Consider the following 108,145-nt stretch of genomic DNA (forward strand, 5'->3'; position numbering starts at 1 on the left):
CCTTAATAGGAACTAGGATCTCAGTTCTACTACCTGCTTTAGCAGGTTTAGTAGAATGACATGCGTGGAGAGAATCTGACTCATTTTTTTAATTTAAAAAAAATGAAATCCTTAATACGAACTAGGATCTCAGTTCTACTTCCTGCTTTAGCAGGTTTAGTAGAATGACATACGTGGAGAGAATCTGACTCATTTTTTTGGTTTTAAAAAAATGAATTCCTTAATACGAACTAGGAGTGGAACTATGCAAACCTTAAAAGAACGGATCATCGCTGAAAGCAAGCAGCTAGGGATCGATAAAATTGGTTTTACAACCGCCGAGCCTTTCGATTATATGGAAGAATCATTGATTGAACAGCGCTCGCTGGGTCATACTTCTGGTTTTGAACACCAAAATATCAAAGAACGGCTGTATCCAGAAGAAACCTTTGAAGATCCCAAAAGTATCATCGCGATTGCTTTGGCGTATCCCACCAAAATCCACGAAAAAGTTCCTCGCGATGAAAAACGTGGGCAATTTGCGCGAGCTTCGTGGGGAATGGACTATCATTTCATTTTGGAAGAACGGCTGAAAAAGCTGATCGCCTTTATTAAAGAGCAGGCTGAATCGGAACAAGTTCAAGCTGAGTGGCGCTTTGCACCGCAGGTCGATACTGGTGAGCTGGTAGATACCGCAGTCGCGCAACGGGCAGGTTTGGGTTTTATTGGCCGTAATGGATTGCTGATTACGGAGGAATACGGCTCCTTCGTGTATCTTGGCGAAATCATCACAAATATCCAGTTTGAGCCAGATCAGCCCGTCCCAAACGGCTGCGGTGATTGCACACGTTGCATTACCGGCTGTCCAACCGGAGCCTTATTGGGAGACGGACGCATGAATGCGAAAAAATGTCTCTCTTATCAAACACAAACCAAGGGTATGATGCCGGAGCAATATCGGAAAAAAATGCGTAATGTGATCTATGGCTGCGATATTTGCCAGCTCGTCTGCCCGTATAATCGCGGCAAAGATTTCCATTTTCATGAAGAGATGGAGCCAAAAGTCGATGAAGTCCAGCCTAAACTGGCGCCGCTGCTATCCATCTCAAATCGCGAATTCAAAGAACAGTTCGGTCATTTGGCCGGCTCCTGGCGTGGAAAAAAACCGCTGCAACGCAATGCGTTGATCGCCTTAGCTAACCTCGGTGGCAAAGAAGCACTGCCAGAAATTCAAGCCTGTTTACAGGACCAGCGTCCAGTCATTCGCGGTACCGCTGTCTGGGCTTTGGGCCAGCTGACAAAGAAAGCACCGGATGAAACAATTAAGCTATTGCAAGAATTAGAAAGAACTGAAACCGACCAAGAGGTCCTGACCGAGATAGCAAATGTCCTGGATCGGCTTGGGTGAGTAAAAACGGATCGAACACGAGGATCAATGTGTTCGGTCTTTTTTTAGAGGTATTCCCGACAATAATGCAAAAAAACGAAGTCACAGAAATTAAAGATTAGTAATAAATACGCATTTTTAGCAGAAAAAACCAATCGTCTATGGGAAAATGAGTGAAAAGTGAAGATCGAACATGAAATGCACAGAATTGTAAGTAGGAGAAGGTGGAGCATAATGAATGATGTAAAGATTATTTTTTTTGATGTAGATGGTACGTTGATTGATATGGAGAAAAAACAAATTTCAGAGAAGATGCTGGCAACTTTGAGAGCGCTTAAAGAGCAGGGAATTATTCTTTGCATTGCGACAGGTAGAAGCCCGATCGCCTTGCCTCAGTTTGATAACCTGACATTCGACGCTTTTTTGACCTTTAATGGGTCTTATTGTTTTAACCAAGAGGAGAGTATCTATAAAAATCCAATCCCTCAGAAAGATGTGGAACGTATTGTCGAAAATGCAAAGGTGTTGAGCCGACCGGTAGCGATCGCTACAAGCAACAAGACCATTACGAACGGCACCGATGCAGATTTAGCTGAGTATTTTGCTTTCGCTCATCAACCGGTGATTGTGTCAGGGGACTTTGATGCGACCATACAGAATGAGGAAATCTTTCAATTAATGCTTAGCGCTCGCAAGGAAGAGTACGCAGAAGTAATGAAGCAGACAACTGATTCAAAGATTACCGCTTGGTGGGATCGCGCGGTAGACATTATTCCAACTAGCAGCGGTAAAGGAACTGGGATCAGACAAATGCTGGAGTATTATGGTTTTGATAAATCTCAAGCGATTGCATTCGGCGATGGCAATAATGACATTGAGATGCTAGAAGCAGTAGGCTGGGGTTTAGCGATGGACAATGCATCCGAAGAGTTAAAAGAAATCGCTGATGAAATCATCGGACACGTAGCAGACGAGGGTATCTATCACTATTGTCTAGCAAATGGCTTGATAGGAGAAGATCAACTGCCGGTTTTGTAGGACAAGTTTGTGATAAGTAGTAAAATCAAGTTAAAACTGAATGATTATTTATGAGATCGCTGATTGTATTGGCGTCTCTTTTTTTACTTTGAAGGCATGTACTAAAATGAGCTAGAACTAAACGCCGAATGAATGATAGTTTTTATCAGGGAGTCTAGTAATCAAAAAAATATTATTAGTGACTATCTACTGAAATTTCTGATTAAGCACAGCTCATAAATAAAAAAATGTACTATAATTGAACTAAGTGAAAAGTGTAGTAATAGGAAACAAATGAAGGACGACAAAGATTTCGAGTATTGCCTGATGCGCAGATTAAAATGAGGGATAAAATGTTTTTCAGAAAAACCAAGATTAGGTATTTTGAAGAAGACAGAAAACAGGTTCAAGGGATCGACGATATAGATTTAACTAGTACTTTTATGACCGTGTCATCTGGTTTAGGAAAGCTCAAAAAGGAGTACATAGCTGCTGCGAATAATGGAGATGAATACGACTCTAATCTAGCTTTTGTGTATAAAGAGGCGGTCTTATACACGGCTTCCCATGAGTTTTATGGCTGTCCTACCTGTGAAAAGATCATTCGCCGCTATCATCCAGAATTCAACCATTTAGAAGTAGTAGAAAAAATGGAAGAGTATCGAATGGTAATGGGGCAGGAAAAATCCGAGTTCAAAGAAATTCTTAGGGTCAATGAAATGATTTTCCAACTTCTGGAATCGGGCACATATCGTATTTCTTTGAAGAAAATATTTCCGACTTATGGACAAAACGGAATTTTTAGCGATTTCACTAATGGTCAAGAAGTCAAGGCTTCCGTCGATACTTATTATCAATATATGGACAATGCCCCCGTATGTGTTGATAGTCATACAGCGTATATTCTACCGACTCAATCCACTGACAATTTAACTGAGGAAACCATCCAACAGTATCGTCAAAAGAGTTATTTAGGCAGAGGATTACTCATAGCGTACACTGGCTTTTTAGGAGTATTACTAGATGGGCATCATAAAGCAACGGTGGCTTTTGAAAGAGGGGAAGCGCTTGAATGCTTGGTAATTGAACCACTTGAGAAGGGGACCCCAAAATCAAAATGGCGTCCACTAGAAGTAAGCGCTTCTGAATTGCTTCAGTCGAGAACAAAAAATATTCCGAATATTGATGATTATTGTTTGATCATTCATCTGATAGAGGCGAAGGAGCTTCAGTCCCATGCACAGTTACGTGATTTTATTGCTAAAGTATTAAATGAGAAGATTTTACTTCAGGAGGGTGAGATGGATTATTTGCTGTCTTACTGCCATGTTTTTGAAGAATCTCGGTTAATTGATTTTTATCCATTAATGAAACGCTATGACTATAAAGACATTCGCGTGAGTTATTTTGAAAAGCTGGCTAGTTTCGAGAACTCAACAGCAGTGGACGAGTTGATGCTGAATTATTTGATTAATGATGAATACGATAATGCTACAGTTACTAAGATTTGTGATAAGTATTTTGAAGATAAATTGAATGAATAAGTAAAATTTAATTGAAAGATGCTTAATATTGATAGGGATAATCAAAAGGAGAATAAATGATGGATAAAACAGAAAACTCAAAACAAAAAGTAGTGTTTATTTTGCCTTCCACAATCGTGAGCAGTTCGGGAAGCCGGATGTTTGTCATTTCTCAGTATAAGAAACCAATCAATAGAATGCAGGAATGTTTCGGTAATGGCTACTTAGTCAAATCGAATTTCTTGGACAACATCAAAAAATTTGATGATGATACGATCTATTTGATTCCTGAGCAGCATCGACATGTGATTGATCTTGAAAAGGTTAAGAAACATGTCATGGTTCCTTCAAGTATTTTTGGCGATGAAGTTTTAGAGGATATACGCAAGAAAGTATCTGTTCTTCAGATTAGTCGGCGAATTTAAAAATTGATAATAGTTACTTTGCACCTGTGAGCTCAACTCACAGGTGCTTTTCACATTATTGGACATGGAAAGTGAAAAATTGGCGGAGGTGTCATGCTATGATGGACAAATAGAAAAAGAGTGGGTGACAATAATAGATGGAATGGTTGAAGCGTTTTTCAAAGGCGATTGATTATATTGAGGATCATCTGACGGATGAGATTTCTTATGAAGCAGCGGCGGAGATTGCCTGCTGCTCGAAGAATTATTTTCAGCGGATGTTTACCTATGTGACGGGATTGACGTTGTCAGAATATATCCGACAACGAAGGATGACCTTGGCGGCTTTTGATTTACAGGATTGTTCGTTAAAAATCCAAGATATTGGAGCAAAGTATGGCTATATTTCACCTGCTTCTTTTCACCGAGCGTTCCAAAGTGTCCATGGGGTCTCGCCATCTGCCGCTAGATCCTCAGGGGTAGAGTTGAACTCTTATCCGGCGATCCATTTTTCCATTACTGTCAGCGGAACTGAAGGGCTTAAATATCGGATCGAAGAAAGAGCGGCGATGCGGTTTGTTAGTACATCGATATCCTTGCCGAATGACATTGCTCAATATGAGGCACATTATGGTGCGTTCTGGAAAGCTTGCGCTAAGAATGGATCGTTACAGGAAATTTTGGCGCTTAATACTAAACCAGGTGCTAGTATTTGCGGATTGGTATGTGAAAATACACCGAAGAAACCTATATATTATTTAGCCGTCGAAACCAATAAAGCGAAACCGGATCAGCTGCAAGAGCTCGTACTGCCGGCTTCGAAGTGGGCGGTCTTTACCTATTTTGGCAAACAGCTGCTTACTTATGAAGAGGCCAACAAACGCTTTTTCACCGAGTGGCTGCCTTTTACTGATTATGAAGTGGCGCAAATAGCAGAAATGAAAGTCTACCCAGCCGTAGAGGTGGCGAAACATGCCAATGAATTTTGCTCAAAATGTGAGTTTTGGATCGCAATCAAGTAAAGATGGAGGAGTTAGATGAACAATCTGAAGACAAAAAAATTAACCAGTATCGCACTATTGATCGCGTTAGAAGTAATTTTGGGAAGAATGGGGATCATGACGCCGATCGTTTCCATCAATTTTTCCTTTGTACCATTGGTTATCACTGCTATTTTATTTGGACCAATCTCGGCAGCGGTTAGTTCAGGATTGGCGGATATCATTGGTTCGTTGATGCTGCCGCAGGGCTTGGGAACTTATTTTCCTGGTTATACGTTTTCAGCGATGTTAACTGGCCTTGTCTATGGGCTGATTTTATATCGAAAGCCCAAGAATTTGGGGCGAATCGTCCTAGCATGCAGCATTACCAGTGTTGTGATCAGTCTGGGCTTGAGCACTTTTTGGGTATATGTGATGACTGGCAAAGGCTATCTTGCGATCTTGTTTACGCGAACACTTCAGATAGCGGTGATGATTCCTGTGAAAATTCTTGTGATCAATATGATTATCTATCGTTTGATTCCATTGGTTAAGCGAGAAGCAGGGAATATCACTTCGGAGAAGGTGTAGCAGCGATTTATACTTTTTCGGACTATAGGCTGTCCCTTGAATTTATCGTATACTTATTTTATAAGAACGGGCTTTTTTTTTAAAGACAAGGAGGCTGCTATGAGAAATTTCACGAAAATCACGGCGATCTACACGATTTTTTATGCGATCATCAGCTTCATACTGTTGATGACGATCGGTGTTTTTACAGTTGCATCGAGAGGCGCGTTCATGCTGACATTATTTGGCGGATTGCCATTTTTTATTGGATTTCTGCATATTGTCGGATTTGTTTGCGAAATTATTTGCCTGCGCTTGAATAAGGATTATCCGGTGAAACGAAGGTTGGTGCTTCTTTGCTTGGCTTTTTATATCATTGAAATTCTCGCCTTGGTCCTCCCGATTGTTGGCCTGCTTGGAAATGCGAGCTCTGTATTCGCACAAAACGTGATTCTCTACGCGATGGGAAGTATTCCTGTGACGAAGGTCTGCTTGTTGGTGCTTTCGATCATAATTTTAGTGAAATTCCGGAAGAAAAAGGTGAGTGATTTTGAGTTGGAAGGGGACGATTTTTTAGAGGAGGACAAGGAATGATTTCACGGGATGACATTGATGCAGGTGAAGCGTTTGATTGGGGACGAGCTTCGGAGAACTACGCGAAATACCGGGATATTTACCCGACGGAATTTTATGAAAAATTAATCGAGTTAGAGATAGGAACTCGTGGTCAAAATGTACTAGATTTAGGAACGGGGACGGGCGTTTTACCGCGGAATCTTTATCAACATGGGGCGAAATTTACTGGTGTCGATGTATCGCCGGAGCAAATTGAACAAGCCATAAGGTTATCGACACAGGAAAATATGGATATCACATATTTTTCGACGCCATCTGAGGGAATAGACTTTCCTGAAAACAGCATGGATGTAGTGACGGCCTGCCAATGCTTTATGTACTTTGATCCATTGATTTTGATTCCGAAATTAGAGCGGGTCATCATAACTGGAGGAAAGCTAGCGATTTTATTTTTGGCTTGGCTGCCTTTTGAAGATAAGCTGGCGGCTGAGACGGAGGCACTCGTGCTGAAATATAGCCCCAATTGGTCAGGCGGAGGAATGAAGCGCGAATTGGCTCCGATTCCAGAATGGGTGGAAAAAAGCAGCTTGGAAGTGGTGCAAAATATCGGCTTTGAGGTTAATCTGGCATTTACCCGCGAGTCGTGGAATGGTCGAATCAAGGCCTGCCGCGGTGTTGAAGCTTCTCTGAGTCCTGTTGAGGTACAGGCTTTTGAGAAGGAGCATCTTGCCATGCTGGCAAACTATCCAGAAGAATTTAAGGTTAAGCATTACGTGACGATGCAGATTTTCAGAAATTCAAAATAACAAGGTAAAGTGATTGAGGTGTTGGTTTCATTCGAATATTGGCTAATATTATGGAGAGAATTTGATAAACTATTGTGCCTAATAAAAATTCCTATAGTAGACAAACCTGCTTTAATCTATTAAACTACAGTTGTAGTTTCAAAGGGAGGTAAACCATGGAAAATGAAATCAAGATCACTGATGCCGAACTAAAAATCATGGAATATGTCTGGAAAAGAGAGAATGTTGATTCAAAGGAAATCATCCGAGCTTTCGAAAAGGAAGAAGATTGGAGCCCGAACACGATTCGGACATTACTCGTGCGTCTAGAACAAAAAGGCGTCGTGGCTCACTCCAAGTCAGGTCGGGTGTATGTTTATCACGCCCTTATTCCCAGAGAATACTTTGTAAAGCAGGAAAGTCAAAAATTTATCAGTAAATTTTTCGGTGGCAAGGTGAGTGATTTTGTATCCAATTTTGTTGAAGATGAATCGCTTGATGAAAAAGAAATCGATGAATTGCGAGAATTGCTAAATAAAAGGAGAAAATAGATGACTCATTTTCTTTTAAATATCGCGTCCTTTAATCTATTCTTACTTCTATTGTTTTTTATTCGAAAACTGCTGAAGCGGCATCTTTCACCTCTTTATCAAGGAAGATATTGGAATCTGGCAGGATTGGGCGTGCTCTTCTTTATTCCAAATCAACTGATTACTCAATTTCGAGAGTTGATTTATTACCGTCTGCAGGATGTTGTTTCCAATAAAGAAGTTCCTGATTCAATTCAGTTGGATCATGTTCGAGGAATGGTCGAAACGTCATCTTCTGGCTGGATGAACAACAACGCCCTGCCGGCGAATGCTTTTTTGGAGAAATTGTTGGTTAGTTTATTTGTTGTCTGGGCAGTTGGGACTGCGATCGTTCTGATTCGTTCATTGTACTCTTACAGTCAATTTCGGCGGATGATCCAAAAAGCTGAAATAGTGGTAAATGGTCAGTCGTATGTTCAGTTGGAGAGGGCACAAAGACGAGTGCACTATCATAGAAAAGGAATGAGCCTTTTACAAAGTGAAGAAATCAGTAGTCCCGCGACTTTCGGTGTTTTTCATCCGCGGATTATTCTGCCGAGCCGCTTTATTGAACATGCAGCAGAAGAGCAATTGTGTTTCATACTGCTGCACGAGCTAGTCCATCAGAAAAGAAAAGATGCGCTGCAAAATTATCTTTTGATGGGGATATCAATCGTAAACTGGTTCAATCCGATCAGTTATCTAATGATGAAGCAGGCGAAGAATGATCGCGAAATTTCTTGTGATCAAGCTGTAATGCGTTTACTTGATGATGAGGACATCTTCTTTTATGGCTCGACATTATTAGACTGCGCTGATCAGAATGGAAATTCGTATCTACTAGGATTTTCCGATAAACGCAGTGAACTGAAACAGCGGATTGAACTCATCAGCAGCTTTAAGCATTCACCAACCAAGAAGCTGGCAATAAGATTTGGCTTGATCAGCATACTTGTAGCTGGACTCTTTTTGTTGGTACCGCAAGCACGTACGGAAGAAAAAGATCAGCTTTCTAATCTAAATGCGACGATTGAGCAAAAGTCCGATCCGCTATTCGACAAGAATGATGACAATTCGCTGGTTATTTATGATGAAGCTGGCGCGCGGTATTTAACCTATAATCAGGCAGGTGGTCATACGCGCTATTCGCCAGATAGTACGTATAAGATTTGGAGCGCGCTGTTTGCACTAGATGAAAAGAAGATCGATCAAGGTGATAATGTGAAAGCTTGGAATGGAACAAAGTATCCGGTCAAAAGCTGGAACAAAGATCAAAATCTGCAAATGGCACTGACGAACTCGACCAACTGGTATTTTCAGCAGCTTGATTCTGAACTGGGAAAAGCAAAGCTGAAGGAGAAATTTCAGTCGATCCATTACGGGAATATGAACCTGTTAGGCGGACTCGATGATTATTGGCTGGAATCGTCGCTAAAGATTTCCCCCTTTGAACAGGTTGAGTTACTTAAAAAATTGTCCAAGGGCGAGTTACAGTTTTCAGCGGAAGATACGGCCTTCGTAAAGCAGTCGATACGTCTACAAGAACAGCCGGAATATTCCTTATACGGAAAGACTGGTACAGGTAACAGCGTATCAGCAAGCACGGGCTGGTTCATTGGCTCATTGGAAACAAACAAAGGCGATTATTATTTTGCTTGCCACCTGCAAGGCGAAGGTGCAACAGGATCGGCAGCAGCACAAAAAACATTAGCAATTTTAAGAGACCTGGAAATAGTTTGATTTCCGGTTTCTTATTTGATATAAAAACTACATTTGTAGTATTTGGGAGGCAGAAAATAAAATGAAACGAAGCGAAACACAGAAAAAGGGAAGAGGAAAATTTATTTTAATTGGGCTGGTGATTCTCGGCTGTTTGTCATTTTTTAGTTTTCGTCATTTAAACGAATTACGGCTGGAAAGAAAGGGCGAGGAAACGCTCAAGTCTTTTGTGAGTCAACTTTCAAAAGGGAAATATGACGACTCATTAGCTTATCTGTCTCAAGAATCATTGAAGTCTACGAATTTTTCGGAGAAGCAGGTAAAGGAAAAATATCAAAATATCTATGGCGGAATCGGAGTTCATGATATCAAGATGAATGATCTTTCCGTGAAGGGGAATCAATTTAACTATACCTTGATTCTTCATACCAGTTTGGGTGAACCTTTAAAGCAAAAATATCAAGGAACACTCACAAAAGGAAACAGCTTGATTGAGTGGGCACCTAATTTGATTTTTTCAGATATGAAGCAAAAGGACAAGGTCCGTTATCAATACCTTCCGGCAACAAGGGGCGAGATTTTGGACCATAAGGGGCGCGGGCTGGCGATTAACGGCAAAATAGTCAAATTTGGAATTGTTCCTAAAGACTTAGGAAATGGCGCAGATAAGGAGGAAAAAATAAAGAAGATTGCCGAAGCTCTCAAACTGTCCAAGAAAGAAATAACTGCTGCACTAGACCAAGCGTGGGTCAAGGAAGATTATTTTGTTCCATTAAAGACCGAAACGAAGGTTCCAGAAAATTTTGAAGCCCCTGAAGGATTGGATGTGAGAACAGATACAGGAAGAACCTATCCGATCGGGGAAGCTGCGGCCCATCTAATTGGCTATATTGGAGCAGTATCTGCTGAGGATATGAAGAAGAATAAAGAATTAGCAGAAGGCAGTGTCATCGGTCGGGCTGGTCTAGAAAGAGTCTATGACAAAGAATTACGGGGAAAAAACGGTGGATATATTGCCATAACGAATTCCGAAGGGAAGGAAAAAGAGATTCTCCAGCAAGTTGATGTTGTAAACGGGAAAGATATTCACTTAACGATTGATGTTCAGGCCCAATACCTAGCTTATAAATCGTTGAATAATGAGCAAGGCTCAAGTGTCGTGAGTGAACCGAAAACAGGAAATCTGCTGGCGATTGCGAGTTCTCCCAGCTTTGACCCTAATCAATTTACTTACGGCATTAGTCAAAAAGAATATGATAAACTTTCGAAAGACAAAGCGTTACCTTTTTTAGCCAGATATTCCAATGGCTATGCTCCTGGTTCAACCTTCAAATTGGTAACCGCCGCTATTGGCTTGGATTCCGGGACACTTGATCCGAACCAAGTGATTGATATCAATGGTTTGAAATGGCAAAAGGATGCTTCGTGGGGCGGGTATCGGGTGACAAGGGTATCCGATGTATCACCAGTCGATTTGAAAACCGCGATGATTTATTCGGATAATATTTATATGGCTAAAGAAACACTAAAAATGGGGGAGAAAACCTTTCGTCAAGGCCTGAATAAATTCATTTTTGGTGAGAAATTGGATTTGCCAATCGAGATGAATCCTGCGCAAGTATCAGCAGAAAAAAACTTTAATTCAGAGATCCTTTTAGCAGATACTGGCTATGGACAAGGACAGCTGCTGCTGAATCCGATTCAGCAAATAACGACTTATTCAGTTTTTCCCAATAATGGAACGCTGATCTATCCTAAACTCTTGATGTCACAAAAAGAAAAAAGTAAAAAGGATGTTGTTTCTCCTGAAACTATCGCACAAATAAATCAAGATATGCAAGCAGTCGTAGAGGATCCCAATGGCACGGCCCATAGTCTGCAAACGTTAGGCATTCCATTGATGGCAAAAACAGGAACAGCGGAGATCAAGGAGAAGCAAGACGAACGAGGTCAACAAAATAGCTTTCTTTACGCCTTTGATGCCCAAAATCAAAATTTCGCTGTCCTTCAATTTTTAGAAGATCGACCAGATGATAAATCTGCTGTAGGGATGGTACCAGAATTATTGCAGTATCTGAGTGAGAATGTTCATTAATAATTATAAAAAGTGCGTTTCCTTTTTTATTAGGAAGCGCACTTTGTTCTTAAATAAAGCTTTCAAGAAAAGCCTTATTTTCAGGCCTCTTTTGGAGCTCCAGTTTTGCAATCTGATGGATCAACGTATCTAAGGTGATTTCCTTCATTTCTTCTTCCACTTTTTTCTGTAAAGCATCATATTTTTCGTTCAGTACAGCTTGGATATTGGCTCCCACAATACAATTGGGATCGGTTTTTGGATCAATTTGGATCAGATTTGTATTTCCTTCAATGCTTTTATAGACATCTAGCAAAGTGATTGCTTCTGGTGACTTGGCAAGAGTAGGATTAGGTTTGCCAACTTGTGTAATGATTAGGCCAGCTTTTTTCAGTTGACTCATAATTTTTCGAATGTTTGCCGGATTTGTTTCCACACTTTTTGCGATCATCTCACTTGAGAGTAAATCAGTATTTTTATAGATTTCGATATAAGTAAGGATATGGATGGCATCACTAAATTGCAGCGAATATTTCATAGTAATTGATCCCTTCAAAATTTCTTTCTTGACATATCTTATCATACTACTTATGATAATAGGTGTAAATTATAAATGTACAGCTTAAATTAAGGAGTGACTTGTATGAAGTATTTAGTAACAGGGGCAACTGGTAGATTTGGTAATTATGCATTAGATTTCTTGAAGGAGAGTGTGCCAACCTCTGATATTTATGCCTTGGTTCGCAGTGAAGAAAAAAACGCCGCATTAAAGGAAGCTGGAATAAATCTGCGTATTGGTGATTATGCGGATAAGAAGTCGATGGAAAAGGCTCTACAAGGTATTGATCGATTATTATTTGTGTCAGGAACTCCTGGCAACCGACAAGAAGAACATGCCAATGTAGTTGAAGCAGCCAAAGAAGCAGGCGTCTCTTACATCGCCTACACTAGTTTTGCGAGAGCAGATAAAGCAACTAGTCCTTTGGCAGCAGATCACATCTTTACTGAGAAACTTATTGAGAAAACAGGAATTGCCCATACCTTTTTACGAAATAATTGGTATTTGGAAAATGAAATGCCGATTGTTGATGCAGCCTTGAATGGTGGTAAGTTTGTTTATGCAGCCGGTCAGGGGAAAACAGGTTGGGCGCTGAAACGCGAATATGCGGAAGTTGCCGCAAAAGCCCTGCAAGGAAAAGATTTTCCAGCTATTCTTGAGCTATCTGGAAAACCAGTGAGCTATGAGGCTTTAGCGGCGGCCTTGAAAACAGCAACTGGCATGGAAATCGAGGTTGTGAGTTCAGATAATCAGGGATTCATTGAAAATCTAACAGTTAATGGGTTGCCGCAACCAATTGCAGAAATGTTCCTATCCTTCCAATCTGATATTAAGGATGGTCAACTGGATGTTGTTTCCGATGATTTCGAAAAGGCCTTGGGACGAACACTACTCAGTTTGGAAGAGGGATTTAAAGAACTTTTAGCCTAAACTGATTAACATGAAAGAGGAGTGATTAAATGAACTATGCAGTGACGGGGGCTACAGGACATCTAGGGAGCCGAATCGTGAATGAGTTAACCAGCTTGGTAGATAAAAAAGAGATCATTGCATTGGTACACACGCCAGCGAAGGCTCAAAATTTAAATGAGCAAAAGATTGCCGTGCGAGCTGGAGATTATTCTGATGTTGCCAGTATGACTGAAGCATTGAAGAAGGTGGATTTATTAATCTATGTTCCCAGTAAAACCTATGATGTCCTTCAGCGGGTAGAAGAGTTGGAAAATACATTGACTGCCATGAAAAACGCTAAGGTAAAAAAGATTATTTTCGTTAGCTTTTTTGCAGATCAAGAAAACAATCCATTTGTGATGGCTCCTTATTATGGTTATGTGCCAAGACGGTTGGCAGGATCAGGATTGGAATATACGATAGTCAAAAATTCGTTGTATGCTGATCCCTTAGTCCCATATTTACCAGAATTGATCGAGCGAAAAAATATCATTTATCCGATTGGAGAAAAGAAACTGTCCTTTATCTCTTTAGCTGACAGTGCAGAAGCAATTGCACACTTGGTGGTTCGGCCTGACCTTAGAGACAATGGGCAAACTTACTTATTGAGCCAAGAGAAAAACTATTCCATGGTTGAACTGAGTAAGGTTATGAGTGAAGTTACTGGCAAAGAGATTGGTTATCAACCGGTCAGCTTGGAAGAATTTGCGAAGATTTATCAAGGGGACGGCGATGGAAATGAGCTGGCTTCTATGTATCAAGGTGGCGCGTTGGGACTGTTAGGTGATATTTCAACTGACTTTGAAAAAATTACCGGTCATGCCCCGACTGATATGGAGACGTTTTTGCGAAAGAGTTATTAAGGTTAATAAAATTTATTCTTGAAAAAAAGGAACGACTAATTCAAAAGCGGAATAGTCGTCTTTTTTTTCAAGAAAGTTATGAGTTTTAGATTGATTATTTCGAAATAATCTCAAACGTGGTCGCAAGGTCTTCAGAAGCCATCTGGACTTTAGATTTCTCAATCAGGATATTTTTACCAGTCATAATATAAGAAGGCATGATACGAATGCCGTCATAAAAGAGTTCACTTTTCCGCAATTTATAGGTAGAGACTGCTGGAACTGCATTTTTCTTAGTAGCCTTCTTTGTAATGCGGTTGAAGCATTTTTTTGCGACATCTCCCATCAGCATGATTACTTGTACATTTGGGAAAAGCGCCAATTCTTTTTCTAAATAGGGCAGGCTGCGTTCAATGCTCTCCTTTTCAACTGCAGATTCCGTTTTGGGTGTTTTGACTGCATTGGTGATATAAATACCATGAGCTAAGATTTCTTGAACATTCGTCACATCGATACCGGCTTTTTGAAAGAGCGGAATCGTGGTTTCCATGTAGGCAGCATCTTCAGCACCGTAGAAATCATTTTCGGGATAAGGCGGCACGACTTCATTGATCAAGATCGCCCTGATTGATTCTGGATCGATATCAATATCATTCAGACGGATATGTTCGTCTACTCCTACATACTCTTCGATTGTCTTTTTTATATTCATTTTCTGACCTCCTATGACTTTAGTGTACACTACATATCTTGACATGCTACGTCTAGTTTACATCAGTGATGACCACTTTTTTTTAAAATTTTAGGCTATAATGATGAATAGTACATTGAGGGGAGCGGGGGAATGGAAGAAAAATATTTGACCAATGATCTATTGTCAATTACGGGTATGACTCGAGACACGTTACGGCATTATGAACAAAAAGGGTTGATTCAACCAGAAAAGGATCGTTACAATAATTATCGGCAGTTTCGTTTTGCGGATATTTACCGTTTACTGACGATCGATTTTTATCGTAAGCACGGGTTTACGATAAATGAGCTCAAAGGTTTGCAGGATAATTTTGATGACACTGATTTTTCGAACTTGATGCAGCAAAAAAGATCAGAGCTGGAAGAAAAGATTCAGCATTACTCGGATACGCTTGATCGGATAAACCATTTAGATACTTTTCATCAGCGGTTGAACGGTCAGGGCGAGGAGATCGTTTTAACACGAATGCCACTTTATGAGGTCGTCGGAACGTTTAGTGAGTTTGCGTCGTTTGAGGAATATCATCGGATTTTAGATCATTGTTCTAAAGAGCAGGATATTCTTTCATCGATGATTCGTTGTTTTGATTTTGATGAAACTGGGCTTACCCATTCCCGAATGTTGATCGTCAAGGAAGTTACTGATAATCGACTGCAGGAAGGCAAAGACTATTTGAATTCAGCTCGATGTATCAGTGCCTTTGTGACTGATAATTTAGCTGATGAGGGAGACGATAAAACGCCTCAGCGAATGTTTGAAAAGACGATCAACTGGGCACAAGAAAAGAATTTGACGCCATTAGGACAAGCCTTTGTACAAACAAAAATGATTACTTATCATGGTAAAAAAGAGCAGGCCATTTTAGAAGTATTTATTCCAGTAAAATAGCCGCTTGACCCGGGGGTTACCCCCGCCTCTATACTGAAGCCAGAAAGATAAATAGAGGTGAAATTTATATGACAAAATCAGCAAAAATATTTATTGGATACACATACTTGATTTTCTGGGGCTTCATTCTTTTAATGGGGGGATTGATGTTCGTAACTGGAAGTAAACAACCCTCCAACATTTTACAGATCATTTCTTCGTGGACACCAACCATAGTAGTAGTAATCTTTTGGAAAAAGCTTCGGCCACAGGCAAATTTAAAAGGATTCATTAAGGGAAATTTTTCTGCGCCATTGCGAGCAAGGGTAGTAGCTGCGGTAGTAGGAATCCATTTACTTCTTTTGATTGGTTCTCTTGTGATTATTTCGAGCTTGGTAAACCAGCCAATTCAGGCGTTGCTTATTTTATCACCGAGCTTTCTGCTAACTGCGGCATTGAGCCATGTGATTCGAGGTCCGATAGGGGAGGAACTTGGCTGGCGCGGCTTTTTATTGGAAGAACTGCAAAAGAAACATACACCATTAGTAGCATCTATCATTTTAGGTCTCGTTTGGTCAGGTTGGCATTTTCCACTGTGGTTGATGTCGGGCTATAGCGGCATGAATCTAGTGCAATATATTTTATTTTTTACACTTTGGTGTATCGCGCAATCGATCATTATGACGCTGCTCTATAAATGGAATGCAAATTTACTTATCCCGATGATTTTCCATTTTTTCAGTAATTACTTTCTGGGTCTGCAAAAGGGTGAGTTGTTAATGTTGCTGAAGGTTAATGCCAGTTTGTGCCTGATAGCAGCAATTATTTGTGGTATTACTCTTTACCGTAAAACTTTACTAGAACAATCAAAAATGTTGTCTGTTTCAAGTAAAAATTCAAAATAGAAGATAAAAATAGACCAGTCGAACGTTCATTTACTATCAAAATCGATAGGAAAATGATCGTTCGGTTTCTTTTTGTTTGGATAAAATTGAACGAAGAATTATACCCTTTTACTTCGATTCTCTACAAGCAAATTATTTTCCTTCAAAAATTAATCGTGTTACGTTAATTTTATCAAGTGATAAGTGGAGGTCTTTTTTATTTTTTTAGCGATTAATGAAATCAAGCATTCCAAGCTGCGTTACACGCTAGTGATGGGTGTCATGTTTTTGATTGCCTATCTGGTGTTCTTTTTGACTGGACTGGCGTACGGGCTGGCGCAGGACAATCGAACGGCGGTAGACAAATGGGATGCGGATAATATTCTGCTGACAGAGGAAGCGAATAATAATCTAAATATGTCGATGATCCCGCTGAAAACCTTTGATGATGTAAAGGCGGATGAAAAAGCCTACCTTGCTCAGACAGCCGGTGTCATAAAAGGCGATAGCGGAGAAAAAATTGATGTCAGTTTTTTTGGGATTGATAGGGATCAATTTTTAGCGCCGAAACTTACTAGCGGAAAAATGTTTTCTTCCGACAATGAAGCGGTGGCGGACAGCTCACTGAAAGATGAGTATGATTTAAAGATCGATGAAACGGTCAAAATGGCGGGAAATGATAAAACACTGAAGATCGTCGGATTTACCGACAATGCGAAATTCAATGTGGCACCAGTCCTGTATACAACCATCGGCGCCTATCAGGAGATTCGCTTTGAAACGCAAGGAAAAACTGAAAATACTCGAATCAACGCGATTATCACAAGAGGCCAAGTGCAGTCTATTCCAGATGATTTAGATGAGACGAGTATCAAGGACTTTATCAATGATTTGCCTGGCTATAGTGCACAAGTCCTGACCTTCGGCTTTATGATCGGCTTCTTGATCGTGATTGCTGCGATCGTTATCGGTATATTCATTTATGTATTGACGATGCAAAAAGCAGAGATTTTTGGTGTCATGAAGGCGCAAGGGATTTCTAGTCGTTACATTTCTAATTCTGTAATCGCGCAGACATTCTTATTGGCAACTGTTGGAGTTGTGATTGGATTAGCAGCGACATTAGGAACCGCGTTGGTCTTGCCTGATGCCGTCCCATTCCAAGTCAACATGCTTTTCTTCGGCGGAATCAGCTTATTAATGATTCTAGTCGCGTTGATCGGAGCTTTCTTCTCAGTACGAACTATTGTGAAGATCGACCCATTGAAGGCAATCGGATAAAGGAGGAAGACACATGAGTGCGATAGAATTTAAACAAGTAGAAAAAACATTTAAAGATGGTGATTCAACCATCGAAGCCTTAAAGGAGACAAACTTTTCGGTGGAAAAAGGAGAATTCGTGGCGATCATCGGTCCTTCCGGCTCAGGGAAAAGCACCTTTCTGACGATTGCTGGCGGTCTGCAGTCTCCCTCAGAAGGGGAAGTGTTGATTAATGATGAAGACTTCAGCGAGAAGAAAGAAAAGGAACGAGCGAAATTACGCTTTAAAGAAATCGGCTTTATTTTGCAAGCGTCGAACCTAGTGCCGTTTTTAACAGTCAAGAAACAATTGAAATTGGTCGATAAAATCAGCAAAAATGACAACTCAGAAGTCGCGGAAAAATTATTTAAACAGTTGGATATCGCCAGCTTAGAAAATAAGTATCCCGAAGAGCTTTCTGGTGGGGAACGGCAGCGTGTCGCGATTGCCCGAGCGTTGTATCATGATCCAACGATTATTTTGGCGGATGAGCCGACAGCTAGTTTGGATTCGGAGAAGGCTTATGAGGTCGTGAAAATTTTGGCGAAAGAAACGAAAGAAAAAAATAAGGCAACAATCATGGTGACCCACGACACGCGTTTAGTGAAATATTGTGACCGAATATTGGAAATGAAAGATGGAAAGTTGACGGAGAAAAACATTTCAGAAGATTCTGAGTAGACTTATCGCGTATAATGGTTGTATCAAAGAAAAAAATGAGGCGATTCGATGTATGAAGAAATTTTGGATGTTGCCGAAGAATTATTCATGAAGCAAGGCTACAATGACACATCTACTCGGCAGATCGCAAAGATTCTTGAAATCACACAACCAAACATTTACTATCATTTCAAAAATAAAGAAGAAATCTATTATCAAGTGATGCAGCGGCTGGCAAATGAGGTCGGTAAAAATCTATCCGAACTGTCCGCAAAAGAGAACAGTTTTGAAGAAAAAATCATATCAATGGCGTTTTATTTACAGAAACGGCATCCATTTAGTTTATTCATGATGATGCATGACATTCAGCACACGCTAAATCCAGAGACAGCAAGAAAATTATTTACTCTTTGGCAAGACTCCTACAAACGACCGTTTCTCGATTTATTTGAGAGGGAATCTCAGATTCGTACTTCTGTTGATCCAGAGTTTGCTGTCCGACAATTGTTTATCCTGATTTCGGCTTATTTGGATTCGCCGGCAGAGGTAAGAGAGGAAAATTTAAAACAAGCCATAGAGTTATTTTTTCACGGTGTATTGCAATAAAAAAATCCCATCGTCAGATTTGACGGTGGGATTTCTGTTTATGCTAAGACTGCTGCAATCATGTCGGGCAGTTCTTTTTTCATGACACGTTTGGTATTTAGCGCATCTGTATAAGTAATCGTTTGATCCGCTGCGACTGTCGCTAACAATTGACGGTCTTTTTTAGGCGGGTTGTAGAAAACTTCGATGGCCTTGTCAACATCTGACCATTCAGCGGAGTAGTTCGCTTTTGATTTTAATGCTTGATTCAATGCCTCTGCTTGCTCCACTGTCACGCCGTCAGTTGCTGGTTCTTTGACAACATCCGCCATGATATCTTGGGCAAGAAGTTCAGCAGCTTTATCTGTTTCATCGCTTTCAACAGCAGGAGCTGCTGTCTTGAAGCTTTCAGACCACAAGTTGTAAATGCTGTTGGTCAACTGGTTCAACGTGTTTGTTTGAGGCTTTTTAATATGTGACTCGACCAATTCTTTAAATGAATGATCATGCTCCGCGCTTTGAATATGACGCGTTTTGCCGTCCGGTGTTTTTTCGTCAAGATGAATCTGATGCGTGTTCACTTTGTCAAAATAGATTTTTACATCACTGTGGATGTGGTCAGCTAAAGTTGCTTCTACTTGAGCAAACGTTTTGCTGATTTGTTTGTTGCGGTTTTTGATTGATTTTTTGATACTTTTTAAATTCACGAGTATAATTCAGTCGCTTTCTTTTAAGAATTGTTCCAATCCGATAGTATTATAGCATACTTCGTAAAAAAAGCAGTAAAAATAAGATAAAAGAGGTTATTTGATTAGAATAACAGTCTGTAATTTTTTGCTTGACGCTATTTTTTTATCAAGTAGTAAAGAAATAGGGATACAATCTGGCGATTTTATCGCGTATAATTTTCAGTGAACGATTCTTTAAAATGATTTTTTAGAAGAGGTGAATTCTTGTTGAATAGAATGACGGAAATTCAAAGAGGGCTTGTCATGGGTGGATTGACCTTTGTAGCAATCATTATCAGCCAGTATGTAATTATAGTTAAGAGCTTTTTCATCAATGCAATACTTATTTTGGGGGTACTAACAGTAATCGCTTTTCTTACGATAGAGGGTATCAGCAGACTCATTGAAAGGATCGAACCGAAAAATTAAAACAATAAAGACCGCTAAATCGTGAAATTTAGCGGTCTTTGACTTATCTTAGATCATCCAAGAACTCAGTTTTGCTTGGATCAATCTCATTTTTCATTTTGATGATCTTGGCTGGGGTTCCAGCAACAACCGCTCCGGCAGGAACATCCTTTGTTACAACAGCGCCAGCAGCGACAACAGCGTCTTTTCCAATTCGGACACCTTCTAAAACGACCGCGTTGGCACCGATTAAAACATTGTCCTCTACAATAACAGGCGAGGCACTAGGCGGCTCAAGGACGCCAGCTAACACAGCACCAGCACCGATGTGGGCATGTTTTCCAACCGTTGCCCGCGCTCCTAAAATGGCCCCCATGTCGATCATAGTACTTTCCCCAATCGATGCCCCGATATTGATGATTGCTCCCATCATGATGACCGCCTTATCGCCGATCTCCACGCGATCGCGAATCAATGCACCTGGTTCGATACGGGCATTGACACTTGAGATATCCAACATCGGAATCGCCGAGTTTCTGCGATCATTCTCAACATGAACATCCGTGATTTTTGCTTGCTGCTCATTTAGTACTTCCTGTACTGCTTGACTTTCACCAATCAAGATCCAAGTCTGTTCTTGTCCGAAAAATTGAACCTTTTCCTTGGTGATTCCCGCTAAGTCGCCTTGAACATAGGCTTTAACAGGTGTCATTTTTTCGGCATTTTTGATAAATTTTGCAATTTCATAAGGATCGGTTAAAGTCATTGAATCTACTCCTATCTCATACTAAAGTAATTATTTTTTCAAAACTCGAAAAAATAAATCTGATTTTCGTCACGCATATCATCCAACTAAACGTCTCGGACCGATATTCGATATAAGGTGAATGTCTTGTCGAAAATTCAAGAAAGCCTGCAAAAGTTGGACTGACATCCTATCTCATACTAAGGTAATTATTTTTTCAAAACCCGAAAAAAATAAATCTGATTTTCGTCACGCATATCATCCAACTAAACGTCTCGAAATGATATTCGATATAAGGTGAATGTCTTATCGCAAATTCAAGAAAACCTGCAAAAAGTTGGACTGACATCCTATCTGCTATTTAGGTTTAACTTTCATCAATCAATTTTTCCATATCATACAAACCAGTGGTTTTATCACTAATATATTTTGCAGCTTTAACGGCTCCGCTAGCAAAGATATTACGTGATAAAGCCAAATGATTCAACTCAATCACCTCGTCAGGTCCAGCATAAATCACGGTATGTTCACCAGGGATCGTTCCCCCGCGAACGGCGTGAATACCTAATTCTGATAAAGGATTCTCCAAATCGTTGCCATGACGGCCATAGATGTAGGTTTTCTTTTCTTCAACCGCATCATTAACGGCATCCGCTAACAGCAGAGCAGTTCCGCTGGGCGAATCTTTCTTTTGATTGTGATGCTTTTCAACGATCTCAATATTAAATTCTTCTTCTAAAACTGGTGTGATTTCACGTATCGCTTTTGCTAGTAGATTGATTCCCAAAGACATATTGGCTGAGAAGAAGACGGCTGTTTGTTCAGCGGTTTTCGCAATTTGTTCCTTCACTTCATCAGTCAAGCCTGTCGTAGCTACAACGACGGGAACTTTTTTTTCAGCACAATATTCTAAAACTGCTGGCACAGCTGAGTAGTGAGAAAAATCAATCACCACATCAGCGTCTACTTGACAATCCGTCATCGATTGATAAGTGGGGAAGTCTGCTTCAAAAGCTTCGCGATCGATTCCCGCTACAACTTGCATCTCAGGCTGCTGGGCGATCATTGCTTGTAGTACCTGACCCATACGACCATTGGCGCCATTCAAGATAACGTTAATCATTTAACAACCTCCAAACCGTAAGCCGCCATTTCTTTTTTCAAACCTTCGACTGTTTCGGCTTTTGCTGCAGAAAGAGGGAGACGGAAGTTTGGTTCGATCTTTCCAAGCAGACCTACACCGGTTTTGACTGGGATAGGGTTCACTTCACAGAAAATCGCATGAATCAATGGAATCTGAGCCAATTGAAGTTCCTTTGCTTTTGAAAAATCACCATCTAACAAGGCTTGGGTCAATTCGTGCGTTTGCCGAGGGGCGATGTTGGCAATCGTCGAGATAGAACCTTTTCCGCCAAGTGCCATGATCGGCAATACTTGATCATCATTCCCAGAATAGATTGTGAAGTCATCTGGCATTAGGCGAGCGATATCGGCAATTTGCGAAATATTTCCGCTAGCTTCCTTGATCGCCACCACATTAGGAATTTCGCCTAATCGTTTCACCATTTGGGGAGTAATATTCATATTGGTACGTGAAGCAACTGAGTATAAGATAATCGGTAAGTTCACGCTTTGGGCAATTTTTTGGTAATGTAAAAACAGGCCTTCGTCTGAGGCTTTATTATAATAAGGAGTCACGATCAATAGGGCGTCGGCGCCAACTCTCTCTGCACCTGTCGATAATTCGATGGCATGCTGTGTGTCGTTTACACCAGTGCCGGCAATGACCGGGATTCGGCCGTTAACCTTTTTAACGACTGTCTCGATCACAGCAATATGTTCGTCGTTAGCCAAGGTAGAAGCTTCACCGGTAGTTCCGCAAGCGATTATTGCATCGGTTCCTTCGCTGATTTGCCATTCCACAAGCTCCTCTAACTTCTTGTAATCAACTGCACCATCGGCTTTCATGGGTGTAACTAAAGCAACACCAGATCCTTCAAATATTCTCAAGGGAAACAACTCCTTTTTCATTTTTTTTCAAAGACTTTGTAAAAAGGTCTTTAATAGTAGAATTATATCTTAATTATGAGTGCATGCCAACGAAAATCTCATGAAATTTTTAATCGATAATAGTCAAAAAAACAAGGACGCTTAATGTCCTTGTAAGTTTAATTGATACATCAACCATAAGTCGAGACTAGCAATCATAAGATATGTCATTCCAATTTTAGCACCAAAGAGGTAGAAATAGCCGAGAGTACCCAGGGAATAAACCACAAGCTCTAAAATCAATTTTGCATTACCAGTCAGAACAGAAGGGGATTTTGGAGCCCCATATTTTGCCCAGACTAAAGCTAGAATCAATGCTAGAACAGAGAAAAGTATTTTTTGATAAAGCTCCTTTTTGATAAACAGACCGCTGACTAGTCCCCCAACAGTTGCAACTTCAAGTAAAAAGCGAATGCCCAAAACAATACCAGCCAAATCAGTTACCTCCAAAATGTTTTCTTCTATTCTATAGCAGAGTCGACAGCCTAACTACAATTACCCAAAAAGATTTCCCAATTGAAAAATAATGACTATTTATAGCAGGCTTAGTTTAAATAGAATGGCTCTTTATGACTCCTTATATTAAAAAAAAGACTCACCCCGATGGTAATCGAAGTGAGAACAATCACTTAAACGTGAAGTAAAGATTTTATTTTGAGCAACTGAAGCTGTTACATTCATCAAGCTTTATAGGATAAAGGCAATCACCACAAAGAAATAAGTCCAACGGATATCTTTTTTACAAAGAATAAACAAGCATCCAGCAACCAATGAGAAGAAAATCGTATACAGTCCTCCACTGAATCCCTGCAGCAGAAAATGAATCAGACCCCAAGTAATTGCCAGCAATAAACCGCCGCTAGGGAAATTTTCAGATAAGCCAAATTGAGCTTCAAAAAATTTCTGACCGAAAGCGATAACTAACACAATCAAACTGCATTCGGCAAAATAGTAAAGTGTACGAAAGAATAATGCAGCGACACTTTTATTTAGCTCTCCATAGAATTCGACTACAGGTTTGAACCCGCCAAAACCTATTGTAGAGACCACAATTACAGCAATTACTAGTCCAATGATTGGCAGCAGCTTATTTTTATCAAGCCGGCTAGAATTACTGAAAACATCGAAATTGAAACGGTTCTTGGCGTAATGGACTAAGATAAGCGAAACACTGGACCATAAAATCGCTGTTATTGCGGCATTCAACGCCAAACTCAGTCCACCCGTGACCATCCCAAGTATCAACTCCAAACTAAACCCTGCAAAAGCATATAGTGCCAACCACAGAAAATCGATCGGCATAATCTTTTTTTCATTTTCCAATATTTGTCCTCCATATTCCTTTTTTAATCAGTTTATCAAGTAGTAATGGAAAAAGCATCAAAATTATGAAACCTGCTATTTGTGGTTGATGTGAAATTCAGGTAGTCTTTTTGTTTAAGTCATTCGCTTCTTTCCGTAATCATTATTTATCATAAATCTTTATCATTTCCTTATATTTGTTTTCCATTTCTACTGATGAGTAAAAAAGCGAATGCCTCTATTACTTTCAATTTGAGAGTAATAAGGGCGTTCGCTTTTTGATTATAAATTTTAAATATTCTTCTATCTTAATTTCCTTTCATATCTAGGAAGGAATAATCCCGCACGTCGAAACGATTGCGACTGCGTGAATATTCGATCGGATCGCCATTCTGCTGATAGGCGATTTGTCGAATCTCCAACACAGGATCATCAATGGCACAATCGAGGTATTTTTGATCGTATTCTGAGCTTTTATCTGCGCGAATCGTCCGGTAAGCTCCTGTGATTTTGATGCCAAGCTCATTTTTTATATATTGGTAGATGGAGGATTCAATGATTTCTTTTTTTAGATTTGGTACTGCTTGAATCGGCATATAAGTATGTTCAAGGATAAATGGCTGATCATCTAGCACTCTAAGTCGGATGATTTTATAGACCGGCTCCTCTTCAGAAATGTGCAGCTTCTCTTGAATCGATTCATCAGGGAACTCGACATTGAATTCGATCACCTGACTCTCCAGTTTTCTATTCGCTTTTTCCATCTCGGTACTTAGTCCTTCATAGTAAGAAAGGAAGGAGGTATCTTTTGTCAAAAAAGGGTGGTGCAGCACGGTCGTTCCTACGCCTTTTTTTGAAGACAATAGCCCTTCTAATGTCAAAATTTCTAAGGCTTTTTGTACAGTCATGCGGCTGACTGAGAATTCTTTGACTAACTCAATTTGTTTTGGCAGTAGAGAACCGGGCGGATAAGTTTCACTTTTGATACGATTCCTTAGGGTATTTGCGATTTCTTCGTATTTTGGCAACGTCATCACCTCAATATGATTATATCTAAGTTTATATGTCTATACAATGACTAAAAAAGTTAAGACAAACTTTTTATGGTTTGTCTTAACTTCCTGGCTGATTTATTCAATGTCAAAACTTTGTTGACGATCAAGTATGCGTAAGAATGGGTACCAAATGAAACCGACAATAATGAAATCAAGTACTTGTAATGCGCCGCCCAACCAAGAGTTCGTCGCTAAGATACCGCTGGCAACGATGGGCACTGTCCAGGGAACGGATACACCAGTTGGTGCAGGAACAATACCCGCAGCCATGACTAAGTAATTAAAAGTAGTGACAACTAATGGTGCTAAAACCCAAGGGATCAAGATTGTCGCATTCAATACGATCGGCAGCCCGAAGATAGCTGGCTCGTTAACATTAAAAATTCCGGGAGCCAAGGCTAAACGACCGACATCGCGGTATTGCTTTTTCTTCAAGATAAAGGCCATGATGATCACGACAGCCAAGGTCATACCAGATCCGCCTAAACCAACCGTAAATGTTTCCATGAATGGCTTCGTAATAATGTGCGGCAAAGCATCTCCGGCTTTATAAGCTTCTAAATTATCCAGCATCAGCGTATTCCAAATCGGATCCATTACTGAATTGACAATGATTTGTCCATGAAGTCCGAAGAACCACAGAAACTGAACTAAGAAAAGTGCTAATAATGTGGCTGGCAAGCTGCTGCCAAGACCAGTCAAAGGTTTTTGAATAACTTCATAGATGACATCGTGCAGGTTTGCGTGGAACACACCAGTCATGACGGCGTTAACAATCAGGAATACAGTCAAAGTCACAACAGCGGGAATTAAAGCCGCAAAGGATTTTGTCACTGCTGGCGGAACACCGTCAGGCATTTTGATTTGCCAACCTCGTTTAGTCACGCGACAATAGATTTCTGCTGCCAGAAAGGCTGCCAGCATACCAATAAACATTCCTTTTGCACCAAGTCGGTCTAAAGACAGGATACCGCTGATCTGTTCACCATTTTCCAGTGTCATCGCGAAAGGTGTTAAAATCAAAAAACTCGCAAATGAAACTGCCCCGCCAAAAATTCCTTCTACTTCATAAGATTCAGATAAATAATAGCCAATCCCGAAGGTAACAAATACAGACATGATGCTCATCGTAGCATTTTGACCATTACCAAAAAGCTCAGTCAGCATACCCTTGGTACCATCATTGAAAAAAGGTAGATTATTAATAACAACAACAATTGAACCAAACATGGTCAGCGGAAATGACAGCATGAATGCATCTCTAAGTACAGTCAAGTAACGATTTTGTCCTAGCTTATTCGCTAAGGGCATGATTTTTTCCGCCAGTTTATCCATAAACCCATTCATTTTATTCACCTCTAAATTTTTTATGTAATCGATTACAGCTATAATTTATCATGATTTTTCTTGTATGTCTAGTCATATATTTAAAAATGATTGATTTTTATTTTGCGATTGTTTATGATGAGAGGGAACGAAGGTCATTAATGCCGAAAAAGTAAATTGGAGGAGAAAGAATATGAAGTACACATTTCCAAAAGATTTTTGGTGGGGGTCGTCAGCGAGTGGACCGCAAACAGAAGGAAGATTTGAAGGTGATGGTAAGGGAGAGAATATCTGGGATTATTGGTACGATTTAGAACCTAAAAAATTTTTTGATCAAGTCGGACCGGATAAAACCTCTCGAGTATATGAAAAGTATCAAGAGGATGTTCAATTAATGAAGCAGATCGGTCATAATTCATTTCGTACATCGATACAATGGAGTCGATTGATTCCCGATGGAACGGGTGCAGTCAATCAAGCAGCGGTGAATTTTTATAATCAATATATTGATGAATTGATCGCAAATGGAATTGAGCCATTCCTAAACCTGTATCATTTCGATATGCCAATGACTTTACAAGAAAAGGGTGGGTGGACCAATCGTGAGACGGTTGATGCGTATGTTTCTTATGCAAAGACCTGCTTTGAGCTGTTTGGTGATCGCGTAAAAAAATGGTTTACCCACAATGAACCGATCGTTCCAGTGGAGGGCGGTTATCTTTACCACTTTCACTATCCGAATCATGTCATTATGGAAGAAGCGGTAATGGTGGGGTATCATGAAAATTTGGCTAGTGCTAAAGCAATCAAGACCTATCATGACATGGATCTTGGTGGAGAGATCGGGATTATTTTGAATTTAACCCCTAGTTATCCAAGAGACGAAAATAATCCAGCTGATGTAAAAGCGGCTCAAATGGCAGATGCCTTTTTCAATCGCTCATTTTTAGATCCAGCAGTAAAGGGAGAGTTTCCCGAAGAATTAGTAGCAGTAGTGAAAGAGTTAGGAATCGGACCTGAGATTGAAGCTGGGGATTTGGAGCTGATCAAAAATAATACGGTCGACTTATTGGGAATCAACTATTATCAGCCGCGGCGAATCAAAGCAAAGGAAACGCCAATTGATCCAAGTCATGGACCGATGCCGGATGATTATTTTGACTACTACGATTTGCCAGGTAAGAAGATCAATCCTTATCGCGGCTGGGAAATTTATGAAAAAGGTATTTATGACCTCTTGACGAACGTACGGGAAAACTATGGCAACATTCGCTGCTTTATCTCGGAAAACGGGATGGGAGTGGAAGGTGAAGAGCGCTATATCAATGAAAATGGTCAAATCGATGATGATTATCGGATTAAATTTGTGACGGATCATTTGAAATACGTTCATCAGGCGATTCAAGAGGGAACGAACTGCCTAGGCTATCATATGTGGACCTGTATGGATAACTGGTCTTGGACAAACGCTTATAAGAATCGTTATGGCTTCATTTCAGTTGATATCAAGAACAACGGTAAGCGGACGATCAAAAAATCTGGGCACTGGTTTAAAACGGTGGCCGACAATAATGGTTTTACTGATTAAATTAAGAGGACGCAAACATTTGACCGTGTTTGCGTCCATTTTTATGTCAGATAAATATAAAGAAAGCATTTCCCAAGTTATAGAGGACATGCAGCAGTACTGCCCCCCAGATGCAATTAGATTTTCGATAGGCAAGTGAGCAAGTAAAATGAAGTGTTACCAATAAAATCAAATGCGGTATCGAGATGGCATTAAGCGGTGAACCGCCCATCCATTTAACTGGATAATGTGTGAGAACAAAAAGGATAGCCGTGACAATCGAATCAAGCAGTCTGTTACTGATCATTCCTTGTAGCCTCGTTTCAATGTATCCTCGATAAATAATTTCTTCTGCAAAGGCACTTATGAAAAAGAGACTGATCATGACCAAATTAATCGGTCCAAAAATCATTTTTTTGCCATCATTAAAAAGATAACTTACACCGAAATAGAAGACTAGCTGAAGGCAGAGAAAAACAAATCCCCAAAACATTCCCTGCTTAAAGGTTTTTAACTGCAGCCCAATGCTAGCAGCATTTTCTTTGAAGACTTTCAAAAAAAAGACTAAAGCAATGATATCGAAAAATGGAAAGACGAAGTTGACGCTTCCAATCAGAGCTGAGGGCAGGTCGCTCATTAATGCGAACCCGTGCAAAAAGGCCAATAGGAATACGATCAGAAAAAGGAATAGGGCACTGAAGCCTTGTTTCTTTGAATAAATCGTGGGCTGATCAATCATTGCAAGCCTCCTTTGTTTTTCTTTAAGTATAGCAAAACAGAGATGTGATGAGAGAATAATCTTATGATAATGTGAATATAGAAGAATTTATTGATTGAGGTGGAAAAAATGGATATGTATGCTAAGGCATTAGAAATTGCAATGAAGGCCCATAAAGGTCAAGTAGATAAAGCGGGTGTTGAGTACATTGAGCACCCAAAATATGTAGCAAGCTTAGTTTCGACAGAAGAGGAAAAAACAGTAGCATTACTTCACGATGTAATTGAAGATTCAGAATACAGACTCGCTGATCTAGATGCGGCAGGCTTTTCTGAAAATATTTTGATAGCCGTAGCATTATTGACTAAAATTCCGGGTAGTTCCTATCAAATTTATCTAGAGGGGATTAAATCGAATAAACTGGCATGTAGGGTTAAGTTAGCTGATTTAAAACATAATAGCGATCTAGCTAGGATCTCGAATCCAACAGAAAAGGATTATGAACGACTTGAAAAATACAAGCAAGCAATCGATTATTTGAAAAATTAATGAAAACAAATTAATGACCGATGGCGCAATCTATACTATAATATGAGAAACTATCAATAGATTTCTAATCTAAAAAGCATTATTCTAAGTATATTTATGGAAATGAGTGAGACGATGATCGATACGGAAGTCAAAGAGTTAGAAGAACTAGTCACTACGATGCGTCGCGAATTGCATCAGATTCCCGAGTTGGGTTTAGAGGAAAGGCAAACAGCAGCGTATATTCGCAAAAAGTTGGCAACCTTTGGTGTCACGGAGACATATGAAGTTATCGAGACAGGTACGATTGCAGTCTTACGAGGGAATAAACCAGGTAAAACGTTAGCCTTTCGTTCAGACATCGATGCTTTGCCGGTAGTGGAGCAGACGGATTATGATTTTGCTTCAAAAACACCAGGTAAAATGCATGCATGCGGACATGATGGACACATGTCCACGCTACTGGGGTTCATCGCTTATTTACATAAACATCCTGAGAAAATTCAAGGAACGCTGGTCTTTGTCTTCCAGCCGGCTGAAGAAGGGCCTGGCGGAGCAGAATTGATTATGAAGACAGGAATTTTGCAAAAACTAGGTGTGGAAGAGATTGTCGGATTGCATGTTTTTCCTGATTTACCTGCTGGGAAGATTTCTTGTCGTCCTGGCCCGATGATGGCGCGAAATGCGGAAGTAACCATCACTATCAAAGGAGTCAGTACGCATGGTGCGCAGCCCCAGCTTGGCGAAGATGCGATTGTTGCTGCGGGCGGTGTGATATCTGGCTTGAACAGTATCTTAGCGCGAAATATCAGTCCACTAGATAATGTCGTGTTAACATTTGGGACAATCCATGGCGGCGAAGCGATGAACATTGTGGCTAAGGAAGTCGTTTTACATGGAACGATGCGGGCTTTTGACGATAAGGTATACGATGAAGTCGTTCGAAGGACAGAGCTATTAGCTGGAGAAATTGCTAAGGGCTATGGCTGTGAGGCGGTCGTTGATTTCAATCATATGTATCGCGTCGTTGATAATGATCCGAAAATGGTGAAGACGTTGGAAAAAGTTGCGGCTGATTATTATGTCGAAACACCCCCGTATTTGATTGCGGAAGATTTTTCGATGTATCAGCAGGAGATTCCCGGGATGTTTTTCTTCTTAGGGATTCGTGACGAGGAAAAGGGCTACACCTATCCGTTACATAGCGGAAAGATGAAATTTGATGAGGTGAATCTGCTATTAGGGATTCAAACCTATGTGAACTTGATTGCAGGATTAAATGAACATTAATTTGAGGGGGCTTACGATGGAATTTGAAACAAAAAATGGACACTTGATGTGGGATGGCTGCGATACCGTTGCTTTGGCAGAAGAATTCGGAACACCGTTATATGTTTTTTCGCAGACATTAATAGAAGAAAAATGCCAAGAGTTGAAACGAGATTTTGTAGATAAATATGAGAATGTACGAGTGGCGTTTGCCAGTAAGGCTTTTTCAACTTTAGCAATGCTGAAAATTATTGAAAATCAAGGCTTTTCATTAGATGTTGTTTCTGATGGGGAATTGTATACAGCGATTAAAGGCGATTTTCCCGCTGAACACATTGAGATGAATGGCAATAATAAATCCATTGAAGAGCTGGAAATGGCGATTGATTACGGCGTGGGACGAATCATTGTCGATAGTTTACAGGAAGTCGATTTGATTGCAGCGATTGCGAAGGAAAAACAAAAAGTCGTGGATATTTTGTTCCGCATCACACCGGAAGTCAATGTTCAGACCCATTCGTTTATTTCGACAGGGCAAAAGGACTCCAAGTTTGGGATTCCCATCGATGAAGCGATTTTATTCCCGCAAATCAAAAATGCCATTGATACACCTGAAGTGAACTTTTTAGGCTTCCATTTCCATGTCGGCAGCCAACTATTTGATAATAGTGCCCATTTGGCCGCGGTTGGAATTGCTTTGGACTTAGTGAAAATGGTGAAAGAACGGCTTGATTATTCAATTAAAGAATTGAATTTCGGCGGCGGCTTTGGAGTTCGATACACGGATGCAGATCAGCCAAAACCATTTAGCTATTTTACAGATGCGATGATGGAAAAGGTTTTAGCTTTTTGTGAGCAAGAAAACTTCCCTCAGCCGGCAGTTGTCATTGAGCCGGGGCGTAGCATCGTAGCCGAGGCGGGTATCAGCCTGCACAAGATCGGTGCGATCAAAGAACTCCCAGGCCTGAGAAAATATGTCAGTATTGATGGCGGAATGACCGATAATATTCGTCCAGGTCTTTATGGAGCGGAGTACACTGGAATTTTAGCGAATAAAGCAGATGCTGCAGCCGTTGAAAAAGTGACTGTTTCCGGTAAAGCCTGTGAAAGTACCGATATTTTAGTGAAAGATATTGAACTGCCAACGGTTGAAGCTGGCGATATTTTCGCTACTTTTTCAACCGGAGCATATGGCTATTCAATGGCGAATAATTATAATAAACTAGCGATTCCAGCAGTTGTTTTGACGAAAGCGGGACAAGCAGGAGTCATCGTGAAAAGACAAACGTTGGATCAAATTATTCAAAATGAAGAAGTTCCAGAATTTTTGAACTAGAAACTCATGAAATGAGGCGGATGGATGGAAATCCCTTTTTATAAAATGCAAGGCGCTGGAAATGATTTTATTTTGATCGACAATCAAAAGTTAAACTTTTCTAGTGGCCAACTAACAAAATTTGCGGCACGTGTTTGTACTCGACGCGTCTCCGTTGGTGCCGATACACTGATCGCAGTTGAAGCTGCGCGAGGAACTGGTGATTTCTATGCCCGCTTTTTCAATGCGGACGGTTCCGAAGCCGAAATGTGTGGAAACGGTGCTCGCTGTGTCGCGCGTTGGGCTTTTGAGACTGGTATTGCGCAAGAAAAAATGATTATTGAAACGATTGCCGGTGATGTGCCGGCAGAACGATTAGATAGACGAACGTATCGGGTACAACTTAACTCGCCAACTGTTTTTGAAGCAGACAAAATCCTTCAGGTTGATGGGAAAGAAGTGATCGTGGATTATGTCGAGCTAGGTGATCCGGGAATTCCTCATTTAGTTGTTCATATCCCTGATCTGGCAATGACTGAATTAGAGACGATCTTTGACTTTGCCAGAAAGCTGAGAAATCATCCAGCATTTGATAAGGGTGCGAACGTGAATTTTTACGATATTTTAGCTGATCAAACCGTCGTGGAGCGTACTTACGAACGTGGTGTTGAGGACTTCACGTTAGCTTGCGGAACTGGTACTGGTTCAACAGCTTATGCGCTGACTAAAAAAGGCTTGGTCAAAACTGATCCGGTCGTGATCGAAGTTTTAGGTGGAGAGCTTCAAGTGAACGTGGTGGATGAGGAGCTTTACTTGATCGGTGATACGAATATTGTCGTTAGTGGTACGATTTTGGATGAAGATTTAGCATAATTAGAAGATGACCGAACTTTGGTCATCTTTTTTGCGAGACGAAAATAAACTCTTTTCGCGAGTTATGGACAATGTTTTATTTGTTTTATTGACTAACAAGAAAGCTGGAGGAAAATAAATAGGTGTTAGATGGTTAATTGCATTTCTTTATTTTATGCTAGATTGGTTTATCCCAGGAGTGGGACTTCCGGGGAAATTGTTTGCTTTAAAACAATTCGTCGTACCAATATTCTTGATTCTTGTGATCATTCTGTTTGGGAAAACACTGATTGAGGAGTTTAAAAAACTTAAATGGAAGGAAATTCTACTTGTTATTGCAGTGGCGATGGTCCTGATTGTTATAAATAATCTGTTGTTTAGTGTAGAAAGTGGAACGAATGCAGAAAAAAGTGTTTCATGGCTATATCTATTATCCGCGGTGACTTACGGTCCGTTTTTTGAAGAAATGATTTTCCGTTACTGTATCATCCCACTTTCTGGGAGCAACCTAAGCAAAGGGATAACGATAATTATTTCAGCGGCATTTTTCTCCGTTGTTCATGGGTTTAGTTTTAGTTTGAGTCATTTTGTTTTTGGTTTAATTCTTGGTATCACTTATTTATTAAAAAAGAACATCTGGTATCCAATCATTGTTCACTATATCAACAATCTGATTGCAGTAGGAATTCTTCTAATTTATCTGCCTTAGATCCTTCTTCATTGACGAGGAAAATTGTAAAGCTTATCATTAAGGGAATACGATTTTCTAGGAGGCTGACATGAAGAAATTTAAGAAAATGGTGGCGATCGAGCCGACCAAATTACTGCCTGAATGGGACGGAAAGCTTAAGAAGCTAGCGGAAGAAGCGATCTTCTATGAAGATATTCCGACCGATTCAGCTACGATCATTGAGCGAATCGGCGATGCTGATTGCGTGATGTTGAGTTTCACGAGTTTCATCGACAAAGAAGTGATTGATGCTTGTCCGAATATTCGATACATCGGGATCTGTGCTAGCTTGTATGCGCCAGAGAATGCCAACGTGGATATTCTGCACGCAGAGAAAAAAGGCATCGTTGTAACAGGTGTTCGCGATTATGGCGATGAAGGTGTTAAAGAATATGCTATCAGTGAGCTGGTTCGCCTGCTGCAGGGACGCGGTCCTGCGATGTGGAAGGATGAACCGATGGAACTTACCGACGTTAAAGTGGGAATCGTTGGTATGGGGACAGTTGGCAGTTTATTAGCACGAACGATGAATTTCTTTGGCATGGATGTTCATTATTACAGCCGGACACGCAAACCAGAAATTGAAAAAGAGTTAGGGATGAGCTATTTAGCTTTTGACGATTTATTGGAAAATGTCGATATTCTTATTACTTGTTTGAACAAGAATGTGGTTTTATTAGACGAGGCAGCATTTCAAAAATTCGGCAATGGGAAAATCTTGATGAACGTGTCGATCGCGCCGTCTCATGAAGTTCCAGCGTTAAAACAGTGGTTATCACAGCCAGGAAATTATGCCTTCAGTGATACGGAAGCAGGATTAGGGGAAGAGGTTATTGGCTTGCCAAATATCTTTACGGGAAAGACCAATGCTGGCCTAACTTCGATGGCAAAGGTTCGCTTAGCGCAAAAAGTGATTGAAAATATCGAAAAATTTCAAGAAATCAACTAAGCTTTACTGATCAATGACATTCTTCAGAGACTTAAACGTGATCGTTTGAGTCTTTTTTTGTGTTTATTTCAACTCTATGTAAAGAAACATCACGTGAATTGTATCTTTTTCAAAATTATTTTAATCTCATGTTAGGTAATATTACATTAGTTATTGAAATCTAATTCAAAACTCGCTATGATTATAAAAAGTATTTGTTTTGCTGCTTGTTTTGAAAAGAAATGGGGAAAAGATATGGAATATCAATACTTAGTTCAGGTAGAAACAATTGTTGGGGAAATGACCGAAGAAACGTTCAATACACATCGAGACGCACTTTGCTATGCAACAAACTATGGGAAAGTCAAGATGAGTAAAGTCTTCAGGTCAGGCGAGATGCTGCATGAGTTTAACTATTAGCATTGATTTCTGGGGATTAATCATGGAAGTTGTTTAAAAAGGTCTTCGTCATTTTTAAAGACGAAGACCTTTTTTACGTGATTGAATGAAATTGCCGGCGACAAAGATCAGAATTCCCAGCCAGATAAAAGCAAAGGCAATAAACTGGGGTAATGCGTAAGGCTCATGAAACAAGAATATCGCCATTGCCAACATGATCGTCGGATTAACATATTGGATGAAACCAACCGTGATGTAAGATAGTTTTTTTACAGCTATCGCAAACAGCAATAAGGGTATGGCCGTCACTATTCCAGCCCCCATCAGTAGCAAATTGGTGTTCAATGAGTAATTCATGAAACCGGTCGGCGAAAAGAAAAATAAATAGATCAAACCGAATGGTGCGATAATCAATGTTTCTAAGGTGATACTCGTTGCTGAACTCAACTGCAGTTGTTTTTTAGTTAGGCCGTATAAACAAAAGCTAGTCGCTAGAAAAATCGAATTAAAGGGAAAAACGCCCGTTTGGATCGTTAATAATACTACGCCGGTCAAGGCAGAAAAACTAGCGAGCTTGGCTTGTTTTGATAAGGGTTCTTTTAAATAGATCGCCCCAGCTAGCACATTCAGTAGTGGATTGATGTAATAGCCTAAACTTGCCTGTTGAACTTGTCCAATTGAAACTGTGTAAATAAAAATTCCCCAATTTAGAGAGATGAAAATCGCCGCGATAATAATGGCTATCGTATTTCGACGGCTTTTCAATAATTCTTTGACTTCTTGAACAAAAATAGGGACTTTGCGCAAAACGATCAAATAGAGCGACATAAAAAGCAAAGACCAAATAATGCGATAGAACAAAAGATCAACGGCACCAACGTTTCCTAATAATTTCCAGTAAAGCGGCAGGATGCCCCAAATAATATATGCACTAAACCCATAAACTAACCCAGAATCTTTTTTCATTGGAACCTCCTTAAATGAATCGTGTTTTATCATTTTAACACAAACAATTAGGAGAATTTTTGAAAAATAGAGAATTACCTAGAAAAGAATACGGCTTAAATAAAGGGCATTTTAAAGAGAATAAGAAAATTAGCGTTTTTGAGCTTCTTTGATTGCTTTAAAAGCATTGATCCCGAAAGATATCAGAAAGAAAAAGCTTGCCACTTTAAGGATCATGCCATCTTGAAAAGCAAAGAAAAGCGAGACGAAGAAATAGGAAATAGCGATATAGGTGTACATGTTATTGAACTTTTTCAGGTTCATTCTGACCACCTCTTTAGGGGAGTATAGTCTTTTGACTGTTTTACGTCAAAATAGAAGTTCAGAGCCCTGTCTCATTCGTGACGAACAAGACAGGGCTCTGATTAGTGTAGCATTTTTCAAATACGTTCAACTAAAGGATATTTCTGCAAGTAAGTTATCGAAAAACGAAAACAAATATTTTCTGACAAAGAAGAATACTCTGATTCCAATATATGAACTACTCAAAATCATGACTAGCAGAGAGCTTCTCTGATCCATCGTAAATGAATCCACGATTCCTTCAAAAGACCCGAAGGCAAGTGAATCCGACAAAAACTTTCCAAACGTAAGGTTAGCTGAGAAAAAACCAAACAAAAGTAAAGCGAAAGAGACGTAAACAGCTTGGAGGGCAAACTCTAGGCTGATCCATTCAGTGGTTTCACCGATAAAACTCATGATTTGAAAAGAGGAACGCTGATCATTAGCCAACTGAAAAAACAGTCGGCGAATTGTGTTAATCGTATTGATAATAAAAAGACAAGCAATAACGAAAGAAATAAACTTAAGTACCGTTAGCAACATCCCAGCAGGAGAGATGATTTCAGTTAACCCAATTGCGCCCATCTTCACCGCTTCATTGACGGCATATTCATGACTATGAGCCCAAAAAACTGCTGAGATTTAAAAAGAAGAATGATAGAAATGAAAGAATCAAAATAAGGACGCAGGATAACCCGATCCCGGAAGTTCGAATCAGATTCTTGCTAGAGTTTTGGATTAGATAGTATGCTTTAATCATTTTTCTCTCAGATCTGTTTAATTGAAGTCACGTTTAAAATATTTTGAGGTGTTACCAATCTGCTAGGTACAATGTTGGGTAGGCGAAAAATGATCTATCCATAAAACACCGTACAGAAGGTGAAGAGAGAAATGCTTTATGAGCGTTAAGAAATCTAAGGAGAAACTTTACGAATGGCAAGTGGATGCTCGAAATACTTTTCAAAACGAAAGCACTTGAGAGTCAGGTTAGTTTTCTGGTTTGTAATATTTAGCAGATTTCACGACTGATCGTAGAACGTATACAAGAAATAGAAAAGAGGGCACAGTGAAGAGCAGAATTACTGCTGATCGGCTAAGGTCATTATTTGATATCATATAGAGAAAACCTGCCATAAACAAAATATAAATTCCGCCAGCGAAGGTGCATCTGCTAGTCGACTGACTGATCGCTTTGAAATCAACGGTCAGTTTTTGTTTTTCAGTCAAATCGTTATAGCCAGCTATCAACGAGCCCCATTTTTGATGGGCGAACTGATAGCTGCAAATAAAGCACAGAGCAGCCAGAAAAACCAAAAAACTGTATATGAAAAAATCAAGCATGGTCCTTTGCTCCTTTTTGAAAGTTTCGTCTCTTAGGCAATCCATTTCATAAGTAATTCAATTTCATTTGTTTCTATATCATTTTCTTTTTTAAGAATCGTAAAGCCTTGTCTTAAATAGAACTGAACGGCACGCTGATTTTTTTGATACACATTTAGTGTCAGCGTGAAATTTTCCGATTTTACAAAATCTAGTAGCTGAGTGCCGATCCCCAGTGATCGATAGTTCTTCAAAACAAAGATTCCAGCAATATACTCGTTAATCAAGCCAAGAAAGCCGACGATTTTACCATTGTGGAAATAGGCATAAATCTTGGCAGTTGGAAGCATTTCTTTGACGTTTTGGTAGTTCATCAGCCAATAGTTCTTATCAATAAAATCGTGCGTCTCCAAGTTACTCTCTAACCAGATAGCAGCGATGGATTCTAAGTCCTCATCTGTCATTGTTTCAATCAATTGAATCATTTTAAAACCCCATTTTTTGTTTTATGTATAGCTATTGTCAGGTTAATTTTTTGTGTCTGATTTGAAGAGCGGTTCATCCGTGTTTGAATAATAGTCTTCATTTAACTTTTCCTCGGAGTTCACACCGAATAAGGAAACCAACATGGGACTGAATCCTAGAAGGCCGAGTAGAATTGCTAGTGGGATGTATAGGCGTTTTTTTGTGAGAGGTGATTGTTTGTTAGACATGAGACCACTCCTTTTCCTCAATTGTAGACTAGAGGTATTTCGAAGGCAAAGTTTTTTGCAAAATTGAAACAAAAAATGCCTCTACCCAAATGGATAGAGACATTCGTTGATTTTAAGGATTATCAGATCTTAGTAGTTCCGCTGCCGATATGAGCAACGTAAAAGTCTGGGGCATAGCCTACGACTTTCATGTATTCGTCATAAACATTGTTTTTGAAGGTTGGAATATTTTCTTCCTTCACTACAGCGATAGCACAGCCCCCGAAGCCGGCACCAGTCATGCGAGCGCCAAGTACACCATCTTGCGCTTGCGCAGCATCAACTAAGGTATCCAGTTCGATCCCGGTTACTTCATAATCATGACGAAGTGAATAGTGAGAGGCATTCAGAAGTTTTCCGAAGGCTTCCAATTTGCCTTTTTCCAACTCTGCTTTGGCTTCCAATGTTCGTTGATTTTCGGTCACGGCATGACGAGCACGACGAATCAAGGTATCGTCACCGATCAGATCGATGTTTGCTTCGAAGGTTGCTTCATCCAGGTCACCCAATGCGTTAATATCTAATTTCTTTTGTAGGCGGGCAAGAGCTTCTTCGCATTCGCTGCGGCGTTCGTTGTATTTGGAATCTGCTAATTCACGGCGTTTGTTGGTATTCATGATAACCACTGCATAGCCATCAAGCTTCACAGGCACCATTTCGTATTTCAAGGTATTGGTATCTAACAGGATCGCTTGATCGACATCGCCAAAACCAATCGCGAATTGATCCATGATACCGGAATTTACCCCGATAAATTCATTTTCGACCTTTTGTCCGGTTTGAACAAGCTCTAAACGCGTTGTGTTTAGGTCAAATAAATCTTCTAAAACCACGCCCACTAATAATTCCAATGACGCACTGCTGGAAAGTCCCGCGCCATTTGGAATCGTGCCTTCAACTAGTAATTCAAAACCGTGATCAATGGTATGGCCAGCTTCCTTTAATTTTAAGACCATGCCTTTTGCATAGTTGGCCCAGTTATCATTTTTATCGTATGCTAATTCATTGATATCAAAGGTGATTACACCAATATCTTCAAAGTTCGTTGAGTAAACCAGCACTTTGCTGTCTTCGCGAGGCGCAGCGACCCCGTTTGTTCCATAAGTGATAGAAGCAGGGAAGACATGTCCGCCATTGTAGTCGGTATGTTCACCGATTAAGTTGATCCGACCAGGAGAAAAATATTGCGTCGTTTCCTTTGGTCCAAAAATTTCAGCAAATTTTGTGTTTAGTTCACGTTTGATTTCCATTTAGTTCGCTTCTTTCAAATTTATTTTATATTCCGTGGTTGTCTCGAATGTTTCATTGGCAGGCAGTTTGATCGAGCCAAACGCTGGAAATTGCTCCGCGCCGGGGGCGATTTGTGTTTCAAAGGTAATCCCACCATGATGGGCTAATCTGTCACCGTGGATCACTGGACCATCTTCGCCAAAATTCGCGGTAAAGATCACGACACTGGATGAATCTGTTAAGACTGTCAGTTCGATATTTCCATCCGGACTAGTTAGTCTTGCTGCTGGAGTATTTAAATCTTTTTCCTTCAAAAAGAATGGATGATCAAGTCCGTTACATTGATTCTTTTGTTCAAAGTCAGTTTGAAATACTTCGGCTAAAGTTTTTTCAGTTTGAAAATCAAAAGGTGTTCCAGCACTATTCACGATTTCACCAGTAGGAATCGTGTCTGGTTTAAGGGCAGCAAAAGTATTGCTATTCAGCCACAGTTTGTGTTCATCAATTGCTTCAGTCACGTCTCCGCTCAAATTAAAATAGACATGATTGGTTGGATTAAACAAGGTTGTTTGGTCGCTGATTCCTTTGGTAGTGACACGCCAAGTATTGTCCTGCGTTAAGGTGTGACGGACTTCAATCTTCAGCTCTCCTGGGAAACCGTGCTCACCATCTGGGCTGGTCAATGTAAAAATGACCGACGCTTCTTCGTCGCCGTTTTCAATCGTGTAGTCCCATTTCTTCGTTTCAAAACCAGGTTTTCCACCATGAAGGGAGTGACCCGTTTCAGGATCAATCGTCACTTGGTACTCTTGACCATCAAGTGTGAAACGACCATTTTCAATTCGACCAGCAGTTCGACCGATCGAAGCACCGATGAAGGCATCTTTTTCCAAGTATTCCTCGGCAGAATCGAACCCTAGGACCAATTCTTTGTCACGACCTAGACTGACGATACGCGCACCTAAGTCTGAAACAGATAAATGGAAACCGGATTCATTTTTAATTGTGATCATTTTGTAGTCTGTGCCAAAATCGTTTTCTGTAATTTGCATATAAAAACCTCGCTTTTTGTAATGGGATATTTTTCTTTTCCTAATAAGTTTAGCGATTAATTGATGAAGTGACAAGGACTTCAAGCTTTTCCCATGGCCTGAGTTAAATTTAACAAGAAATCGCTTACTTTTAAACGTGCTTTTGTGAGGACTATTTAACTTTTTGTTGCATTTTGATCTAAAAATATAAAAAAAGACCAACTAATCAGTTGATCTTTACAAAGAGACACTCTTTTCTATATTAAGTAAGAGTAGTTTAATCGAAAAGCTGAGAAAAGAGTAATACTTATAGAAATTGGCAAAAATCAACGCCAAAATTTTGTGTAGTCTGCTTTGTCCTCTAAGTTAAATGCGATCATGTCTTTTATGAGTATATAATTGATTTCTTCTGTCCATTTAATGCGAAAGATATTGTTGGTATGACTATAACCAATCTCTTCAATGGTAGGCAAAAACTTATTAAGACAAGCGACTTCAGGTGAAACTGAAAGGTGTTTTTGAGCCGAACTGAAACCAATGATAAACGTCCCGTGATGAGTAAACATCGGTTCATTCCAAGCGATTCGGGTATCTAAATCAGGGAATTCTGTTAAAATCCATTGGAATAGATCCCGTAATTTATTTCTTCGCTCTTCATTTTCAATTTTCTTGAAATAATCTTCAAAAGTGTCCATCATTTTGCTCCTTTTCTTTTTAGTATAACAGTAAGAAAAGGAAAGTTAGAGAAAAAAAGATCGGTTAGCGCGGAGGTCTCGTGACTTAGCAATAGTTTCTAATGCTGCAACAACACCAAAAGGATCGAACTAAAATCAAATAATACATGGATGATCCAGCTGGTCCAGATTGAATTGCTTTTGATCGCTGCGTGGTTAAAAATTAGCCGTGCGACACCTTGAATTAAGAGAATATGAAGCAAGGTATGCAGAACGTTTCCATCATTATAAGTTGAGTAATGAATCAAACCGAAAATAATCGCGGAAAAAAGACTGGCGATCGGTAATGAAAATTTACTAGAGAAAATACTCAAGAAATATATCGAAAACAATTCTTCTCCTAAAAGCATGACGGGAAGAATCAATAGTAGCAGCCAACTCGGCTGGTCGTTTACTGGGTTGCTTTGCAGATGCCATTTCAATCCGTAAGTTAAAAACAATGAAACAGCCAAACTTACGACCCAATTCAGCAGAAAGTAACCAATAATTGTCTTAATTGGACGGATCGGTTTACCGAAAATGGCACGAACAGATGCCTTTTTGTAAACGATCGTTAATGCAATCAAGCCAGTGACAGCTAACGAAAAAATTCCTAGGTAAGCTGTTCCTGAAAGTAAAAGAAATAAACCAATTAGTAGAATGACTGTAGCAATGATTGTCTTTTTGAATGAAATAGGTTTGTTTAGTATTTTATCCATAATGCTGCTCCTCACGTTTGCTCTTTTAGCTAGCGTGAACTATACGCTTTTTTATTAAATAAACAAGTTTATTTAACGCTTTTAAGAAACATGAACAGAGAGAACGGTTTCTTGCTTAACTGAGAGTTTTTTCTCACTTTTTTCGAATAATTCGCCAGAGTTCTGTCAAGGACCATAAGATGATGATTGGTACGACTACAAGGAGCAGTACTCGAAAAATATGCTGATAAGAGAGTTCGTAGTCGATATAAGGGTTGTTTTTTTGAAGGAGCAGCGTGCTAGGGACAATTAGACAAATCAGCAGCGCGTGGATGAGTTGTTTCAGTCTCTTTTTCAAAAGATCATTCCTTTCCCTACTAAAGAAAGCTCTTTTGTTTTTAGAATAGCACTAATGAAATTCGGAATGGGCAATTTCTCAATAGCTTTGATTTGTCCTAAAAAAACGGGATACTTAATGATTTAGAAAATTTATGGGCCATTTTTCATGTATAATTTAAAGGGGAAATGAGGCTGGAGGAATCACATAATGGAACAGACAATTTTTTTAAAAAAGGAACAACATCATCTGGAGACCGATCTTCATTTTGATTTTTGCGGCATTTCAAAAACACTGCCGTTCCATGCATTCGGTCCAGCGATTCGGCAAAATTATATTTTACATATTGTGATGGAGGGCAAAGGAACGTATCAGGTTAAAAATCAGCAGTATCATTTAAAAAAAGGTGATCTGTTTTTGATTCGACCAGGGGATTCGACCTTCTATTTAGCTGACGGAGAAGATCCATGGATGTATTGCTGGCTTTCCTTTGGTGGATCGGCAGCGGATGAGATTATTCGTCATTCTCATTTTAGGGAGGACCAGTATACGATGGTTTCCTCAGATATTCAAAAGTATATCGATGTGATCTTGGCGTGTCTGCCCTTTGTTGAAGAAACGCTGGTGAATGAACTGCACCTGAATGAATTGGCCTATCGTTTTTTAGCCGCGCTTTTAGAAGATGGCGGAAAGCTCCACTTGGGAGAACAGAAGATTTATTCACCACTAGCTGTAGCTACAGTAGAATTTATCGAAGCCCATTACGCCGAACAACTGACTGTAGAAGGTATCGCACAGCATCTAGCTGTCAATCGCAGTCATCTGTCGCGGGTATTTCGCAATCATATGGACATCAGTATCAGAGATTACATTTTAGGTGTGCGAATCAATCGGGCTGCATTTCTTCTTTCTATGACGGATGAGTCTGTGGAGAGCATTGCGGAGCAGGTAGGTTTTAATAGTTTGGTCGTTTTTAGTCGCATGTTTAAAAAACTGACGAATGAAACGGCAACGGCTTATCGTAAACGCATGAAAAATGAAGACTTTAAAAATGTCTCTTTAAATGAACTAAAGGTACAGCTAGAAAAACAAGCGGTTGTAAACCGTGCTACCTAGCCGAGTGAACGTTTACAAATAGTAAGGGATATCCTATACTTAAATTAATAAGTATAGGATTTTTTTTACATAAATACCTTATATACCAAATCATTTTTGTGAATATTATCACTTGAAATAATCAAAATGGTATATATGGTAAAAATTGGAGGGATTTGTTTATGAAAAAGGCTAGTGAAATGACCGTCGAGGAATTAGGTGCCTATATTGATCAATCGGTGTTAAAACCAGATTTTACGGAAGCTGAGATTCGTCAGTATATTCAAGAAGGGATTGATTACCATTGCGCAACGGTCTGTGTTAATCCATCTTCACTGGATATTGCCGCAGAAATGACGAAGGGAACGGATACGAAGATCTGTGTCGTTTGCGACTTTCCATTTGGGACAAGTACGACTCCATCTAAAGTGTTGCAGGCAGAGACGTATTGCCAGCGAGAAGATATTTATGAATTAGATATTGTCGCTAATTTTGGCTGGATTCGTAGTGGTAAGTACGATGAAGTAACGAAAGAACTGCAAATCATCGTAGAAGCCTGTCATGCTCATGGCGTCGCAGTAAAAGTGATATTTGAGACGGATACATTAAATGAAGAACAAATCCGCCAAGCCTGTGAATGTGCAATCGCTGCAAACGCAGATTTCGTTAAGACAAGTACCGGATTTCTTACAGGGTATGATAGTAAAGGAGCAACGAACGAAGTGATCCAGATCATGATGGATCAATGCAAAGGCCGAATCAAAATTAAAGGCAGCGGCGGGATTCGTACGCGGGAACATTTTTTAGAATTGATTGATATGGGGATTGATCGCATGGGTATCGGGTTTAAATCAACACCAGTCGTTTTAGGATTGGATAAATAATATGGCTGATAACTTACTTTTTGAAAAACGTGAGGATTTCCGCAAATGGTTGGCGGAAAATGGAACAACTAGTGAGGGTGTGTGGTTAGTCTTTGGAAAAACGAAACAGGTCAAAACGTTAAAAGCTGGAGAAGCCTTAGAGGAGGCTTTGTGCTATGGCTGGATTGACGGAGTAATGAAGAAGCTCGACGAACATTCTTACATCAAGTATTTCGCTGCACGACGCAAGAATAGTAAATGGTCTGAGAAAAATAAAAAAATTGTGGAAAAGCTTGAGCAGGCTGGTCTGATGACGGATTTTGGGCGCGAGAAAATCGCTGAAGCAAAACAAAATGGCCAGTGGGAGGCAGCCACGAAACCGTCGGCGGTAACAGATGAACAAATCGCAGAAGTAGCGGCATTGTTAAAAGCCAATGCGGAAGCCTCCAAGAATTTTGAAAATATGTCGCCATCTGTCAAGAAAACGTATACGCGAGCTTATTTTGATGCCAAGACTGATGCTGGAAGAGCAAAGCGAGTTGCTTGGATGACTGAACGTTTAGAAAAGAATTTAAAACCAATGTAGAGAAAAGCTGGAATCCTCATCTGATTCCAGCTTTTTTTACCTTAATGAATATAGTTTGACATTTCTTTTTGATAGTCTTGCCAGTCAACTTTCCCAGTATTCAAGTACTGGGCCATTAAATAGCCAATATACGGTCCAGTCGTCAAGCCGGAAGATCCCAATCCACTGGCAACCAGCAGATGATCATTTAACTGGCCAAAGAAGGGCGCAAAGTCAGAAGTATAGGCGCGAGTCCCGACACGATAGTGGAAGGGGGCTGTCAATAGTTTATCTGGCTTAACTAGAAAATTTTTGGCACCATTTGCAAGCTGCTCAAATGCCGCTGAAGTTTCTGTCAGATCCCATCCGGCTTCATTTTCATGAGTTGCTCCCAGTAGAATTTTTCCATCTAAGAAGGGAATAAGATCTGCTTCGCCATCCAACATAGCAACCGGAAAATCCCCGCTGCTTTTGAAGGCTGTTTGAAAAACTAAGAGCTGTCCCTTTTGCGGACGTAGATCAACCTGATAGTTCAAGGGTGCTAGTAAATCCTTTAGGTGAGGACCGACAGTCAGAATAATTTGATCGAAGCTCACGCTTTTCTCATCGTAGCGAATTGTTTTAGAATTCGTTAGCTGAACGCGCTGAGGGATAAACTCAATGCCGCTTTTCGCCGCTAATTCCCGCATTCGGTTCAAATAGGCTTTCCCATCTAAACGACCGCCGCCGCTGATTTTAAGCGCTGGTAAAGCTTTTAATAAAGGTAGCTCTTGTTGTGTCTGTTCACCAGATAGAAGTTCGATCGTGCCGATTTCCGGAGCGCTTTTTTTACGTTCTTCAGCTAGAGCCAACAGCTCCTCTAATTGTTTTTCAGGTCGCAGCAGAAGTGTACCGGACCGCTGATAGATCGTATGGTCCAGCTGGAAATCCTGAAGCAGTTTTGGGAAAAATGCGGCGCCATCTTTTGCTAGCCGATACCATTGTTTGTTGCGACGTTTGGAGAGCCACGGAGAAATAATCCCTGCGCTGGCGCTAGTTGCTTGTCCTGTTGGTTCGTCAAAGAGGGTTACGTGATATCTTTTTTGATCTAAATAATTTGCCAGCGTCATTCCGATAATTCCGCCGCCAATAATTGCGATTTTTTGCATAGATTACATTTCCTTTTTATTTAAGATTCGTTCAACATTAAGAGTATACAATAGTCTTAAAAAAATTACTTGCATGGACTTCAATGTATAAGAAGAGCGTCAGTACATGCTTTTTCACGTTTGATCTAGCGATTAAAGAAAAGGTTTTTCACTAAATTTAACAGATTTTACTTTACCTGTCGTAGTAATTATCGTACAATGATTACAACGACAGATGAAGTAATTTCAGGAGGTGGCAAGATGATTTCGAGCGATGGAATTCGCGGGTACAATGATGTCATCATTTTGTCCGTACTGAAGGATGGCGACTCCTATGGCTATGCGGTTTCCCAAAAAATCCGGGATGTGAGCGGAGAAATTTATGTCATTAAGGAAACAACGCTTTACTCAGCCTTCAACCGTTTGGAGAAAAATGGTTATATCCATTCTTATCCAGGAGAAATTACCCATGGAAAAAAGCGAACGTATTATCAGATTACAGATAAAGGCCTGACTTTTTTAGCTGAAAAGCGGGATGAATGGAAGCAGACTAAAAAAGTTGTGAACCGATTTATGAAAGAAGGGTAAGTAGATGGATACAATCAAAAATTATGTAGAGACATTGTTTCTCGAATTTCCCAATACGAAAGAAGTTCAACGAGCAAAGCAAGAGATTTTGACGATAATGGAAGACCATTATTTGGCTTTGATTGATGAAGGTAAGAGTGAGCATGAAGCAATTGGGCAAGTTATCAGTGAATTCGGCTCTGTTGATGAGCTGCGAGAAGAGTTAGAGTTCGCAACTCGGGAAAAAGAGCCAGAAAACAAGATTAATGAAGATGAGATGTATCATTATCTCGCAAATAGAAAGAAAGATGCCAGAGGACTAAGCTTAGGCATCAGCGGCTGTTTGCTGGCGGTGGGTTCATTGATTGGCTTGAGTATCAGCGGTGCAGAAATGATGGGATTCCTACTATTCTTCATAATTGTGGCAATCAGTGTTGGAACCATAATCTATAATGGGATGCAGTTTTCTAAAAACAATGGCGTGATGAATGATCGTTACATTCCAGTGGATGTTAACAAAGAAGCACAAAGATTGAAGCAGGGCTATCAAAAGAGTTTCCAGGTTAGTCTCGTATTTGGAATTTGTCTATGTGTACTGAGTGTCGCGCCTATTTTCTTTTTCCAAATGTTCACTTATGCAGAAAATGGTGTTCCAGTCATGTTCTTCTTCTTAGCCATCGGGGTATTTTTGATTATATACGGCAGCATCAATTACAGCAGCTTTGATAAATTTATTAAAGAAAAATACTTTATCGCCGACGAGGATGAGTTAGGACCAAATGCGATGCAAGCGAAGTATGGTGATGCAGCACGTACCAAGCACTTACTTGAAAGAGTCTACTGGCCGATTGTTGTCATGATTTACTTTGGCTGGTCCTTTATGACGGGATCTTGGGGAATGAGTTGGATGATCTTCGTAATGGCTGGAATTTTCTACAGTGTTGTGGAGGCAATTTTTGTAAAAAAGTAGCATAGGTTTTATACGTAAAAAATACGTTCCTAGCATTCAATCAATGCTAAGAACGTTTTTTTTAGTTTGTCGATGTTTTCTTTTTAGTGAGCTGCTGCTGTAAAACCAGTCTATGTTTGATCATTTCTACGAAGTCGTTAGGTTCGGTTACTCGTATACGAGCTCCAAAAGAGAGCACATTGATCAACAGCTCCGTTTCGTCTTTTTTCTCATAAAAAATGGTCATTCGATAAAGCGAGCTGTCTAATCGATCTAGAATTTTTCGATAATTCGAAAAGTGAAAGGTTGCCCGTTCAAGCGCATCACGTTCATCTTTCAATTCGCAAACAATGCAGCAGAGCTGAGGATTCATTTGTTCAATGTCTGGGAAGGTTTCTTCCAGCTGATCGATCTGATAGATATCAGAGCAATTGAATATCACTTTTTTCCAGCCGGAAGTTGATTTGCGTTTACCTATAACTCGAAACTTATTGTTCTTTGTCGAGTACTCGAGTTTTAAAGGCAGAAAAAGATGATCTGTAGCAACTCTTTTTTTTGCTGATTGATATGTTAATGAAACCAGTTGATTTTTTTGAATACTATCTAACAAAAAATGCAGAATATTTCCATAGCTTTCATCAAAATGATCTTCACTGACAAACTGATCAAAGTATTGATAATCCTGCCAGTCAAAGAGAGGTTCTGTTTCTTCTAAGTCAAAGGGTTCTCCTAAGCAGTCAAACTTTGGATCCTGTTGGATTGCCGCCAGCCAAGCCTTTTCTAATTTTGTCAAAGGGAATGGTTGCGGCGTGTTTCTGAGAATTGATCGTTGATCTTTTAGCAGATGCCAGCCTTCCTCGTTATCCTTCAAATAGTTAACCATTTCAAAAGGCGTTTCTTTAAAACCACCTTGATCTAGCAATTGTTGCTGTTGTGCAGGATTTTCCGTTTGCAGGACTTTGGTCATCAGCTGGTAATATAAACTATTGATTTCTGAAAAGAGCTCCATATTAATCCTCCAGTCCGTAAAGCTGATTCAGTGCTTCGATATCTAGCCAAAATTGATTTTCCCATGTACGATTCGTCGAGTTAACCTGTACGATTCGGCCTATCCAAGTCCTTAGCCAAGGTTCCATTCCTTTTGGATCAACCAGATCAATTGAAAATTTGTAAAGTTTATCCCCGACCTGCTCCACTTTTCCTTGGCGTTTTTCTCGCAGCAAGCGTTGATGTAAATAATGCTCTGGTAAATGCAGTAGTATTTCATAAGTGACCGGTTTGCGAGAGGTAAAAGAACAATTCCAAGTGGTTGTTTTGGCTTTGGCCAACTTAGTCAGTCCTTGAGAGAAGTTTTCAGTCATGCCCAATAGCTGACCGCTCTCTAAATAATCTAGTCTTAATGAATACAATCTGCTTGTCTGTATTCCGACTAAATACTGACGCCCACTTTCGCAGCTGGAGTAAATTTTTAAAGGTGTTAGACTGATCTCTACACCGTTAGTCTTGATCAGCTTAACTCGTTGATTATGCTTGATAGCTTGTAAAAGAAACAACATTATCTCACTATCTAGTGTTTGACTATCGTATTTATGCTTGAAACAAAAAGGTGACGGAGAAACTTCATAACGTTGCAGCAGCAGCTCACCAATCACACCGGCTGGGGCGATTTCTTTATAGAATTGAATCGCCTGTATTTGTTTTGTAGTAAGTTCCGTTTTTTTATTTACGGTATACAGCCACTGTTTTCCTCGCTTTTCCTTTTGTAAAATATCCATTTCTGTGTATTCATTCAGCTTGTTGCGAACGGTCAGACTGTCAATCAGATAGTTATCGTCAAAAAGGGATAGATAGTCATCGATTTCTTGAACAATCTCATTGACTGTTAGCTCAGACCCTTGAGCTAAAATATCTAAAATGACAAAATGCAGAAAAATATCATTTCGAGTGAAGGATTTCGTTTGCCATAAAATATGCAGCGGGTTATCGGCTTGATTTGCAGGCAAGACTAAGCGGTAGATTTTTTTATTATTGATGGTTTGCGATTCGATATAGTCATGAAGCAAGCTTTCTAATCGACGCCGTTCATTGTCATAGGTGCGCGGACTAGAAAGCGTAATCTCTTCACGACTTTTAAAACCATAAATCAGAAATTCGCGCGTGTAGCTTCTTAACGTAGTGAACTGCTTCACCAATTCTTGAAATTTTTTAGCCATTTTCTTCTCCTTATTTTTCTCATTGTATCAAGTTCGCACCCTTTTTTAAAAGAACTATTTTTATCTGTTCGTTAAGATAAGAGCAAGAAAACACAAGGAGGAGTAATTATGGCAATTCTAACTCTTACTTCCGATCATCCGGAATTTACTCAACTAATCAAAAAACATCCTGAAGGTGGGCTGCAGCTGCGGGGAATTCGTAATGGAACTGGCTTTGGCTGGTATGAAGATCCGCAAACATACTGCATGTATTTTCAAGATTATGGAACGAATCTTTCATTTCGATCGACGAGGGAGCAGCAGCAACATTATCTGAATGTGAAGCAGTACTCGGCTCCACAGGTTTATTTGTCCTTAATGACCGAGTACCTGAAGTCTGCAATGAAAACAGTAGAATTTGGTAAATCCCATAATCAGCTGGTAATTTCGATGGTGGAAATTAAAAAAGTTGAGCTGTTTCAGTCGATCTGCAGGATACTGTCAGAATTTGAAATCACGGAGGAACCATTGATGGCAGGTTTTTATCAAGTGAAACTGACAACGAATTCACTTTATCAGCTTTTGCAGGGAGCATATCTAATATTACTAATTTTAGCAAAGGAAAGCAGCACTTTTTTAGATGAGGGCGATTCTTTGATCGAACGTGGTATCCAGGCGCTTCAAGGGATCAAAGCACCCTATTATCTGAGAAATTTGTTTGTTCGCAAATTCTTGTATAAGAAAGAATCCTTTTTTAAATACAAAGAAGCGATCGAAGAACAAGGTCGTGAAGAAATTGTTTTTTCTTATCGTGGTACGGGCTATTCACGAATCGAGAAGGTGCGGGAACTCTTAGATATGAAGCACGATATTTTGGATGTTGGTTGCGGAGGAGGCGCCTATTTTAGACTGGCTGAAAAAGTCGATTCTTATGTAGGCGTGGATATCGATCCTGAAGTTTTAGCCTATGCTAAAGATCGTGGGGAACGAATGGGACTGGAGAATATCCAGCTATACTCTTCCCTAGATGAAGTTACTTTTCAAGAGGGCATGGATATTTTATTGATGGAAGTTATTGAGCATATGTCTTTAAAAAAAGCAGCAGACTTATTGCAACGCTTGTTGAAATCCCCATTTCATCGTCTGATTTTATCCACACCTAACAAGGATTTTAACGTCTTTTATGGATTATCAGAAAATCAAATGCGTCATGAAGACCACAAATTTGAGCTGGGTGCGATCGAGTTTCAGAAGTGGTTAACAAAGACTGTTGGCAGTGAATTTACGATCCAATTTTTTACAACAGGGGATCAAGTCAATGGGATCGCTACTACTCAAGGGGCAATGATCAAGAGAAAGGACAATGTATCATGAAAATCACGACTAAAGTCCATACGATCTTTTTACTGATCGGACCGACAGAATCAGGGAAAACGACTTTCGCTAAGGAAATACTGATGCCACAGTTGGCTTTTCGTGATAAACAGAAAAATTTTGAAACCAATATCCATCATTTGTCTTCAGACGACATGCGGCGAGAGCTATTAGGACGAGATTATGATAAATATGCGGCTAGCATGTTGGAAGCATCAGGCGTAACGTTTCCTTATTTAAAGACCAAATTGGATTTCTTGACCAGCTATCCGATCAATGCGGAATTTGTCGTCGTGGATACCCTCGGTCTAGCCGAAGACTTTCGACAAGTAGTAAAGGAGATCGCGGATAAAAATCATTATCGTGTTGAAGCGATCGTCTTTGATTATCCTCGAGAAGAGTTTTATGCATCCGAACGTTCCAAAGTATTGATTACCAAACATGTCGATCGCTTAAAGCGCGAAGTATTGCCGAAGCTTGCAAAAGAGGATTATGCGGCGACTCATCGGATCAAGCAAAAGGATTTTCAGGAAATTAGTGTTGAGGTCGAAGGCAAGGCAGAGTATCTCGCTACTCTATTATCTAATCAAAGAGACTATGCTGTGATTGGTGATGTTCATGAATCGTTAGCAGATTTGAAAAGATTAGTATCGAAGCTAGGCTATCGTGTAGCCGAAAATGAAATGACGGTTGCTGGAGATGATCCTTTCTCTTTAATACTGTTAGGCGATTGGATCGATAAAGGTAATCAAACGACTGAAATTATCGATTTTCTCTATCATAATCAGCAGCATTTCCAGTTTGTGCAAGGAAATCACGAAAATTTTGTTTATCGTTATCTAAAAGGTGAGATCAAAGGAGCCGATCAGGAGACGATCGACCAACATTTTACTTCGATCAGCTATTTGAAGAAAGAGCCGATTATTCTAGAAAAATTTAATCAATTAGTCGAGCAAAGCCAGCCATTTTTACGACGGATCGGTGATGAAAAACAATCCTTTATCGTTACTCATGCGCCATGTCATCAGCAATATCTAGGAAAAATGGACAATGTTTCACTGCGAAATCAACGAAACTTTCGTTTGGATCGGGACAAGCCTGTACAAGAACAGCTTCAGTGGCTAGAAGCAGAGAGTATGTATAATCTGCCAGTTCACGTGTTTGGTCATATTGCTACTAAGGGGATTTATCGTATAAAAAATAAATATGGGATCGATACAGGTGCTGTTTATGGAAACAAGCTAAGCGCTATTAAACTTTTTGGCAGAGGGAATGCACTAATTTCGGTTTCCTCCGATCAACTAAAAACAGAAGAGCTACCGACGCTTTTTCCTCGTCCTAAAATGCAATCTTGGGAAAAATTAACTGACAAGGAACGCAAACGCCTATTTTACATGGCTAAAAATAAAGTTCAATATTTATCTGGGACAATGGCTCCAGCTTCGGCTGACAAGGAGCAAAATGATTTAGAATCTTTGGCTAAAGCACTAGATTATTACCGTCAGCAGGAGGTGGATCAGGTCGTATTGGAGCCAAAATATATGGGCTCTCGTGCGAACATTTACTTGTTTGATAAGCTGGAAGATTGCTATGCCATTTCTCGAAAGAGCTACAAGATCAATGTTCCGGGAATTGAGGGAGTCTTTGCTGAGCTGCTGGCACAGTTTTCTGAATATATGAAGGAAAATAAAATTCGGATGTTACTGCTGGATGGAGAATTATTGCCATGGCGGGCGTTAGGTGAAAATTTGATTCAATTGGAATATTTACCAGTCGCTAAAGGGATCGAAACGGAATTAATTTTTTTGAAGGATAGTCAGTTTTCAACGCTGTTTGAACAAATGGGGGACCAACTATCAGCGACTGATTTCAAAACAGATAGCTATCACTTATCCAAAAAACAATTAGCGAAAAAATATGGCGAGCATCCAACACGTCAATATAGAGAATGGCTGAAAGCTGCACCACAGCAAGTATCCTTGTCTGAACAGGAAAAAGCCTTGACCTTGTATCAGCAACAGATCGAATTATATGGGAAAGAAGCGCCATTGCATTTCAAGGCGTTTGATTTATTGAAAATCGTTTACCACAACAATAAGGAAGAAGTTGTAGAACGGCCAACATCTGAAATCTACCAGTTTTTAAATAAGGATGAGTTTTTATTATTGGATCTTACTGCAGAAAACGTACTCCAACAAGCTCAAAGCTATTTTGATCAAATGACGTTGAAACAACAGATGGAAGGGATTGTTATTAAACCGGAGCGGCAGAAAAACAATGCTGCGCCTTTCTTGAAGGTTCGAAATGAAGCGTATCTGACATTGATTTATGGGTTTACTTATCGCAGCAAACAGCAATATCAAACGCTGATCAAAGGGAAAAATGTTTATCATAAATTACGGACTTCGATCAAGGAGTATGAGCTTGCACAGGAATTATTAAAAATTCCAGCAGCGCAGTTAACGGCGGAAAACAATGAGTATTTAAATCTGTTAGCCAATTTATTGTTTGAAATGGATAAGGAAGGATCATTAGATCCGCGACTTTAATCAATTAGGTGGGATGGAAATGAAAACAAGAATCAAACAAGCATTACGAGAAATCGAAAAGCGAGAAAATATTGAAATTCTTTATGCAGTCGAAAGCGGCAGTCGTGCTTGGGGATTTCCATCTAAAGACAGTGACTATGATGTTCGCTTTATCTATCGACGGGAAAAAGACTGGTATTTAAAACTGGAGAAAACAGCGGATCATTTAGAATTTCCGATTGATGAACAATTGGATATTTGCGGCTGGGATTTAGATAAAACACTAAAACTGCTGCAAAAGAGTAATCCCGCGTTATTAGAATGGTTGCATTCGCCAATTGTTTATCAAGCGGACTCACAGTTTATTACGGAGCTGCGAGTGTTAAGTGAGAAAAACTTGAACGAACAACGGCTGATTTACCACTATCTTCACATGGCTGATGGAAATTATCGGGAGTATCTGAAAAAGGAGTATGTTCGAATCAAAAAATACTTCTACGTACTGCGTCCTGTATTGGCTTGCATGTGGATACAAGAATACCATAACAGACCGCCTGTTGAATTTGAAAAACTGTTGGAACTTCCAAATTTGTCGCCGGAGCTGTTAAGGGTAATCAATGAGCTTCTATTTCGGAAAAAAAGTGGCGATGAATTAGATATAGAAATGGCGATACCACAGCTGAATACTTTTTTAGATCAGCAGTTACAGTTTTTTACCGAATATGTAAAAAGACTTGATAAAAATCCTAAAATTGATTCAGCTGATTTGAACCATTTTTTCTTAAAATGGGTAAAGTAGACGTTAGTTTTTAATAGGAAATGTTGTAGGCGAGGGGACTCAAATGAGTCTTCCTCGTTTTTCTGCTTATAAGGAAGAAGCAGGGCAGCATGATTAAAAAATTGCTATGAATTCTTTATAAGTAAATCATTGACAAAAAACCAGAATACTCTTAAACTGAAAACGAACATATGTTTGCTTTTTTTAAGGAGGTGGTTTTGATGAACGTTTACGAAGGGGAACCTGTCAGAGATGTTTTCTGCATGGACTCCAAAAGTTTTTATGCCAGCGTGGAATGTATTGAGCATGGCTTGGACCCACTGAATGACCTATTAGTTGTCATGAGTGGCGATCGGGAAAATGCCGGTTTAGTTTTGGCAGCAAGTCCGATGGCAAAACAAGAGTTAGGCATTAGTAATGTTAGCCGAGGGTTTGAGATTCCGAATCATCCTAAGCTTCATATCGTGCCGCCGCGGATGACACTGTATATTCAATACCACATGCGCATCCAAGAGATTTTCCGTTCATACATGGCAGAAGAGGACATTCATACATATAGCATTGATGAACAATTCGGTGATTTGACCCATAGTTGGAAGTTGTTTGGCAAAAGTTCGGCCGAAGTCGGCATGAAGATTCAGAATGAAATTATTGAAAAACTTGGTATTTATACTTCATTAGGGATGGGTGATAATCCTTTATTAGCGAAAATAGCGATGGACAATGAAGCAAAGAAAAATAAAAATCGGTTTGCACAATGGCATTATCAGGATGTGCCGGAGAAAATTTGGCCTCTGCGTTTAAGTGATTTTTGCGGCATCGGATATCGAATGGAGCGGCGTTACCAGATGATGGGGCTCAAGACGATGGGGGATCTGGCACACACAGATCCATTTGTATTAAAAAATCATTATGGTGTGATGGGTATGCAGCATTATATGCATGCATGGGGAATTGATCGCTCAGTTCTTTCTCAAAAGGATTTGTATCCTACTAAGGAAAAATCAATCGGGAATTCTCAAGTTTTACCAAAAAACTATGCTCATAAGGGAGATATTTTAACGGTGATCGCTGAAATCTGCGAACAAGTGGCTCAACGCCTGCGTAAGAAGGATGTGCTGGGCGGGACTCTGCATTTAGGAATTGCGTATGCTTATTTTGGTAGCGGAAAACGCGGAGGTTTTCATCACCAGCTAAAGATTCCGCCAACATATCAGGCTAGAGAATTGACGCGTGTTGCTTTTGCGCTGTTTGAAAAATATTGGGATAATTCCGAAGTGCGAAATATTTCTATTACAGTTTCATCTTTACGCCCAGCAGGAAGTTTGCAGCTGAATTTGTTTGAAGACCCCAAACAATCGATCAAAGAGGAAAAAATTGATGAAGTAATCGCTCAAATTCGCAGTCGCTATAAATTTAGTTCGATTGTTCGTGCACATTCGTTAAATGAAGGAGCGACAGCAATTAAGCGAGCTGGCTTGGTTGGCGGTCATGCTGGCGGAATGGAAGGGATGGATTAGTAATGATTTATGATGATGAGAGTGCGGAACGACTTTTTATGGAAGCAAAGCAGGTCTATCAGGATCGAGGAATGATGAAATGGATCGGTTTTTATCTATCCGATCATACAGCTGTGTTGGATCAAGAGTCCAAAGAACGAAATCATATCAATATCGAAAAAGAACAAATGACTTTAGAAGAAATCGGGGAAGTGCTGCAGCAGGCTTATCTGAAAAACAAACGCATCGCCATCCAGTTGGAAACCTTAAATGATGAGGGAAACTATTTGGATGATTTGGTAGGTAAAATCTTCGGACAAAAAGAAGAACAGATATACTTAAATGAAGAGGAACGAGGGATGCTGCATCTAACGATCGAGCAGATTCATCATGTCGAAATATTGGGTCCAAAGAAAATCCTCGACCAAACAATCATTAAATAATTCTATCGACAGTCACCAAAAAAGCCACAACGACTCTCGTTGTGGCTTTTGAGCTAATGCTTAAAATAGGTTGATTTTATCAAGAGGCCAGAAGCGGAAAACGACTTTTCCTTGGATCAATGATTTGTCCACAAAACCGAAAATCCGGCTGTCTTTAGAGATCAATCGGTTATCGCCTAAAACGAAGTATTGATCTTTGGGAACTGTCACTTCAAAATCATTGGTGAAGCTGTTGGCATTAGCCGCCTGTTCTTGGAAAGCAGTATTGTAGGAATACTCTTCAAACAGTTTGTCTTTCTTGAATTTCTCCTTGAAATCGTCAAGATAAGGCTCAGTGAATTCTTTCCCGTTGATTGTCAGGACATTATTTTTCATTTCTACTCGATCGCCTGGTAAGCCGATGATTCGTTTCACTACGTAAACATTTTGATTGTCTGGTTCTTTTGTCGTAATGATGTCCTGACGGTCCAGATTCGATATCTTGGATGTGATCAAGCGTTGATTATCGTGCAACGTCGGATCCATCGAGTGTCCTTCGACTTTTACTGGAGAAAAAACAAACATTCTAGCTAGGAATATCAATGCTATGATAATGACTACTGGAAGCCATTCTTTGATTTTATTGTTCATAGGGTCACCTCATTGCTAAATTTTATCATTCTTCAAACTAAAAAGCTCTTATCAACCTCCAACAAAGGAAAAAGTTGTTTAAGGGTAGAGAAAACTGATTAATTATGGGAAACTTAGATCATGAAAATGATTTAAAGAATAAGGAGTAAAACGATGAAAAAAAATTATCCAGCCGCACCGATATTGCCGAAGAGTTTTTCTGAGGACTTTTACTTGGAAGATGAAGCGACGATTGAAGATGTACATGGTATTGAGTTTGATTATAGTTATTTGACCTGTGAAAATTTGGTCTTGCGTCGTTCGATTATTGAGAAGGTTACGATGCAGCGGACGAAGCTGATTCGATTTGAGGCGGGCAATGTGATTTTTAAGAATTGTGATTTTTCAAATCTGGAATGGATCGGCGGCAGTTTTCATCAAGTCATTTTTGAAAGCTGCAAGCTCACTGGCTGTAATTTTGCGGAGAGTTATTTGCGTGATTGCCAATTTAAAGATTGTAGAATCAATTTTGGTTCATTCAGTGCCACAAATCTGAAAAATATCGCTTTTGAAAACTGTCAAATGATGGATAGTGAATTTTTTGAAGTCACGTGGAAGCATTTATTTTTGACTAATAATGAGTTGGACAACAGCAATTGGATGCGGACAAAATTGGCTGGGTTGGATTTTACCACCAATCAGTTCAGCAAGATTGCTTTTTCGATGGAACAGTTGAAGGGTTTAAAAGTCGATTCGTATCAAGCGCTGACTATCGCAGCTGGTTTGGGCTTACAAATTGAGGAGGCTTAAATGAAGTTAAAACAGATGAAAGTTCAAGGAATTCCTGTTGTATGTTGGGGTGAACCGAGTAAGAAAGTAATTTTGGCTTTTCATGGTGATCAATCACATAAGGAAGACACCGTTATTCAATTTTTAGCAAAAGTTGCTACTGATAAAGGCTATCAGGTTTGGAGTTTTGATTTGCCGGAACACGGTGAGCGTAAAGGTGATTCTTATGCGCTGAACCCGCAAAATGTCGTAGCAGATGTGAATAATATTTTATTTGAGGTGGAAAAGCAGGCTGAGACGATCTCATTATTTGGTTGCAGCATTGGCTCTTATTTCGGCATGCTGACATGTCAAAATCGACAAATCCATCAAAGTCTATTTTTATCGCCAATTGTTGATATGCAAGAATTGATCGAAAACATGCTGCTGTGGTCACAGCTGACACCGGAAGATTTACAGCGTAAAAAAATAATCGAGACTCCAATCAAAACACTGGAATGGGATTACTATCAATATGTTGTTAAACATCCGATTAAGTGGACCATCCCAACAAGTATCCTTTATGGCGGAAAAGACAACCTGACCTCAAGAGAAACCATTGAAAAGTTTGCTAAGGAATCAAACTTTTCGTTGACGATTTTTGAAGAGGGGGAGCACTTTTTCCATACGCCTGATCAGTTGAATTACTATCGGAAGTGGTTGGAAGATAATCTATAACCTAACACTCTGGCAGAGGTTGCTAGGGTGTTTTTTCTAGCTTCAAAAATGGAAGAATTATGCTATATAATAGTGGTTAATTATTTTAAATTATAGAAAAAGATGGGGTAATTAATTGTGAAATCTAGGAATACAAGGTAAATACTTCACGCTAAAATTAAAGTAGTAGTTAATAACTACAAAAAACGATCAGCATGCAAAATCTTGTATGCTGTTTTTTTATTCTATAGTTAGTAGCTAAACTGTTTATTATTTGTACACTGCTGAAACAAAAGATGAATTCAATAAAGATTGAAGGTTGAAAACGCACCCAGTATATTTTGGTTAGGAGCTGAGGAAAATGATTGATAGTCAAGATTTAGCGGTTCTTCATGAGATTGCCTTTAGAAATCAACGAGATACCGCAGAATTGGAAAGTAAATTTTTACTTACGAGGCGGCAGATTACGTATTCAATTAAGAAAATCAATGAGGTGCTTTCTGACAGTAATAAAGAGTTGATAAAGGTTAGCAGTAACGAATTGAAGATTAATCATCAAGCCGAAAAAGAACTGCAAACCTACTTGCTGAAAATGGAATTCTTTTCGGATGTGTATCACTCAAAAAAGAACCGTCAGCTGATGATTCTATTGACGCTATCTTGTTCACTGGAGTATCTCTCTTTGGATCATTTGATTTTAATGTTGGATAGCAGTCGTTCCACTGTTGTTAGTGATTTAAAGGAGGTGAAGAGGAAACTTAAAAGAAATGATATCAACGTCGAATATACGCGAATGAAGGGATATTTTTTAACTGGCGAGGAGGCGGATATTCGTTATCTGGTAATGAAAACAGTGATTACTTTTTTGCATCAAGATAACGGGGAGCTCTTTCTGGAAAGCTATTTGAAAAGACAGTTAAATGTTGATTATTCGATGATTGAAGACAAGATTTTAAAAGCAAGTCAGCGATATCGAATTTCTTTTTTTGAGAATAAGTTAAAGGAATTTACGTACTGTTTCATTTTATTGAGTCAACGCTTCAAACATGAAAAATATCATCAATTGAACAGTGATTTCATTGATGAACAATCCAATGAATATCAATTTAGCTTCGATATCTGCAAGTATTTTGAAATCCAGCTGACAGATAACATTTATTATATAGCTGCTTGGATTTTGGGATTGTCCACTGGAAATATTGATACCGCCACTTCGGATCGTTCGATGATCAAAAAGATCGTCCAACGGTTGATTGCACGTTTTGAAAGTTTATCTGGAATTCGATTCTTGGATAAAGAAGCAGTTACTCGCAGACTATACGAACATTTTAGACCCGGCTATTATCGGCTGTTTTATCATTTGCCGATCATCAATCCATTAACACCGAAAATAAAAAAAGAATATCCAGAAATGTATGCGCTAGTTAATGAAGCGATTCGCCCTTTACAGCCGTTGTTCAACAGGGAATTACCAGCAGATGAAATTGCCTTTTTGACCGTTCACTTTGCGGCTTCTGCTTTTGAAGAGCAGGAGAAGCAGGTGAAAAGAAAGCGCGGATTGATTTTATGTCCCAATGGAATCGGAACCTCAATCATTTTGCAAAAGGAACTCGAATCACTATTTCCTAGTATTGAATTTATTGTTCAGGATTATCACAAAGAAATGCAGTTGAATTACTTTGACATTGTTTTTACAACAACGATCACTTCGGATATTTTAAGTATCGAAATTCCTTTCATTGTGGTTAATCCTATTATGACTACGAAGGAAAAATTTGAGCTGATCGGACGTGTATACGGATTATTGAATGATGAATCTTTATTGGATCCAAAGCTTGCGGATGCTCTAAAAATTGTGAAGAAATATGTCACTAATGAGCAATATGAAAAAATTGAAAATGAGCTGCTTATCCTAGCAGATACCAATCATTCTAAAATTATTATTGAAGAAGGAGGTGAATATCCGTTGTTAAGCGAAATTACGAATAAAGATTTAGTGAAATTACGAGTAGAAGCTGATGATTGGGAAGAGGCTATTCGTAATGCTACAGATGTCTTAGTCAGTACCGGGATTGCTACGCCTGGCTATATAGATGGAATGATTCAAACCACCAAAGAAACGGGCCCATATATTGTCATAACGAAACATGTTGCATTGCCGCATGCTCGCCCTGAATCGGGTGCAAAAAAAATCGGAATCAGTATTGCTACATTAAAAACGCCAGTCGTTTTCGGCAACAAGGAGAATGATCCTGTTAAATACATCTTTGGTTTAAGTGCTCTGGATAATCAAACTCATTTGACCGCTATGTCTGAATTGGCAGAATTATTGGATGAAGAAGCTTTTTATCAAGTGTTGGACAGTGCCGAAAATCCGGAAGAAATTATTGAATTCATTACAAATTTTGAGGAAGAGAGGATGCAAAAATGAACAAGAAAGCGTTGATTGCCTGTCGAACAGGAATGGGCTCAAGTATGATGTTGAAAATTAAAGTGGATCAAGTAGTGCGAGCACATCAGTTTCCGTTGGAGGTCCAGCATAGCACTTTAGACGATGTGAAAAGTTTTAAGGGAGATTTGCTAATTACTATGGCAGATGTTGCGGATGAACTACAAGGTCAAGTGCCGTACATTATTGGAATTAATAATCTGATGGATAAAAAAGAGATTGAAACAAAATTAAAGGCATTTTTTGACAGTCAAAATCAATAACAAGGAGGAGAAATAATGGAGATATTAAAGGTAGTGGTGTTTGATTTACTGTCTTCAGCACCGATTTTAGTTGGTATTATCGCTTTAACAGGGTTATTGCTACAAAAACAGCCCGCGGATAAAGTGGTTTCAGGGACTTTGAAGACGATTGTAGGCTTCTTAGTATTTGGGGTTGGTTCGGCAGCAGCAGTAACTTCTTTGGATAGTTTTCAGGCACTTTTTGCAGAAGGTTTTGGTCTAAAAGGGGTTTTGCCATTAGCTGAAGCGGTAACAGCGTTGGCTCAGGACAAATTTGGTACTACTGTTTCGCTGGTTATGCTGATCGGCTTTTTATGTAATTTGCTGGTAGCAAAATTTACGCCATTGAAATATATTTTCTTAACAGGTCAGCACAATCTCTACTTGGCGGCTTTATTAACAATAATGTTTAAAGCTTTAGGGATGAGCAATTCGTTGACTATTGGTTTTGGAGGAATCATTTTAGGAGTTTGTGCGGGATTATTTCCAGCGATCGCTCAACCGTATATGCGGAAAGTTACAGGTGATGACGAGCTGGCGATGGGGCATTATGTGACGGTTGGCTATGCGATTTCTGGGTGGATAGGTTCGAAAGTTGGTAAACCGGAGGATAGTACAGAGAATCTGAAATTACCAGGTTGGTTGACAATGTTCAAGGATTATGTCGTGGGCGTTTCTATCACGATGATTATTTTCTTTTATATTGCAGCGATCGCCGCTGGAAAAGGAGCAGTTGAAGAATTGTCCGGTGGAGTGAATTGGTTGGTTTATCCATTGTTTCAAGGCTTAGGCTTCTCTGCGGCACTTTACGTAATTATTACCGGAGTACGACTGTTTCTGGGAGAGATCGTCAGCGCGTTTGTTGGGATTTCTGAAAAGCTTATTCCTAACGCACGTCCAGCTTTAGATTGTCCAGTAGTCTTTCCATTTGCTCCAACTGCTACAGTTATTGGTTTTCTAGCAGCTTATGCAGGTGGGCTAGTTACCATGATCATTATGGGACTGATTGGAACAATCGTAATTATTCCGGTAGCAGTACCATACTTCTTCATTGGTGCAACCGCAGGTGTATTCGGAAATGCTACCGGCGGTTGGAAAGGCTGCATGGTTGGCTCCTTCGTCGTGGGTATCTTGATTGCTGTTGGCCCAGCATTAATCTACCCAATTATGGAAAACATCGGTTTAACTGGTACGTCATTCCCAGAAACAGACTTTAATATTGTAGGGCTACTCATTTATTATATCGGACAATTATTACAAAGTATATTTTAAAAAAAAGTCTATTGGAGGAAATATTCATGAATAACATTGATGAAAAATCAATTGCGACAATTCGAAACTTGGTAGTAGATAGTGTTGAGAATGCGAAACATGGACATATGGGAGCGCCATTAGGAGCGGCGCCGATGGGGTATGAATTGTTCCGCTATCATTTGAAACACAACCCTAAAAATCCAAATTGGTTTAATCGAGATCGGTTTGTGCTGACTTCTGGACATGGTTCGATGCTGTTATATTCGTTACTGCATTTGTCCGGTTATGAATTATCTATGGAAGATATTAAACAATTTCGTAAACTAAACAGCAAAACACCGGGGCATCCTGAAGTGTTCCATACCCCGGGAGTCGAAGCAACAACCGGACCATTAGGGCAAGGATTTTCTATGACAGTGGGTCTGGCAATCGCTGAGGCTCATTTAAGAGAACGATTTAACCGAGATGAATATAAAATTATTGATCATTATACCTATACAATCTGCGGGGATGGGGATTTAGAAGAAGGCGTGGCGTTGGAAGCGGCTGCGATTGCTGGAAAGTTAGGCTTGGGCAAGCTAATCGTGCTTTATGATTCAAACGACATTACATCAGATGGTCCTTTGAGCTGTTCTTCCCATGAAGATATTCATCAAAAGTTTGCAGCGATGAAATGGCAAACCTTACTAGTAAAAGATGGAAATAATACCGATGAAGTAACTGAAGCTATCAAACAAGCACAAGCAGTGACAAGTAAACCGACATTGATTGAAGTCAAAAATATCATCGGATTTGGGTCTAGTTTACAAGGTACAGAGAAAATTCATAGTAATCCAGTCGGATCTGAAGAAGCTAGAAAAATCAAAGCAGCGCTTGGTTGGGAGCATGATGAGTTCTTTATTCCAGAAGAAGTGAAAGCAAACTTTGATCGGATTGCTTCAGATGGTGAAGAGCAGGAAGATGTCTGGAATCAGCTTTTTGTAGAGTACAAGAAAAATTATCCAGTTGAAGCTGATGAACTTGAAAAAGCGATCGAGGGAAAAACAGATCTTAGTTCAGAGACATTGCTACCTTTTACTGAGGAGAAACTAGCGACTCGCACTGCTAGTGGAAAAATGCTAAATCGAATCTATCAAGATTTACCCTATTTTGTGGGAGGATCTGCGGATTTAGCTTCTTCGAACAAAACGACAATAGAAGGGCACCCGTTTATGGACGAGGAACATCATAAGGGACCGAATATTCATTTCGGTGTTCGAGAATTCGCGATGGCCTCAATTTGTAACGGGATTACATTACACGGAGGATTGCGAGGATACTGCGGAACATTCCTAGTCTTTTCAGATTACATGCGTTCGGCCATTCGTCACTCTGCCTTAATGGAGGTGCCAGTGACATACATCATGACTCACGACAGTCTTCAGGTGGGGCAAGATGGACCAACACATCAGCCGGTTGAACATCTAGTTTCGTTAAGAGCAATGCCGAACTTGGTTGTATATCGTCCGGCAGAAGCAAATGAAACGATCGTCGCCTGGAAGTTAGCGGTTGAATCTCAAGATCGCCCGTTTATTATTGCTTTAGGCCGTCATGATGTCCCTGTTATTGCCGAAGTAGATTTTGAACAGGCTGAAAAGGGTGGCTATGTTCTTTCACGTGATTCAGCGACACCAGATATTATCTTGATTGCTACAGGGTCTGAAGTAGCTATGGCGTTGAAGGCAAAAGAACAGTTGAGTCAGTATAAGGTCAATGTAGTTTCGCTTCCTAGCTGGGAACTGTTCGATGCTCAAAGCGAAGAGTACAAAGATTCAGTCTTGCCGTCATCAGTCGACAATAAGTTGTCTATTGAACTGGGTTCTACTCTAGGTTGGTCAAAATATGTAGGAGCTAAAGGAAAATCGATTGGTGTCGAACAATTTGGTAAATCGGGTCCTGCAAATGAGTTGTTAGCAGAATATGATTTTACTGTAGAGCGAATTGTCAGAGAAGCGTTGGATCTGATGAGTCAGAATAAGTAACGTATCGAAGCTTTAGAATTCTTTTTAAAAACAGATATCTCAACCTATCACGAAAAATGAAGATATCTTAGAAAAAATAAAAAAGTATGTCATAAACCATGTATGTAACCTGCTAAAGGTGCATGGTTGCTTCACGGCTTTTTATTAAAAAAATTAAGAATTTAACAATCTTCTGAATACACAAAAAATACCGGACAAAGAGATCTAAACGATCAATTTGTCTGGTATTTTTTATATTCAGCTTTTTCGCATTAATATCTGACTGGTCAAGCGTTCGAGTTTTTCTTTTGTATTGAAATAATTATCCGGTAGTTTACGAATGTCTTTTATTGCTTGTTCCGTATATTCTGTCGCTAACTGCTGCGCGTAGGCAACGCCGCCTAATTGGTGGACCAACTGCTGAACCTTCAGTGTGTCTTCCTCAGTCATTTGTTTTTGCTTTTCCAGGTAGGAGCGTAATTGACTGTTGTCTTGATTCAGCGCATAGATCAATGGCAGGGAGTAGACTCCTTGACGAACATCCTCCAAGACCGGTTTGCCTAATGTGTCTACGTCGGCCTGGTAATCCAACAGATCATCCATGATTTGGAAGGCAATCCCAATATTATGCCCAATTGTGCCAGCTTTTTTGGCGAAGCGTTCACTATTGCCGCTTTCAAAGGCGCCGACTGAGCAGCTCAAAGCGAAGAGTTCCGCTGTTTTACCAGAAATATTCTCTAAGTATTCATCAACAGTTTGCTCTAGTTTGTAGCGGTCATCCATTTGACCAAGTTCGCCATCGAGAATTTTTTCCATACTGCGTGAATTCAGCTGGAGGCTTCTTAACGATGTCGAGTAATCTGATAATAACTTGAAACAGCAGATGAATAAGTAATCACCCGCATAAACGGCGGTGTCATTACCAAAGGTGGAGCGAATGGTGGGTAAGCCGCGGCGTAATTCTGATTCGTCGACAATATCATCATGAATCAGAGTTGCGGTATGAAGCATCTCGATGGAAGCGGCTAACGAGGTTGCTTTTTTTTCATCCTGTTCTGGTCCAAACTGAGCAAACAACAGCTGATAAGCAGGGCGTAAGAGCTTTCCGCCTGCGTGAATCATATCTAATACGGCAGCTTCAACTTTTTTATTTTTTAATTTGACAACATCCTCCATCAATTGGAGGGTCGTAGTTAACTGTTTTGCAAGATCAGGATAATCTTGCCACATAGGGTGAAGTTTCATTTTGGATATCCTTCTGATCTTTTTTTAGATTTTCTTTGCGATTCATAATCTAATTGGAATTTCTGCAGCGTCCTTACATGTCCCAGTAGATAATTACCGGCAATACCAATGACAATCCCGGCAAGAATACCTAAAATGGACATGACTGGTAAATAGAGCATCACGGTCCAAGACTGAGCGATCCAGCTTGCGACCAGTAGTTGACCGACATTATGGAGAAAACCGCCTGTTGCGCTAATTCCGATGATGCTGACACGCTTAGGACCAAGGCTTTTGACTAAAAGCATGCCGAAATAGCTCAGCATCGAGCCGCTCATACTATAGAGAAAAGTCGAAACGGTCCCGCCTAGAAGAGTGGTCAAAAGCAGACGCATCCAAATCAGTGTGAAGCTTTCCTTTTTCGGCATTGTGAAGATCGCAACGATTGTTATTAAATTGGCAAGTCCAAGCTTCGCTCCAGGCGCAAAGGCGAAGGGCGAAGGGATTGTGTTTTCAATCAGCCCTAAGATGACTCCTTGGGCCACCAATAGTGCTATGTATATGAGTTTTTGTGTTTTCTTCATAATAGAAGCAGCTAATAAATGACGCTGCCGGGTTCCCCTCCGTCTGAGGATTTGATTTCGATGACTAGTTTATGGGGTAGACAAACGATTGTCTCGCCAGATTGATCAATCCATCCACGGCGGACACAAATTTGATCTCCGCAATCTGCTTCTTTAATCCGAATCCGATCCCCTTTAACTTCAATCAAGTTATAGTCGCCATCTTTATCTTCATAGCGATAAGTATAGCTCTGAGATTGGTCCGAAAGATCAAATGATTTGATTTCCTGCCCATCTACTGAAAGAACCGCTTCTTGGGTAGGGCTATTTGAGCGAGTAAGGCTGAAAACCACCACAGGAGCAAACGATAGTAAGAGGAGAATCACAACGATAATTCCATCCCAGGGCCGCAGTAAACTGTTTTTGGCAAAATCCTTCAGTTTCAAAAGCATCTACCTCCTGCAATTTTTGTTGATAGTCGTCCGAATGTATCAATCTTTTTCCTATCATAACATAAAGAAAGCTCTAAAGAGGGAAACAAGCCCTTTAGAACTTTCCATCAATATTGGTCAAATTAATTCGAACTATTTTTTCCGTAGATCGATCTTGGTGTACCGTACCACCATTTGCCGACCGTGCGTTGAATCCATGGGATTACCCAACGATCAAGTCCCAATGCTCGACCAGAACCGTTCATTAAAGCAAAGCCAACAAAGATGAACCAGATATTGACCCAATAGAACATACCTGATAGACAGAAGACAACGGTTAGGCCGATTGTCGCTGCGCTGGCTAACCAAGTGAACAGCCCGAAGATCAATGCTAAAGCAATACCAATTTCAACGAAGGTCATGAATTTTTGCATGAACAACGCGACATCTTTATTTGGCATCATGAATTCCATGATTTTCGCGAACCAATGAGGCATTTTTTCAAAGACCGGCATTGGATTTTCACCAAAGGCATAGCTAAAACCAAAATGTGTCGCTTGTGTTGCGGTTGATGCAACAGCGTCAGCCGCTCCGCCAGCAGCGCCAGTAGCTGCTGTTGTTGCTTCAGCCGCATGTGATCCAGCTGCGGAAGCCCCCGTAGTTACTTGTTCTTGTAACCAAGGGAAAGGGAAGACGACTTTATCTGTAAACCACGAACCACTGCCAAACCAAGAGCTTGGGTTCAAATAGCTGCCGTCTCCGACCACTTTTTTCGATGCTTCGATCAGCCACATAGAGCCGTAGAAGACGCGTAATGGCACACTCCATAGTACGTTTCCGTAACGGGAAGAATGTCCGCGCGTTACATTGCGGTCGTTCTTGATGTGGAAGAATTCGTGCATCATGTATTGGAACATGTAATAGCCAGAACGAATCGTAAAGAAGTACAACAGGTTGACCAAATGTTTAACTACGATCGCTAGGAAGCCGGATAGGTGGATCTTGTCCATCAGGTTGGCAACGCCCCATTTAGAGCCGATTGAAACCATGAATCCTTGATAATTACTCTTGAACTCATGTTTTTGTGTGTTTTTAATCTTAGCAACGATATTAGCTGCTGCGGTATGACCAGTTTGTTCAGCGGCTTGAACGATCTGCGGCGTTGGTTTGCCGTCGCCGTTTTCTTCGTAATGAACCAAGTCGCCAATAATGTAGATATCTTTGTCTTCGTAACCCTTTGCTTGCATGTATTCATTTGCATACAAACGTTGACCGCGGGCAGTTTCTAAACCGAAATCAGCCGCATCTGAGGTCCCTTTGACACCAGCAGTCCAGATGAGAGTGTTGGTTGGGATTTGTGATCCATCTTTTAAGACGATATGATCCGCTGTTACTTCAGTGATTGGGGCACCTTTTTTCAGTTGAATGCCTTTTTTCATCATGAAGCGTTCTGCTTTTTCCGCATCTTTGCGATCAAGCATGTTCAAGATAGTAGGAAGGGCTTCCACGACCATCAAAGTAAATTCTTCGGGACGTAGTTTGTGTTCTTTAGCCAGAACATTTTTCCATTCCATCAATTCACCGATCATTTCGATCCCAGTAAACCCTGACCCGCAGACCACAAAGGTCAGCATTGCACGACGAGTAGCTTCATCTGGTTCAAGTGCGGCTTTTGCGACGGTGTCCTCGATATGTTTTCTAATCTTGATTGCATCTTCCATCGACCATAGAGTAAAGCCGTGCTCTTTGACACCTGGCGTACCAAAATCATTTGGTTCACCACCCATACCGATGATCAACTGATCAAATGGGTACTTGCCTAGTTTTGTTTTGACGATTTTTTTCTCTTTATCGATGCCGATAACCGTATCCGTAACTAGTGAAACATTTTTTTGACGAGCAAATAAACGCTGCAAATCATATTGAACCGCTTCTGGTTCAACCCGTCCGCCTGCTACTTCGTGTAATTCGGTCATCATTGTATGGTAAGAATGACGATCAATCAACGTGATTTCTACGTCATCTTTTTTTAACTTTTTGGCCATGAACTTCGTTGCTGAAACTCCGGCATACCCTGCACCCACAACAACAATTTTCTGTTTTGCCATTGATAATCCGCTCCTTCTAAATGATAATGACTGCACAATAGTAATGAATTGATAATGACTGAACAATCGAATACATTATACATATACTTTATTTCTTTGTCTATGATAATTACAATCAGCTAATAAATTAGCTAAAATAATAATTTAATTAAAAAACATAAGTTATATATAGAAAACGATGTACAAATATCAATTAGTGTTTTAGAATGATTCTTGTTTAAAGAATCACAAAAAAATATTAAAAGGTGGAGTTTAATCATGAAAATGAAAAAAATAGTATCAGGATTCGCTGTGGTAGCGTTCTCTACAGTAGCTTTAGCAGCTTGTGGCGGGAACAACGATAAGGATACAGCAGCAAGCTCTTCAACAAGCTCTTCTGAAGCAGCTAAACCAGCGGAAAAAGAAGCTGGCGGTGATCTGAAAGATGGCACATATAAACTTGAAGAAAAGAATTACGAAAATGGGTATCGTGTTGTTTTCGATATGACAGTAAAAGACGGAAAAATCACGAAATCAAACTATGACTATTTAAATGAAGACGGCAAATCTAAACAAAAAGATGCCGACTACGAAAAGAGCATGAAAGAAAAAACAAAAACTGGTCCTAAAGAATACATTCCAGCATTGAACAAATCTTTAGAACAAACACAAAATCCAGATGCCGTTGAAGTAGTAACAGGTGCTACACATTCTAGTGAAAACTTCAAAAACTACTCTCAACAATTGGTTCAAGCAGCTCAAGCTGGTGATACGAAAACAATTGAAATCGACAATGGTGCTGACTTGAAAGACGGTACTTACAAGTTAGAAGAAAAGAACTACTCAAATGGTTACCGTACAGTCTTCAGCATGACTGTCGCTGGCGGAAAAATTACAGAATCTAACTTTGATATGGTAGACAAAGATGGCAAATCTAAAAAAGATGATGCCGACTACGAAAAGAACATGAAAGCGAAAAGCGGTGTTGGACCAAAAGAATACATCGAACAATTAAACAAAGGTTTAGTTGAAAAAGGTGCTCCTGCAGACGTTGAAGTGGTAACAGGTGCGACTCACTCTTCACACGCTTTCCAAACATACGCTGCTCAATTAGTGAACGCTGCTCAAAAAGGCAATACAACAGCGATCCAAGTAGACAACATTGTAACTAAAAAATAATCCCTGAATCTTGAGGGAACTTTTCAAGGGTTTGTGACAGATCAGTCGCAAACCCTTTTTACTTTTTTCATTCCCGAACTAACTGCAATCGATATAGTAGAACTATGAAAAGTTTCCCAAAATGCTTTGAAAATAAGCGCAAAAACGCTATTATAAGGTGATAAAATTTTGAATAGATAAAGGATGTTTGAAGTGAAGAAAAGAACACTAATCGTGGCTCTAGGTTTATTTTTGGTCCTGCTGACTGCTTGTGGTAATAATAAGCCAAAGATAAATGAAAAGCCTTATGAAGATAAGCAATTTTTGATGGGTACATATGTCCAGATGCGTATTTACGATGATGGTAAAAAAGCTGCGCTGAAGCCAGCCTTCAAGCGGGTAAAAGAGTTAGCTGATAAGATTACTGTTAACGAAGAAGGCTCAGAAATCGATGCAGTGAATAAAGAGGCTGGCGTAAAGCCAGTCAAAGTGACCGACGATATGTACTATTTATTGAAGGAGGCCTACAAATACAGTCAAGATTCCAAAGGTGGTTTCGATATGGCGATTGGCCCGATCACGTCGCTGTGGCGAATCGGATTCCCTGATGCCCGCAAGCCGGAGCAAAGTGAAATTGACCAGGCTTTGAAGTTAGTGAACTATCATGATGTTGAGTTTAACGATACAGATAAGACAGTGTACCTAAAAGAAAAAGGGATGAAGCTGGACTTGGGTGCAATAGCCAAAGGCTACATCACCGATGAAGTTGTAAAGGTTCTGAAGGAAAATGACGTAACGACAGCGATCATCGACCTTGGCGGAAATGTCTACGTCATGGGGCACAGTCCTCGCGGAAATCAAAAAGAGGACTGGACTGTCGGAATTCAAGACCCTAATCAAGCGCGCAACGTTGTCTTGGGAAGTGTTCCTGAAAGTAATATGTCGCTGGTAACCTCAGGAATCTATGAACGTTACTTAGAAGCCGATGGAAAAACCTATCATCATTTGTTTAATCCAAAAACAGGTTATCCTTTTGATAATGACATCGCTGGTGTAACGATCGTATCGAAGAAATCGATTGATGGCGATGGCTTGTCGACTGCAGTCTTTTCAATGGGAGTCAAAGAGGGCATGAAATACGTTGACGGCTTGAAGGATACGGAAGCGATCTTTGTAACACGAGATGATAAAGTCTATGTCACTTCTGGTTTGAAGGACGTTTTTGAGTTAAATAAAGAAGCTGGCTACAAGATGGGCAACGATAAGGATTTGAAATAAATGACAAGAGAAAGTTTTTTTGACTTAGTTGAAATCCGTACGAAGTTAGCGAGTTTGTTCCCCTTTTTGATCGCTGTATTGTTTACTAATACGTATTTTCATTCCTTTCATTGGGGCAAGACACTCTTTTTCTTCTTTGGCATGCTTGCCTTTGATATGGCAACGACTGCGATAAATAATTATATGGATTTCCGTAAGGCTCATTCGGAAGAGTATAAGTACCAAGAAAACGTGATCGGCAAGGAGCGGCTGCCTGAACGTACCGTGGTGATGATTATTTTTGGCTTGATTGGTTTTGCGGCGATCGTGGGAATCACTTTAGCGATCCAAACAGGCTGGCTGTTGTTGGTGATGGGCTGTGCCTGCTGTTTTATTGGTGTTTTCTACACATTTGGTCCGATTCCATTATCCCGGATGCCATTAGGCGAAGTGTTCAGTGGAGTGACGATGGGGCTAGGGATTTTTGCTATCACAATCTATCTGAACACCTATGATAAAAAGCTCTTTTTTATGGAGTTAGACTTGAAGCATTTTGCAATCACAGGCAGCACCACAGCTGCACTAGCTATGGTATGGGCGTCACTGCCGTTAATGGCGACGATCGCCAATATTATGCTGGCCAACAATCTTTCTGATTTAGAACAGGACATTGAAAATCATCGCTACACATTGCCGTTTTATTTAGGCAAAAAGAACGCGGTAATTCTGTTCAATATCTTAATGTACAGCTCTTATGGGGCAATCATGATCGGATTGATTGCCGGGATTTATCAATGGCCGATCCTATTGACATTCTTGAGCTTAATAAAAGTCTATCCGCAAACCAAAGCTTTCACCAAAGAACAAATCAAAAGCAAGACCTTTGCGATGTCAATCAAAAATCTAGTTGCCTTCAACAGCAGCTATGCACTCGGGCTTTTGCTCACATTGCTTTGGCAGTATATTCGATAGCGCAGATAGGATTATCGCCATGTATTTAAATATATGGCGGTAATCAATCTTTAAACAAACAGCATAAAACGATGAACTAGGGGTTACTATGGACAATACAAAGAGACTAAAAGCGACGCAGAATAAAATGACCAAAGAGCATTTCTATGAGCTTGTGCAAATTCGAACAAAATTTGCGGGAATCTTTCCTTTTGTGATCGCCGTTCTATTTACCAATACGTACTTTCACGCATTCCATCCAGGCAAGACGCTCTTTTTCTTTTTCGGGATGTTTTCCTTCGATTTAGCGATCACTGCAATCAATAATTATATGGATTTTAAGAAAGCTCATTCTGAAAAATATAAATATGAAGAGAATTTGATAGGGCGAGAAAAACTATCAGAAAAACAAATTCAACGATTGATTGTCGGATTAGTAGGCTTTGCGGCGATTGTTGGATTGATTTTAGTAGTGCAGACTGGGTGGATGTTGCTGCCGATGGGCGCAGCCTGCTTTTTCGTGGGAGTTTTCTATACGTATGGACCGATTCCGCTGTCTAGAATGCCCTTGGGGGAAATCTTTAGCGGAGTGACAGAGGGGCTGGGTATTTTCGCCATCACAATTTACTTAAACACCTATGATCAACGGCTTTTTTATATGGAACTAGGTTTTGATCACTTTGCTATTACAGGTAATACGATGGCTGTTTTAGCAGTAATCTGGGCAGCACTACCTTTGATGCTGACAATCGCTAATATCATGCTAGCGAATAATATTAGCGATTTGGAGCAGGATGTGGAAAATCATCGTTATACATTGCCTTTTTATATTGGACGCGAATGGAGTGTTAGGTTATTTAATGTATTGATGTACAGTTGCTATGGAGTGATTCTCATTGGATTGCTAGCGGGTATTTATCAATGGCCGATCCTGCTGGTCTTTATTAGTCTTGTTAAGGTTGTTCCGCAAACGAAGACGTTTACTAAAGAGCAGATCAAACATAAAACATTCCCGATGGCCGTTGAAAATCTGATTGTTTTTAACAGCTGTTATGCGGTGGGGCTTTTAGTTACGATGATTTTACAATTTATATAGATAGAAAAACCGGTGATTCGAAAATCACCGGTTTATTTTTATCTTAATTGAATGAGGAAAACAATCAGGCTGATCAAACCAAGGGTTGTAACAATCGAAAATAGAAGTTTGTCGCGCTTGGTGGCAAAAATTGGTCGCTGGTAGGTGTGACTGTTCCACAACCAAAAAACAAAGCCCAACGCATAGATTCCAATGCAGTAAAGCAGATTCAGAGCCCCTGATGAATACAGCATGTAAATCCCATAGACAATTCCACCGAAGGCTAAAAACTGTTGTCCTTTGTGATTTTTCCCTTTGGCGACCTGCCATAGGAAAGCGGCAGATAGAACGTAGGGGACAAGGACCATCGTTGTTGCCGTATCAGTGACCGCTTGGAAGGCATCCATCGCCCAACGAGAAATCAAGAAAACAATCTGCATGATGACACCATTCAATACTAAAGCATTCACTGGCGCGTTTTGTTTATTGGCTTTTCCTAAGAATGCTGGGAACATTTTGTCTTGTGCCGCATCAAAGGAAATTTCAGCAGCGAGAATCGTCCAAGAAATCCATGCGCCTAAAACGGAAATTATTACGCCAATATCTATCATGCTTGCCGCCCACGCACCGGAAGAAGCACGAAGGACACCGCTTAAAGAGGGACTAGGTAAGTTGGCAAGCTGATCCTGTGGCAGCGATCCGAAGCTAAGCATTACGATCAATACATAGATCGCCAGTGTGGTCGCGTAACCGATCAATGTTGCTCGCCCAACATCACGAGCACGTTTTGCACGTCCTGATAAGACAACTGCGCCTTCGATCCCAACGAAAACCCACATCGTTTGCAGCATGGCATGGCGGATCTGTGTTGGAACGGAGCCTAACTGCTTTCCATTCAGCATCATATTTTTGGCGAAGACATCTAATGAAAAGGTGTGGTATTTAAAGTGAATGAATAAAAGAAAAATTGCCATTAAGATTGGGACAACCTTCGCGCTGGTGGCGATTGTATTTAAAATACTGGCTGTTCGAATCCCGCGAGCAACTAAGAAAATGACACCCCAGATCATGAAGGTTCCTAAAAATAATCCGATTTGACCACCGGATCCTCCGATAGATGGGACAAACTTGCTCAACGCATCCAAGAATAAAATGACAAAAGAGACATTTCCAATAATATTGCTTAGCCAATAGCCCCAAGCGGAGTTAAAGCCGACATAATCCCCAAAGCCATCCTTCGCATAATAATAAATGCCGCCGATGACCTCAGGCTCTTCCTTTGAAAGAGTTTGAAAAACCTTCGCGATAAAGAAGACACCGACGCCGGTGATCAGCCATGCCAGCAAAGATGCGACCACACCAGCTGATTGTGAGATACTGCTAGGCAAATTGAAGACGCCACCGCCCAGCATCGAGCCGATCACGATCATACTTAAACCTAATAAGCTCATCTCTTTCGTATGATTATCAGGTATTTGATTCTGTTCCATAACTATTCATATCCTCCTAAGAAACACTCTTTCTATATAAGCATACTTAACAAAAAATAACCATAAGGAGGTGGTGAAACTACTTGGATTAAACTTAGAGAATTGCCATATTATTTTCATCGAGTTCAAAAAATAACTTTTACTTCATATCGTTTCTGGCTGTTTGCACAAAATTATGGCTAGAACAGTGAGGGATGAAAATTTGATTATTTCCTTAAAGTGTTATTTTGATTGATGTTGGTTTAACGGTTACATTTAGTCAATCAGCAGATTATCAATTAAAAATATGGATGAATCATTTTCTGAAAGGGTGTTTTTTTATTTGGCATAGTGATAAAATTGAAAAAAGCAAGGAGGTCAAAGATGATTGAGATTCGAGTAGCAACCCCTGCAGATGCAATGGCATTAGCAGCAATATATAAACCTTACGTAGAGGAAACGACGATCACGTTTGATTATGATGTGCCCAGTGCTGCAGATTTTGTCTGGCGAATAGATGAGATATTGCAGACTTATCCCTATTATGTGGCTGAAGAAAAAGGGGTGATCTTAGGCTATGCTTACGCCCACGCTTATAAAGAGCGGGCAGCCTATGATTGGGCAGTCGAAGTCAGTGTCTACGTTGATCGTGAGAAACGCGGAAACGGGGCGGGAAAACGTTTATATCAAGCACTGGAAGAAACACTGGACAAACAAAACGTCGCCATTCTAACCGCATGTATTACAGGCGGGAATCAAGGCAGCATCGATTTCCATGAAAGGCTTGGCTATCAAGAAGTTGCCAAGTTTCCGAAAATCGGCTATAAATTCGACCAATGGCTGGATGTCATCTGGCTGCAAAAATTTTTAACAGAGGTAGAGGGGAAGAGACCGCCATTTATCCCTTTTTCTAGTCTATGAAGATAGCAAGACGATTCAGCTTCGAAAAAATTACAAAAGCAAACGTGTTGACTGCTCTTTTTCTCTTTGCGATCCTCTTTCGACTGTTGATTGCAGTGAAAATGCCCATCAGAATATCGATGCAGGCAGGATATGATGACGCGCTTTCCATTAACCAGGCGTTACATATTTTAGATGGAAAGTGGCTTGGGGGATATAACGCTGGAGTTCTGACGAAGGGACTGTCTTTTACTTTCTTTTTACTTGTGAACCATTTTTCAAAATTATCCTATCCATTATTTTTATGCCTATTTAATATCGGAGCGGCTTTTACGATCCTTAAGGCTTTGGCTCCTTTAATCAAGAATAAAAAGTTGAGTGCGGCTGGTTTTTTATTTCTCGTCTATTCGCCGGCAACACTGACTTCTGATTTTTCACTACGTGTTTATCGAAATAGTGTGATTTTCGCGGCAGTACTTTTAGTTTTGGCGGGGATCCTTGGTCTTTATTTAAGAAGAAAAGCTTCCTTTAGAAAACGACTGCCATGGTCGATTTTGCTGATGATCGCTTTTCCCTTCTTTTGGTTTTTGCGGGAAGATTCGATCTGGTTGATGCCGCTTTTCATAGTAGCAACTCTATTTACTTTTTACGGAATAATTGTGGAGAATCAGCAATTAGGACCAAACTTGAAAGAAGGCGCTTGGCGTTTTTGGAATCTGCTCAAAACGATGAACAGAAAAAAACTGATCGCCAATACATTATTGCTAGTGGCACCACTGCTCGTGACTTTTGGCGAAGCATTCCTGATCGCTAAAACGAATCATGAGCATTACGGCATCTTCACGACAAATGATCGGACAAAAACCTCATTTGCTAAATTGACGGAAAATCTGATCCAAATCGATAATAGTGAGTATGATTCTAAAGCGGTCGCAGAAAACAATGGCATCTGGGTATCCAAAAAGACCTTTGCCAAAGCGCAAAAAGTTTCGCCAACGTTGAGAAAATATCGCGATGGAATTGATTGGATTTACAATGAATCAATCTGGCCCAATGCGTGGAAAATCAAAAAAGGCGAGATGGCCGGTGATATGTTCGTTTGGGGAATTAGAGAGATGTTCCAACGGGAAGGTTTGTACACAGACGGTGAAGAAAACGAAAAAGTCTTTAAAAAGATCAACGAAGAACTGGAAAAGGGCTTTAAATCAGGTCAACTGAAAAGGAAAAAGATGCTCTTTATCTCGAAGCAAAGCAACGGAAAAAAATTCAAAGATCTAGTCAAGGTGTTTAACTATTTAGGTGCCGGCATGTTGGAAACAACCGTGTACAAAAGTTATGAGACCAAATATGGCAGCTCATACTTTATGGAGGATCAGCCAGCGAAAGATATTCTGGATTTATTGAATATCAAATCAGTTGCGACAGAAGGTAAGAGCGGGAAAGCAGAGGCTAAGCGAACGAAGCCGATAACGTGGATATTCAACAGTCTGATTTGGCTGTACCGAATTGTTTCACCCATTCTATTGCTGTTTAGTTTCGCAGCCATCGTGTTGTTTACGACTGCCTTCATCAAGAAGAAAAAGCGGCGGGCAGCGTTAGCGGATTATATGCTAATCTTTCTAGGCTTATTATTGACCTATTTTCTTTATCTTTTTGGGGTTTCGTGGTTTGCAACCTGGGCACCAGACGGTAAAGAGATATTTATGTCCTTTTACACCGGAGCAGGCGTCCCTTTGATTCAAGTCGTTGAAATATTGGGATTGGCACTAATTGTTAGAAACGCAAAAGGAGAATTATTCGAAACGAAACTTGGGAATAATTAAATTTAGCTAATGATATTCTAATGAAATTCATTAAGAATTGTTACGTGCCTATACCAATGGTTTGCTATTCTTGCATTGTAAAAACAAGGAGGGCCCTAATAGAACAATGAAACAAGAGAAGAACGCTTCGAAAAACGGAGTAAAAACCACCGACTTTCTACTGGAAATGTTGGCGTTGTTCATTCTGATTTCCTTAACTATTTATGCCATTAGAACTGGGAAGATTTTTTAAACAAGGATATTTCGGCAGATATCTTAACAATGAAATAAGGCATTCAGAACGGCTATCTCGGTCGTTCTGAATGCCTTTTTTTACTTGCTGGTCAATTCTTCTAGTTCCTTCATTTTTTGAATAACCAGCTCTGGTGTGATCGTTTCTTTCATTAAATGGATCATCTCGCCGGGAGCGCAGGTGCGATCCGCGACAGCTTGGTACTCAGTATCAGTTAAATGCAGATTCATATCTGCTAAGTTTGTTGGCAAATTCAATTGATGGTAGAAGGGCAATAATGCCTCGATCTCAGCTAGATCATTTTCGATCATCAACTGGACTAAAATACCATAAGCGACCTTGTTGCCGTGAAGCTGATGATGGCTTTCGGGCAAAACGGTCATGGCATCATGTATCGAATGTGCTCCAGCCGTTCGTCCGTACTCATCGCCGAATCCACCAACCATGCCGGCCAATAAAATGTTTGCTTCCATCACATCAATGAATGCCTGATTCATTTCCTTCTGCTCCATCGCTTTCAAGGCTTCAGTACTCTTTTCTAATAGAATCTCGCGACACTTTTGCGCAGCGAACTCTGCTACTTGTACTTCAACAGGTTTGACCGCTAATTGTGAAATGATCGCATGAGATTCATACCATTTCGCTAAGGTATCACCGATACCAGCGATCATCAATTCACGTGGAGAGTGTAGGATGATTTCTGGATCAATCAATACTAGGTCGCTGGCTTTAGGGAAGATATCATAACGCAGCATCACACCTTCTTCGTTATAGACCACACTCAAAGGCGTGTACGCAGCACAGGTTGCGGCTAATGTCGGCAAAATTATAATCGGTAAAGCCGTCTTGTAAGCAACAAATTTTCCTAGATCAGCAACTTTTCCGCCGCCGACAGCGATGATTCCGTCAAATTGTTCCTTTTTGCATAAAGACGCAAAACCTTGTGCGGCTGTGTCGGTGCATCGCCCGCCATAATAATGAAAGGATTTTGTTATTGATAAATCTGGGAAATAGTCCTTCACAGCGTTCCAGGATTTTTCTCCATGGAGAATCAGGAGCTTCTTCAGTTTTCTTCTATTAAGATGGGATTCTAGGGAATGCCAAGCATTTTCTTTCAGCTCATATTCTTGCGGGGCGCCTCGCACAATCAGTTGTTTTGTCATTAGAAAACTTCTTTCATCATTTTTTTAGATTAATCTTTTTTTATTATAATAGTTATGGTAGTATGAGGGCAAGTTATTTTTGGATATTTATTCTTAAATTATTCATATACTTATATTATTATTCATTGAAAAAAAGGAGCGAGATGGATGAAAAAGAAAATTGGAGCATTGCTGACAGTACTGCTGATGTTGCTGAACTTTTTACCGGCAAAAGCACAGGGAGCAGAGAAGGATGAGATTTACGAACGGATTCAGCAAAGCGGAGAATTGGTCGTCGGCTTATCGGCAGACTATGCACCTTATGAATTTCATGCGGATGTGGACGGGAAGGATAAGATCGTTGGTTTTGATGTCTCAATCGCAGAAAAGATTGCCAAGGATATGGGCGTCAAGCTAAAAATCGAGGAGCTGGGTTTTGATGCTTTACTTGGTGCTTTGAAAACTGGAAAAATTGATTTAGTTATTTCCGGTATGTCGATTACGGAGGAACGATTGAAAGAAGTTGATTTCTCTGATCCATATTTTGTCGTACAGCAGAAAGTCTTGGTTCGTAAAGACGATAAGAATAAATTTAAGACGACACAAGATTTTAAAGGCTTAGCCGTTGGTGCGCAAAAACAGACAACTCAAGAAGATTTAGTGAAAAATGAAATGACAGGTGCAGAACCGACATCACTGCAAAAGGTTCCTGACTTAATCAATAACCTACTAAATAAAAAAGTCGAGGCGGTCGTACTAGAGCAACCAGTTGCGGAGGCCTATGTTCAACAAAGTGATAATGTAGCCTTGGCACCAGTGGAATTCGAACAGGGTGAAAAGGTGACAGCTATCGCCATGTCAAAGAACACACCAGAATTGAAGAAGCACGTCAATGCTTCCATTAAAACGATCAATGACAAAGATTTACTGAAGGACTATCAAAAAGAAGCCAATGAATTGATGTTCCAAGATGAACAATCTTTCTTACAGAAGTATGGACCTTACTACTTAAACGGCGCGAAATACACGATTTTACTAGCTTTTGTCGGTGTTTTATTTGGTTTGATTTTCGGCAGCCTGTTGGCGTTAATGAAGCTAAGCAAGAGCAAACTTTTGAAAGCTATCTCGGTAGTTTATATCGAATATGTTCGAGGAACACCGCTATTGGTTCAAATTTTTATTGTGTACTTTGGGACAGGCGTTTTAGGGCTAGATTTATCAAAATTACTGGCAGGTTGTATTGCTGTTTCGTTAAACAGTGCGGCTTATGTGGCGGAAATTGTCCGAGCAGGAATCAATGCGGTCAACAAAGGGCAGATGGAAGCGGCTCGTTCTTTAGGAATGAATCAAAAAGAAGCGATGCAATATATTGTCTTTCCACAGGCCATCAAGAATATTTTGCCGGCACTGGGGAATGAGTTTGTGACAATCATCAAGGAATCCTCTGTTGTTTCGGTTATCGGAGTATCGGAATTGATTTTCCAAACAGGCGTGGTACAAGGAGCCAGCTTCAAGCCCTTCTTGCCATATGTGCTAGTCTCACTGATTTATTTTGTGTTGACCTTTAGTATTTCCCGTCTATTAGGTGTCGTTGAAAGGAGAATGGGTCTGAATGATTAATGTAAAACAGCTGTCAAAAAGTTTTGGCGATAATGAGGTCTTAAAATCGATTGATCTAACGGTAAAAGAAGGAGAAGTAGTGGTAATCATTGGTCCTTCAGGTAGTGGGAAAAGTACGATTCTTCGTTGTTTGAATCTGTTGGAGGAACCGACCTCCGGAGAAATCTTCTTTGAGGGGCAAAATATTACTGCCCCCGACAGCAATATTGACAAGATTCGTCAGAAGATGGGCATGGTGTTCCAAAGCTTTAATCTGTTTCCCCATATGAGTGTAGTAGACAATTTGACCATTACACCCGTAAAAATCAAAAAAGAAGATCCAGCAAAGGCGAAGGAACAAGCGCTGGCTTTGTTAGATCAAGTGGGCTTAAAAGAAAAAGCGGACAGCTATCCAGCTAGTCTGTCTGGTGGTCAACAGCAGCGGGTGGCGATTGCCCGGGCGTTAGCGATGAATCCTGATGTAATGCTCTTTGATGAACCAACATCGGCACTTGATCCGGAAATGGTCGGTGAAGTATTGGCAGTTATGCAAGATTTAGCAAAAAAGGGTATGACGATGGTCGTCGTGACTCATGAGATGGGCTTTGCCAAAGAAGTGGCGGACCGCGTGATCTTCATGGCGGACGGCATCATTCAAGAAGAAGGGACACCAGAGGAAATCTTTGAGCATCCGCAAAACAGCCGGACACAAGATTTCTTGAATAAAGTATTGTAAGTAGAGGCGGAGGAATCAGGATGGATAAAAAGAAAATCGCGCGACGCTTCCAGCAGCCGGCAGAAAATTTGTTGATGAAGATCGCTGTTTTAGCAAAGGAAAAAGAAGACATAATTGACTTGTCGATCGGTGATCCCGATTTGATCACCAATCCGGCGATTATTGAAGCGGCTTATGCCGATGTGAAAATGGGTGCGACGAACTATACGGCACCGGATGGCAGTAAAGAATTTTTAATGACCGTCGTTGATTTTTATCAAAAGAAATATGGATTGAGTTTTCAAACCAATCAAGTTCGTGCCACAGTGGGGGCATTGCATGGAATGTATTTAGTGATGCAGGTTTTGCTTGATCCCGGTGATGAGGTGATCATTCATGAACCGTATTTTTCACCCTACCGTGAGCAAGTCGTATTATCTGGCGGGACGCCGATTTTTGTGCCGACCTATGAGGAAAATGACTTTCAGCTAGCTGTAGAGGATTTAAAAGGCGCGATTACGGATAAAACGAAGGCAATCATCATCAACTCGCCGAATAATCCGACTGGAGCGGTATTCTCTAAAGATACTTTGAAGCAAATCGCGGAAGTTGCTGTCGAACATGAGCTATTCATTATTTCTGACGAGATTTATGAAGACTTTGCCTTTAAGGAAAAATTCGTGCCAATGGCTAGTCTTGCTCCTGAAAATACTATCACCATCAGTGGGGTATCGAAGGGCTTTGCGATGACTGGTTGGCGCTTAGGCTATATGATCGCACCGGCGTACATCAATCAAATCGCCGGCATGATTAACGAAAGCATCACGTATTCAGCACCAACGGCTTCACAACGCGGCGCTATTTATGCTTTGAAGCATTATGAAGAGCTGGTACCGTCCACTGTTGAGGTATTCAAGGAGCGTTTAGCTTATATTGAAAAAAGAGTTGCTGATATTCCTTATTTGTCCTTGCGTCCAGTGACCGGAAGCATGTATGCTTTTATTAATATCAGTAAAAGCGGACTAGATTCGGTGACGTTCGTGGAAAAAGTATTGGAACAAAGTGGCGTATTGTTCGTTCCTGGAAAAGCCTTTGGGGCAACAGTCGGAGATGATTATATTCGATTGGCTGCTACACAACCGTTGGAAGTTTTGTCCGAGGCCTTTGACAGGTTGGAGAAATTAAGCTTTTAGCTCGCAAAAGCGGGCAGGTTCTAAGAGGTATTCCTTTGCTGATCACACTATAGTAGAGACAGGAGGAAAATGGATGGAATGGTTAGATCATTTCAATAGTAGTATTGCTTATGTGGAGGAGAATTTAGCGGGTGCGATCGATTTAGACAAGGCGGCGCAATTAGCCCACTGTTCCAGTTATCATTATCAGCGGATGTTCTCCTATATCGCGAATGTAACCTTAGGAGAACATATTCGCCGTCGGAGGATGAGTCTGGCAGGGGTTGATCTTCAGCGAGGCGATAAAGTCATAGACGTCGCTGCGAAATATGGCTACGATTCTCCAACTTCTTTTAATCGGGTATTCAAAAGTGTTCATGGAATTACGCCGAAAGAAGCCAAGCAGGCAGGAGCAAAATTGACTAGCTATCCAATGTTGACCTTCAAATTGACCGTAAAGGGTGTGCAAGCAATGGAATATCAGTTAATCGACAAAGAAGCATTTTATGTGACCGGCCTCAGCTTGAAGCTAGAGCAAGATATGGAAGTCGCGCAAACACGAATTCCGCAATTTTGGAATGAAGTGAGCGCTAGCGGGGAGCTGCAAAAGCTCATTCCCATGATGGATCAGAATAATCCGGGAGTCATGGGTGTCAGCATGATGACCTCGGAGGTTCAAGACAACTGGGAATATGTAATTGGTGTTGTCAGCGATGAAACAGCAGAAGGCTTCGTCCATTATGAAATGCCTGCCGCTAAATGGGCAGTTTTCTCAGGATCAGGGCCAATGCCAGGTGCGATCCAGGAACTACAGCAGCAAGTCTTCACCGAGTGGCTGCCAACGTCCGGCTTTGAATATGCGGAGCTGTCAGATATTGAGTTGTATTTGGACGCGAACCCAGAAAATGCGCAATTTCAAGTGTGGCTGCCGGTTCGACCAAAATAAAAATGATTTAGAGGCTGTGACCGATTGGAGTCGCAGCCTCTTACTTGTTATAATCAGGCCGAGGAGGTACGACATGGATAAAATTATTGCAGAAATTGAGGCATATGAGCCGTTTACCGATCAAGAAGCAGCAGATAAAAAGCTGTTCTTGGAAACATTGCAGTTTCAAGAAAACTTGCTGACACGTAAAAATCCGGAGTATCATTTTTCGTCATCAGCCTGGGTGGTCAATCCGACCTATGACAAGGTGCTGATGGTCTATCATAATATTTATCAGTCCTATTCATGGACCGGCGGACATGCGGATGGCTGTGCCGATCTTTTACAGGTCGCCCAAAAGGAGCTGGAAGAAGAAACCGGGATCAAAGATTATCGGCTGATTCACGAAGGCTTGTTTGCCTTTGATATTTTACCGGTTTACGCTCATTATAAAAAAGAAAAATTCATCAAAGATCATTACCATATTAATACGACCTATTTATTTATGGCAACAGAGGATCAGTCGTTAGAGATTAATGAAGAAGAAAACAGCGATGTGAAGTGGATTGATGTTGCGGAAATCGATAAGGCGGTCACTGAAGAAGAGATGAAGGTCTACTATCACAAGATGATCGAAAAGGCATTATTGCTTAAAAAGTAAATAGGATTAGTTTCTCACAGTAGTTTGCATTATAATATTCCTAAATGGAATAGAGGTGAGCAGATGGATCAGCAGAAATTGCAGCTTTTTTTAGATTTGACCGAGACCTTGAATTATACCGAAACGGCAGACCTTAACTTTATGACCCAAGGAAATGTCTCGAAAAAAATCAATGCCTTGGAAAGAGAACTGAATGTTCAATTGTTTGACCGCAGCAATCGTCGGATTCAATTGACGGAAGAGGGAAAGCTGCTGCTACCGGATATACGAAGAATTGTTAGCGATTATCAGGCTTTAGCGGATACGTTGAAGGAGTATCAAGAGAAAAAGGAACGGGTTTTAACGGTTCATACGATTCCGACGATGCCGAATTATCGGGGTTTTGATCTCTTAACCGCCTTTTTGAAACAGCACCCGGAGATCCACTTGAATTTGAAGGAATCGGAGGCGATGGCGTTAGGTGATTTTGCGATTGAGAAAAACAGTATTTATTTTTCACGTTCTCTTAGTGAGCAACAGGGAAAAAATAGTGTCATGACTGAAACGGATCGTTTTGTCGCGGTCGTGCCCAAGAGTCATCCGTTAGCCCAGAATAAATCAATCTTGCTGAATGACTTAGCGGCGGAGAATTTTTTGATCTTAGGTCATAGAGAAAATCCATATTATGCAGTAGAAGAGCTTTGTCGTGAAGCTGGGTTTGAACCGAAGATTACCTATCAGGGAACGCGAATTGATCTGATTTTGCGGATGATCGAAGAAGGCTTGGGTATCTCATTAATCATGGAAAAATCATTGGGAAATTCGTTATCGGAGCAGCTGATTACCTGTGAAATCGAGCCAACGAAGGAAAGTTTTTTGAATTTTTATTTATCTGAAAGAGCCGATGCGCCAGCGCCAAAAGAGTTCTTTGAGTTTCTAAAATCGAATCATTCCAATGTGGAATAGAAAAGCGTGGAAGCTGAATTGTATTGAGTTGTTGATGAGCCTAAACTTAGCTTATCGAAAGAACAATACAAGGAGGCTTTTTTTATGTCTACACCTTATGATTTACGAAAAGTTTTAGCTGAGTTGAAAGAAATGCCGGGAGAATATCATGAAACCAATGTTGAGATTGATCCGCATGCGGAGCTTTCCGGTGTTTATCGTTACATCGGAGCGGGAGGTACGGTTAAACGACCAACGCAGGAAGGTCCTGCAATGATGTTCAATAATGTCAAGGGCTTTCCTGATACACGTGTGTTAACTGGGATCATTGCCAGCCGCAATCGGGTAGGGAAGATTTTGCATCATGATCCAAAGCATTTAGGTCGTTTGTTGAAGGATTCGGTTCAAAATCCAGTGAAGCCGGTCAAAGTTTCAAAGGCAGAAGCACCCGCTCAAGAAGTGATCCATTTAGCAACGGATGAAGGCTTTGATATTCGCAAAATCTTGGCTGCGCCAACCAATACGGAATACGATGCCGGCCCTTACATCACGATGGGCATGGTCTTTGGTTCTGATCCAGAAAAAACCATGAGTGACGTGACGATTCACCGGATGGTTTTAGAGGATGAGGATACGATTGGGATGTATATTATGCCAGGAGGGCGTCACATCGGACACTTCCAGAAGCAATATGAAGCGCTGAATAAACCAATGCCGATCACGATCAACATTGGTTTGGACCCAGCAATTTCCATTGGCACAACCTTTGAGCCGCCAACCACACCGCTTGGTTATAACGAGTTGTGGATCGCCGGTGCGTTACGGCAGGAACCAGTTCAACTAGTTGACGGTGTTGCAGTGGACGAAGTTGGGATCGCTCGTTCTGAGTTTATTATCGAAGCAGAAATTTTGCCTCATAAAACGATGCAAGAAGATATCAATACCAATACAGGTAAAGCAATGCCGGAATTTCCTGGCTATAATGGCGATGCCAACCCAGCAGTGAATGTGGTAAAGGTCAAAGCAATTACGCATCGGAAAGATCGTCCGATCATGCAAACGACGATTGGCCCCTCAGAAGAACATGTCTCAATGGCCGGGATTCCAACTGAAGCCAGCATTTTGGATTTGGTGGACAAAGCGATTCCCGGAAAAGTGACGAATGTCTACAATCCACCTGCTGGCGGCGGTAAGCTGATGTCGATTCTGCAAATTCACAAAGAAACGGAAGCGGATGAAGGAATTCAACGCCAAGCAGCGATTTTAGCGTTATCCGCTTTTAAAGAATTAAAAACCGTCATCTTAGTTGATGACGATGTCGACATTTTTGATATGAATGATGTGATGTGGACCTTGAATACTCGTTTCCAAGGGAATAAGGACATTATCGTGCTGCCGGGAATGCGCAATCATCCATTGGATCCGTCCGAACGACCAGAGTACGATCCATCTTCGATTCGGTTCCGCGGTATGAGCAGTAAAACAATTTTGGACGGCACTGTGCCATTTGATTTGAAGGATGATTTTATTCGAGCAGACTTCAAGGAAGTACCTGATTGGGAAAAATACTTAGAGTAGGTGAGAGTGATGAAAAAAAGAATTGTTATCGGTGTTACCGGCGCATCAGGCATTATCTATGCCATTGATTTGATCAAACGCTTGAAGGATGATCCGACGATCGAGACACATGGGATCATCAGTGATTGGGCGAAACAGAATTTGAAGCTGGAGTCAGATGTGAGCTTGAAAGAGTTGGAAGACATGTTGGATTATCATTATAGCAATCGTGATCTAGGTGCGGCGGTCGCCAGTGGTTCATTTCTGACTGATGGGATGGTGATCGTGCCTGCAAGTATGAAAACTGTTGCAGGGATTTCGATGGGCTTCGGCGATAATTTAATCTCGCGAGCTGCAGATGTAACGCTAAAGGAACAAAGGAAATTGATTTTAGTGCCGCGGGAAACCCCATTGAATGCGATCCATTTAGAAAATCTAACGAAATTGGCACGACTTGGCGTGCAGATCATCCCGCCAATTCCGGCCTTTTACAGCCAACCGAAAACGATTGACGATATTATCGCTCATCAATCCATGAAGTTGATGGATGCTCTAGGGATTGAAAACAATGTCTCTAGGCGGTGGAAAGACAGTGAGTAAACTTTTTACGAAGGAGAAAGCCGGCTATAAAATCACTTTGAGTGCGGGATGGATTGGAAATGATCTGTTGCTGAGTCTATACGGCGGCGATACCCCGCATATCGGAACAGTCACTACATATTCAAGTGACACTGATACTCAAGTCCAACGCTTTCCCAGTCACCATGGTCGTTTTCACAAGGATGATGTTCTAGCAAAGATATTATTAGAAAAGATTCAATCAATAATCCCGGGAAATTGTGTCATCACAGCGGGTGTGCATGTGGATCATATATCAAAAGAACAAATCGAGGCATCCTTTCCGATGACGAAAGAACTTGCGGACGAGCTGGCTCATTGGATCAAGGAACATCCATTAGCCAAAGAACCATTATACAATTAATTTGAAGCTGCCTAGCTTTTGCTGGGCAGTTTTTTAATGTTTGAATATTTAAAGAAAAATATTCGAGCAAATGTGACATATGTCCTAATTGGTTTTAAGTAAAAGGAATAGGATAAGGATATAGGAGGTGTTGAAAATGATGATCCTAATTCTATTGATCCTAATGATCGCCGTATTTATGGTGGTTAGAAAACAGCGAAACGTCCGAGCAGAGGCTCGCTATTGGGAACGAATCACTGAACTCGAAGCACAACGAAAAAAACAAATTTTAGCGACAGCTATTAAAATCCAACAGCGAAGTAACTGTAATTCGAACACGAATGACGATTGGAAGCAGGCTAGTTAATGCTAACTAGTCTGTGCTCCTTGGGCTGAGCGTGCATTTAATCGCTGCATATCAAGGATTCGAAAGCCGCTTTTTTCTTTTATTAGAATTTTATCTTCAGTCAATTTTTTCAATGATAATTCATAATGTCAAAGTGCTGTTTCTTCCTGAAAAGCGATGTTGGTCTTATTCTCTTTTATCAGATTTCATTTAGTGGGTGGTTCAGGTACAATATTCTAAAATAGGAACAAAGGATGAATAGAAGAATATGATGAAGTATGAGTTGAAGGAGCTGCCTGCTTTTTCCGTCATCGGATTAGAACAGATATTAACGAATCAAAAAAGCCAGAATCTCAAACGTTGTCTGTCATTTTGGCCAGCTTTTAATCGTCAGCTTAAAATGAATCGACTGACTCAGCAAAAAGGAAATTGGACCAAGTTTGCCTTTATGGAGCGCCGAGCTGGTCAGCTTTATTATTATTGTGGGATTCCACGTCCTGCTTCTGTACCAGCGAATTTTTTGGTGAAAGAAATTCCTGCTGGCAGTTATTTGGTGGTTGAGCACCGAGGTAGTATGGATCGGATCTACGCTACCTATGAAGAGGTTTATCAGGAGCTGGTGCCTAAGCTTGGTCTGTCGTTAAAGCAAACGAGTTTTTTACACTTTGAAAAATATGGAAAGAAATTTCATTGGAATAGAGAAAACTCTGTCATCGAAATATGGGTACCAATAATAGTCTAAAGCACTCAAAATGAGTGTTTTTTCTTTTCGTTTGTTGTCTTAAGAGACCTTTTCTCGTATAGTGATTAAAAGGGTATCGTCATGTTGCTGGCAGGATTTAGTAATACGAGAGTGCCCATTGAACGATGAACACACACATTTTTCTAGCTTGAAAAATGATTACTTAAATAGTAGGAGATGAAGCGATGATTGAGTTAACAGGGGTTACGAAAGTTTATGGAGAGAAAAAGGCATTGAATAATTTAAGCCTGACGATTAAAGAGGGCGAAATTTTCGGCTTTTTAGGCCACAATGGCGCCGGAAAATCAACGACGATCAAAAGTTTAGTAAGTATCATCGAACCAACGAGCGGGGAAATCCTCTTTGATGGCGTTAATATAAAGGCAGATCGATTGGGGATCAAGAAAAAAATCGCCTATGTACCTGATTCACCAGATATGTTTTTGCAATTGACCGCCAATGAGTATTGGGATCTGATCTCAGCTGCCTATGATCTAAAAGGGCAGGAACATCGCCGTCAGGAACTGATCGAACTGTTTGATTTAGGCGGTCATGAAGATGAGACTTTGGAAAGCTTCTCACATGGGATGCGGCAAAAAACGATTATTATCGGCGCGTTGCTGCCTGATCCGGATATTTGGATTTTAGACGAACCGCTGCAGGGATTAGATCCTCAGGCTGCCTTTGATTTAAAGGAAATGATCAAGCGTCATGCGGAAAAGGGCAATACGGTGATTTTCTCGACTCACGTTCTGGACACGGCGCAGCAACTATGCGATGAGTTGGCAATCTTGAAAAAAGGTGAGCTGATCTATAATGGTTCTGTTGACAGTTTACTTGAAAATTATCCGAATGAATCCTTAGAAAGTGTCTATCTTAAGATGGCGGGGCGCCAAGCGGATGGTGATCTGGTTGCAGAACTTGAGGAGGGTGCCCATGAATAGCGGGATTCTCAAACGATTAATCGCAGTGAACATGCTCTACATCAATCCTTCTTATACAAATCAAATTCGAAAAAAAGGTCGGATCGGCAAACAAGTGATCCGCAGCATTATTCAGCAATACGTCATGTCGGGTGTCATTTTCCTATTGATTTACGGGGCGACTATGATCATGATCGACTTCGCGAAATTGCCCGGTTTTTTCACCTATTATATGGTATTGTTCGCTTTAATCGGCTTTTCTCAGTCGCTATCCGCGATTTTCAATGTCTTTTTCGAGAGTAAGGATCTGCAAGACTACTTGCCATTGCCGATCAAACAGGGGGAAGTCTTTATCTCGAAGTTTTTAGCTGTGGGAATGACGATTGTACCGTTTCTGCTGCCGCTATTGATCCTCTTTTTTCTAACCGCCTTTAAGAGCGGCTATTCAGTGGTACTTTCGGTAGTGGGCGCGATTCTATTGTTTTTGATCTTCTTCTTTCTACTATTCAGTCTCTGCAGCTTGATTGTGTTCGGCATGACGAAAACAAAGCTGTTTCGTCAACATAAAAAACTATTCACTAGTTTGATGCTGGGCTTTTCAATGATTGTTTCTGTCGGCGGGATTTTGGCGATTAATTTTACCCAGAGTTCGATGGAGCATACTGCTGGAGTGGTTGATCGACATGCTTTTACTGTGTTTATGCCTTTCTATCACGTGATGCATGGGCTCACTACACAAAAAGGCTTGATAACCTTAGCTGGTTTATTGGTTTTGACTGGTTTACTGCTGCTGGCATTAAGATTCTTCGTGATTCCTAGTTTATATGAGCAGTTCAGCGATGAAGGTTCCCATACTGTCGCGACAAAACGTAAACGAAAAACCAATCAGTCATTGAAAAAGCTGCTGGCGGGTTATAACCGTCAACTGCTGAAGAATCCTAATTTGATCATGCAGGTCTTGACGTCCTCACTTATCATGCCGATCGTTATGGTAGGAACAATGGTTACGACCAACCCTGTCAGTCTGCAAACCTTGACTCCAAAGTTTATGGGAGTATTTTTTGTCGCTGGCATTGTTTTTGCTTGCATCATGTTGAATCAGACCTCCTTTGTTAGCAACTTGATCTCATTAGATCGTGAGAATTTTTCGTTTATCCAGTCACTTCCTTTGTCGCTGGAAAAATATTTGCGGCAAAAATTTTGGGTAGGCTGTAAGATTCAAATGTTGATCGCTGGCGGAGTAGGGTTAGTTATCTCGATTGTCCTGCAATTACCGCTATTTTTAATGGCACCCTTAAACATTGGAATCTTGTGGGGTACCTATCTGATGTCACTTTACTTTTTTAGTCGTGATTATCGTCTGCTAAATGTGACCTGGACGAACGTTAGCCAGCTCTTTACGCGGGGAGTAGGGAATTTCGGTTTGATGATCTGGATGTTTGGAACACTATTTATTGGGGCAGTCTTGATCGTGCTTTATGTTGTGGCAGTGTTGATGAATATCAATCCGGTACTGCTAAATGGCGGGGTAATGATCTGGCTGGCAATACTATCCATTGCATGGTTACTAATCAATCGAAATAATTTCTGGAAAAAATTAGGTGATTAAGTTAATAGTGACAGAAAAGAATCTCGAAGCGAGGTTCTTTTTTTATGAAGTTTACATAATTAATTTATGGATATGTAGCAGCTGTTAAAATTAGAATTTTCCGGCTTTTTGGTTGGTTTTCGGTGTGTAAAAAATGGCTTATTCCTAAAATAAATCAAACCGTATTATCATAAAAATGCTTTAAACGACCTCAACTCAAAATTAACGCTCATTTAGGATGGGAGTTTTTCAATTTGAAGCAAAAGAAATCCTGTATTTTTTTAATTTTAAATAAAATTTTCGGGGAAAACAGGTAGCGCTTTCTAATTTTTTACTAAACGTTTTTAGTTTGATATAACGATATTTTCTCGACGCAATGAAAAATAATAAAAAAACAGATTAAAACAATTGTTTTGAAAATCTTTTATTTTTGTTATTTTATCATTTAAAAGAATGTCTGATTTTCTTTCTTTCGCAATTGCTTTTATACGATTTTTCAGAATATTCACACCTTTACACGATTCTTGCACTCTGTGTTTTTTCATTGTAAAGTTACATTTAGGGATTTCTTACCTTTAACGTGTTCTTGTTCAATTAATAACTAATTATAAGATCAAAATACAAGTGTAATAAAGACCCTAGAAAAATTGAATAGGAGTGGTTTCATTGGCCAAATCAGAGAAAGGCATGACGCTAGTAGCATTAGTCATGATGATCTTTACCTCAGTATTTGGGTTTGCTAACGGACCAGTAGCCTTTTACTTAATGGGGTATGGTTCAATCGTCTTTTACGTTGTCGCAGCAATTCTATTTTTTATTCCATTTGCATTGATGATGGCGGAGTTCGGTTCAACAATTAAAGGCGAAAATAGCGGGATGTACAAGTGGCTGGAGGTCAGCGTAGGACCACGTTTCGCATTTATCGGAACATTCATGTGGTTTGCTTCTTACGTTGTCTGGATGGTTTCTACCTCATCTAAAGTTTGGATTCCTTTCACAACAGCATTTGCTGGTAGCGACCAAACGCAAAAATTACATATGTTGGGTATGAACTCTACTCAAGTAGTTGGTTTACTAGCATGTGTATGGATGATCATCGTCACTTTGGTCTCAATCAAAGGGGTCAAAGGAATCGTAAAAATCACTAGCTTAGGTGGTATTGCGGTAACTAGTTTAAATGTTGTATTGATTGTGATTTCTGGAATTATTTTAGTATTAAATGGTGGACATTTAGCGCAACCGTTCAACCATATTTTACATTCTCCAAATCCTAGTTATCAAAGCCCAATCGGTTTATTAGGCTTCGCGGTATTCGCGATCTTCGCATATGGCGGTCTGGAAGCTGTTGGGGGTATGGTTGATAAAACGAAGAACCCTGAAAAAACATTCCCTAAAGGTGTTGTTCTTTCTGCATTGATCATTTCAGTTGGTTATGCATTAGGAATCTTCTTATGGGGTGTAAGCACGAACTGGCAAGATGTTCTTTCTGGCGATTCTACTAACTTAGGAAATATTTCTTACGTTATGATGAACAACTTAGGTTATGTTCTAGGTGACACTATGGGTCTTGGTCATGGCGCTGCCATCAGTATGGGTAACTGGTTTGCTCGTTATACTGGTTTAGGTATGTTCTTGGCTTATAGTGGTGCGTTTTTCACATTGACGTATTCTCCATTGAAGACGTTGATTATGGGAACACCGAAGAAATTATGGCCTAAGAAATTTACTGAATTGAACGAAAACGGCATGCCAAGTTTCGCTATGTGGGTTCAATGTGGTTTAGTCGTTGCGATTATCTTGATCGCTTCATTCGCTACACCAGATCCATCAGCGTTTTATAACATTTTGACTTTGATGGCGAACGTTTCAATGACATTGCCTTACTTGTTCTTGATTTACGCATTCCCTAAATTCAAGAATAAACAAGGGTTAGAACGTCCATTTGAAGTATACAAATCTAAAAGTATGACTATGATCATCAGTGTTGTCGTCTTCTTGTTAGTATTGGGTGCGAATATCTTCACGATTTTCCAACCAATCATCGAAGGTGCTGGCGCGCGTGATACATTATGGATGATCGCCGGTCCAGTTGGATTTACCGTAGTTGGTATTATTCTTTACCAAAACTATGTACGTCGTTCAAAAGCCGAATAGTCATAATGATGAGTCTCGACGATCTTTCGTCGGGGCTTTTTTTCTGCCTTGAGTTTAATTAACTATGTGTTGCATGAGCTATCAAAATTTCTTTTCGATCTGACTTTCTTTTCTGATAAACTTATTGGTGACTGAATGAACATGAGAGGAATTTTGAAGATGGCAGGGCTGTTTGATGTTCTTTACATATTGAGGTTAGGGATCAAATAATTTCTATTTTTTGATCAGATGAATGTTTAAAACATCTAGCTTCAATGGCTGCGAGTAGTCTGATGGTCATTCTGGTCATATCTGTTATTTTTAAACGCGAATCCAGTGTCTAGGTGTTGTCGTCTTTCTATTTGATTTCACTCGTTTTTCGAGTGGAAACAAATCTAGTCTTGGGATTACTACGCTGGAAAACGAAAATTTGCTATTCTACGGTGCTTTTGCATGGAGCGATAAAAATATTTGGTCGTTAATCAAAATTATGAAAAGTGTTGATAAATCAACGTTTATGTGTATGATAAAGACTTTTGACAAGGACAAAATGGTCCATGATAAAGAGTTTTGCTGGTGAGAATCAGTAAGAAGTCTTATGGTGAGGATGAAGGAGCGGATGAAATGAATTTAAGCAAACAGATCAAACGATTAAGAGAAGAAGCAGGTTTTTCTCAAGAGGAATTATCAGAGAAAATTTACGTTTCTCGGCAGACAATCTCTAATTGGGAGAATGAACGGAGCTATCCTGATATTCATAATCTGTTATTGCTGAGTGTTCTTTTTGACGTGACTTTAGATGAACTTGTCAAAGGAGACGTGGAAACGATGAAAAATGTGATTAGAAAAGATGAATCAGATAAGCATACTATGATTATGCTTATCAGCTCGCTAGCTGCAGCAATATCCCTTGGGCCAGCTATTAAATTTTTTGGTGACAAAGGCATGTGGCTGTCTCTCATTTTGTTTTTACCTGGGTTCTGGGCTGCTTGGAAACTTGAAAAGTATAAGAAAGAAAAAAATATTAAGACCTACAAAGAGATCGTAACGTATATGGAAGGCGGGGATGTTGAAAAAGTACGGAGGGAGCGTAGCTTTGGCAAAGATCTGCTTTCGAAAATTGTGATTGTCATTGCTTTCGCTTTTGTTTTTTTAGTGATAGCCTTGCTTGGTTTATGGGGAAGCGGAGTTTTTTAGAATTTGTAAACAGGTAACGTCTGAAACTGTATTGATCAGTTTTCAGGCGTTTTTTTTTGACGGACTTTTTATGTATTAGTATTTGCCATTCTTAATCAGAGTAAGTATTTTTGACCGTCAAATCATTCAATAAATTGTCCCGCTTTTATTTTTTAATAATTATTAAAAAGAAAGAATTGGAGAAATACATGGTGGAGCGATAAAATTTTTAATGTAATCGTATTCGCAAAACGTAAAAGGAGCGCATCAGAATGAAGAAAAGTGAAGAAAATAAGCCGTTAGGATCCAGACAGCTATTTCATATGAAGAAAACTAGTTTAGAAGGCAAGGTCAACGATTATTATCAGAATACCCATGATGCTTCGAATGTCATAGAATACTTAGTGGCTATTCTAGTTCGCAATGCGCTGATTTACGAGGATTTTGTGGGAATTTGTCAATCATTGGTGGAGGAAATATTTTTAACAGCTGAGCCAACTGAGACATTGCGCCGTTACAGTTCACTATTTAAACCATATTTCAAAAAAAGTGGTGATTGGGATAGGGTCATAAATAGGCTATTTGCAAATACAAAAGAGTACTATCGTTTGACAGAAAAAATGCGTGTCAATGCGAAATATCTATATGCCGAATCAAAACCTCAAGCAGACAGCACAGCGCCTAGCTTCAATCTTGTGTCTATTTTTAAAGATAGCAGTGGAAGGAAACATACATGGATCTTGAAGGACGCCAATCCTGACAGGACGGATGAAGAAGTACAAGGGTTACTAAAACTGTTAACGACCTTGACGATCTTCACAGGAAAAAAAGCACGGAAATTTGCGGAATTTATGACCTTCGATTATTTTGAAAATGTTCGTCATTTTGAAGAGCCTCAAGAAGAAAAGCAGGAAATTTCTAATAAAAAATTTGATGAGGCGGGCAAAGAAATAGTGGAGATCATGCTGCCGCATGGGGTTGATCCTAGAAATCTGAGTGAAAATGAGATAGTCGTTTTAGTTAAGGCCTATTTACCTGAAGGAAAAACATTTAACGATATTCATGTGTTGTTTACTGAGCTTCCCGCTGATCCGGCGGAGGATAAAAAAGAGCAATCAGAATCTTTGTTAGCAGCTTCGGAACCGATTCTAAAAGAGGCTCCAATAGCCAATGCACAAACCGCTATTGCCGACCCGCCAAAAAACGAATCAGTAAAAAAAAGCACGAAGAATATTGGTCATTTCAGCGGAAGCCAATTATTGGCGATGGACTTGATTAATCAGCGGAAGGAAAAAATGGCACAAACTACAGGTTCCGCAACGGACACCACGAAAAAGAAGAAAAAAGGAACCGGGGGAGGCCGGCGAAGAAAGAAAAAGGGGAATAATAAGAAATAGTCTATTTGTTTAGCATGGAAAGGTTTATTTGTCGTGCATCTTAACGCTAAATTAAAATAGATCAACAAAGAGTTGACCTATTTCTCGATTGTTTCATTAAAAATCTTATCACTGTCTTCGTTGGTCCAAAATGCCATTAAGACTAATTCAACCAATGAGACAAACAGTCCAATTGGCGGATAGAAATAAATGCCGACTGCCGTAGCAAATACGACCAACGGAAAATAAAAACTTCCCATATAGCGATAAGGTCCCATCTTTCGAATTTTTCGACTGATTTCGGGGTCGTTTTTCTGATGTAAACGTTCAAAAGCTTTGCTTAACCACAAGTAGGAAAAACTCCATATCGTAAAAATCAGTAGATAAAAGTATTCTGGCGCATGATAAATCATGAATTCACCAGCCCAAGCAGTAGCGACCGGAATCAATGCCATGGTAAAAAGCCAAACATTATTGATCCAATATATTTTTTTCGTCACATATTTCGTAATGTTGAACATGTAATGATGATTGTACCAAGCAACAGCGATAAAGAAAAAGCTGATGGCATAGGCGAATAGATAGGGAAGCTCTCCTAAGATCGCGGTCCAATGGAAATCGCGGGGTGTTTTGAATTCTAAAATCATGATTGTCATAATAATCGCCACGATCGCATCAGAGAAGGCTTCAACACGACCTTTATTCATTTATAATACATCCTCTCAAACTCGATAAAAAATGATTTATTCTAGTTGTAGCATGATATTAAAAGAGAATCAAAGAAAGATGCTTGAGATGAGGGTATTAGTCAAAATGCAGATGTAAAAGGGAAATGTAGTATCAACCTATTCAGTTTTGAAAAAAGCGGAAACCTTTGTGCCGTCATCGCTTTTTAAAAATACTGGTCCGTCCTTTGGATTTTCTTTTACTTGAGAATCTTCTATTTCTTGTATCGCTACTTGAGCTGCATCCCAGGAATCGTACTCTACCATCTGGATATTGCCGCCATACTGATCTTCCAATAGTTCGATTGTGTCCTTTGAGTCAACAACAGAAACTTTTTCAATTTCATGGTTTTTATCTCTTTTAACTTTTAGAATGACTTGTTTAGTGTACATACTGTTTATTACTGTAGGTTGTGACAGTGACGTTTTATTTCCATCTGGTAAAGTATCACTAATTTCTTCAACAAAACTATCCTTATAATAATAAATGGTGTTGTCACCATCGTCATCTTTTTTTAAGTATTTTGCATAATCTGAAAATTCATAAAGTAAGACTTTAGGTTCCTCGAGCTTGTTGTTATTCGTTATTAGAAAAATGACGACAACTGTGAATGAAATAATCAAGACGAATAGTGCAAGAATAATTTTCTTAAAGGCACTATTCTTTTTTGTCTCGTTCGTCATCGTATCCACCAATTTATCATCTTCATTAATCAATTGATCGAGTGTAATTTCATATAGCTCACTTAATGAGACCAACATACTGAGATCTGGATAAGTTCGGTTGATTTCCCAGCTGGAGATCGTGGAACGGGAGACATTTAGAATAGCCGCTAATTCCTCCTGCGTATAGCCATGGGCAGTCCGCAGATCCTTCAATTTATGTCCGATTTTCACAGAAACCTCCACCTTTCAAATCAAAATTCCTTGAATATATTATCAGTCTATCTGATTTCTGATCTGGTATAAAGATACTTTTTGTAGCAGCTGTCATTTAGCGGTTTGTTACAATATGTAGCAGAAACAATAGCTAATAAGAAGACTTTCGATCCTTTTGTTCAAGAGATCAGAGGTCTTATTTGCTTATCCAGTTTTTATTTATGTTAACACTACTACATAATACACCAGCGAATGGTACAAAAGGAAAGGATGATTTCGTTACTCATTAAGTTTGTATTCTAAAAATATAAAGTTGTTGACAAAGAGAATAATTGAGAGTATCTTATAATCGAACGTTCGATCTTTTATAATTAACTAAGAAAAAGGAAGTGAGGCAGTTGAGAGAAAAGGATACGAGTAAGTACAATAAGATAATTGATGAAGTGGGAAAAATTATTTTAACGGAAGGTATTTCTAGTGTCTCTATGTCAAAAATAGCCAAGGCGACAGGTATTTCTTCCTCAACGATTTATGTTTATTTTACGGACAAGGATGATGTTTTAAAAAAGGTCTATCTTGAAAATAAAAAAAACTTGGCTGATTACTTAGCAAAACAGATTGATTCGACAATCACGGATGACCTACAGTATATTCGCTCATACATGGAAGCTGTTTATGCATTTGGGCAAGAAAATTTTGAGGCTTTAATGATTATTGATCAATTTAATCATTCACCGATCTTGATGCAGCTGAATATTAGTGTAGTTGAGTCATATGCGGGATTTGAAATGCTCTTTGAAAGGGTTGATCGGGCACCCGCTGGAATTTTTAAGGCGGTAGAACCAATTATCTTGTTGACATTTGGTTATACACCAATAGTAATGTATTTGCAGGCAATCAAGCTGGAACAAATTGATCCTAAAAGCACTACGATCAATCAGATTATCGATATGAGTATAAAGGCGATTACCTAAAGGGAAAGTCTTTTCTTTTAATTTTAAAATAAACGATCGTTCGATTAAATAGGAGGAAATATTATGACTACTAAAAAAGAATTAAATGAATTATTTAGCTTACAGCGAAGCGCGTATTCCCGATCAAAACCTCGTACGTATGAGGAAAGAATTGATTCACTGGAAAGAGTTGATAAATTATTGAGAGAAAATATGGATCAGCTGATTCAGGCATTGCAAAAGGACTTCGGCCAGCGCGATCCGCTACAAATAGTCGGGGCTGATTTAAGCAGTCCGTTGTCAGCAGTACCCTATATCAAAAAAAGGTTAAGAAAATGGATGAAGCCAGATCGAAAAAAATCAGGAATCTTGGGCTTGCTTGGAACAAAACAATTTATCATGAACGAACCATTGGGAGTAGTGGGAATTATTTCGCCTTTCAATGCACCGATTGATTTAGCCTTTGATCCAGCTATCGAGGCCCTTGCAGCAGGGAACAGAGTCATGCTTAAAATCTCGGAATATACACCGCAAACAACAGAATTACTTCAACATTTAGTCGCTCAATACTTTGAGCCGGAAATTTTAACTGTGATTACCGGGGAACAAGAAATCTCAACGGCTTTCTCAGCGCTTCCGTGGGACAAACTGGTCTTTACCGGCAGTTCAGCAACTGGGAAAAAAGTCATGGCCTCAGCAGCTAAAAATTTGACACCAGTACTCTTGGAGTTAGGAGGGAAAAATCCAGCCATTGTATTGTCGGATGCCGATATGGCTCTTACTGCGAAGAAGATTGCTCGTGGACGCGGCGGGAATTCTGGTCAAATTTGTTTATCCGTCAACTACGCTCTGGTACCCGAGGATAAATTAGAACAATATGTTGAAATGATTTCCGCTGAACTTACCACTGCTTATCCAACGTATCACGAAAATCCTGAATTTTCCGCCTTGATTAATCCAGCGGCTTATGAACGAGTAGATAGTATTTTAACTGAAGCAAAAGAACGTGGGGCACAAATCATTGAACTAAATCCGAATCATGAGAAGATGCCGGATAAAGACAATAGACTATTCCCATTTACCTTGGTAATTAATCCAGATCGTGATTTAAGAGTTTCACATGAGGAAATCTTTGGACCAATTCTTTCAATTTTTACCTATAATAAACTGGAGGAAGCAATTACTTTTATCAATCGGCATGAAAAGTCATTGGCTTTGTACATTTTTGGTCACAATACAAAACAAATTGATCAAATTCTGAATCAAACATCCTCTGGCGGTGTGGATATCAATGAGTTATCTTTACATGCTGGGTCACATGAAATGGGTTTTGGCGGAGTCGGATACTCTGGTATGGGACGATATAAAGGTGGGAAAATTGGATTCGAAGCCTTCAGCAATGCAAAAGCAGTCTATCAGCAAGGAACCTTAGCGAAATACACGAGTCGTTTCATGACACCAATTCATAATCCAAAAGACAAAAAACTGTACAATCGTTTAATGGGAATAAAATGATGAACAATGATTTTTATAACTAGATGTAAGGAAAATTCGTGATTTCTACCATGAATTTTCCTCTTTTTGTTCTGCCATCCGAATTGGTTAGCGTGAGAGATTAGAAAAAAAGGCGATGAAGGTTGAATGGTTTAGAGATGATTCTTTAGTTTTCTAGTCTTGAAAATAAGTTTGAAATTTTCTGATACAAATCCAAATTACAGTGTAATTAATTTAAAATTAGGCTTTTATCATTTAGTGACATCTGTTATAATTGTCATCACATCTTAAAGCATATTGCAACATTTCCTTTCTACTAATTGTAGGTAATGGTAAAAGTCTTGAAGGTGTGAAAACTAATTTTCATAAAAGGAAAAAGGAGAGAATAAGTATGACGATTTACAATTTTTCTGCAGGTCCCGCGGTACTACCAAAAGCTGTGTTGGAGATCGCACAGTCCGAAATGCTTGATTACAAAAACAGCGGCATGTCGGTGATGGAGCTGAGTCATCGTTCCTCCTTATTTGAAGAGATCATTCAAGATGCCGAAAGCTTATTAAGAGACCTAATGGCGATTCCAGACAACTACAAAGTCTTGTTCTTACAAGGTGGTGCAAGCTTGCAATTTACCATGCTGCCGTTGAATTTGGCACAAGGGAAAAAAGCGTTGTATGTGAATACGGGTTCGTGGTCGAAAAAAGCCATCGGTGCAGCGAAAGCACTCGATAATGTCGAAGTGGAAGTGATCGCTTCAAGTGAAGATAAGAACTTTACCTACATTCCAGAATTGCCAGAAACTGTTGATCAAGATGCCGCTTACGTGCATATTACAACGAACAATACGATAGAAGGAACAGCTTTTGCAAAGATTCCGACCTTTGGCAAAGTCCCAGTAGTTGCGGACATGTCATCGAATATTTTAGCGAACGATTGTAAAGTAGAAGACTTTGGTGTGATTTATGCTGGAGCACAGAAAAATATTGGTCCGGCTGGACTTACGGTTGTGATCATTCGTGAAGACTTGCTCAATCAAGAAGCGATCTTTTCACCAATGTTGGATTACGCATTACAGGCGAAAAACAGCTCTCTTTATAATACTCCTCCGACTTATGCTATATATATTGCGAAGCTTGTTTTTGAATGGGTGAAGGAACAAGGGGGCGTTGCTGGAATTACTGAAAAGGATCAGCAAAAAGCGCAACTATTATATGACGCAATCGAAAAATCGGATCTATTTACAAGCCCAGTGGAGAAAGATAGCCGTTCTATTACCAATGTTCCGTTTGTTACAGGGGATGAGGATTTGGACAAAGCCTTCAATAAAGCCGCTTTAGCTCAAGGGTTTGAAAACTTAAAAGGTCATCGTTCTGTTGGCGGGATGCGGGCGAGTATCTACAATGCCTTCCCAGTCGAAGGAGTCGAAGCTTTAGTCGCATTTATGGCGCAGTTTGAAAAGGAAAATGGAGGGAAGTAGATGTTTCAGATTAAAACATTCAACGCGATTGCTCCTGAGGGAATGGCGCGTTTTGATAAAAAGAACTACCGCATCAATGAAAGCGAAGAGCCAGATGGCATTATTTTGCGCAGCCAAAAGTTACATGACTATGACTTCCCCGAGTCAGTTTTAGGGGTTGCTCGCGCAGGTGCAGGAACAAATAATATTCCAGTTAAAGAGTGCACGGAAAAAGGAATCGTTGTTTTCAATACTCCCGGTGCCAATGCAAATGCCGTCAAGGAATTAGTCATCGCGAGTCTGTTATTAGCAGTTCGCCCAATGGTTCAAGGGATCAGCTGGGTTCAAACATTAAAAGGTGACAATGTTGATGAACAAGCTGAAGCCCAAAAAGCGCAATTTGCCGGAACAGAGTTAGAAGGCAAGAAGCTTGGAGTCATTGGTTTGGGATCAATCGGCGCGATGGTGGCGAATGACGCCTACCGTTTAGGCATGGAAGTTACCGGCTATGATCCGTATGTTTCAGTTGATACAGCTTGGAGTATCTCTCGTCGGGTAAAACGTGCGAAGGATTTGAAGGAAGTCTTGACAAATTGTGATTTCGTAACGATCCATGTACCGTTGACAGACAATACACGTCACTTGATCGGTGATGAAGAATTGATTTACATGAAGAATACTGCTCACCTGCTGAACTTCGCTCGTGGCGAGATTGTCGATACTGACGCAGTGGTGAAAGCAGTCAACGAAGAACGCATCGCTGGTTTTACAACGGATTTTGCGGAAGAAAAACTGCTCCACAATGATAAAATCACCGTATTGCCGCATTTAGGCGCATCAACGGAAGAGGCCGAAGTAAATTGTGCCAAGATGGCGGCTCGCGGCTTGAAGCGCTTCTTGGAAACAGGCGTTATCAAACGTTCGGTTAATTTCCCTAATGTGGAGATGGCTTTTGACTCTCCGTATCGTATTACGATCATCAACCGTAATGTACCGAACATGCTGGGATTGATCGCGTCTGAAATCGCATCATTAGACGTCAATATCGACAATATGGTGAATCGCGGGAAAGATGATCATGCTTACAATTTAGTAGATGTTTCTGAGACGGACCCTGAAAAAATCGCGGCAATCGTTGAAAAATTGGAACAAAACGAAGGTATCATCCGTGTACGTGCGATCAAGCGGGATGAGGAGAGTGAATTTTAATGGTTCAAGTTCATCCATTTAAAGGGATTCGTCCAGCGGAAAAATTGGCGGATAAGGTTGCAGCCCTGCCTTACGATGTTGTGAATTCACAAGAAGCAAAAGAGATGGCTGGTGATAACCGATACAGCTATTTCCATATTGATAAAGCCGAAATTGATTTACCTGCTGATCTTTCACCTTATGATGAGAAGGTCTATCAAAAAGCTGCCGATAATCTAGCAACGTTTCTAGAGAAAGGCTGGTTGTTCAAAGAATCTGATGCCTATTTCTACCTCTATGAATTGGTGATGGATGGCCGCAGTCAGACTGGTATCGTGGCTTGTACTTCGATTCAAGATTACATCGATGAAAAAATCAAGAAGCATGAATTTACTCGCCATGAAAAAGAGATCGATCGGATGAACCATATCCGTACTTGTGACGCGAATACTAGCCCGATTTTCTTGAGCTATCGTCCTCAGACTGAGATCCAAACGATCATCAAAAAATGGCAGAAAGAAAATAAACCGGTTTATGATTTCGACAGCTACCACGATGTGACGCATCGTGTTTGGGTGATTGATCAAGCGGACACAATCAATAAATTAGCTGAATTATTTACTGAGGTAGATGCGCTATATATTGCTGATGGTCATCATCGGACAGAATCAGCAGTAAAAATCGGTTTGGAAAAGCGACAATCGGGCGAACAAAATCCTGAAACGGAACAATTCTTGTCAATCATCTTCCCTGAAGACGAATTAGCAATCTGGGAATATAATCGTGTGTTGAAGGAAGAACCGCCAGCCGACTTTATGGAACGTTTGGCAGAGAACTACCAAGTGACTAAAACAGGCGTTAAGAAACCTGAAAAAGCCGGTGACTGTCAACTTTACGACGGTGTAGCGTGGCATACATTAAGCATCAAGCCTGAGAAGGTACCGAATGATCCTGTAGAAAAATTGGATGTTGCTCTGTTGCAAAAATATGTCTTGGAAGACATTTTCGGAATCAACGATATTCGGACAGACAAACGCATCGACTTTGTCGGCGGGATTCGCGGAACGGAAGAGTTGGAAAAACTTGTCGATTCTGGTGAGTGGAAATTGGCGTTTTCGATGTATCCAACGCAAATGACTGATTTACTGGATGTGGCAGATGCCAAGAAGATTATGCCGCCGAAATCGACGTGGTTTGAACCGAAGCTGTTGAGCGGATTGTTCCTACATGATTTAGAAACGAAATAACCATCAAACTCTCGAAAACTATTTCGAGAGTTTTTTAGTTTTATAATATTATTCTATTGACTATAATGTGTGACACACAGTATAATAAATGTGAAGAGGTGATCATATGCCGGATAAGGATATCGTTCAGAACTATGTGACGGAATTAAAAAGAGGGAATTTAGTTTTGGCTGTATTAGGCAGCTTGAGTACGCCTCATTATGGTTATGCGCTGCTGCAAACATTGCAGGATAAAGGGATGGAGATTGAGGCTAACACGCTGTATCCTTTGCTCCGACGCTTAGAGAAGCAGGAGCTGTTGGAAAGTGACTGGGACACAACAGAAAGCAGGCCGCGAAAATACTATACAATCAGTAAAACAGGAACAAAGGTTAGGGAAAAGTTGTTTGAAGAGTGGAAGGATATGCAGAAAAGCCTGATTGGCATCTATTCGGAGGGGTGAAAAATGGAAAATACAATCGAACGTTATATAGCAGCAGTTGTCCTGCAACTGCCAGAAAATGAAAGAGCGGAAGTCGCGAAAGAATTACGCAGCAATATTTATGATATGTTATCAGATCGACCGAATGATGCTGAAATTGAAAAAGTCTTGCGATCAATGGGTTCACCAACGAAACTGGCTGAACAATATCGGCAGAATCCGCGCTATCTTATTTCTCCGCAGGTTTATGATGAATATATACGCTTGTTGAAATTATTAGTACCGATAGTTGGGATTATTACAGTAATAGTGGGGGCTGTTTCTGGTGTTTTTGAGACTCTGCAACAGAGTGGACCACAAGTTGGTCGAGTGCTGCAAGTAATGTTCCAATCTGGGATACAAAGTGGTGTGTCTGGGGTCATGCAGACGCTGGTTTGGACGACGATCGGGTTTGTCATAGCAGAACGGACAGGTGCTTTTAATCGTAAGAAAAAAGAGGATTGGAAAGTAGAGGATTTGCCGCCGCTGACTACGGAAAAACTGATTCCGATTTCTGATCCAGTAGCAGAGATCATAGGGACAATGGTTTTCAGTGCTTTTCTAATTTTGGGATCTACGAATCAATTCGCCGCTGTTTTTACGAAAACAGGACCTGTGAACATTGCTGTTCCAATATTCAGCGATGAGTTTGTAAGGTACCTAATTCCAGCATTGATCATCGGAGTGGTTTTGACAGTAATAGCAAATGCAATGAAAGTATTCGATCGCTGCTGGACCAATCGCGTGTGTTTATGGTCGATTATTGATAATGCAGTTTCAGCAATGATGTGGGTCTTTTTACTGATGCGAGAAAATATTTTCAGTTCCGAGTTAGTCGAACTATTGCAGGAGCAAACCTGGTCCAGCGGTGATGTGCTGCACTATATCTCAACTGGCAACACCGCATCAATCCGCTTGATCATCAGCCTTGTGATTGTGGTGATTTCGACAATCCAAATTATTTCTGTGCTTTATAATCGCAGTAAACGTGATTTGCCTAACAGCTATATTAACCGGGAACAGGCTTAATTGAAAAGGGAATAGAAAAAGAATAATTATTTAAGTTTATGAATAGATATACAAAAAAGCTGTGAAGACTGAGCGTCGCAGCTTTTTTTATATGAAGAAATGAATGAGATAATTGGAAATTATTCGTTAAACTATGCTTTCACCTAATATAATTTTCGGCATCGTAGTCAAACAGCGGTTCCAGCGTTTGTAGAATTTTTCTAGGCCCAATTTAGATATTCTGGCATGGGCTGCCTCATCCTCCAACACCCAATGGAAGACATAGGTTACTTTGCCAACATTCCTTGTAAGTCGGATAGGTAGTTCTCCATCCCTAACTGCATTAAAATCCTTTTGTCGATGAGTGCGTTTAATGTAGTGGACATCAATAACCCCGTCTTGTTCTAAATAAAATGCCGCGACTTCCTTCATCAACGCCTCAATTTCTTCTAGCTTATTCAGCTTTGCTTCATAGATACAGATTTCATTAAACATATAGCACCTCCTAAAAGATCCGTTTATCTAAGTATATCAAATTAACGATTAGAAAGAGCGCTGTATAATTATACGTTTTCAGATTTTATACTATATTCCAATAATGTGAGGTTTGAGTCAATTTTTTGCCGAAATTTTAGTTGGAGGAGTATTCTTAAAAAGAAGATTTTTCATTAGGAAGAAGGTGGCAGAAAATGGATCGAGTAAATAAATTTTTTAGAAATAATCGACTAATGAGTATTTCATTGGTTTTAGCACTCTTCAGCTGTTTGATTGGTCGTTTTTCGACTGATTTTATTGATTATAAAGTGATCTTTAGCTTATTTGGTTTAATGTTGTTGATCCAAGGCTTTGAACAGGTCGGTCTTTTGCGATTCGTCGCGCAGAAATTGCTGCATTTTTCAAAGAATAGCCGTCAGCTTGTTCAGTTAATGATTGTTTTGTCCTTGGTAGGTTCGATGTTTTTAACAAATGATGTCGCGATTTTGACTTTGCTGCCGATCTATTTGAAGCTTTTGTCAATGCTGCCGAAATTTAAAGGGCGTTTTCTAGGCAGTGTGTTGATCATCGTAGCCGCGAATTTAGGCAGCAGTTTTTTCCCATTTGGGAATCCGCAAAATTTATACTTGTACGATTATTATCACGTACCACTTGGTCAGTTTTTGAGTTGGATGTCACTGGTTCTTTTGGTTAGTCTGATTTCGCTGGTATTTTTGACTATGTTGGTAGCGAAGGATTCTCTGAAAGAGATTGATTTGAAAGAGAATCAAGTTGATCGCAAAGAGACATTCTTACTAACTGCATTGATGCTGGTGATGATTTTAGTTGTGCTGGATGTTCTACCTTATGAATGGATGATTCCATTGGTTGCACTAGTTGTTCTATTTTATCGGCGTGAACTGTTTAAAGAGGTGGATTACGGCTTATTGTTGACCTTTGTCTGCTTTTTTATCATCGTCGGGAATGTTGGTGAAGCGAACTTCATCAAGGAGTTTTTGAAGTCTTTGAGTGGAAAACAAATCTATTTAGCTGGTCTGGGTCTGAGCCAAGTCATTTCCAATGTTCCAGCGGCCTTTCTGATTGCTCCTTTTACCACCAATCAACAGGCGGTCATTTTAGGTGTGAATATCGGTGGATTAGGAACACTACTGGCTTCTTTAGCCAATCTGATCGGCTATAACCTATTCCGTATTTATTTTCCAAATGACACCAAAAAATTCTTAGGCTTATTCAGTATTGTTAATTTTAGCTTGCTGTTTTTGCTGGGAGGTATCTTTTACTTCTTCATCCATTAAAAAGCTCAGAGAATTCCTAATAATCAGCTAAGTTTCTTATGGGAATTCATCCAAAAACCATGAAAACGCTTTAAATAGTGTTAAGCTAACCTTGTGAGAAATGACTGAGGGGGATTTGCGATGAAAGATAATACAAAATTCATTCATGGTTATGGGGCGTTTGATGAAGAAACCGGTGCTTCATCAATTCCAATTTATCAATGTTCAACTTTTAAACAAGCATCTATCAAGGATAAACAGCCTTATACCTATTCACGTTTCGGAAATCCGACACGTACAGCGCTAGAAGAAGCGGTCGCTGCAATGGAGAGTGGAAAATACGCGACTGCCTTTGCATCTGGGATGAGCGCGATCTCAGCGGTTTTGTTAAGTTTTAATCAGGGCGACCATTTAGTGATGTGTAAAAGCATTTATGGTGGGACGTTCCAATTAGTAAATGAAGTCATGAACCGATTCGGAATAGAAGTGACATTTGTGGACGAGACGAATCTGAAGGAATGGGAGCATGCGATTCGACCAAATACTCGTGGGCTTTATTTAGAAACACCGTCGAATCCATTGCTATCGGTGACGGACATTGCAGGAGTGGTGGCGATTGCTAAAACGCATCATTTAGTGACGATGATCGATAATACCTTCATGACGCCACAATTTCAGAAACCGCTGAAATTAGGTGTCGATGTGGTAATCCATAGTGCGACTAAGTTTATCAATGGTCATAGCGATGTTGTGGCGGGGTTAGTCGTAACCAATGATGAAGAATGGCATAATCAAATCAAGCTGCAGCAAAAGGTTCTTGGCGGAATTTTAGGCGTGGAGGACTGCTGGTTGACAATGCGAGGATTGAAGACGATGGGTTTACGGATGGAGCAAAGTGCCCGCAGCGCTGAGAAAATTAGTCAGATGCTGGAGAATCATCCAATCGTTAAAAAAGTTCATTATCCTGGCTTGCCGAGTCATCCTGGTTACAAAGTCCACAAACGTCAGGCATCATCTGGCGGAGCGGTGCTGTCGTTCGAACTAGCCAATAAAAAAGCGGTTTATACTTTTGCGGATGCATTGCAGCTACCAATAGCCGCTGTCAGTCTAGGTGGTGTGGAATCGATCTTGTCTTATCCTGTGACAATGAGCCATGCTTGCGTACCGAAGGAAGAACGAGAGAAGCAGGGAGTGACAGAAGGACTGCTGCGTCTGTCAGTCGGAATAGAGGACACAGAAGACCTGCTAGAGGATTTAGAGCAAGCATTAGCTAAAGTTCGTGTAGCAGTTAAATAAGGGCAATAAGCACGTTGGAATACAACCCAAACGTGCTTTTTTGAATGACTAAAAATGATTTTCTTAATATGAAGTAGTTGCGAGTCCAACTTTTCGCAGTAAAAAGAAATTTCAAGCTGTTTTAGTATTCAAAGACAGAACAATTGATGTGAAGTTTAGTAGGATCGTATACGCAGTGAAAATAAAACTCATTTTTTTGTGTTTTTAGAAAAATGATTCCCTTAATATGAACT

Annotated in this window: 109 protein-coding genes; 75 read left to right on the forward strand and 34 right to left on the reverse strand. The window is 40.1% G+C overall.

Going from position 1 to position 108,145, the window contains the following annotated elements; genetic code table 11:
• The first annotated feature begins 244 nt into the window (after window positions 1–244).
• The 11 genes from queG to E6139_RS11525 all read left to right on the forward strand — a co-directional run bounded on the left by queG (window position 245) and on the right by E6139_RS11525 (window position 11,604).
• Window positions 245–1,387: a tRNA epoxyqueuosine(34) reductase QueG gene (gene queG / locus E6139_RS11475; protein ID WP_316403206.1), complete on the forward strand. Its 1,143-nt coding sequence runs from the start codon at window positions 245–247 to the stop codon at window positions 1,385–1,387.
• Window positions 1,388–1,600: 213 nt separating this feature from the next.
• Window positions 1,601–2,404: a Cof-type HAD-IIB family hydrolase gene (locus tag E6139_RS11480; protein ID WP_316403207.1), complete on the forward strand. Its 804-nt coding sequence runs from the start codon at window positions 1,601–1,603 to the stop codon at window positions 2,402–2,404.
• Between the two features lie 332 nt (window positions 2,405–2,736).
• Window positions 2,737–3,927: a hypothetical protein gene (locus E6139_RS11485; RefSeq protein ID WP_316403208.1), complete on the forward strand. Its 1,191-nt coding sequence runs from the start codon at window positions 2,737–2,739 to the stop codon at window positions 3,925–3,927.
• 59 nt (window positions 3,928–3,986) lie between these two features.
• Entirely contained in the window at window positions 3,987–4,331 is a 345-nt protein-coding gene (locus E6139_RS11490) for a hypothetical protein (RefSeq protein WP_316403209.1), read from the forward strand.
• 137 nt (window positions 4,332–4,468) lie between these two features.
• Entirely contained in the window at window positions 4,469–5,332 is an 864-nt protein-coding gene (locus E6139_RS11495) for an AraC family transcriptional regulator (protein ID WP_316403210.1), read from the forward strand.
• Between the two features lie 15 nt (window positions 5,333–5,347).
• Entirely contained in the window at window positions 5,348–5,881 is a 534-nt protein-coding gene (locus tag E6139_RS11500; protein WP_316403211.1) for a folate family ECF transporter S component, read from the forward strand.
• 99 nt (window positions 5,882–5,980) lie between these two features.
• Window positions 5,981–6,454 carry a hypothetical protein gene (locus tag E6139_RS11505; RefSeq protein WP_316403212.1) on the forward strand — a complete coding sequence of 158 codons (474 nt, stop codon included), beginning with the start codon at window positions 5,981–5,983 and terminating at the stop codon, window positions 6,452–6,454.
• A complete protein-coding gene (locus E6139_RS11510; protein WP_316403213.1) occupies window positions 6,451–7,242 on the forward strand; it encodes a class I SAM-dependent methyltransferase in 792 nt (263 codons plus the stop codon). Before E6139_RS11505 ends, E6139_RS11510 begins: the two co-directional genes overlap by 4 nt.
• A 155-nt stretch (window positions 7,243–7,397) precedes the next feature.
• On the forward strand, window positions 7,398–7,772 hold the full coding sequence (locus E6139_RS11515; RefSeq protein ID WP_316403214.1) for a BlaI/MecI/CopY family transcriptional regulator: 375 nt from the start codon (window positions 7,398–7,400) through the stop codon (window positions 7,770–7,772).
• The gene (locus E6139_RS11520; protein WP_316403215.1) at window positions 7,773–9,530 is read left to right on the forward strand and encodes a BlaR1 family beta-lactam sensor/signal transducer; all 1,758 of its coding nucleotides are present in this window, start codon (window positions 7,773–7,775) and stop codon (window positions 9,528–9,530) included.
• A 61-nt stretch (window positions 9,531–9,591) separates the two neighbouring features.
• Entirely contained in the window at window positions 9,592–11,604 is a 2,013-nt protein-coding gene (locus E6139_RS11525; RefSeq protein WP_316403216.1) for a penicillin-binding transpeptidase domain-containing protein, read from the forward strand.
• 49 nt (window positions 11,605–11,653) lie between these two features.
• On the opposite strand, the gene E6139_RS11530 is transcribed toward E6139_RS11525, so the two are convergent.
• Entirely contained in the window at window positions 11,654–12,121 is a 468-nt protein-coding gene (locus E6139_RS11530; protein WP_316403217.1) for an Rrf2 family transcriptional regulator, read from the reverse strand.
• Between the two features lie 105 nt (window positions 12,122–12,226).
• Here E6139_RS11530 and E6139_RS11535 point away from each other — a divergent pair, with 105 nt between their 5' ends.
• Window positions 12,227–13,072 (forward strand): SDR family oxidoreductase, encoded by an 846-nt coding sequence (locus E6139_RS11535; protein WP_316403218.1) that lies wholly within the window; start codon window positions 12,227–12,229, stop codon window positions 13,070–13,072.
• A gap of 29 nt (window positions 13,073–13,101) precedes the next feature.
• A complete protein-coding gene (locus tag E6139_RS11540; RefSeq protein WP_316403219.1) occupies window positions 13,102–13,956 on the forward strand; it encodes an SDR family oxidoreductase in 855 nt (284 codons plus the stop codon).
• Window positions 13,957–14,050: 94 nt separating this feature from the next.
• Here the strand turns inward: E6139_RS11540 and E6139_RS11545 are convergent, their stop codons facing one another.
• Window positions 14,051–14,647 carry a uracil-DNA glycosylase family protein gene (locus E6139_RS11545; RefSeq protein WP_316403220.1) on the reverse strand — a complete coding sequence of 199 codons (597 nt, stop codon included), beginning with the start codon at window positions 14,645–14,647 and terminating at the stop codon, window positions 14,051–14,053.
• Between the two features lie 132 nt (window positions 14,648–14,779).
• Here E6139_RS11545 and E6139_RS11550 point away from each other — a divergent pair, with 132 nt between their 5' ends.
• The 5 genes from E6139_RS11550 to E6139_RS11570 all read left to right on the forward strand — a co-directional run bounded on the left by E6139_RS11550 (window position 14,780) and on the right by E6139_RS11570 (window position 19,006).
• Window positions 14,780–15,577, forward strand: coding sequence for a MerR family transcriptional regulator (locus tag E6139_RS11550; RefSeq protein WP_316403221.1), 798 nt, complete (start codon window positions 14,780–14,782; stop codon window positions 15,575–15,577).
• Window positions 15,578–15,645: 68 nt separating this feature from the next.
• Window positions 15,646–16,461, forward strand: a complete 816-nt coding sequence (locus E6139_RS11555) for a type II CAAX endopeptidase family protein (RefSeq protein ID WP_316403222.1) — start codon at window positions 15,646–15,648, stop codon at window positions 16,459–16,461.
• Window positions 16,462–16,659: 198 nt separating this feature from the next.
• A complete protein-coding gene (locus E6139_RS11560; protein ID WP_316403313.1) occupies window positions 16,660–17,721 on the forward strand; it encodes an ABC transporter permease in 1,062 nt (353 codons plus the stop codon).
• A gap of 13 nt (window positions 17,722–17,734) precedes the next feature.
• A complete protein-coding gene (locus tag E6139_RS11565) occupies window positions 17,735–18,421 on the forward strand; it encodes an ABC transporter ATP-binding protein (RefSeq protein WP_316403223.1) in 687 nt (228 codons plus the stop codon).
• Between the two features lie 48 nt (window positions 18,422–18,469).
• Window positions 18,470–19,006, forward strand: coding sequence for a TetR/AcrR family transcriptional regulator (locus E6139_RS11570; protein WP_316403224.1), 537 nt, complete (start codon window positions 18,470–18,472; stop codon window positions 19,004–19,006).
• A 38-nt stretch (window positions 19,007–19,044) separates the two neighbouring features.
• Here the strand turns inward: E6139_RS11570 and E6139_RS11575 are convergent, their stop codons facing one another.
• Window positions 19,045–19,692 carry a hypothetical protein gene (locus E6139_RS11575; RefSeq protein ID WP_316403225.1) on the reverse strand — a complete coding sequence of 216 codons (648 nt, stop codon included), beginning with the start codon at window positions 19,690–19,692 and terminating at the stop codon, window positions 19,045–19,047.
• A 249-nt stretch (window positions 19,693–19,941) separates the two neighbouring features.
• On the opposite strand from E6139_RS11575, the gene E6139_RS11580 reads away from it, so the two are divergent.
• Complete coding sequence (locus tag E6139_RS11580; protein WP_316403226.1) at window positions 19,942–20,142, forward strand: hypothetical protein; 201 nt, start codon at window positions 19,942–19,944, stop codon at window positions 20,140–20,142.
• A gap of 43 nt (window positions 20,143–20,185) precedes the next feature.
• Here the strand turns inward: E6139_RS11580 and dapD are convergent, their stop codons facing one another.
• The 7 genes from dapD to celB all read right to left on the reverse strand — a co-directional run bounded on the left by dapD (window position 20,186) and on the right by celB (window position 26,619).
• Entirely contained in the window at window positions 20,186–20,887 is a 702-nt protein-coding gene (gene dapD, locus E6139_RS11585) for a 2,3,4,5-tetrahydropyridine-2,6-dicarboxylate N-acetyltransferase (protein WP_316403227.1), read from the reverse strand.
• 346 nt (window positions 20,888–21,233) lie between these two features.
• Window positions 21,234–21,989 carry a 4-hydroxy-tetrahydrodipicolinate reductase gene (dapB, locus tag E6139_RS11590; RefSeq protein ID WP_316403228.1) on the reverse strand — a complete coding sequence of 252 codons (756 nt, stop codon included), beginning with the start codon at window positions 21,987–21,989 and terminating at the stop codon, window positions 21,234–21,236.
• Window positions 21,986–22,876, reverse strand: a complete 891-nt coding sequence (gene dapA, locus E6139_RS11595) for a 4-hydroxy-tetrahydrodipicolinate synthase (RefSeq protein WP_316403229.1) — start codon at window positions 22,874–22,876, stop codon at window positions 21,986–21,988. The genes dapB and dapA overlap by 4 nt, the downstream gene beginning before the upstream one ends.
• A gap of 141 nt (window positions 22,877–23,017) precedes the next feature.
• A complete protein-coding gene (locus E6139_RS11600) occupies window positions 23,018–23,350 on the reverse strand; it encodes a DUF2568 domain-containing protein (protein WP_316403230.1) in 333 nt (110 codons plus the stop codon).
• A gap of 252 nt (window positions 23,351–23,602) precedes the next feature.
• On the reverse strand, window positions 23,603–24,238 hold the full coding sequence (locus tag E6139_RS11605) for a hypothetical protein (protein ID WP_316403231.1): 636 nt from the start codon (window positions 24,236–24,238) through the stop codon (window positions 23,603–23,605).
• A gap of 287 nt (window positions 24,239–24,525) precedes the next feature.
• Window positions 24,526–25,245 (reverse strand): GntR family transcriptional regulator, encoded by a 720-nt coding sequence (locus tag E6139_RS11610; RefSeq protein ID WP_316403232.1) that lies wholly within the window; start codon window positions 25,243–25,245, stop codon window positions 24,526–24,528.
• 102 nt (window positions 25,246–25,347) lie between these two features.
• The gene (gene celB / locus E6139_RS11615) at window positions 25,348–26,619 is read right to left on the reverse strand and encodes a PTS cellobiose transporter subunit IIC (protein WP_316403233.1); all 1,272 of its coding nucleotides are present in this window, start codon (window positions 26,617–26,619) and stop codon (window positions 25,348–25,350) included.
• Window positions 26,620–26,791: 172 nt separating this feature from the next.
• Between celB and E6139_RS11620 the strand changes: the two genes are divergently transcribed.
• Window positions 26,792–28,186, forward strand: a complete 1,395-nt coding sequence (locus tag E6139_RS11620) for a glycoside hydrolase family 1 protein (protein WP_316403234.1) — start codon at window positions 26,792–26,794, stop codon at window positions 28,184–28,186.
• Between the two features lie 46 nt (window positions 28,187–28,232).
• On the opposite strand, the gene E6139_RS11625 is transcribed toward E6139_RS11620, so the two are convergent.
• Window positions 28,233–28,904: a CPBP family intramembrane glutamic endopeptidase gene (locus E6139_RS11625; RefSeq protein ID WP_316403235.1), complete on the reverse strand. Its 672-nt coding sequence runs from the start codon at window positions 28,902–28,904 to the stop codon at window positions 28,233–28,235.
• Window positions 28,905–29,012: 108 nt separating this feature from the next.
• Between E6139_RS11625 and E6139_RS11630 the strand changes: the two genes are divergently transcribed.
• The 7 genes from E6139_RS11630 to E6139_RS11660 all read left to right on the forward strand — a co-directional run bounded on the left by E6139_RS11630 (window position 29,013) and on the right by E6139_RS11660 (window position 34,925).
• Window positions 29,013–29,432 carry a GTP pyrophosphokinase gene (locus E6139_RS11630; RefSeq protein WP_410470524.1) on the forward strand — a complete coding sequence of 140 codons (420 nt, stop codon included), beginning with the start codon at window positions 29,013–29,015 and terminating at the stop codon, window positions 29,430–29,432.
• Window positions 29,433–29,546: 114 nt separating this feature from the next.
• A complete protein-coding gene (locus E6139_RS11635) occupies window positions 29,547–30,701 on the forward strand; it encodes a M20 family metallopeptidase (RefSeq protein ID WP_316403236.1) in 1,155 nt (384 codons plus the stop codon).
• Between the two features lie 16 nt (window positions 30,702–30,717).
• The gene (lysA, locus tag E6139_RS11640; protein WP_316403237.1) at window positions 30,718–32,016 is read left to right on the forward strand and encodes a diaminopimelate decarboxylase; all 1,299 of its coding nucleotides are present in this window, start codon (window positions 30,718–30,720) and stop codon (window positions 32,014–32,016) included.
• A 24-nt stretch (window positions 32,017–32,040) separates the two neighbouring features.
• Window positions 32,041–32,868, forward strand: a complete 828-nt coding sequence (gene dapF / locus E6139_RS11645) for a diaminopimelate epimerase (protein ID WP_316403238.1) — start codon at window positions 32,041–32,043, stop codon at window positions 32,866–32,868.
• A gap of 154 nt (window positions 32,869–33,022) precedes the next feature.
• Window positions 33,023–33,556 carry a CPBP family intramembrane glutamic endopeptidase gene (locus E6139_RS11650; RefSeq protein WP_316403239.1) on the forward strand — a complete coding sequence of 178 codons (534 nt, stop codon included), beginning with the start codon at window positions 33,023–33,025 and terminating at the stop codon, window positions 33,554–33,556.
• Between the two features lie 70 nt (window positions 33,557–33,626).
• A complete protein-coding gene (locus E6139_RS11655; RefSeq protein WP_316403240.1) occupies window positions 33,627–34,526 on the forward strand; it encodes an NAD(P)-dependent oxidoreductase in 900 nt (299 codons plus the stop codon).
• 234 nt (window positions 34,527–34,760) lie between these two features.
• Window positions 34,761–34,925, forward strand: coding sequence for a hypothetical protein (locus E6139_RS11660; protein WP_316403241.1), 165 nt, complete (start codon window positions 34,761–34,763; stop codon window positions 34,923–34,925).
• Between the two features lie 54 nt (window positions 34,926–34,979).
• Here E6139_RS11660 and rarD read toward each other — a convergent pair whose 3' ends face one another.
• From rarD to E6139_RS11710, 10 genes are all read right to left on the reverse strand, one after another.
• A complete protein-coding gene (gene rarD, locus E6139_RS11665; RefSeq protein WP_316403242.1) occupies window positions 34,980–35,870 on the reverse strand; it encodes an EamA family transporter RarD in 891 nt (296 codons plus the stop codon).
• Between the two features lie 129 nt (window positions 35,871–35,999).
• A complete protein-coding gene (locus tag E6139_RS11670; RefSeq protein ID WP_316403243.1) occupies window positions 36,000–36,173 on the reverse strand; it encodes a hypothetical protein in 174 nt (57 codons plus the stop codon).
• Window positions 36,174–36,299: 126 nt separating this feature from the next.
• Window positions 36,300–36,776 (reverse strand): hypothetical protein, encoded by a 477-nt coding sequence (locus tag E6139_RS11675; protein WP_316403244.1) that lies wholly within the window; start codon window positions 36,774–36,776, stop codon window positions 36,300–36,302.
• A 402-nt stretch (window positions 36,777–37,178) separates the two neighbouring features.
• A complete protein-coding gene (locus E6139_RS11680) occupies window positions 37,179–37,532 on the reverse strand; it encodes a DUF3784 domain-containing protein (RefSeq protein ID WP_316403245.1) in 354 nt (117 codons plus the stop codon).
• A 32-nt stretch (window positions 37,533–37,564) separates the two neighbouring features.
• Window positions 37,565–37,996, reverse strand: a complete 432-nt coding sequence (locus E6139_RS11685; RefSeq protein WP_316403246.1) for a GNAT family N-acetyltransferase — start codon at window positions 37,994–37,996, stop codon at window positions 37,565–37,567.
• A gap of 42 nt (window positions 37,997–38,038) precedes the next feature.
• Window positions 38,039–38,224: a hypothetical protein gene (locus tag E6139_RS11690; protein ID WP_316403247.1), complete on the reverse strand. Its 186-nt coding sequence runs from the start codon at window positions 38,222–38,224 to the stop codon at window positions 38,039–38,041.
• 122 nt (window positions 38,225–38,346) lie between these two features.
• Window positions 38,347–39,513: a galactokinase gene (locus E6139_RS11695; RefSeq protein ID WP_316403248.1), complete on the reverse strand. Its 1,167-nt coding sequence runs from the start codon at window positions 39,511–39,513 to the stop codon at window positions 38,347–38,349.
• Window positions 39,514–40,545 (reverse strand): aldose epimerase family protein, encoded by a 1,032-nt coding sequence (locus tag E6139_RS11700; protein WP_316403249.1) that lies wholly within the window; start codon window positions 40,543–40,545, stop codon window positions 39,514–39,516.
• A gap of 305 nt (window positions 40,546–40,850) precedes the next feature.
• Complete coding sequence (locus tag E6139_RS11705; protein WP_316403250.1) at window positions 40,851–41,219, reverse strand: iron chaperone; 369 nt, start codon at window positions 41,217–41,219, stop codon at window positions 40,851–40,853.
• Window positions 41,220–41,317: 98 nt separating this feature from the next.
• Entirely contained in the window at window positions 41,318–41,956 is a 639-nt protein-coding gene (locus E6139_RS11710; RefSeq protein ID WP_316403251.1) for a CPBP family intramembrane glutamic endopeptidase, read from the reverse strand.
• Window positions 41,957–42,482: 526 nt separating this feature from the next.
• Between E6139_RS11710 and E6139_RS11715 the strand changes: the two genes are divergently transcribed.
• The 3 genes from E6139_RS11715 (at window position 42,483) to E6139_RS11725 (ending at window position 44,816) form a co-directional block, all read left to right on the forward strand.
• The gene (locus E6139_RS11715) at window positions 42,483–43,388 is read left to right on the forward strand and encodes an AraC family transcriptional regulator (protein WP_316403252.1); all 906 of its coding nucleotides are present in this window, start codon (window positions 42,483–42,485) and stop codon (window positions 43,386–43,388) included.
• Between the two features lie 161 nt (window positions 43,389–43,549).
• Window positions 43,550–44,251: a deoxyribose-phosphate aldolase gene (gene deoC, locus E6139_RS11720; protein ID WP_316403253.1), complete on the forward strand. Its 702-nt coding sequence runs from the start codon at window positions 43,550–43,552 to the stop codon at window positions 44,249–44,251.
• 1 nt (window position 44,252) lies between these two features.
• The gene (locus E6139_RS11725; protein ID WP_316403254.1) at window positions 44,253–44,816 is read left to right on the forward strand and encodes a YdeI/OmpD-associated family protein; all 564 of its coding nucleotides are present in this window, start codon (window positions 44,253–44,255) and stop codon (window positions 44,814–44,816) included.
• Window positions 44,817–44,857: 41 nt separating this feature from the next.
• Here the strand turns inward: E6139_RS11725 and E6139_RS11730 are convergent, their stop codons facing one another.
• A complete protein-coding gene (locus tag E6139_RS11730; RefSeq protein ID WP_316403255.1) occupies window positions 44,858–45,943 on the reverse strand; it encodes an FAD-dependent oxidoreductase in 1,086 nt (361 codons plus the stop codon).
• 240 nt (window positions 45,944–46,183) lie between these two features.
• On the opposite strand from E6139_RS11730, the gene E6139_RS11735 reads away from it, so the two are divergent.
• The gene (locus tag E6139_RS11735) at window positions 46,184–46,510 is read left to right on the forward strand and encodes a PadR family transcriptional regulator (RefSeq protein WP_316403256.1); all 327 of its coding nucleotides are present in this window, start codon (window positions 46,184–46,186) and stop codon (window positions 46,508–46,510) included.
• Between the two features lie 4 nt (window positions 46,511–46,514).
• Window positions 46,515–47,459: a permease prefix domain 1-containing protein gene (locus tag E6139_RS11740; protein WP_316403257.1), complete on the forward strand. Its 945-nt coding sequence runs from the start codon at window positions 46,515–46,517 to the stop codon at window positions 47,457–47,459.
• A 61-nt stretch (window positions 47,460–47,520) separates the two neighbouring features.
• Here E6139_RS11740 and E6139_RS11745 read toward each other — a convergent pair whose 3' ends face one another.
• On the reverse strand, window positions 47,521–48,447 hold the full coding sequence (locus E6139_RS11745; protein ID WP_316403258.1) for a WYL domain-containing protein: 927 nt from the start codon (window positions 48,445–48,447) through the stop codon (window positions 47,521–47,523).
• 1 nt (window position 48,448) lies between these two features.
• Window positions 48,449–49,651 carry a hypothetical protein gene (locus E6139_RS11750; RefSeq protein WP_316403259.1) on the reverse strand — a complete coding sequence of 401 codons (1,203 nt, stop codon included), beginning with the start codon at window positions 49,649–49,651 and terminating at the stop codon, window positions 48,449–48,451.
• A 108-nt stretch (window positions 49,652–49,759) separates the two neighbouring features.
• Between E6139_RS11750 and E6139_RS11755 the strand changes: the two genes are divergently transcribed.
• The 5 genes from E6139_RS11755 to E6139_RS11775 all read left to right on the forward strand — a co-directional run bounded on the left by E6139_RS11755 (window position 49,760) and on the right by E6139_RS11775 (window position 56,252).
• A complete protein-coding gene (locus E6139_RS11755; RefSeq protein WP_316403260.1) occupies window positions 49,760–51,004 on the forward strand; it encodes a class I SAM-dependent methyltransferase in 1,245 nt (414 codons plus the stop codon).
• Window positions 51,001–53,553, forward strand: a complete 2,553-nt coding sequence (locus tag E6139_RS11760) for a metallophosphoesterase (protein WP_316403261.1) — start codon at window positions 51,001–51,003, stop codon at window positions 53,551–53,553. The genes E6139_RS11755 and E6139_RS11760 overlap by 4 nt, the downstream gene beginning before the upstream one ends.
• Window positions 53,554–53,572: 19 nt before the next feature.
• Window positions 53,573–54,331, forward strand: a complete 759-nt coding sequence (locus tag E6139_RS11765) for a nucleotidyltransferase domain-containing protein (protein WP_316403262.1) — start codon at window positions 53,573–53,575, stop codon at window positions 54,329–54,331.
• A 200-nt stretch (window positions 54,332–54,531) separates the two neighbouring features.
• Entirely contained in the window at window positions 54,532–55,830 is a 1,299-nt protein-coding gene (locus E6139_RS11770) for a Y-family DNA polymerase (protein ID WP_316403263.1), read from the forward strand.
• A gap of 2 nt (window positions 55,831–55,832) precedes the next feature.
• Window positions 55,833–56,252: a hypothetical protein gene (locus E6139_RS11775; protein ID WP_316403264.1), complete on the forward strand. Its 420-nt coding sequence runs from the start codon at window positions 55,833–55,835 to the stop codon at window positions 56,250–56,252.
• Window positions 56,253–56,312: 60 nt separating this feature from the next.
• Here E6139_RS11775 and lepB read toward each other — a convergent pair whose 3' ends face one another.
• Complete coding sequence (lepB, locus tag E6139_RS11780) at window positions 56,313–56,882, reverse strand: signal peptidase I (protein WP_316403265.1); 570 nt, start codon at window positions 56,880–56,882, stop codon at window positions 56,313–56,315.
• A 153-nt stretch (window positions 56,883–57,035) separates the two neighbouring features.
• Here lepB and E6139_RS11785 point away from each other — a divergent pair, with 153 nt between their 5' ends.
• From E6139_RS11785 to tkt, 6 genes are all read left to right on the forward strand, one after another.
• The gene (locus E6139_RS11785) at window positions 57,036–57,671 is read left to right on the forward strand and encodes a pentapeptide repeat-containing protein (RefSeq protein WP_316403266.1); all 636 of its coding nucleotides are present in this window, start codon (window positions 57,036–57,038) and stop codon (window positions 57,669–57,671) included.
• A complete protein-coding gene (locus E6139_RS11790; RefSeq protein ID WP_316403267.1) occupies window positions 57,672–58,367 on the forward strand; it encodes an alpha/beta hydrolase in 696 nt (231 codons plus the stop codon).
• 340 nt (window positions 58,368–58,707) lie between these two features.
• On the forward strand, window positions 58,708–60,777 hold the full coding sequence (locus E6139_RS11795) for a BglG family transcription antiterminator (protein WP_316403268.1): 2,070 nt from the start codon (window positions 58,708–58,710) through the stop codon (window positions 60,775–60,777).
• Entirely contained in the window at window positions 60,774–61,058 is a 285-nt protein-coding gene (locus tag E6139_RS11800; RefSeq protein ID WP_316403269.1) for a PTS sugar transporter subunit IIB, read from the forward strand. Before E6139_RS11795 ends, E6139_RS11800 begins: the two co-directional genes overlap by 4 nt.
• A 15-nt stretch (window positions 61,059–61,073) precedes the next feature.
• Complete coding sequence (locus tag E6139_RS11805; RefSeq protein ID WP_316403270.1) at window positions 61,074–62,348, forward strand: PTS ascorbate transporter subunit IIC; 1,275 nt, start codon at window positions 61,074–61,076, stop codon at window positions 62,346–62,348.
• Between the two features lie 26 nt (window positions 62,349–62,374).
• On the forward strand, window positions 62,375–64,351 hold the full coding sequence (gene tkt, locus E6139_RS11810) for a transketolase (RefSeq protein WP_316403271.1): 1,977 nt from the start codon (window positions 62,375–62,377) through the stop codon (window positions 64,349–64,351).
• Between the two features lie 237 nt (window positions 64,352–64,588).
• Here tkt and E6139_RS11815 read toward each other — a convergent pair whose 3' ends face one another.
• From E6139_RS11815 to E6139_RS11830, 4 genes are all read right to left on the reverse strand, one after another.
• On the reverse strand, window positions 64,589–65,575 hold the full coding sequence (locus tag E6139_RS11815; RefSeq protein WP_316403272.1) for a polyprenyl synthetase family protein: 987 nt from the start codon (window positions 65,573–65,575) through the stop codon (window positions 64,589–64,591).
• On the reverse strand, window positions 65,572–66,138 hold the full coding sequence (locus E6139_RS11820) for a Gx transporter family protein (protein ID WP_316403273.1): 567 nt from the start codon (window positions 66,136–66,138) through the stop codon (window positions 65,572–65,574). Before E6139_RS11820 ends, E6139_RS11815 begins: the two co-directional genes overlap by 4 nt.
• An 11-nt stretch (window positions 66,139–66,149) precedes the next feature.
• Window positions 66,150–66,563, reverse strand: a complete 414-nt coding sequence (locus tag E6139_RS11825) for a NusG domain II-containing protein (RefSeq protein WP_316403274.1) — start codon at window positions 66,561–66,563, stop codon at window positions 66,150–66,152.
• Window positions 66,564–66,691: 128 nt separating this feature from the next.
• Window positions 66,692–68,656: an FAD-dependent oxidoreductase gene (locus E6139_RS11830; RefSeq protein WP_316403275.1), complete on the reverse strand. Its 1,965-nt coding sequence runs from the start codon at window positions 68,654–68,656 to the stop codon at window positions 66,692–66,694.
• A gap of 258 nt (window positions 68,657–68,914) precedes the next feature.
• Here E6139_RS11830 and pplA point away from each other — a divergent pair, with 258 nt between their 5' ends.
• From pplA to menA (E6139_RS11850), 4 genes are all read left to right on the forward strand, one after another.
• Window positions 68,915–69,814: an extracellular electron transfer flavoprotein PplA gene (gene pplA, locus E6139_RS11835; protein ID WP_316403276.1), complete on the forward strand. Its 900-nt coding sequence runs from the start codon at window positions 68,915–68,917 to the stop codon at window positions 69,812–69,814.
• Between the two features lie 183 nt (window positions 69,815–69,997).
• A complete protein-coding gene (locus E6139_RS11840; RefSeq protein WP_410470526.1) occupies window positions 69,998–71,071 on the forward strand; it encodes an FAD:protein FMN transferase in 1,074 nt (357 codons plus the stop codon).
• Window positions 71,072–72,022 carry a 1,4-dihydroxy-2-naphthoate polyprenyltransferase gene (gene menA / locus E6139_RS11845; protein WP_316403278.1) on the forward strand — a complete coding sequence of 317 codons (951 nt, stop codon included), beginning with the start codon at window positions 71,072–71,074 and terminating at the stop codon, window positions 72,020–72,022.
• 88 nt (window positions 72,023–72,110) lie between these two features.
• Window positions 72,111–73,097: a 1,4-dihydroxy-2-naphthoate polyprenyltransferase gene (gene menA / locus E6139_RS11850; RefSeq protein WP_316403279.1), complete on the forward strand. Its 987-nt coding sequence runs from the start codon at window positions 72,111–72,113 to the stop codon at window positions 73,095–73,097.
• A gap of 38 nt (window positions 73,098–73,135) precedes the next feature.
• On the opposite strand, the gene E6139_RS11855 is transcribed toward menA (E6139_RS11850), so the two are convergent.
• Window positions 73,136–74,566 (reverse strand): basic amino acid/polyamine antiporter, encoded by a 1,431-nt coding sequence (locus E6139_RS11855; RefSeq protein WP_316403280.1) that lies wholly within the window; start codon window positions 74,564–74,566, stop codon window positions 73,136–73,138.
• Window positions 74,567–74,929: 363 nt separating this feature from the next.
• Here E6139_RS11855 and E6139_RS11860 point away from each other — a divergent pair, with 363 nt between their 5' ends.
• The 3 genes from E6139_RS11860 to E6139_RS11870 all read left to right on the forward strand — a co-directional run bounded on the left by E6139_RS11860 (window position 74,930) and on the right by E6139_RS11870 (window position 77,500).
• Window positions 74,930–75,466 carry an N-acetyltransferase family protein gene (locus E6139_RS11860; RefSeq protein ID WP_316403281.1) on the forward strand — a complete coding sequence of 179 codons (537 nt, stop codon included), beginning with the start codon at window positions 74,930–74,932 and terminating at the stop codon, window positions 75,464–75,466.
• Window positions 75,467–75,567: 101 nt separating this feature from the next.
• Window positions 75,568–77,268, forward strand: a complete 1,701-nt coding sequence (locus E6139_RS11865) for a hypothetical protein (RefSeq protein WP_316403282.1) — start codon at window positions 75,568–75,570, stop codon at window positions 77,266–77,268.
• A gap of 106 nt (window positions 77,269–77,374) precedes the next feature.
• Window positions 77,375–77,500, forward strand: a complete 126-nt coding sequence (locus E6139_RS11870) for a hypothetical protein (RefSeq protein WP_316403283.1) — start codon at window positions 77,375–77,377, stop codon at window positions 77,498–77,500.
• Window positions 77,501–77,580: 80 nt separating this feature from the next.
• Here E6139_RS11870 and E6139_RS11875 read toward each other — a convergent pair whose 3' ends face one another.
• Window positions 77,581–78,663, reverse strand: coding sequence for an iron-containing alcohol dehydrogenase family protein (locus E6139_RS11875; RefSeq protein ID WP_316403284.1), 1,083 nt, complete (start codon window positions 78,661–78,663; stop codon window positions 77,581–77,583).
• A 147-nt stretch (window positions 78,664–78,810) separates the two neighbouring features.
• Here E6139_RS11875 and E6139_RS11880 point away from each other — a divergent pair, with 147 nt between their 5' ends.
• The 16 genes from E6139_RS11880 to E6139_RS11955 all read left to right on the forward strand — a co-directional run bounded on the left by E6139_RS11880 (window position 78,811) and on the right by E6139_RS11955 (window position 95,461).
• Complete coding sequence (locus E6139_RS11880) at window positions 78,811–80,262, forward strand: ABC transporter substrate-binding protein/permease (protein WP_316403285.1); 1,452 nt, start codon at window positions 78,811–78,813, stop codon at window positions 80,260–80,262.
• On the forward strand, window positions 80,255–80,977 hold the full coding sequence (locus E6139_RS11885) for an amino acid ABC transporter ATP-binding protein (protein WP_316403286.1): 723 nt from the start codon (window positions 80,255–80,257) through the stop codon (window positions 80,975–80,977). The genes E6139_RS11880 and E6139_RS11885 overlap by 8 nt, the downstream gene beginning before the upstream one ends.
• Before the next feature lie 20 nt (window positions 80,978–80,997).
• Window positions 80,998–82,149 (forward strand): pyridoxal phosphate-dependent aminotransferase, encoded by a 1,152-nt coding sequence (locus tag E6139_RS11890; RefSeq protein ID WP_316403287.1) that lies wholly within the window; start codon window positions 80,998–81,000, stop codon window positions 82,147–82,149.
• Window positions 82,150–82,222: 73 nt separating this feature from the next.
• Window positions 82,223–83,074, forward strand: coding sequence for an AraC family transcriptional regulator (locus tag E6139_RS11895; protein WP_316403288.1), 852 nt, complete (start codon window positions 82,223–82,225; stop codon window positions 83,072–83,074).
• A gap of 73 nt (window positions 83,075–83,147) precedes the next feature.
• Window positions 83,148–83,714: an NUDIX hydrolase gene (locus E6139_RS11900; RefSeq protein ID WP_316403289.1), complete on the forward strand. Its 567-nt coding sequence runs from the start codon at window positions 83,148–83,150 to the stop codon at window positions 83,712–83,714.
• 63 nt (window positions 83,715–83,777) lie between these two features.
• Window positions 83,778–84,659 carry a LysR family transcriptional regulator gene (locus E6139_RS11905; RefSeq protein WP_316403290.1) on the forward strand — a complete coding sequence of 294 codons (882 nt, stop codon included), beginning with the start codon at window positions 83,778–83,780 and terminating at the stop codon, window positions 84,657–84,659.
• A gap of 84 nt (window positions 84,660–84,743) precedes the next feature.
• The gene (locus E6139_RS11910; protein WP_316403291.1) at window positions 84,744–86,216 is read left to right on the forward strand and encodes a UbiD family decarboxylase; all 1,473 of its coding nucleotides are present in this window, start codon (window positions 84,744–84,746) and stop codon (window positions 86,214–86,216) included.
• Between the two features lie 9 nt (window positions 86,217–86,225).
• Window positions 86,226–86,795, forward strand: coding sequence for a UbiX family flavin prenyltransferase (locus E6139_RS11915; protein ID WP_316403292.1), 570 nt, complete (start codon window positions 86,226–86,228; stop codon window positions 86,793–86,795).
• Window positions 86,764–87,177 (forward strand): amino acid decarboxylase, encoded by a 414-nt coding sequence (locus tag E6139_RS11920; RefSeq protein WP_410470527.1) that lies wholly within the window; start codon window positions 86,764–86,766, stop codon window positions 87,175–87,177. Before E6139_RS11915 ends, E6139_RS11920 begins: the two co-directional genes overlap by 32 nt.
• Window positions 87,178–87,313: 136 nt before the next feature.
• A complete protein-coding gene (locus E6139_RS11925) occupies window positions 87,314–87,523 on the forward strand; it encodes a hypothetical protein (protein ID WP_316403294.1) in 210 nt (69 codons plus the stop codon).
• A 247-nt stretch (window positions 87,524–87,770) separates the two neighbouring features.
• Window positions 87,771–88,244, forward strand: coding sequence for a GyrI-like domain-containing protein (locus E6139_RS11930; RefSeq protein WP_316403295.1), 474 nt, complete (start codon window positions 87,771–87,773; stop codon window positions 88,242–88,244).
• A 185-nt stretch (window positions 88,245–88,429) separates the two neighbouring features.
• Window positions 88,430–89,188 (forward strand): ABC transporter ATP-binding protein, encoded by a 759-nt coding sequence (locus tag E6139_RS11935; RefSeq protein ID WP_316403296.1) that lies wholly within the window; start codon window positions 88,430–88,432, stop codon window positions 89,186–89,188.
• A complete protein-coding gene (locus E6139_RS11940; protein WP_316403297.1) occupies window positions 89,181–90,776 on the forward strand; it encodes an ABC transporter in 1,596 nt (531 codons plus the stop codon). Before E6139_RS11935 ends, E6139_RS11940 begins: the two co-directional genes overlap by 8 nt.
• 645 nt (window positions 90,777–91,421) lie before the next feature.
• Window positions 91,422–92,909, forward strand: a complete 1,488-nt coding sequence (gene yjeM / locus E6139_RS11945) for a glutamate/gamma-aminobutyrate family transporter YjeM (RefSeq protein WP_316403298.1) — start codon at window positions 91,422–91,424, stop codon at window positions 92,907–92,909.
• A gap of 603 nt (window positions 92,910–93,512) precedes the next feature.
• Window positions 93,513–94,085, forward strand: coding sequence for a helix-turn-helix transcriptional regulator (locus E6139_RS11950; protein WP_316403299.1), 573 nt, complete (start codon window positions 93,513–93,515; stop codon window positions 94,083–94,085).
• Between the two features lie 251 nt (window positions 94,086–94,336).
• Window positions 94,337–95,461, forward strand: coding sequence for a hypothetical protein (locus E6139_RS11955; protein WP_316403300.1), 1,125 nt, complete (start codon window positions 94,337–94,339; stop codon window positions 95,459–95,461).
• 77 nt (window positions 95,462–95,538) lie between these two features.
• On the opposite strand, the gene E6139_RS11960 is transcribed toward E6139_RS11955, so the two are convergent.
• Together E6139_RS11960 and E6139_RS11965 are read right to left on the reverse strand one after the other, a co-directional pair.
• A complete protein-coding gene (locus tag E6139_RS11960; protein ID WP_316403301.1) occupies window positions 95,539–96,147 on the reverse strand; it encodes a TMEM175 family protein in 609 nt (202 codons plus the stop codon).
• Between the two features lie 138 nt (window positions 96,148–96,285).
• The gene (locus tag E6139_RS11965) at window positions 96,286–97,062 is read right to left on the reverse strand and encodes a helix-turn-helix transcriptional regulator (protein WP_316403302.1); all 777 of its coding nucleotides are present in this window, start codon (window positions 97,060–97,062) and stop codon (window positions 96,286–96,288) included.
• Between the two features lie 371 nt (window positions 97,063–97,433).
• Here E6139_RS11965 and E6139_RS11970 point away from each other — a divergent pair, with 371 nt between their 5' ends.
• The 7 genes from E6139_RS11970 (at window position 97,434) to E6139_RS12000 (ending at window position 104,868) form a co-directional block, all read left to right on the forward strand.
• Window positions 97,434–98,018 carry a TetR/AcrR family transcriptional regulator gene (locus E6139_RS11970; RefSeq protein ID WP_316403303.1) on the forward strand — a complete coding sequence of 195 codons (585 nt, stop codon included), beginning with the start codon at window positions 97,434–97,436 and terminating at the stop codon, window positions 98,016–98,018.
• A gap of 63 nt (window positions 98,019–98,081) precedes the next feature.
• Window positions 98,082–99,512: an aldehyde dehydrogenase family protein gene (locus E6139_RS11975; RefSeq protein ID WP_316403304.1), complete on the forward strand. Its 1,431-nt coding sequence runs from the start codon at window positions 98,082–98,084 to the stop codon at window positions 99,510–99,512.
• A 370-nt stretch (window positions 99,513–99,882) separates the two neighbouring features.
• Window positions 99,883–100,965: a 3-phosphoserine/phosphohydroxythreonine transaminase gene (gene serC / locus E6139_RS11980; protein ID WP_316403305.1), complete on the forward strand. Its 1,083-nt coding sequence runs from the start codon at window positions 99,883–99,885 to the stop codon at window positions 100,963–100,965.
• Window positions 100,966–102,153: a 3-phosphoglycerate dehydrogenase family protein gene (locus tag E6139_RS11985; RefSeq protein WP_316403306.1), complete on the forward strand. Its 1,188-nt coding sequence runs from the start codon at window positions 100,966–100,968 to the stop codon at window positions 102,151–102,153. It begins immediately after the preceding gene.
• Window positions 102,153–103,379 carry a DUF1015 domain-containing protein gene (locus E6139_RS11990; protein ID WP_316403307.1) on the forward strand — a complete coding sequence of 409 codons (1,227 nt, stop codon included), beginning with the start codon at window positions 102,153–102,155 and terminating at the stop codon, window positions 103,377–103,379. The genes E6139_RS11985 and E6139_RS11990 overlap by 1 nt, the downstream gene beginning before the upstream one ends.
• Before the next feature lie 106 nt (window positions 103,380–103,485).
• Complete coding sequence (locus tag E6139_RS11995; protein ID WP_316403308.1) at window positions 103,486–103,821, forward strand: PadR family transcriptional regulator; 336 nt, start codon at window positions 103,486–103,488, stop codon at window positions 103,819–103,821.
• A 3-nt stretch (window positions 103,822–103,824) separates the two neighbouring features.
• Window positions 103,825–104,868, forward strand: coding sequence for an HAAS signaling domain-containing protein (locus E6139_RS12000; RefSeq protein ID WP_316403309.1), 1,044 nt, complete (start codon window positions 103,825–103,827; stop codon window positions 104,866–104,868).
• Window positions 104,869–104,994: 126 nt separating this feature from the next.
• Here the strand turns inward: E6139_RS12000 and E6139_RS12005 are convergent, their stop codons facing one another.
• Entirely contained in the window at window positions 104,995–105,342 is a 348-nt protein-coding gene (locus E6139_RS12005; protein ID WP_316403310.1) for a hypothetical protein, read from the reverse strand.
• A gap of 194 nt (window positions 105,343–105,536) precedes the next feature.
• Here E6139_RS12005 and E6139_RS12010 point away from each other — a divergent pair, with 194 nt between their 5' ends.
• Entirely contained in the window at window positions 105,537–106,637 is a 1,101-nt protein-coding gene (locus E6139_RS12010; RefSeq protein WP_316403311.1) for an SLC13 family permease, read from the forward strand.
• Window positions 106,638–106,757: 120 nt separating this feature from the next.
• On the forward strand, window positions 106,758–107,912 hold the full coding sequence (locus E6139_RS12015; RefSeq protein ID WP_316403312.1) for a PLP-dependent aspartate aminotransferase family protein: 1,155 nt from the start codon (window positions 106,758–106,760) through the stop codon (window positions 107,910–107,912).
• Window positions 107,913–108,145: the final 233 nt, after the last annotated feature.

Source organism: Enterococcus sp. (assembly GCF_032555305.1).
Lineage (GTDB): Bacteria > Bacillota > Bacilli > Lactobacillales > Enterococcaceae > Enterococcus_A.

Bases quoted from the DNA above. Each gene is read 5' to 3' on its own strand.
- queG (WP_316403206.1), top strand. From the start codon at position 245: ATGCAAACCTTAAAAGAACGGATCATCGCTGAAAGCAAGCAGCTAGGG.
- E6139_RS11480 (WP_316403207.1), top strand. From the start codon at position 1,601: ATGAATGATGTAAAGATTATTTTTTTTGATGTAGATGGTACGTTGATT.
- E6139_RS11485 (WP_316403208.1), top strand. From the start codon at position 2,737: ATGTTTTTCAGAAAAACCAAGATTAGGTATTTTGAAGAAGACAGAAAA.
- E6139_RS11490 (WP_316403209.1), top strand. From the start codon at position 3,987: ATGGATAAAACAGAAAACTCAAAACAAAAAGTAGTGTTTATTTTGCCT.
- E6139_RS11495 (WP_316403210.1), top strand. From the start codon at position 4,469: ATGGAATGGTTGAAGCGTTTTTCAAAGGCGATTGATTATATTGAGGAT.
- E6139_RS11500 (WP_316403211.1), top strand. From the start codon at position 5,348: ATGAACAATCTGAAGACAAAAAAATTAACCAGTATCGCACTATTGATC.
- E6139_RS11505 (WP_316403212.1), top strand. From the start codon at position 5,981: ATGAGAAATTTCACGAAAATCACGGCGATCTACACGATTTTTTATGCG.
- E6139_RS11510 (WP_316403213.1), top strand. From the start codon at position 6,451: ATGATTTCACGGGATGACATTGATGCAGGTGAAGCGTTTGATTGGGGA.
- E6139_RS11515 (WP_316403214.1), top strand. From the start codon at position 7,398: ATGGAAAATGAAATCAAGATCACTGATGCCGAACTAAAAATCATGGAA.
- E6139_RS11520 (WP_316403215.1), top strand. From the start codon at position 7,773: ATGACTCATTTTCTTTTAAATATCGCGTCCTTTAATCTATTCTTACTT.
- E6139_RS11525 (WP_316403216.1), top strand. From the start codon at position 9,592: ATGAAACGAAGCGAAACACAGAAAAAGGGAAGAGGAAAATTTATTTTA.
- E6139_RS11530 (WP_316403217.1), bottom strand. From the start codon at position 12,121: ATGAAATATTCGCTGCAATTTAGTGATGCCATCCATATCCTTACTTAT.
- E6139_RS11535 (WP_316403218.1), top strand. From the start codon at position 12,227: ATGAAGTATTTAGTAACAGGGGCAACTGGTAGATTTGGTAATTATGCA.
- E6139_RS11540 (WP_316403219.1), top strand. From the start codon at position 13,102: ATGAACTATGCAGTGACGGGGGCTACAGGACATCTAGGGAGCCGAATC.
- E6139_RS11545 (WP_316403220.1), bottom strand. From the start codon at position 14,647: ATGAATATAAAAAAGACAATCGAAGAGTATGTAGGAGTAGACGAACAT.
- E6139_RS11550 (WP_316403221.1), top strand. From the start codon at position 14,780: ATGGAAGAAAAATATTTGACCAATGATCTATTGTCAATTACGGGTATG.
- E6139_RS11555 (WP_316403222.1), top strand. From the start codon at position 15,646: ATGACAAAATCAGCAAAAATATTTATTGGATACACATACTTGATTTTC.
- E6139_RS11565 (WP_316403223.1), top strand. From the start codon at position 17,735: ATGAGTGCGATAGAATTTAAACAAGTAGAAAAAACATTTAAAGATGGT.
- E6139_RS11570 (WP_316403224.1), top strand. From the start codon at position 18,470: ATGTATGAAGAAATTTTGGATGTTGCCGAAGAATTATTCATGAAGCAA.
- dapD (WP_316403227.1), bottom strand. From the start codon at position 20,887: ATGACTTTAACCGATCCTTATGAAATTGCAAAATTTATCAAAAATGCC.
- dapB (WP_316403228.1), bottom strand. From the start codon at position 21,989: ATGATTAACGTTATCTTGAATGGCGCCAATGGTCGTATGGGTCAGGTA.
- celB (WP_316403233.1), bottom strand. From the start codon at position 26,619: ATGAATGGGTTTATGGATAAACTGGCGGAAAAAATCATGCCCTTAGCG.
- E6139_RS11620 (WP_316403234.1), top strand. From the start codon at position 26,792: ATGAAGTACACATTTCCAAAAGATTTTTGGTGGGGGTCGTCAGCGAGT.
- E6139_RS11625 (WP_316403235.1), bottom strand. From the start codon at position 28,904: ATGATTGATCAGCCCACGATTTATTCAAAGAAACAAGGCTTCAGTGCC.
- E6139_RS11630 (WP_410470524.1), top strand. From the start codon at position 29,013: ATGGATATGTATGCTAAGGCATTAGAAATTGCAATGAAGGCCCATAAA.
- E6139_RS11635 (WP_316403236.1), top strand. From the start codon at position 29,547: ATGATCGATACGGAAGTCAAAGAGTTAGAAGAACTAGTCACTACGATG.
- lysA (WP_316403237.1), top strand. From the start codon at position 30,718: ATGGAATTTGAAACAAAAAATGGACACTTGATGTGGGATGGCTGCGAT.
- dapF (WP_316403238.1), top strand. From the start codon at position 32,041: ATGGAAATCCCTTTTTATAAAATGCAAGGCGCTGGAAATGATTTTATT.
- E6139_RS11650 (WP_316403239.1), top strand. From the start codon at position 33,023: ATGCTAGATTGGTTTATCCCAGGAGTGGGACTTCCGGGGAAATTGTTT.
- E6139_RS11655 (WP_316403240.1), top strand. From the start codon at position 33,627: ATGAAGAAATTTAAGAAAATGGTGGCGATCGAGCCGACCAAATTACTG.
- E6139_RS11660 (WP_316403241.1), top strand. From the start codon at position 34,761: ATGGAATATCAATACTTAGTTCAGGTAGAAACAATTGTTGGGGAAATG.
- rarD (WP_316403242.1), bottom strand. From the start codon at position 35,870: ATGAAAAAAGATTCTGGGTTAGTTTATGGGTTTAGTGCATATATTATT.
- E6139_RS11670 (WP_316403243.1), bottom strand. From the start codon at position 36,173: ATGAACCTGAAAAAGTTCAATAACATGTACACCTATATCGCTATTTCC.
- E6139_RS11675 (WP_316403244.1), bottom strand. From the start codon at position 36,776: ATGGGCGCAATTGGGTTAACTGAAATCATCTCTCCTGCTGGGATGTTG.
- E6139_RS11680 (WP_316403245.1), bottom strand. From the start codon at position 37,532: ATGCTTGATTTTTTCATATACAGTTTTTTGGTTTTTCTGGCTGCTCTG.
- E6139_RS11685 (WP_316403246.1), bottom strand. From the start codon at position 37,996: ATGATTCAATTGATTGAAACAATGACAGATGAGGACTTAGAATCCATC.
- E6139_RS11690 (WP_316403247.1), bottom strand. From the start codon at position 38,224: ATGTCTAACAAACAATCACCTCTCACAAAAAAACGCCTATACATCCCA.
- E6139_RS11695 (WP_316403248.1), bottom strand. From the start codon at position 39,513: ATGGAAATCAAACGTGAACTAAACACAAAATTTGCTGAAATTTTTGGA.
- E6139_RS11700 (WP_316403249.1), bottom strand. From the start codon at position 40,545: ATGCAAATTACAGAAAACGATTTTGGCACAGACTACAAAATGATCACA.
- E6139_RS11705 (WP_316403250.1), bottom strand. From the start codon at position 41,219: ATGGACACTTTTGAAGATTATTTCAAGAAAATTGAAAATGAAGAGCGA.
- E6139_RS11710 (WP_316403251.1), bottom strand. From the start codon at position 41,956: ATGGATAAAATACTAAACAAACCTATTTCATTCAAAAAGACAATCATT.
- E6139_RS11715 (WP_316403252.1), top strand. From the start codon at position 42,483: ATGGAACAGACAATTTTTTTAAAAAAGGAACAACATCATCTGGAGACC.
- deoC (WP_316403253.1), top strand. From the start codon at position 43,550: ATGAAAAAGGCTAGTGAAATGACCGTCGAGGAATTAGGTGCCTATATT.
- E6139_RS11725 (WP_316403254.1), top strand. From the start codon at position 44,253: ATGGCTGATAACTTACTTTTTGAAAAACGTGAGGATTTCCGCAAATGG.
- E6139_RS11730 (WP_316403255.1), bottom strand. From the start codon at position 45,943: ATGCAAAAAATCGCAATTATTGGCGGCGGAATTATCGGAATGACGCTG.
- E6139_RS11735 (WP_316403256.1), top strand. From the start codon at position 46,184: ATGATTTCGAGCGATGGAATTCGCGGGTACAATGATGTCATCATTTTG.
- E6139_RS11740 (WP_316403257.1), top strand. From the start codon at position 46,515: ATGGATACAATCAAAAATTATGTAGAGACATTGTTTCTCGAATTTCCC.
- E6139_RS11745 (WP_316403258.1), bottom strand. From the start codon at position 48,447: ATGGAGCTCTTTTCAGAAATCAATAGTTTATATTACCAGCTGATGACC.
- E6139_RS11750 (WP_316403259.1), bottom strand. From the start codon at position 49,651: ATGGCTAAAAAATTTCAAGAATTGGTGAAGCAGTTCACTACGTTAAGA.
- E6139_RS11755 (WP_316403260.1), top strand. From the start codon at position 49,760: ATGGCAATTCTAACTCTTACTTCCGATCATCCGGAATTTACTCAACTA.
- E6139_RS11760 (WP_316403261.1), top strand. From the start codon at position 51,001: ATGAAAATCACGACTAAAGTCCATACGATCTTTTTACTGATCGGACCG.
- E6139_RS11765 (WP_316403262.1), top strand. From the start codon at position 53,573: ATGAAAACAAGAATCAAACAAGCATTACGAGAAATCGAAAAGCGAGAA.
- E6139_RS11770 (WP_316403263.1), top strand. From the start codon at position 54,532: ATGAACGTTTACGAAGGGGAACCTGTCAGAGATGTTTTCTGCATGGAC.
- E6139_RS11775 (WP_316403264.1), top strand. From the start codon at position 55,833: ATGATTTATGATGATGAGAGTGCGGAACGACTTTTTATGGAAGCAAAG.
- lepB (WP_316403265.1), bottom strand. From the start codon at position 56,882: ATGAACAATAAAATCAAAGAATGGCTTCCAGTAGTCATTATCATAGCA.
- E6139_RS11785 (WP_316403266.1), top strand. From the start codon at position 57,036: ATGAAAAAAAATTATCCAGCCGCACCGATATTGCCGAAGAGTTTTTCT.
- E6139_RS11790 (WP_316403267.1), top strand. From the start codon at position 57,672: ATGAAGTTAAAACAGATGAAAGTTCAAGGAATTCCTGTTGTATGTTGG.
- E6139_RS11795 (WP_316403268.1), top strand. From the start codon at position 58,708: ATGATTGATAGTCAAGATTTAGCGGTTCTTCATGAGATTGCCTTTAGA.
- E6139_RS11800 (WP_316403269.1), top strand. From the start codon at position 60,774: ATGAACAAGAAAGCGTTGATTGCCTGTCGAACAGGAATGGGCTCAAGT.
- E6139_RS11805 (WP_316403270.1), top strand. From the start codon at position 61,074: ATGGAGATATTAAAGGTAGTGGTGTTTGATTTACTGTCTTCAGCACCG.
- tkt (WP_316403271.1), top strand. From the start codon at position 62,375: ATGAATAACATTGATGAAAAATCAATTGCGACAATTCGAAACTTGGTA.
- E6139_RS11815 (WP_316403272.1), bottom strand. From the start codon at position 65,575: ATGAAACTTCACCCTATGTGGCAAGATTATCCTGATCTTGCAAAACAG.
- E6139_RS11820 (WP_316403273.1), bottom strand. From the start codon at position 66,138: ATGAAGAAAACACAAAAACTCATATACATAGCACTATTGGTGGCCCAA.
- E6139_RS11830 (WP_316403275.1), bottom strand. From the start codon at position 68,656: ATGGCAAAACAGAAAATTGTTGTTGTGGGTGCAGGGTATGCCGGAGTT.
- pplA (WP_316403276.1), top strand. From the start codon at position 68,915: ATGAAAATGAAAAAAATAGTATCAGGATTCGCTGTGGTAGCGTTCTCT.
- E6139_RS11840 (WP_410470526.1), top strand. From the start codon at position 69,998: ATGTTTGAAGTGAAGAAAAGAACACTAATCGTGGCTCTAGGTTTATTT.
- menA (WP_316403278.1), top strand. From the start codon at position 71,072: ATGACAAGAGAAAGTTTTTTTGACTTAGTTGAAATCCGTACGAAGTTA.
- menA (WP_316403279.1), top strand. From the start codon at position 72,111: ATGGACAATACAAAGAGACTAAAAGCGACGCAGAATAAAATGACCAAA.
- E6139_RS11855 (WP_316403280.1), bottom strand. From the start codon at position 74,566: ATGGAACAGAATCAAATACCTGATAATCATACGAAAGAGATGAGCTTA.
- E6139_RS11860 (WP_316403281.1), top strand. From the start codon at position 74,930: ATGATTGAGATTCGAGTAGCAACCCCTGCAGATGCAATGGCATTAGCA.
- E6139_RS11865 (WP_316403282.1), top strand. From the start codon at position 75,568: ATGCCCATCAGAATATCGATGCAGGCAGGATATGATGACGCGCTTTCC.
- E6139_RS11870 (WP_316403283.1), top strand. From the start codon at position 77,375: ATGAAACAAGAGAAGAACGCTTCGAAAAACGGAGTAAAAACCACCGAC.
- E6139_RS11875 (WP_316403284.1), bottom strand. From the start codon at position 78,663: ATGACAAAACAACTGATTGTGCGAGGCGCCCCGCAAGAATATGAGCTG.
- E6139_RS11880 (WP_316403285.1), top strand. From the start codon at position 78,811: ATGAAAAAGAAAATTGGAGCATTGCTGACAGTACTGCTGATGTTGCTG.
- E6139_RS11885 (WP_316403286.1), top strand. From the start codon at position 80,255: ATGATTAATGTAAAACAGCTGTCAAAAAGTTTTGGCGATAATGAGGTC.
- E6139_RS11890 (WP_316403287.1), top strand. From the start codon at position 80,998: ATGGATAAAAAGAAAATCGCGCGACGCTTCCAGCAGCCGGCAGAAAAT.
- E6139_RS11895 (WP_316403288.1), top strand. From the start codon at position 82,223: ATGGAATGGTTAGATCATTTCAATAGTAGTATTGCTTATGTGGAGGAG.
- E6139_RS11900 (WP_316403289.1), top strand. From the start codon at position 83,148: ATGGATAAAATTATTGCAGAAATTGAGGCATATGAGCCGTTTACCGAT.
- E6139_RS11905 (WP_316403290.1), top strand. From the start codon at position 83,778: ATGGATCAGCAGAAATTGCAGCTTTTTTTAGATTTGACCGAGACCTTG.
- E6139_RS11910 (WP_316403291.1), top strand. From the start codon at position 84,744: ATGTCTACACCTTATGATTTACGAAAAGTTTTAGCTGAGTTGAAAGAA.
- E6139_RS11915 (WP_316403292.1), top strand. From the start codon at position 86,226: ATGAAAAAAAGAATTGTTATCGGTGTTACCGGCGCATCAGGCATTATC.
- E6139_RS11920 (WP_410470527.1), top strand. From the start codon at position 86,764: ATGTCTCTAGGCGGTGGAAAGACAGTGAGTAAACTTTTTACGAAGGAG.
- E6139_RS11925 (WP_316403294.1), top strand. From the start codon at position 87,314: ATGATGATCCTAATTCTATTGATCCTAATGATCGCCGTATTTATGGTG.
- E6139_RS11930 (WP_316403295.1), top strand. From the start codon at position 87,771: ATGATGAAGTATGAGTTGAAGGAGCTGCCTGCTTTTTCCGTCATCGGA.
- E6139_RS11935 (WP_316403296.1), top strand. From the start codon at position 88,430: ATGATTGAGTTAACAGGGGTTACGAAAGTTTATGGAGAGAAAAAGGCA.
- E6139_RS11940 (WP_316403297.1), top strand. From the start codon at position 89,181: ATGAATAGCGGGATTCTCAAACGATTAATCGCAGTGAACATGCTCTAC.
- E6139_RS11950 (WP_316403299.1), top strand. From the start codon at position 93,513: ATGAATTTAAGCAAACAGATCAAACGATTAAGAGAAGAAGCAGGTTTT.
- E6139_RS11955 (WP_316403300.1), top strand. From the start codon at position 94,337: ATGAAGAAAAGTGAAGAAAATAAGCCGTTAGGATCCAGACAGCTATTT.
- E6139_RS11960 (WP_316403301.1), bottom strand. From the start codon at position 96,147: ATGAATAAAGGTCGTGTTGAAGCCTTCTCTGATGCGATCGTGGCGATT.
- E6139_RS11975 (WP_316403304.1), top strand. From the start codon at position 98,082: ATGACTACTAAAAAAGAATTAAATGAATTATTTAGCTTACAGCGAAGC.
- serC (WP_316403305.1), top strand. From the start codon at position 99,883: ATGACGATTTACAATTTTTCTGCAGGTCCCGCGGTACTACCAAAAGCT.
- E6139_RS11985 (WP_316403306.1), top strand. From the start codon at position 100,966: ATGTTTCAGATTAAAACATTCAACGCGATTGCTCCTGAGGGAATGGCG.
- E6139_RS11990 (WP_316403307.1), top strand. From the start codon at position 102,153: ATGGTTCAAGTTCATCCATTTAAAGGGATTCGTCCAGCGGAAAAATTG.
- E6139_RS11995 (WP_316403308.1), top strand. From the start codon at position 103,486: ATGCCGGATAAGGATATCGTTCAGAACTATGTGACGGAATTAAAAAGA.
- E6139_RS12000 (WP_316403309.1), top strand. From the start codon at position 103,825: ATGGAAAATACAATCGAACGTTATATAGCAGCAGTTGTCCTGCAACTG.
- E6139_RS12005 (WP_316403310.1), bottom strand. From the start codon at position 105,342: ATGTTTAATGAAATCTGTATCTATGAAGCAAAGCTGAATAAGCTAGAA.
- E6139_RS12010 (WP_316403311.1), top strand. From the start codon at position 105,537: ATGGATCGAGTAAATAAATTTTTTAGAAATAATCGACTAATGAGTATT.
- E6139_RS12015 (WP_316403312.1), top strand. From the start codon at position 106,758: ATGAAAGATAATACAAAATTCATTCATGGTTATGGGGCGTTTGATGAA.